Consider the following 112,473-nt stretch of genomic DNA (forward strand, 5'->3'; position numbering starts at 1 on the left):
CCTCCTTGTAAGGGAGGTGCTCTCCCGGCTGAGCTAAGCGTCCGGGAATCTGGTGGGTCGTGCAGGATTCGAACCTGCGACCAATTGATTAAAAGTCAACTGCTCTACCAACTGAGCTAACGACCCGTTTGCTGGGTGACTTGCTGTCCCCTGCCAACGGCGGCCTATAATACGGATTTAATTGTATGACGCAACAGCTAAATTATCATTTTATTCTGTTTGCTCAAGGATCAGCCGACTCTCACACTTTTTCGTCAGATCGCCGGCTATTTCATCGTATTAAGATGTTCCTGAGCCAGACGTGCAGCACTACTGGCAGCATATTCACTTAAGATCTGTTCAAAATACTGCCGGGCCTGAGCATCTGCGTTCTGTTCCCGGGCAATCAGCCCCAGTTTCAGCAGTGAATCGGCACGCTTGTTTGACTTGGGGTACGCCTCGGCTACCCGGGCAAACTGAGCTTTGGACTGATCAAAGCGCTTTTGAGCATAAAGCAGTTGTCCCAGCCAGTAATGCGCATTGGGGACATAGGTTGACTCGGGATATTGCGTAATGAAACGGGCAAAAGCCGGAATGGCGGCAGTATAGTCCTTATCCTGCAACACCAGGTTAACCGCTCGGTCGTAGGCCTCCTGCTCATCCCCCGCAGCTGTCGAAGCAGCTGCATTGCCACCGGTTTCCGAACCGGAACGCTTGGCCGGCTCACTTGCTGAGACAGCGTCAGCAGCCGGTACCGATGCGGCTTCCTGCTGGGCCACCAACATACTGCGCTGGCGTTCTATCACCTGCTCCAGCCGATAGCTCTGCTCTTCCAGCAAGCCGCGTAACTCGCTCAGCTCCTGCTGCATGGCATTCAGCTGACGCTGTTGTTCTATCTGCGCCTGACTGCGGGCACTAAAACCCCGCTCCAGCTCAGCCAGACGCTCGTTTACTGAGCCGCTGCCACCCACACTGACCACCGGGGCCTGAGCCCAGCTGGCGGTGGATAAAACAGCGGCCATCGAAATGGCCGCAAATTTAATCATAATTTAACCGGGTATATCCTTAGTAAACCAGTACTGCACGGCGGTTTTTAGCAAAACCGGCTTCGCTGCGAGAAGTATCCAGCGGTTTTTCTTCACCGTAGCTGACTACAGCCAGCTGAGATCCACTGACACCCAGGCTCTGCAGATAGCTGGTCACAGCCTTGGCACGGCGCTCACCCAGTGCAATGTTATATTCGGGCGTACCGCGTTCGTCGGCATGACCTTCAACCAGAATGCTCACGTTGGGATTGGAACGCAGGAAACTGGCATGGGCTTCCAGCACCTGAGCATAGTGACCCGTCACTTCATCCCGGTCAAACTCGAAGTAAATCACGTTTTCACGACGCAGGGCTTCATACTGCTGGCGCATCTGCTCTTCAGCAGACAGTGCACCACCGGTCTGAATACCGCCAGTCTGTACGCCACCGTCCTGGTAGCTGCCATCAGTTCCGGTCATGGCATCGGAATCGCTGGTAGAGCTACATGCAGCCAGGGTCAACATGGGAAGTGCAACCGCCAGGCTCTGAAGCAGTTTTTTCATTTGCATGATTTTTCCTTAGAAAAAGCAATTTCTAGTTTAGAAACGGTGACCAAGCCGGTGAACGGACATCGCCGCTGCGGGCCGGCAACCTGGCCTTGAAGCGACCATCCATCGACACCAGAGACAGAACCTGACGGCCCTGATAGGTGGTGCTATAGATGATCATGGTGCCGTTAGGCGCCGGGCTTGGAGACTCATCCAGTCGTGTTTCGGTCAACACTTGCAGATGTCCGCTGTCCAGCTCCTGTCGGGCAATACGGTACTGTCCCTGAGCACGACTGACCAGCACCATATTCTGGCCGTCTGCCGTAATACGAGGGCCAAGATTCATATCACCTTCAAAGGTGACACGGCGGGCATTGCCGCTACCCGGCTCGGCGCGGTAAACCTGCGGTCGCCCGCCCCGCTCAGAGACAAAATAAATACTTTTCCCGTCTGCCGACCAGGTCGGCTCGGTATCGATTGTGCGGTTATTGGTGACACGGGTCAACTGGCGGCTGGCCAGATCGAGTACATACACTTCAGGCTGCCCATCTCTGGATAGTACCAACGCCAGCCGGCTGCCATCGGGAGACCAGGACGGTGCACCATTAATACCGGGCTGAGAGCTCACTACCTGCCGCTGCTGGCTGTAAATGTCCTGCACCACAATCTCGGCTTTTTTGTTTTCAAAAGAAACATAAGCCAGTTTCCGGCCATCCGGTGACCAGGCTGGTGACATCAGCGGTTCACGCGAACGCAGCAGTACTTGCTCATTAAATCCGTCGTAATCGGAAATCATCAGCTGATACGGGTACTGGGTTCCGTGCTGCACGGTCACGTAGGCAATACGGGTAAGAAAAGCGCCTTTAATACCGGTCAGTTTCTCAAATACGATATCTGCAACGCGATGAGCGTACTGCCGCAGCTGAGCGGCTGGCACAGTCGCGCTGCGGCTTTCCAGCAGCTTGGCACCATTCGTATCCAATACGTCAGCCAGTTCAAAACTAATGCGATACTGATTATTACCTGCCGGAGCAATACTGCCCATGACCACCGCTTCGACCTGACGGGAGCGCCACAGACCGGGATCAAGCTGGTCGGCACGGGATACTCTCTGGGGCAAGGCGTTGCGCTCTAGCGGACGGAACATACCGCTGTTGCGCAGGTCATTGCCGATCACTTCCGACAACTCCTGAGGAACAGCTCCTCCACCGGTCCACTCAAAGGGCAATACCGCCACCGGCCGGGCACTGTCTATGCCGCCGGTAATTACGATATCCAGTGCCGCCTGGGCTCGTCCTGCCAGCATCAGCAATGGCAGCCATAACCACAACCATCGTTTTGTCATCATCAAAGCCTCGGTATCAGGGTTAAATTCAGATTTTGCAGCTCTTTGTTCACTTTTGGATCCTTGGGCATAGGCAGTGTGCCCGTTTTGCGAATAGCCAGCTCCGCTGAGCGGCACACCTCTGCATCCCCCTGACCCTGTCCTATTTTCAGAATAAGACCATCGGGAGCAACCCGGATATTAATACGGCACTGCTTGCCCACCATGGTCGGCGCCACCAGCCAGTTACGCTGAATGGCGGCAATAATCATGCCGGTGTAACGATCCACTTCTGCCGCCGACGCCGCCGATGATGAGCCGCCTGCCGAGCCTCCCATCAGTGCTTCCAGATCCTTCATGGCCTGCTCGGCTTCCGCTTTTTTCTTCGCTTCTGCGGCCTTACGAGCTGCCTCGGCTTCTGCCTGTTTCTTCGCTTCTGCCGCCTTGCGGGCTGCCTCGGCTTCCGCCTGTTTCTTCGCTTCTGCCGCCTTACGGGCTGCCTCGGCTTCCGCCTGTTTCTTCGCTTCTGCCGCCTTGCGGGCTGCCTCGGCTTCCGCCTGCTTCTTCGCTTCTGCCGCCTTGCGGGCTGCCTCGGCTTCCGCCTGCTTCTTCGCTTCTGCCGCCTTGCGGGCTTCCTCGGCCTTGCGTTGCTGCTCCAGTACCCGCTGACGCTCCGCTTCCGCCCTGGCCTGTTGCTCAGCAACGGCTTGTTGCTGCTCGGCCTGACGGGCTTGTTCTGCCGCTGCGGCCTGCTCTGCCGCCTGGCGTTCAGCTTCCTCGGCGGCCTTGCGTTCGGCATCCGCCTGTGCCTGTTCGGCAGCCTGCCGGGCATCACGCTGCGCCTGCATTTCGGCAAGCCGCTCGGCCTGGGCTGCCACCATGCCATCATCGATCATGGTGGCTTCAATAATGGAGGCAGCCTGGGTCGGCCGCTTGGGGGTAGTAAGATTCACCCCCACCAGAAACAACACACCAACCAGCACATGCAGCCCCAGCGAAATCACCAGCGCCTTGCGAATGCCACCACTCTGGTTTCTGAACACGCCTTATTGCTCCGGTTGGGTCATCAGGCCCACGCTGGGCACGCCCGCTGCCTTGAGGGTTGCCATCAGCTGGATCACCGCGTCGTAGCGCACATTGGCATCACCCTGTACCACCACAGGTGCCTTGGGATTCGTGGCCAGTCGTTGCTGCACCATCTCGGCCAGCGCCAGCAAATCCACCGCCTCGTCCCGGCTTTCACCCACGTCCAGAAAGTAGCGGCCCTCGGCATCGACCGACGCCACCAGCGGCGTCTCACTGTCTTCCGGCAGCAGCTCCGCCTCCGCTTGCGGCAAGTCCACCTTAACACCCTGAGTAATCACCGGGGCCGTAGCCATAAAGATAATCAGCAGCACCAGCATCACGTCGATATAAGGCACCACGTTGATTTCCGCCACGCGTTTGCGCCGCTTGCGCTGATAGCTCTGCATTACTGATTACCTGTAGTCACTTGCCGGTTGAGGATGGTGGAGAACTCATCCATAAAGTTGGCCAGATGATTTTCCTGACGTTCCACCTGATAGCTGAAACGGTTGTAAGCAATAACCGCTGGAATGGCCGCAAACAGACCCATGGCGGTCGCGATCAAGGCTTCAGCAATACCGGGTGCCACCATGGCCAGCGTGGCCTGCTTAATCTCAGACAGCGCAATAAAGGCATTCATAATACCCCATACGGTACCGAACAGACCGATGTAAGGGCTGATGGAGCCAATGGTCGCCAGTACCGACAAATTGGTTTCCAGCCGGTCTACTTCCCGGGACAAGGCCACCCGCATGGTACGATAGGTGCCTTCCAGAATGGTATCCTGAGGACGGCCCTGCTTTTGCAGCCGGACGAACTCGCGAAAGCCGGAGTGAAATATTTGCTCCATCCCCGCCAGACTGTCACGTCGGGCATTGGATTCATGATAGAGCCGGCTGAGATCAGCACCAGACCAGAATTTGTCTTCAAACTTTTCTGCTTCGGCACGAGCCGATGTCAGCACCCGGCGGCGATTAATGATCAATGCCCAGGACAGCACTGACATCCCCACCAGCCCCAGCATAACCAGTTTAACCAGCAGACTGGCCTGCCAGAAAAGACCTATAAATGAAATTTCAGCGTGCACCCGACAATACTCCCATCAGTGACTCAGGAATGGCAAAAGGCTTCATTTTAGTGATATCTACACAGGCAATCACGATCTCGCCCTTCACCAAGCAAAGGCCCGCATGATCCAGAATTTCCTGCTCAAACACAATAGAGGCACGTTTAAGCATTTTCACCGTAACGGTGACCGTTAATGCATCATTGAAACGGGCTGCCCGGCGCAGATCCATTTCAACCCGGCGAACCACAAAAGCAATTCCCTGCTCCAGCAGGTTATCCTGCTCAACCCCCAGATGACGCAGCCATTCGGTTCGGGCCCTTTCCATAAATTTCAGGTAGTTGGCGTTATAAACAATGCCGCCGGCATCAGTATCTTCGTAATAGATACGCACCGGCCAGTGAAACGGCGTTTGAGACATGCAGATCCCGGAAATCCGGCCAAAAAGATGGGGCTACTATACCTAAGTCAGCGTCATGAAAGAAGAAGTCCACCACACCGAACGACATTGATTGACCCGCCGCGCACCCTAGCGGGGAAACTCTGAACGAGCAGTCGGCAGTGGTAAGTAGCCTTGTTTGGCAGGTGTGGGACGTGCGGGTGCGGCTGACGCCAAGCCTGCTTCCGGCTTCCCGTTGTCAACTTCCCGTTACTCTCAGGCCTCGGGCAAATCAAAGCCAAAATGCAGATAGGCTCGGGGGGTGGCCAGTCGGCCGCGGGGAGTACGCTGCAAAAAGCCCTGCTGAATAAGGTAAGGCTCAATCACGTCCTCGATGGTTTCCTTTTCCTCACCAATGGCCGCGGCCAGATTATCAAGGCCGACCGGCCCGCCCATAAACTTATCGAGCACGGCCATCAGCAACTTGCGGTCCATGTAGTCAAAGCCCTGCTTGTCGACATCGAGCATATCCAACGCCTGGGCGGCAATGGCCGCATCAATGGCCCCGCTTCCTTTCACCTCGGCAAAATCACGCACCCGGCGCAGCAACCGGTTGGCAATGCGGGGGGTTCCCCGAGCGCGGCGAGCCATCTCAAAGGCACCATCGTCGTCGATCATCAGGCCCAGCTTGCCGGCACTGCGACTGATAATATGAGCCAGATCCGCCACCTGATAAAACTCCAGCCGCTGTACGATGCCAAAACGATCCCGAAGCGGTGACGTCAGTGACCCGGCCCTGGTGGTAGCCCCTACCAGGGTAAAAGGCGGCAGCTCCAGCTTGATGGAGCGGGCAGCAGGACCTTCACCGATCATGATATCAAGCTGGTAATCTTCCATCGCCGGGTAAAGAATTTCTTCAACCACCGGGCTCAGACGGTGTATTTCATCAATAAACAGCACATCGCCAGGTTCAAGGTTGGTCAGCATGGCCGCCAGATCTCCGGCCTTTTCCAGCACCGGGCCCGAGGTGGTCTTGATGCTCACTCCCATTTCATTGGCAACAATATTGGCCAGTGTGGTTTTACCAAGACCAGGAGGGCCAAAGATCAGCAGGTGATCCAGCGCCTCTTCCCGCCGGCGCGCCGCTTCAATAAAGATTTCCATCTGGCCGCGTACATGATCCTGACCACGGTACTCTGCGAGGGCTTTGGGCCGTATGGCACGGTCAATGGCTTCTTCTTCCTGGCGGGGGGCCGGGTTGATAAAACGATCTGCTTCTATCATGGCTTATCCCATGCTTTTCAGGGCTTCACGGATCAATTGCTCCGCATCCATCCCGGGTTTGGCAATTTTCTTCATCAGCTGTTCGGCCTGAGCAGCCTTGTAACCCAGCGCCTGCAAGGCAGCCAGCGCTTCATCTTTGGCACCGTCACCGCCAGCGGCACTGGCCGATGCCGGGGCCGGGTTAAACAGGTCATAGCCACCAAAGCCTTTCAGCCGGTCACGCATTTCCACTACCAGCCGCTCGGCGGTTTTTTTACCTACCCCCGGCAGTTTAACCAGCGCGGTGATGTCGCCCTGCTCTACATTATGAATAAACTGATCGGCGGTCATGCCCGACAGAATGGCCAGCGCCAGCTTGGGGCCCACACCGTTGGTCTTGATAAGCTCACGAAATAACGCCCGCTCGGTTTTGGTGTTAAAGCCAAACAGCAACTGAGCGTCTTCACGTACCACAAAGTGAGTCAGTACCGTGGTAGCCTGGCCCATATCGGGCAACTCGTAGAAACAACTCATGGGCAGGGTAACTTCATACCCCACGCCGTTGACATCCAGCAGGATTTCCGGGGGCTGCTTTTCAACGATAATACCTTTTAACCGACCAATCACAGAGACTCTCCGCTAACCCTAACAAAACTGGGCCAAAGAATAATAAATAACTGGATAAATATCCATGAAACTCGCTGACGGCTTACCGCGTGATAAAACGATTTTACCCTAGCGAAGCCGTTTTCGAGCAGTGCCACGTACCTGGCCGGCCATGCTGATCAGGCTCTGCCGGGTGTGCCCATGACACAACGCCACCGCCAGAGCATCGGCAGCATCGGCCTGAGGAGTGCCCGGCAGACTCAGCAACCGGACCACCATATGCTGCACCTGATCCTTGCCAGCCCCTCCCTGCCCTACCACCGCTTGCTTAATCTGGCGCGCCGAATACTCCGCCACTTCCAGACCGGCATTCGCGGCAGCCACAATGGCCGCCCCCCGGGCCTGGCCCAGTTTCAGCGCCGAATCCGGGTTGCGCGCCATAAACACCTGCTCAATGGCAAACAAATCCGGGCGAAACTGCAGCACAATTTCACTCACCCCGTCGTAAATTTTCTTGAGCCGGGGGGCCAGAGCTTCGTCGGTCATGCGAATGCAGCCGGACCCCAGGTACTCCATTTTATTACCGGTCTGGCGTACTACACCGTAACCGGTGATACGCGAGCCGGGATCGATACCGAGAATAATGGACATAGAAACCAGCTGTGAGCCGTAAGCTGTCAGCAATAAGCTGAGCGAGCCGGCTGAGAGTCATTGATTCAAATTCGAAAGCGTGTATAGCTTGCAGAATGGACTCCGGCTTTCGCCGGAGCAACAAAATTTGTAGGCCCATTGCCCGCTGGCAGCTGCGGCTAAAACCGGGCCTGCGAGTACCACCACTTACAGCTTAGTGCTGCCCGAAGGGCCTCACAGCAGTTCGGCCAGTTCGTCGGAGATATCACCGTTGTGATAGACCTCCTGCACATCGTCCAGATCTTCCAGCATATCAATAAGGCGCAGCAGCTTGGGTGCCGTTTCCTCATCGAGCTCAGCCTTGGTGGATGGGATCATGGTCACTTCCGCATTGTCAGAGACAAGACCGCCGGCATCCAGTGCATCTTTTACCGCTCCAAATTCTTCCCACTGAGTATAAACATCAATGGAATTGTCGTCGTTCACCACCACATCATCGGCACCGGCTTCCAGCGCCGCTTCCATCAAGGTTTCCTCATCGGCTTCACCATAGCTAATGACGCCTTTTTTCTCGAACAGGTAAGCCACCGAGCCGTCGGTGCCCAGGTTACCCCCGCTCTTGGAAAAAGCATGGCGCACTTCCGATACGGTACGATTACGGTTGTCAGTCATGCACTCCACCATTACGGCTGTACCGCCCGGGCCATAACCTTCATACACCACGGTTTCCAGCTGCTGGCCATCCAGTTCACCGGCACCGCGCTTAACAGCCCGGTCAATGGTATCGCGGGTCATGTTATTGGACAGCGCCTTGTCGACGGCAGCGCGAAGCCGCGGGTTGGCCGCAGCATCGGAGCCACCTTCACGGGCCGCTGTGGTCAGCTCACGAATAAGCTTGGTAAAGATCTTGCCGCGCTTGGCATCCTGAGCCGCCTTGCGATGCTTGATATTGGCCCATTTACTGTGACCTGCCATAACGTCTGTCTCCTCTATTCGGCGTTTATCAGCCTGCCAATGGCCTCACGGTTGGTCCAGGATCCGGCCTTGGCAAATGCCTCATCAAAAGGCAGCCAATGCTGATCAAGGTGCTCGGTAAGCCGCACGGGCTGCGGCTCAGGCAGGCATAAACGAAACTCATATTCCCAGTTATGCGTGACCCCCGGCCGGTAGCGGTGCCGCCAGTGGGGGTAAATTTCAAAACGCACCCGGTGTCCGGTTTCCACCAGCTGCAGGCCATCGCCTGTCACCAGGCCGGTCTCCTCTTCCAGCTCGCGGGTCGCCGCCTGCAGGCGGCTTTCTCCGGCTTCCAGGCTGCCGGTGACCGACTGCCAGAAATCCGGGTTATCCTTGCGCTGCAGCAGCAACACACGATCCACGGTATGAATGAGGATCAGAACCGACTCCGGGTGCTTATGTGCCATGGCTTACTCCGCCTTGGGCTGCTCGGTACGGATGGCCAGTTCAGCAAGGGCATCGGGGTTTGCCAGGCTGGGCGCATCGGTAAGCAGACAGGACGCCGTAGTGGTTTTCGGAAAGGCAATCACGTCCCGGATATTATCGGTGCCGGTCAGCAGCATCACCAGGCGATCCAGGCCAAAGGCCAGGCCGGCGTGAGGCGGGGTACCGTATTTGAGAGCATCGAGCAGGAAACCGAACTTCTCCTGCTGCTCTTCGGCGTTGATGCCGAGCAGACGGAACACGGTCTGCTGCATGGCATTGTCGTGAATACGCACCGAGCCACCGCCCACTTCGTATCCGTTAATCACCATGTCATAGGCATTGGCGGCAGCCGTCAGCGGATTGGCTTCCAGCTCCTCGGCCGACATGTCCTTGGCCGCGGTGAAAGGATGGTGCATGGCGTAAAGACGGTCGTCTTCTTCCTCAAACATGGGGAAGTCCACCACCCACAGCGGTTTCCAGCTGTTTTCGACCAGCTCCAGATCCTTGCCCAGTTTCAGGCGCAGCGCACCCATGGCATCGCACACGACTTTGGCGGAGTCGGCACCAAAGAAAATAGCATCACCATCGGTGGCACCGGTGCGGCTGATAAGCTCGGCCACAATGCCTTCACTCAGGAACTTGGCAATGGGTGACTGCACACCTTCCAGCCCCTTGGCAACCTCGTTGACTTTCAGCCAGGCCAGCCCCTTGGCACCATAAATGCCCACGTACTTGCCGTATTCGTCAATCTGCTTGCGGGAAAGCGCCGCTCCACCGGGCACGCGCAAGGCGGCCACACGGCCTTTGGCATCGTTGGCGGGGCCGGAAAACACCTTAAAGTCCACGTCTTTCACCAGATCGGCGACGTCAGTCAGCTCCATGGCAATTCGCAGATCCGGCTTGTCGGAGCCATAGCGGCGCATGGCTTCGGCAAAGCTCATCACCGGGAAGGTGCCCAGATCCACACCGGCCACATCCTGCCACAATTCACGCACCAGCTGCTCCATTACTTCACGTACCTGCTCGGCAGTCATGAAGGAGGTTTCCACATCGATCTGGGTAAACTCGGGCTGACGGTCGGCGCGCAGATCTTCATCGCGGAAACATTTTACAATCTGGTAATAACGATCGAAGCCACCCATCATCAGCAACTGCTTGAACAGCTGGGGCGACTGGGGCAACGCATAGAAATAGCCCTTGTGCACCCGGCTCGGTACCAGATAGTCCCGGGCACCTTCCGGTGTCGCCTTGGTCAGCATGGGGGTTTCAATATCCAGAAAACCGTGCTCATCCATAAACCGGCGCACCCGGCTGGTCACCTGAGCGCGGGTCTTCAGAAAACGGGCCTGCTCGGGGCGACGCAAATCCAGATAACGGTATTTCAGGCGCTGCTCTTCGGAGTTGTTCTGGTTGAAATCCAGCGGCAGCGGCGCAGCTTTGTTGATAATGGTGAGCTCATGAGCAAAGATTTCCACCTCGCCGGTCGCCATGTCCTTGTTCACCTGAGATTCCGGACGCGCACGCACCTGACCGGTAATCTGCACACAAAACTCGGCACGCAATTCAGAGGCCTTGTCGTAGGCTTCCGCCTTGTCGGGATCGAAAAACACCTGCACGATACCTTCACGGTCGCGCATGTCGATAAAGATAAGACCGCCCAGATCACGACGACGGTGAACCCAGCCACTGAGGGTTACGCTCTGGCCAACCAGGGAGGCATCTACCTGCCCGCAATAATGAGTGCGCATGGAGTCTTCCTATGATGTGCTTTGGCTGCGACGCCCGGCCGCAGGCTTGAATTTGTCTGTAAACAGCGCGCTAGTATAATCGGAAACCCAAAGAGGGATCCAACCGCTTCGCCCGAACCGCTGCACGCCAGCTGTAAGCGATCAGCTTTACGCTGTCAGCAGCCCGAAGCCGGTTGTGATGATAGAGGCCTGCCTGAAATCCGGCCGGCCTGCAGGATGACCAGATTAGCAAGCACAGCACAAGACCTGCCAGCTACTCTTGGTCGACTTAAAACTGACAGCTGATAGCTTTGTTTTCAGGAGTGTTATGCCGTTATATCTGGGGCTGAGCCAGTGGTCTCACAAGGACTGGCCGGGCAACTTGCTGAGCCGGGGGCTGAAAAGTACCGACCACCTTGCCGACTATGCCAGGGTATTTAACGCGGTGGAAGGTAACACCAGTTTTTACGGTGTACCCGACACGCAAAGCCTGAGCCGCTGGGACGCCATGACCGGCGATGACTTTCGCTTTACGTTCAAATTTCCGGCCACCGTCAGCCATCAGGGCCCACCCGGTGACAATATTGCACCGGCGCTGGCCTTTATTGAACAGCTCGCCCCCTTACATCATAAACTGGGCCTGCTGATGCTACAGTTACCCGCCGCCTGCGGCCCAGAACAGCTCGATGGCCTGGCGCAGTTGCTGCAGGCTCTGCCAAAAAGGTTTGAGGTGGCCGTGGAAGTGCGTCACCCGGCCTTCTTTGCCAAGGGCGAAGCAGAGCGCCGGCTAAACCGGCTGCTGATCGAACAGCACGTCAATCGTATTATCATGGACTCCCGTCCGGTGTTTGCCGTGGCCCCCACCACCCCGGCACTGGCAGATGCCCAGCAAAAAAAGCCCAGAGTACCGGTGCATATCATCAGCACCGGCAGTTCACCGGTGGTCCGCTTTATCGGCAACCCGGCACTCGCTGCCAACACCGTTTTCTGGCAGCCCTGGCTGCCACGCCTGCAAGGCTGGCTGGATGAAGGCAAATCGGTCTATCTGTTTGTGCACACCGCCGATAACAGCGAAGCCCCTGCGCTGGCCGCTACCATTGCCAGCGCCCTGAATGCACCTCTGCCCCCGTTTCCCGGCCAGCGGCCCGATGCACAGGGAAGTTTGTTTTAACCACAAAAAGAATTTGTCGCACCGAATGGCACTCATCAAGACAACCCATTGCGCTTATTTTACAATACCCCTCATTCTTCGCGGCAATACGGCCGTGAATCGAACACAGCATTCAAACACCATGAAAGAAAAAGATCATATCTTCGCCGCGCCCATTGAACGTCTCGGTGATTTTTGTTTTGACCATCAGGTAGCCGACGTTTTTCCGGACATGATTAAACGTTCCGTTCCCGGTTACTCCAATATTATTTCTGCCATCGGCATGATGACAGCCCGCTTTGCGCAGCCCGATAGCCGGCTGTATGACCTGGGTTGCTCACTGGGTGCCGCTACTCAGGAAATGCGCCGTAACCTGAACCAGTCCGGGTGTCGTATTGTCGCTGTCGATAACTCTGCGGCCATGGTAGAACGGGCCCGTAACCACCTGGCCGCCTTTCGCTCCGATGTGGCAGTCGAGCTGCTGGAAGCAGACATTTGCGACATTCATATTGAAAACGCCTCCGTGGTGGTGCTCAATTTCACCCTGCAATTTATTGAACCCTCACGCCGCGAAGCCCTGCTCAGCAATATATACAACGGCCTCAAGCCTGGCGGGGTGCTTATTTTGAGTGAAAAGTTTGTCAGCGAAGACAACACCATCAACGAATTACTGATCGATCTGCATCACGATTTCAAGCGGGCCAACGGTTACAGCGAGCTGGAAATCAGCCAGAAACGCACCGCCCTTGAAAACGTACTGCGCCCCGATTCTCCCGAGCAACACAAGGCACGACTCGGCGCCATTGGCTTTGCCCACGTAGACATGTGGTTTCAGTGCTTTAACTTCGGCTCCATGGTGGCTATCAAATGATCGACTTCAGCGACTTTTATCAACAAATCGCCAAAAGCCGGCTCAGCCACTGGCTGCACTGCCTGCCCGCTCAGTTGCACGAATGGCAAAAACAGCATCAGCATGGCGACCTGGCACGCTGGAGCCGGGCCCTGCGTAAACTGCCCGCCATTCACACCCAGCATATTGAACTGAAAAACAAGGTTGCCATCGGTCAGCCCGGTGCGCTATCAACCGGTGAGCAAAAGAAAATAGAAAGTCTGCTGGGCCAGTTTCACCCCTGGCGCAAAGGCCCCTTTGAAGTACATGGTATTCATATTGATACCGAATGGCGCTCCGACTGGAAATGGGAACGGTTAAAACCCCATATCAGCCCGCTGAAGTATCGCTATGTACTGGATGTCGGCTGCGGCAGCGGTTACCACCTGTGGCGCATGCTCGGCGAAGGGGCAGAAATGGCGGTGGGTATAGATCCGTCGCAGCTGTTCTTATGTCAGTTTGAGGCCATCAAGCATTTCGCCAATAATCATAAAGGCATTCAGCTACTGCCGTTGGGCATAGAAGATTTACCCGAGCTGCGCGCTTTTGACACCGTATTTTCCATGGGAGTGCTCTATCACCGACGCTCTCCCATTGATCATTTGCTGCAACTGAAGGCTCAGTTGCACGACGGCGGCGAACTGGTGCTGGAAACCCTGGTCATCGACGGCGACGAAAATCAAGTGCTGGTGCCCGGTGAACGCTACGGAAAAATGCGTAACGTCTGGTTTATTCCCAGCTCGGCGGCACTGGTTGGCTGGCTCACCAAATGCGGTTTTGAAAATATCCGGGTGGTGGATGAAAACATAACTACCCAGGACGAACAACGGCGTACCGGCTGGATGCGCAATGAATCACTGGCAGATTTTCTTGATCCAAACGATGCCAGCAAAACCATTGAAGGCTACCCGGCTCCCAAACGTGCCATCATTGTTGCCAACAAGCCGACAGACCCACAATACAGACCACAAGAGAGTGAAGGATGAAAAAAACAGCGATATCATTGTTTACCCCCCTGCTGTTAAGTGCCTGTGCCGGCCAGATTGCACAGACCGAGCCTGCCTCCAGGCCAGTCACCGAACCCGAACTCAGCGCCGTGATGACCAGCCAGGAAGAACGGCTGGTGAACGCCATGGAGCAACAGAATGAGCGACTCAGTACCAACCATCATGCCTTTATGAGCGCTTTGCAGCAGGAAATCCGTAACCTGAAAAAGCACATGACGGCCGCCCAGCCTGCGGTTGCACCGGCTCAGGCCAGTCAGCAAACCGACAATGGCCCTGAGAATGAAACCCGGGACGGCAAGCTCATTGTAGGAGAAACCGAAGACGTCTGGCTGGATGCGGTCAATGATCTGTTCCCTGCCCGCATCGATACCGGTGCCACTACCTCATCACTGAGTGCCCAGGACATTACCGAGTTTGAACGGGACGGCAAACCCTGGGTGAGCTTTAATATGGCCCATGAAGGCGTGGACGAAAAACTGCCGGTAGAAGCCCCCCTGGTACGCTATGTACGCATTCGCCAGGCCTCAGCCGAAGAAGCCGAGCGCCGCCCGGTGGTTGAACTCAACCTTCGTCTTGGCCGGCTGTCGGAAAAAACCGAATTTACCCTGGCCGATCGCTCGCAAATGACCTATCCGGTATTGCTGGGCCGCGAGTTTCTGAAAGATATCGCCGTAGTGGATATTGCCCGCCGTAATGTACAAGGCAAGCCCAAGCGTCCCAAACCTTCTAACGAGTAAAGTCCATGTACTCACGCAAACCCTTTTACCTGTTCGTCGCAGCCCTGTTTCTGATAGGGCTGGCATTAATGCTTCACCGCCACTTCGTCTATGAGGTACCCTGGCTGCCCGGTGAAAAACGTCAGATCTGGTCGGTAGAAGCCAAAGTCGAATTTGACGCCAACGGCAGTCCGGTAAAAGCCTCCCTGGCCGTGCCCGGCAGTCAGCCCGGCTTCACCCTGATGAACGAGTCGGCTGCCTCGCCCGGCTATGGCTTATCCTTTATCCAGGCCAATGGCGGCACCCGGGCCGAATGGTCCATTCGTTCCGCCACCGGTCATCAGGAGCTGTATTACAAGGTCGACATGATGCTCGACCCCTTTGCCACCGGCCCCATTGCCAACACCCCTCCCCGGATCACCCCGGTAGAAGTGGCCGAGCCCTATGCGACCGCCATGGATCAGGTGCTGAACCTGGCCCGGGAGCGTTCATCAGACAACATCACCCTGACCCGGGAACTGATCAAAGAACTGAACAACGGTGGTCAGAATGCCGAGTTGCTGGCACAGCACAAATCATCGGGTCCGCTGCTGGTAGATATGCTGCAACGCGCAGGCGTGCCCGCTCGTCTGCTGAAAGGCCTGTTGCTGGAAGACGGCCGTCGCCGCCAGCCACTGGCTGATGTGGTGCAGGTATTTGACAGTGAACGCTATGAAATCTTTAACCCGACCACCGGCACCCAGGGCCTGCAGGAAAACCTGCTGCTATGGGAATATCAATCTGCCCCGGTGCTGGATCTGGTTGGCGGCAGCAACTCCCGAGTGAGCTTCTCCATGCTGGAGCAGGAACAACCGGTGAACGTGGCGCTGGCCAAGAAATTTGAGCAACCCGACTGGATTAACGTGTCACTCTATAACCTGCCACTGGAAGAGCAGGCTCTGTTCAAGGGGATATTGCTGATCCCCATCGGCGTCCTGGCCGTGGTGTTCCTGCGCATTATCGTGGGGGTAAAAACCTCGGGCACCTTTATGCCGGTGCTGATCGCCATGGCCTTTATTCAGACCAGTCTGCTGACCGGTCTGGTGGGTTTTCTGATTATTGTGGGCACAGGGCTGGTGCTGCGCTCCTATCTGTCACACCTGAACCTGCTGCTGGTGGCGCGAATATCTGCCGTGATCATCATGGTTATCGGCATGATTGGCTTTTTCAGCATCGTGGCGTATCAGCTGGGGCTGACCGAAGGCATGAAGATCACCTTCTTCCCGATGATTATTCTGGCCTGGACCATCGAGCGGATGTCGGTACTGTGGGAGGAAGAAGGCCCCAAGGAAGTTCTGAAGCAGGGAGGCGGTTCTCTGGTAGTCGCGGTGATGGCATTTCTCGCCATGAACAACGAGCTGATCCGTCACCTCACCTTTAACTTCCTCGGCCTGCAGCTGATTGTAATGGCAGCCGTCCTGCTGCTGGGTAACTATACCGGCTATCGCCTGACCGAGCTCAAGCGATTCAAGCCCCTGGTAGATGAGCTGAAAAATGATTAAGGACCTGCTGGCCAAATATGCCTCGCCCTTTGAGCTGAGCCGCCATGGCATTATGGGCATGAACCGGCGCAATATTTCCTATATCAGCCGCTACAATCCGCGGCGGCTGTATCCGCTGGTGGACGACAAGCTCAAGACCAAACAGATATCCCTGGATGCGGGCGTTACCGTGCCGGATCTGGTGGGCGTTATCGAGTACCAACATCAGGTCTCCGGTTTGTGGGACATAGTAAAGGACTGGCCGGGCTTTTGTATCAAGCCGGCCAAGGGCTCCGGCGGCAAGGGCATTACGGTGATCGTGGATCACGATCGTAAAAACTTCACCAAGCCCAGCGGCAAGGCCGAAAGCATTGAAGATCTGGAACGCCATGTGTCCAATATTCTGGCCGGGCTCTATTCGCTCGGCGGCAAGCCGGATGTGGCGCTGATTGAAGCCTTGATCAACTTCGATGATGTCTTTGACGGCTTCTCCTATGAAGGGGTGCCCGATACCCGGGTGATTGTGTTCAAAGGCTTTCCCATTATGGCCATGATGCGGCTGTCCACCAAGGCGTCTGACGGCAAGGCCAACCTGCACCAGGGGGCAGTGGGCGTGGGTCTCGACATCAACACCGGTCGTGCCATTCGGGCGGTGCAGTTTAATGCCGCCGTGCGCCACCATCCGGACACCGGCCGGGAGCTGTTTGAGCTGAAAGTTCCCTACTGGGAACAGCTGCTTAACCTGTCCTCATCCTGCTATGAGATGTCCGGGCTGGGTTACATCGGCACCGACATGGTGCTCGACAAGCAAAAAGGTCCCATGCTGCTGGAGCTGAACGCCCGCCCCGGGCTTGCCATTCAAACCGCCAATGCCGCCGGTCTGGTGCCGCGGTTACGCAAAATTGAAAAACTCGGCAAAAAGATCACCATGACGCCGGAAGAACGGGTGGCATTTTCACGCAGGGAATTTGCCAGTGAACTTTAAGCCAGACGCCAACGTAACAGCATAAACTGGCCCATTACCGTTTCTACTAAACAAAAAATGGCACCGGGGTAAACCCCGGTACCATTTCTACTTCCTGACGTCAGCCTTTCAGCTTACATCCGGGTCTTACGTTTTTGCCGCTGGCCCGGTTTGGGGCCGCGAGAGCCGGTCGGCGCCGGCTTTTTCGGGGCGGCACCGGTACCAGCACCTTTCACCCGGGTATTGTGCTTGCGCACCGCCTTGCGGATGCGGGCCACCTGTTTGAAGCGATCGGGGGCATTAACGTCAACCTTGCTTTCCTGCTCCGGGGGCAATCCCACGGCTTTGCGCAGGTAATTCACCTGATCCAGCGCCAGCTCGGACCACCCCCCCCGGGGCAGGTTCTTGGGCATCTCAATTTTGCCGTAGCGCACCCGCATCAGGCGGCTCACCTGAACTCCCTGAGACTCCCACAACCGGCGCACTTCACGATTGCGTCCTTCCTTCAGGGTAACGTGAAACCAGAGGTTCATACCCTCACCACCAGTGTATTTCAGGGTATCGAAACGGGCTTCGCCGTCTTCCAGCATCACGCCCTTGCGCAGCCGCTGCAGCATGGCTTCATTCACTTCGCCAAATACGCGCACGGCATATTCCCGGTCAATTTCATGCCGGGGGTGCATCAAGCGGTTGGCCAGCTCACCATCGGTGGTGAACAGCAACAGACCGGAGGTGTTTACATCCAGCCGACCCACCGCCACCCAGCGAGCTCCCTGCAGCCTTGGCAGACGATCGAATACCGTAGGACGGCCCTCCGGATCCTTGCGTGTGCTCACTTCGCCTTCCGGCTTGTGATAGGCCAGCACCCGGCAGACTATGTCGCTTTCAGCCTGGGTTTCCACCACATGACCATCAAGACGAATATTCTCACTGCCGGTAACCCGATCACCCAGCACCGCGACCTTGCCGTCCACGCTCACCCGGCCCTGGCTGATCATGGCTTCAATTTCCCGGCGCGAACCCTTGCCGGCCCGGGCCAGCACTTTTTGCAGTTTTTCAGTCATGTTGTTCACTTATTCAAAAGGAGTGATATCGCCCGCGCCTTCACGCACGATCACCGGGTTATCGTCATACAAGTCCACCACTGTGGTAGGCTTTGAATCAATGACACCGCCGTCAATAATCAGATCCACCACCTTTTCCAGCCGGTTGCGGATCTCAAAGGGGTCGAATTCCGCCTCGTTCTCTCCAGGCAAAATCAGGCTGCAGGACATCAGCGGCTCACCCAGAGCCTCAAGCAGCGCCAGACTGATGGCATGATCCGGTACCCGCAGGCCAATGGTCTTGCGCTTGGGGTTCTGCAAGCGTTTGGGCACTTCCTTGGTGGCCCGCAGAATAAAGGTGTACGCTCCCGGTGTATTGTTTTTCATCAGCCGGAAGGCACCATTGTCGACCCGGGCATAAGCGGAAAGCTCTGACAGATCACGGCACACCAGAGTGAAGTTGTGCTCCTTGTCGATCTGGCGAATGCGGCAGATACGTTCCATCGCATTTTTATCGCCCACCAGGCAGCCAATGGCATAGCCCGAGTCGGTGGGGTATACCAGCACACCACCCTGGCGGACAATGGCCACGGCCTGATTAATCAGCCGAGGCTGCGGGTTATCTGGATGAATTTCAAAAAACTGACTCATGATTCCTCCCGGAATGATTTAAAGAAAGCGCTCCCACACGGGCGTTGCTTCTTTGGGCAGCCACAACTGACGCCCCAACTCCCGCCACTGGCTGGGAAAGTGAAAGTCGGAGCCCACAGACGCATCCAGGCCATATTCCCGGCTCCACTTACCCAGCGTGGCACGTTCTTGCGGACTTTGCTGAGCCATGGACACTTCCATGGCATTACCACCGGCCTCGGCAAAGGCTGCGAGCATTTTTCTTATCCACTTGTTGGACAGATCGTAACGAGTAGGGTGCGCCAGCACCGCTACTCCGCCAGACGCCTGGATAGTGCCGATAGCCTCGCCCAGCGAGCACCAGTCCGGCGGCACATAGCCGGTATTACCCCGGCTAAGAAATTTTTTGAACACCTTGGCCATGGAGTCGGCAGCCCCCTGCTCCAACAGCCAGCGCGCCATATGAGTGCGGGTAATCGCCGCATCACCGGCCAGGGCTCTGGCTCCTTCATAAGCACCGGGGTAACGGGCCTTTTCCAGCCGTTCGCCCATTAACCGGGCACGGGCATCGCGCCGGACAGACTGCTCGCCCAGCAAGGCAGCAAGGTCGTGGTGGGCTGGATCCAGGTTCAGCCCCACCACGTGAATTTCCTTGTGCTCCCACAACGCCGAAATTTCTACTCCACAAACCAGCCGGATGCCGTGCTCATCGGCAGCGGCCTGAGCTTCGTCCAGACCGGCTACCGTATCGTGATCGGTCAGTGCCAGCACGTCCACTTCTTTTTCCGCAGCGCGCGCCAGCAAGGCGGACGGACTCAGGCTGCCATCGGAGGCGGTGGAATGGCTGTGCAGATCGATGCGCATAAAAAATCCTGTGCTCAGGCTTGACTTGACCCCACAAATATCGTTTAACTGTATCCAGTTTTTCGATTAGCGAGATGAGCGACATGTTTCAGCAAATTTCCACTCTGACCATTTGGTGGTGGCACACTCCCTGAAGCGGGTGTGATTTGCTGTGTGCGTTCAACAGTCTCAGCGAAACATGAAAGCCCGCAACTCTGCGGGCTTTTTTATTATCCAGTAAAAGGTAACACGATGAAACCGACCTTTATTAATTTTTGGCGATGGCAACCTGACAACCAGCCTGTACAGCAACCGGCATTCGCGTCCATTACCGACAACGACATTGCCAGCCAGGTCATCAGACAAATCCCTGATGATCAGCATTAACTGATAAGGAAACCCCAATGGCGCAAGGTCAGCCCCACGTTTTATTGCAAGATGCACCCTACACCGATGATCCCCTGGCGTTATACAGCGCCCTCAGTCAGCCAGGCGACAACAGCCTGCTGTTTGAATCCGCCGAAATAGATACCAAGGCGGGTACCCAAAGTCTGCTGATGCTTGACGCTTGTGTGCGCCTGGTATGCCACGGCCGGACCGTTACCCTGACCGCCCTGAATAGCAATGGCCTGCCGGCACTCACGCTGGTCCAGCAGGCACTCGGCGGCGAGCTCACTGAAAGCACCCTCACCGTAACCCTGGGCGAGGCCGATACCAATCTTGACGAAGACAGCCGGCTCAAGGCACCGTCCGTGCTGGAAACCATCCGGCTTATTCTGACCCGCTTTAACGCCGACCAGGGCCAGCAGCACCTGTTTATGGCTGGTACCTTTGCCTATGATCTGATTGCCGCCACCGAACGCCTGCCGGAAGTAAACGAGGGCATCAACCACTGCCCCGATTTCTGTTTTTATCTGGCAGAAACCCTGATCACCCTGGATCATGTGAAAGAGCAGTGTCACCTGACCGCCTGCGCCTTTGACCCGGCCGAACAAGAGCGACTGCAAACCCGCCTGAATACGCTGGCCACCGCCTGTGGTGAACGCCATAGCAGCCCCAGTGCCGAGTCCGGCTTCAGCGGTAAAGTGACCACCAACAAGAGCGACGCCGAGTTCCGCGCCGATGTAGAACGGCTCAAGGGGAATATTGTGGCCGGAGACATCTTTCAGGTGGTGCCGTCGCGCTGCTTTACCCTGCCCTGTCCCAGCCCCCTGGCGGCCTATGGCAAACTCAAGCAGACCAACCCCAGCCCCTACATGTTTTATGTGAACGATCAGGATTTCATTCTGTTTGGTGCCAGCCCCGAGAGCTCGGTGAAATTTGAAAGCCATCACCGTCAGGTAGAAATGTATCCCATCGCCGGCACCCGCCGCCGGGGCTTTAACCCGGACGGCAGCATCAATCTGGATCTGGATGGCCGCATTGAGCTGGAGCTGCGCCAGGACGAAAAGGAAACCGCCGAGCACCTGATGCTGGTGGATCTGGCCCGCAACGACATTGCCCGTATCAGCGAGCCCGGCAGCCGCTATGTGAAAGATCTGCTGAGTGTGGATCGTTACAGCCACGTCATGCATCTGGTATCTCGGGTGGTCGGCCGACTTCGCGCCGACCTCGACGCCCTGCATGGCTACCAGGCCTGCATGAACATGGGCACCCTCACCGGTGCGCCCAAAATTCGCGCCAGTGAGCTGATCAGAGAAGTGGAAGGCCAGCGCCGGGGCAGCTACGGCGGTGCCGTGGGCTATGTTAACGGTCTGGGTGACATGGACACCTGCATCGTAATTCGCTCCGCCTTTGTCAGTTCCGGGCTGGCCCACGTACAGGCCGGTGCCGGCGTGGTCTACGACTCGGACCCGCAAGCGGAAGCCGACGAAACCCGCAACAAGGCCGCGGCAGTACTGAATGCCATCGCCCTTTCCCATGGCACCACACTGGCGGAGGTGAGCGCATGAGCCAGACCATTTTCCTGCTCGACAACTACGACTCTTTTACCTACAACCTGGTGGATCAGTTCCGCGCCCTCGGTGCCACCGTCAATATTTACCGTAACACGGTGCCGGTGGCGCAACTGCTGGCCGCCATGGAGCAGGCCAATAACCCGGTACTGGTGCTCTCCCCAGGGCCGGGCAAACCCAGTGACGCCGGCAACATGCCCACCCTGATTGAACAGTGCCTGGGCCGGTTTCCCATCCTCGGTATCTGCCTGGGCCACCAGGCGCTGGTAGAGCACTACGGCGGCCGGGTGGAAAGCGCCGGTGAAATCAAACACGGCAAAAGCTCGCTGATAAGCCACAGCGGTCAGGACATGTTCGCCGGTCTGCCCAACCCGTTGCCGGTGGCCCGCTACCACTCTCTGGTAGGCACCGAGATCCCCGCCGGCCTGGAAGTCGTGGCCGATTTCAATGGCATGACCATGGCGGTGCAGGACAAAACCAACCGGGTACTGGGTTTTCAGTTTCATCCCGAATCCATTATGACCACAGACGGGGCACGCCTGCTGGCCCAGAGCCTGGAATTTATCAGCAACAAGGAGAATGCCGCATGAGCCTGGCCATGGAGCAACTTTACCGGGGCGAAAACATCAGCCGCGAACAGGCTCATGCCCTGTTTGAACAAGTGATGAATGGCGACATGGATCCACTCATGCTGTCTTCCCTGCTCACCGCACTCAAGATCAAGGGCGAAACGTCCGACGAAATCGCCGGTGCCGCCAGTGCCCTGCTGGCTGCCGCCAGGCCTTTTCCACGCCCGGATTATGCCTTTTGTGACATCGTCGGCACCGGCGGTGACGGCATGAATACCATTAATGTCTCCACCACCTCGGCGCTGGTGGCTGCAGCCTGCGGCATCAAGGTGGCCAAGCACGGCAACCGGGGCGTATCCTCCAAGTCCGGATCCTCCGATTTGCTGGAGCAACTGGGCATTCGCCTGGACTTAAGCCCGGAACAGGCCCGCCGTTGTCTGGACGAGACCAATGTATGCTTTTTGTTTGCGCCCCATTACCACGGCGGCATTCGCCATGCCATGCCAGTGCGTCAGGCGCTGAAAACCCGCACCATTTTCAATGTGCTGGGCCCGCTGATCAACCCGGCCCGTCCCGGCTTTATGGTACTGGGCGTATACAGCCCGGCACTGGTGCGCCCCATTGCCGAAACACTGGTGGCCATGGGCCTGAACCGTGGCATGGTGGTTCACGGCAGCGGCCTCGACGAAATTGCCATTCACGGCACCACGCATATTGCCGAGATCAATCACGGTGAGATCAACGAATATGACATTACGCCCGAAGAGCTGGGTCTGGAACGCCATGATCTCAGCGCCATTGAAGGTGGCGAGCCGGCAGAAAACCGGCAAATCACCGAAGCGCTGCTGGCCGGAGAAGGCACCCTGGCCCAGCAAAGCGTCATTGCCATCAATGTAGCTCCCCTGCTGGTGATGAGCGGTCAGGTGAAAAACCTCAAGCAAGGCGTGGAGCGGGCGCTGTCCGTGTTAAGATCCGGGCGAGCCATGGATGTAGCCAAACAACTGGCGGAGTTAAGTCAATGCTGAATACAGTGCTCGGCAAAATCGTTGCCGACAAAAAAATCTGGGTAGCAGAACACAAGCAGAGCCTGCCGCTGGCAAGCTTTGAAAACACCCTTATGCCCAGTGATCGCCCCTTTGCGGCGGCCCTGGCCGCCGGCAATCCGGCCTTTATTCTGGAATGCAAAAAAGCCTCGCCTTCCAAAGGGCTTATCCGGGAAGTGTTCGATCTCGACGCCATTGCCGGTGTGTATGGCCGCTATGCGTCGGCCATTTCAGTGCTGACCGACGAGAAATACTTTCAGGGCCGTTTTGAATTTGTGACTCAGGTGCGCAATCAGGTGACCCAGCCGGTGATCTGCAAGGACTTCATTATCGATCCTTATCAGATCAAGCTGGCCCGTCATTACCAGGCCGACGCCATTCTGCTGATGCTGTCGGTTCTGAATGACGAAGAATACGCCTCACTTGCTGCGGTGGCGGAATCCCTCAACATGGGGGTGCTCACCGAAGTGATCGACGAAGACGAAGTAGCCCGCGCCCTGAAGTTGGGTGCCAAAGTCATCGGCATCAACAACCGGGATCTGCGGGACTTAAGCATTGATCTCGACCGCACCAAACGGCTGGCGGCATTGATCCCCGACGACCGCATCGTGATCTCCGAATCGGGTATTTATCATCACGGTCAGACCAAAGAACTGTCGGCCCATGCCGACGGCTTTCTGGTAGGCAGTTCGCTGATGGCGGAAGACAATCTCGATCTGGCAGTGCGCCGGCTGATCCTGGGCGACAACAAGGTTTGTGGTCTGACACGGCCGGAAGACGCCACTGCCGCTTACGAGGCCGGTGCCGTATATGGAGGGCTGATCTTCGTGGAAAAAAGCCCCCGTTGCGTGAGCCTGGATCAGGCCCGCACTGTGATGACCGGCGCGCCGCTCAACTACGTGGGCGTGTTCCAGAACCACCCCATGGCAGAGGTGGTGGCAACCGCGCAAGAGTTAAGTCTCACCGCCGTGCAATTGCACGGTGACGAAGACGACACCATCATAGCCGCACTGAAGGCCCAACTGCCCGGCGTGGCCATCTGGAAAGCAGTGGCGGTAAGCGATGCCCTGCCAGCCTTGCCACAACAGGCTGACCGGCTGCTGTTCGACACCAAATCCGGCACTCAAAGCGGCGGTACCGGCCAGGCCTTTGACTGGGCCCTGCTGGCGAGCATCGACAAGGCCAATGCCATGCTGGCCGGCGGGCTCACTCCCGACAATGCCGCCACCGCCGCCGCCCAAGGCTGCCGCGGCCTGGATTTTAACTCCGGCGTAGAAAGCGCCCCCGGCCAGAAAGACGCAGCCAAACTCAAGGCGGCCTTTGCCACCCTCAGACATTACGGACGCAGGATACAGAAATGACCTTACTGAACCCCTTTTTCGGCGATTTTGGCGGCATGTATGTGCCGCAGATCCTGATACCGGCCCTGTTGCAACTGGAGCAGGCCTTTGTAGACGCCCAGCAGGATCCGGAATTTGACCGCGAATTCCGCGAGCTGCTGGCGGAATACGCCGGCCGCCCCACCCCTCTCACCCGGGTGCGCAATCTGGCCGCCAACACCAAGACCCGCATCTACCTGAAGCGGGAAGATCTGCTCCACGGCGGCGCTCACAAAACCAACCAGGTACTGGGTCAGGCGTTGCTGGCCAAGCGCATGGGCAAGACCGAGATCATCGCCGAAACCGGAGCCGGTCAGCACGGTGTGGCCACCGCCCTGGCCTGTGCCCTGCTCGGCCTCAAATGCCGGGTATATATGGGCGCAGTGGACTGCGAGCGGCAAAAGCCCAACGTATTCCGCATGAAGCTGATGGGTGCCGAGGTCATTCCGGTGCATTCCGGCTCCGCCACCCTAAAAGACGCCTGTACCGAAGCCCTGCGTGACTGGGCCGCCAACTATGAACAGGCCCACTATTTGCTGGGCACCGCTGCCGGCCCACACCCCTTCCCCACCATAGTGCGGGAATTCCAGCGCATGATTGGTGAAGAAGCCAAGGTGCAGATTGTGGAGCACGAAGCACGCCTGCCCGACGCGGTGATCGCCTGTGTGGGCGGTGGCTCCAATGCCATTGGCCTGTTTGCCGACTTTATTGAAGAAGAAAACGTCAGGCTTATCGGCGTGGAGCCGGCGGGCAAAGGCATCGACACCGGCGAGCACGGTGCCACCCTGGGTGAAGGCACCAAAGGCGTGTTCTTTGGCATGCTGTCGCTGATGATGCACGATGACGACGGCCAGGTGGAAGAGTCCTACTCAGTCTCTGCCGGCCTCGATTTTCCGTCGGTTGGTCCTCAGCACGCGTATCTGGCCACCACCGGCCGGGCACAGTATGTATCGGTGACCGACGAAGAAGCGCTCGATGCTTTCCAGGCCCTGGCACGTAATGAGGGGATTATTCCGGCGCTGGAGTCCTCCCACGCCCTGGCTTACGCCCTGAAAATGGCCGAAGCCGAACCGGAAAAAGAACAAGTACTGGTAGTTAACCTGTCCGGTCGTGGCGACAAGGACATCTTTACCGTCGCCGATATTCTGGAGCAAAAAGGAGAAATCAAATGAGCCGCTACCACCGTTTGTTCGAGCGCCTTAACAGCGCCAACGAAGGGGCCTTTGTGCCCTTCGTGACCCTGGGCGATCCCACCCCCGAACAGTCACTCAAGGTGATTGATGCCCTGGTAGCCGGTGGTGCAGATGCCCTGGAGCTGGGCATTCCGTTCTCCGATCCCATTGCTGATGGCCCCACCATTCAGGCCGCCACCCTGCGCGCCCGGAATGCCGGTACCCGCACCCAGACCTGTTTCGATATGCTGACCCAGGTACGGGAAAAGTACCCTGAACTGCCCATCGGCCTGCTGGTGTACGCCAACCTGGTGTATGCCCCGGGTGTCGACAGCTTCTACAGCCGAGCCGCCGCCGCCGGTGTGGACTCGGTACTGGTGGCAGACGTGCCACTGGAAATGGCCGCGCCCTTCAAGGCTGCTGCCGACAAGGCCGGGGTTGAGAGCATTTACATCGCGCCGCCCAACGGTGACGAAGCCACCCTGAAAGCAGTGGCAGAAACCGGCTCCGGCTATACCTATCTGCTGAGCCGCGCCGGCGTGACCGGCACCGAGACCAAGGCCGGTACCCCGGTAGACACCCTGCTCGCCACCCTGGCCAAATACGATGCGCCGCCGTCGCTGCTGGGCTTTGGTATCTCCAGCCCCGAGCAGGTGCGCGATGCCATCAAATCCGGTGCCGCCGGCGCCATCTCTGGCTCCGCCGTGGTCAAGATCATTGAACAGCACCTGGACCAACCCCAGGCCATGCTGAATGCCCTCACCGCCTTTGTAAAAGAGATGAAAGCGGCGACAAGGAAATAAGACGCGCTTCCGTCATCCCCGAGAAGGAACGTCATCCTCGCGTAGACGGGGACGGGGTCCATAAAAACGGCGCGCAGGTTAACCCCAAGCGCCGTTTTTACGGTACTCAATAGTTACTATAAATCAGGAATTAAAAATAATGTCACTAATTCCTAACATTCCTAATTTACTAGAATTTTTGGGTTCCCTTTCTCAATGGGATATACCTCTTTATAAAAAGTTGACAAAAACTGACCTTGGTCTTAAAGGTAGCAATGGTAAAAAAAGTAATCAAGGCGGTCCACTTATTCCTGTTAAATTCATAGATTATATGCCTCAATTCCCTGAGCCAGTAGATCCGCTAGCCAGCGATAGTATAGATATCAACCTTGAACTTTGGAACGAGAAGTTTTATTGGGGCCAATCACGCTCTAAATTTCTTTATGAAACTCGTAACTTACAGCGCTCTCGAGAATATCGTATTACTACCAACATTAAACAGTGGTTGAGTAAAGCTGAGGATGGTGACTTCATTATAATTCAAAAAAAATCTTATTAATGATAAACATCTGCGGATTGTAACTCTCTCGAAGGAAAGTATAGAGAATACAGGGGAAATCAAACGTTTTGGTATATTAAGCCATCATAATCCGTTCACTATCAAAGATCTGAATGTTGTAAAACATCAACGTGAAGAACTACAGACTCAGCCCTTCCAGAAACAGGATTTTAACCGAGAAAAAGTAACTTCAACAAGCACTACCAATGCTCGTTCAAAAGACTTTTCTGAGGCAGTAAATGTACAATATAATTATAAGTGTGCTTTATGCGGAGAAGGACTATGCTCTCCAGCTGGCAGCAATAATGAAGTAGAAGCGGCTCACATTATCCCTGTAGCCTCGAATGGCCCGGATGATGTTCGAAACGGTTTAACATTATGCAGAAAACACCATTGGGCTTTTGATCGTGGTATGTGGGGCCTTACTGATACTCTCACAGTTACTGTACCCGCATCAGTACAAGCCCTTCCTCAAAATGACCAATTGACCGCTTTTGACGGTAAAAAAATTTATCAACCAAAAGATATAAGCCTTCAACCACATATAGATGCAATTAGATGGCACAGAGATAATATACTTCTTAATGACTGAGTATAGACAAGAATCCACTCCGCTCTGAAGCAGACAGTAGTTCATCGTTTTTATCATGAAAAACTGCTGTATGAGATAGTTGATAAAAATATCTCGCTTACTATATGACTACGTTTATAAACTCTTTAAACGTCAACAAACCATCTTGCTGTTCAGGCAAATACGTCTGATGCAATGCCTGAGGTACGACAAGCTGTATATTCATTTTGATCATTTGTTCTGTCTGATCCCGGGATATGGCTGGTTCAAGAGTAATAAGGTGCTTTTTTTTCACTCTACTTGCCTCAGCCAGGACCTGCCGCCAACGCTCTTTACAGGTCGTTTTCGCAGCAAGAATGTGAAGTTTTTCATTATCGTAACCAGGATCCAGATATGCTATTTGTGAAGGGAAAAGAAAGTCCGGCTTTTGTTTACCTTCAGTATAGACCCCTTTATCAAAAGACACTTTATTCTTTATAAGTATTTCAGTAATATGATTTTCAAAAGCATGACCAACTCTTGATTTTCTCCGGTTCTGAACACTTAAAGAAAACCTGATAAACTCATCAACATCATTTCCATTATCACCAAAGCCCTCCTTCAGTTTTTCAGACACAATATGTCTTTCCAATATTCTGAAAAGTTTCTCTTCATTTCCCATCCATGTCAGCAACGTGTTATCTGGATCTTCTGTCTCAGATACTTTCTCCTTAATAAGCTTCCTTGAGAAATCTGAAAACCTCTTTGTAGTCGGAAATTTAGAGTCAAACTTATCTATAAGCTGCTCCAGAAAAACCTTATCGGAATCTGACTGAATATAAAACTCTATCCCCAACTCGGCCAGCATTAATCTTACCGGAGCAACAACTAAGCCTTCATCCAAAGGTAAAGGTTTCAGACTGTTCCCCTCTCTTTCTTTTGCCGAACCAAAAATACTTCTTAACTGTGATTCTGCCTGACTACCAGAAGGAGTGCACACAGTTAACAATGTTTTATCTTTAGTCATTGCAATAATAAATAAATCACCCGCCCTCATTAAGCGGGTGACTTCATTGCTTCGGTAGTATAAACGATACTCGGCTGAACGGTGCGGTTGATTGTAACGAGTATCGTACCATGACATGGTGTCCTCACAAATCACGGGATCACTGTCATCTCCCGTAATGTAGACCATGGTTACAGGAAAATACCACTTATCTCCGTTCTCTGGATACCCTAGGAAATCAGAAAACCCTGCACCTTTTAAACCTCCTACTTCATGCTGATTTGATTTTTTAGGATCAGCATCAACACTCGTCAGATATTTTTCCGCAGCAGTTATGAACACGTCCTTCAGTTTCTCGAACATCCCTTACTCCATTTATATCAGCCACTGAGTGTATGCCTCCCGAACGAACCCATCTGGCTATGCAGTCCAGTAGCAAATCTTTTTTTATTTTTTTTCTACCTTTAATAGCGCATTCCCACACAACAAGAACTCTTATCCCTTTATAAAGAAGTGACTGAGTTACTTTTTCATCCCGCTGAATGTTTTTATTAAGCTTATTTTTCCAGAACTCTTTTCTTGTGGCGGGCAGGTGAAACATATAACATCCATGAGCATGCCAGAAGCATCCATGAACAAAAATAACTGCCCTGAATTTAGGGAAATAAAGATCTGGTTTGCCGGGCAACTCTGGCGGAGATATGCGATATCGAAAACCAAGATGATGCAGACCTTTTCTTATAATCAGCTCTGGTTTTGTATCACGTCCCCGGATAGCCCGCATATTCTTACTTCTGACTTCCGGGGAGTGAACATCAGCCATATAACTCAGGCCACATTTTTACTGTTGCTTATTTGTACAGCCTGCATAATCCGGTCTTTCATCAGTTCAGCCACTGAACGGAATACAGGAACGACTACAGAATTACCAAACTGCTTATAAGCCTGTGTATCAGAAACCGGTATTCTAAAGCTTTCTTCTCCAGGTTCGCTGAAGCCCATAAGGCGAGAGCACTCTACCGGTGTAAGTCTGCGAGGCCTGTTAGCCATGTTAGCTTCATCTTCAAAGTCTTTGTCAAAATCCCAGCCACGATCTAACAGTATTTCAGAGCCATCTTTGTAATAACGTGCGGAAAGTGTTCTGGTTGCTGTAGTATTCTCATTTACCAGACCGAATCCGAAACCGTTACCCGCAGCCTTATGCTTGGCCGCGTAATCATACAGATACTTCCACAGCTTGGGCGTAAGTATATAGTTAGGTGTGTAATCTGTATCAAGCAGTTCACCCAGCTTCGGCTTTCTTTCCGGTATCATTTTCCTGATGTCTCGCAGGGTGAAACCATTATGAACACCAAGATCTTTTCTGAATCCTACCAGAACAATACGCTCTCTGTGCTGAGGCAACCAGTGTTTACCATCAATTACTTTTGGGTCGTCACTGCCCATTTCTTCATTGTCAGATACCCAGTAGCCCAGTTCATCCAGTGTTTCCATGATCACCCGGAAAGTCTTTCCTTTGTCATGACTTTTGAGGTTTTTGACATTTTCAAGAACAAATGCTGCGGGCTGTTTGGCAGAAATAATCCGGGCTACATCGAAGAACAATGTACCCTGTGTCTTACATTCAAAGCCATGAGCACGCCCCATTGCATTTTTTTTGGAAACTCCGGCAATAGAAAAGGGCTGGCAAGGAAATCCGGCAAGAAGCACATCATGATCAGGAATCATTCTGTCAATATTTTTGTAAGCTTCTTCCTCAGAGATATCATCATCATTACTTAAAGTAATATCACGGATATCCTGATTGAAAGTATGATACTTTTCATTGCACGCATAGTTTGCTTTATAAGTACGGACTGCATATTTGTTCCATTCGCTGGTAAACACACAGAGTCCATTCTGCTCTTCAAAACCTTTACGAATACCACCGATACCGGCGAACAAATCGATAAACCGGAAGTCCGCAGTTTCTGGTTTAACTTTTTCTTCAGGAAGCAGCTTCTTCAGGTGCTCATACTCACCGACATTCAGTCCCGGATTGGCTTTCCCTTTAACCCATCGATTGATGGTCTCTCGGCACCAATGACCAGAAGAGAACTCATTCAGGTACTCTCCAAGAAATTTTTGATCATAGATCTCCAACAGCTTTTCGATCAGCTCTTTGCCGCTGCGATCTTCTGAGGACTGTATATCCAAAGGTAACTGCTCCATAACTGCTTCCCCCGAAAGGGAAAATTGTGTGACGTATGATCACTCGTTCTTCCCTTTCTGTCAACCTTACCCTGATCTTTTATACAGTATCGTACAGTATGATCATTTTTCCAGTAGTGGCTGCCCGCTCCCCATGCGGCAGTTTCGGGAACCCAGTGTATTAAAGGGATAAAGGAATGGTCCCCCGCCTTCGCGGGGGCGACCAGATCAGGTCATACAAGCAGCAAAGTAGCGTAACAAGCCAACAGCGAAGATTGCCATAAGCTCCCATCACATGCTGACGTTTAGCTCTTGCTCTCTATTCCAAAATAACGCCTATGCAGTTCGCGGATTTCTTCAGCCAGCTCGGGCACCGGGCCGGCCACTTGGATCTCTGGCGCCACCTCATTAATGGCCAATGCCTTCACCGGCGAATCGCCCAGCCCCCACTCCTGGCACCACTCATCAAACTGCTCAGCAGAGCTGGCATACACAATACGCCCCAGACCAGCCCAGGCGTGAGCCGCCGAGCACATGGGGCAATGCTCTCCCGTGGTATACATAGTGGCCTGCGCCCGTTCGGTTTCACTCAGGTGCTCGGCAGCCCAGCGGGCCAGGGCAAGTTCCGGATGCCAGGTGGGCTCACTGGTGTGAATGCGGTTGCGATCTTCAGCCAGTACCCCGCCCTCGGCGGAGACCAGCACAGAGCCAAAAGCCATGTCGCCTTCGCTCAGGGCTTCTTCCGCCAGCTCCACACAACGGCGCAAATGGCGCAGATCCTGTTCGGATATGGTCATGTTTCCCCTCCTGTTCGCAAGCTTGGGTTCTTTGCTTTCCCCTTCTTCCAAAGTACTGAATAAACTAAAAACTTAAAAGTAGATTGGCGTCATTCATTTTATTGTCGCTTTATGCTTGCATGGTGTTGTGCTTTAAACAAACCAAGGAAAAAATATGTTTGATTTAACGGATCAAGTCGCTCTGGTTACCGGCGGTGCCAAAGGTATTGGCAAAGGTATTGCGAGGGTGCTGGTTAACGCCGGTGCGACCGTGATCATTGCCGATATCGACGAAACTGCCGGCAAAGCCTGTGCCGAGGAGCTGGGTGCACATTATTTTTATCTTGATGTCTCCTGCCAGGCAAGCTGCAAACAGCTGGTCTCGGCTGTGGTGCGAGATTTTGAACAACTCGATATTCTGTGCTCCAACACCGGTATTTTTCCGCAGTGCAACCTGGCCAGCATGACCGAGCAGCATTGGGATGACATGCACAGCATCAACCTGAAAGGCACCTTCTTTATGGTACAGGCATCATTGGAGGCCATGCGTATGAGAGGATATGGCCGCATTGTGCTCACCTCTTCCATTACCGGACCCGTTACCGGCTTTCCGGGCTGGACGCACTATGCCGCCAGCAAGGCCGGTCAGTTGGGGTTTATGCGCAGCGCCGCGCTGGAGTGCGCCCGGGACGGCATAACCATTAACGCCGTCATGCCCGGTAATATTCTTACCGAAGGTCTGCAGGCGCAGGGAGAAGAGTATCTGGAGCAGATGAAGGCGGCAATCCCCACTCATACACTGGGAACACCAGACGACATTGGTCACGCCGCCTGTTTTCTTGCATCAAAAGAAGCCCGTTACATTACCGGCCAAACCCTGATTGTGGATGGTGGTCAGGTACTGCCCGAGTCACCGGAAGCGTTGCAATAAAAAAAGCCCGGTCTGAACCGGGCCTTGAGTTGGATTATTGCGTGTCGGCCATCGGCTTCAAGGCCTCATTGCCGGCTCGCTTTAGCCGCAACGGGGCATAAATAAGCGCTCCCACCAGGAACAGGCCGAGATAACCGATAAGCGGGTAGAAAAAAGCCACCAGCTGAGTAAAGCCGGCGAAGCTGGCCACAAACCCGATCACCAGGGTAATCATGCTGAAACGATTCGCCGCCGAAGTACGCATTTCCATAAAGCGCGCAACAAAGGCATAGAACATGCTGGCACCGGTACTGAAAATCATGCCAAACAATACCAGTGCCATCGCCTTGGCCAGCCAGGGCGAAATGCCGTCAATGATCTTGAGCAGCGGCAGCGGATAACCGGCAACCACATCAATTTGCGAAAATATGGCCAGGTGGCTGATCATGATCATCACCCCAACCCCAACACCACCCAGCAGACCTCCCCAACGGGCAATACGGGCATCAGGCTCGGCCCCGCCCATCACCAGCGACATGGCTGCACCTACTGCAATGTTGAAGGAGACATAGTTAACCGCCGATACCAGCCAGTGCGGCAGGGTAGATTCCACACTCTCGGCAATGGGAGCCAGCTCGGCAAAACTGCGCTCCATAACAAACAGGCTGTAGATGCAGATCAACAGGAGCGCCAGCACCAGGAAGGGAGTAATACTGCCGATCAAGCCGACTACCCGATTGACATTGAGCATCAGTGTGGCACCGATCATCAGGGTCATCAGCACACTGCCAATCATGGGAGCCAGCTCAAATTGCTGGTGCAGCGTAGAGCCCGCTCCGGCAAGCATCACTACGCCCACCCCAAACAGGGTAAAAATGATCACCCCATCCACAATCACACCCAGGTAGCGACCGCTGATCTGATAGACCACGGCTTTATGTGAGCGGGTTTGTGTACGGCTGCCCAACCAGGTAAGCATCATACCAAGGTAGGCAAACAAAGCGGTAGCCACCACGGCCGCAGCCGTTCCCAGATGGCCAAAGCTGGTAAAGTACTGAAGCACTTCCTGACCAGAGGCGAAGCCTGCCCCTACTATGATGCCAATAAATGCACTGGCGATTTTGATGATATTCCACATAAACGTCTGCCAATTCCTTCTTTAGCCAATATACAACAACACTAATGAGCAAAAGAGTAAAACATGATTTTGCCGAATGACAAAGCAGGCGACCTTAGCAGAAGTCCTTGGCCGTCAGTATTCAACCTTAGTAGGGTGTCAGTCTTCCAGGCTGGCAGAGTCAGAATGGCATACTGCGGGATAAACCAGCCTCATTGTGGCCGGCAGGTGAAAAGCTGCACCAGATTAGTCGCACTGATGTTACTCTGCAGAGCACTTCCATCAGGTTATTTGGGTCACGCACCGTCTTCAAATGGAGAACACCATAGCCAATGCTGTCTGTAACCGGTCAATCCCAACTCGATATCCTTCTGGCCGGGCATCCGGCCGTACTGGTGCTCTATGGCGGCCGTCACTGCGGCGTTTGTCAGGCGTTCAAGCCCCGGCTGCAGCAACTGCTGGCCGGACAATTTCCGCAGGTATTGGCTTGTTATGCTGACTGTCAGGCTGATAGCGCCAGCTTGTGTGCCCAGCAAGGCGTGATGGCCCTGCCGGTGGTCCAGCTCTGGTTTGAAGGTAAACGCTTTGCCGAATTTTTCAGGGTATTCTCACTGTCAGACATTCAGCAGGCGTTGGAAAGGCCTTATGCTTTCTTGTTTAACAAGCAATAACCGCTCAGGCAACAGATGGCACTCCGCTATGAAAACGAAACAAAGGATCGGGAGCCTGGATAAGAGCTGCCTCCTGTTCACCGAAAAAGGCCACGCGCTCATCAATGCTCTCACCGGCATAGTCCTGTGCCAGCGTCAAATAGTCCTGATAGTGGCGGGCTTCCGAGCGCAGCAAAGAAACATAGAACCGGCTTAACTCTTCATCCAGATACGGTGCCAGCTGAGCAAAGCGCTCGCAGGAACGGGCTTCAATATAGGCCCCAATAATCAGCCGGTCTACTATGGCCGCCGGCTCATGAGTCCGCACATGAGCCAGCATGCCTTTGGCATAACGGGAGGCCGACAGCGTGTCGTAAGCCACTTTGCGGGCGCTCATGATCTCCAACACCTGCTCAAAATGGTGCAGCTCTTCCTGTATCAGCCGCACCATTTTGACCAGCAAATCGTTTTTCGACAGTTCGTCAAACACCCGGCGGTTATTTCCCATCAGTGCCTGCTTGCCCAGCACTTCTCCTTTTTCCGGTAACGCATCCAGCGATTTGTAAAAGTCCAGATTGGGCAACAACTTGCGTTTCTCTTTGGGCAGGCAGTAACGGCGCACCAGGCTGTGTGCACTCATCGCCGCTTTCATTTCACAGTTGGCATGATCCACCAGCAGCACGGCCAGCCGCTCGGGTTTTCTGGCCTCCTCCAGCCACTGCGGTGGCGTTGCGCAGTGCAGAAAATCATCAATGGGGGCCAGTAGCTGGCTGAACTCGGCATTAAGAAGGCTGGCGTTCACAATATTACCTGTTAGAGCAAAAAACGGCGGCCCGCAGTGTACCAATTCACTGACTGGAGAGCAGCCCGGACCCACTATTTTCGGAAAAGAACAGTAACGTGACCTGTGTCACACTTATTAATTTACAGCGTATTTTCACCTAACATTACCGCGTTTTTTACCTAAAATTCCGCCATCGAATCGTTTGCGTAACCGTTTCGCAAAGCAAATTTCAGGTTAAACAGAGCTTTACGCTTTTTCTACCGACAAGGCACTACCGTGAAAAAAAACACTCTGCTGAACAGCCAGCTCTCTGCGCTGGTCGCAAGCCTTGGCCATACCGACGAGATCACCCTGGCGGACGCCGGCCTGCCCGTGCCGGCTCATGTTCAACGTATTGATCTGGCCGTCAGTCCGGGCCTTCCCGATCTGGAAGGCACACTGACGGCCCTGCTGAGCGAGCTGCAGCTTGAAGCCGTGGTGCTGGCAACGGAAATTAAAACCGCCAGCCCGGCGCTGCATCAGCGTCTGCTGGCGCAAATTGCCACCGCCGCTCGGGCTCAGGCACGGGATATCTCCGTCAGTTATCTCAGCCATACTGAATTCAAACAGCGCAACGGCCACAGCCGGGCCGTGGTGCGCACCGGTGAATGCACGCCTTATGCCAATCTTATTTTGTGCGCCGGCGTGCCCTTCTGAGGAAAAACATGGATCCGATATTGTCCCTTTCCCGCATCGACAAGGCCTTCCCTGGCGTTAAGGCGCTGGATCAGGCCGGACTGAATGTGTACCCCGGTCAGGTAATGGCCCTGATGGGTGAGAACGGTGCCGGCAAGTCCACCATGATGAAGGTGCTGACCGGCATTTATCAGGCCGACGCCGGTACCATTCATTACCGGGGCAAGCCCTGTCGCTTCAAAGGCCCCCGCGAGTCGCAGGAAGCCGGTATTGGCATCATTCATCAGGAACTGAACCTGCTGCCGCACCTCACCATTGCCGAAAATATTTTTCTGGGAAGAGAGCCGACCGGCGTCTTTGGCAACATTGACTGGCGCAGGCTGTATGCCGATGCACAGCATTTGCTGGACCGACTGCAAATCAGGCACTCCCCCAAAACCCGTGTGGGTGATCTCAGCATCGGCGCTCAGCAGATGGTGGAAATCGCCAAGGCGCTGTCGTTCAACGCCGATGTCATCATCATGGACGAACCCACGGATGCCCTTACCGACACCGAAAGCCGTGCCCTGTTCCGGGTCATTGAAGAGCTGCGTCAGAGCGGCTGCGGCATTGTGTATATTTCTCACCGGCTGGCGGAAATTTTTGAGATTTGCGATCGCATCACGGTGCTGCGTGATGGTAAATGGATTAGCGAAACCGCAGTCTCCGAGATTGATGAAGACACCCTGATCGAAATGATGGTAGGTCGCCGGCTGGACGAACAGTATCCCCGCCTGGTGCAAAACGCAGGCAAAGAAGTGCTGCGGGTGGAGCGACTCAACGGCCCCGGGGTCACCGATGTCAGCTTTACCCTGCATGAGGGAGAAATTATCGGTTTTTCCGGCCTGATGGGCGCAGGCCGGACCGAGCTGGCCCGTATTCTCTACGGTGCGGTATCACGCACCGGTGGTCAAACCTGGCTGACCGGCCAGCCCTATCAGGCAGAAACGCCTCATCAGGGGCTGGATGCCGGCATTGCCTATATCTCGGAAGATCGCAAGGGGGACGGCCTGGTACTGGGGCTGTCGGTACTGGCTAACATGAGCCTGTCGGCCCTGAGCGCATTCAGCAAAGGCCCCCAGTTGCTACACGATGCCGAACGCCACGCCGTGGATGAATTTATTCGCCTGTTCAATATTAAAACACCAAGCCGGGAGCAGCTGATTGGTCACCTTTCCGGTGGCAATCAGCAAAAAGTAGCCATTGCCAAAGGGCTGATGACCCAGCCCAAAGTGCTGATCCTTGATGAACCCACCAGAGGAGTGGACGTGGGGGCCAAAAAGGAAATTTATCAGTTGATTAACCGCTTTAAACAACAGGGCATGGCCATTCTGCTGCTGTCGTCCGACATGCCGGAAGTCATTGGGATCAGCGATCGCATTCTGGTCATGCACGAAGGCCGGATCACCGGTGAATTCAAGGCCGCCACGGCCACTCAGGAACAACTGCTGGCCGCCGCCGTCGGCCAGGCTCAACAAGAGGAAAAGGCATGAACTCCACTCTCAACTCTGGCCGTCACTGGTTCAGCAAGGAATGGCTGATTAGCCAGAAATCCCTGATTGCCCTGCTCTTGCTGATTGGGGTGGTGTCATTTATCAATCCACACTTTTTCACCGTGGATAACATACTCAATATTTTGCGCCAGACCTCGGTAAACGCCATTATTGCCGTAGGCATGACGCTGGTTATCCTGACCGCAGGCATCGATCTAAGCGTAGGCTCGGTACTGGCCCTGTGCGGTGCCTTTGCCGCCAGCATGGTGGCCATGGAACTGTCCATCTTTATTACCCTGCCGGCGGTGCTGCTGGCAGGCCTGATGCTGGGCAGCATCAGCGGCCTGATTGTGGCCAAGGGCCGGGTACAGGCGTTTATTGCCACCCTGGTCACCATGACCCTGCTGCGCGGCGTGACCATGGTGTATACCGAGGGCCGTCCCATTTCCACCGGCTTTACCGATGCAGGTGACATTTTTGCCTGGTTTGGTACCGGCTATGTGTTTGGCATTCCGGTGCCGGTATGGCTGATGGCCATGACCTTTCTGGGCGCCTGGTATCTGCTGAATCATACCCGTTTTGGTCGCTATATTTATGCCGTAGGCGGTAATGAGGCCGCAGCCCGGCTGTCGGGCATTAACGTGGCTCGGGTAAAAATGGGCGTGTATGCCATTTGCGGTATGCTCTCTGCGCTGGCCGCCATTATCGTCACCAGCCGGCTGTCATCGGCTCAGCCTACCGCCGGCACCAGCTATGAGCTGGATGCCATTGCCGCCGTGGTGCTGGGTGGCACCAGCCTGGCCGGTGGCCGCGGAGCCATTACCGGTACTCTGATTGGTGCCTTGATCATTGGTTTTCTTAACAACGCCCTGAACCTGCTCGATGTCTCTTCCTATTACCAGATGATTGCCAAAGCCTCGGTGATCCTGCTGGCAGTATTGGTCGACACCAAAAACAAGTAACCTACATAAGGAAAGGAGCATTAACATGAAAAAACTGACTACCCTGCTCTCTGCCGCACTGCTCAGCGCCACCATGACCGCCGGTGCCTATGCTCAGGATACCCTGGCACTGGTGATCTCCACGCTGAACAACCCGTTTTTCGTTACCATGAAGGAAGGTGCCGAGAAAAGAGCCGCCGAGCTGGGCTATAACCTGATCGTGCTGGACTCCCAGAATGATCCGGCCAAAGAGCTGGCCAATGTGGAAGACCTGAACGTGCGCGGAGCGAAAGTATTGCTCATTAACCCCACCGACTCTGATGCCGTGGCCAACGCCATTCGCCTGGCCAACCGTGCCAAACTGCCGGTACTGACCCTGGATCGGGCCGCCAGCCGCGGGGATGTGGTGTCTCATATTGCCTCAGACAACGTGGCCGGTGGAGCCATGGCCGGTGACTTTATTGCCGCCCGGGCCGGTGCCGGTGCCAGCGTTATTCAGCTGGAAGGCATTGCCGGCACCAGTGCCGCCCGGGAGCGCGGCGAGGGCTTTGCCCGGGCCGTCAGCACGCACGGCTTTAACCTGCTGGCCAGCCAGCCTGCCGATTTTGACCGTACCAAAGGGCTGAACGTCATGGAAAACCTGCTGACCGGTAACCCGGAAGTGCAGGCGGTATTTGCCCAGAATGACGAAATGGCCCTGGGGGCACTGCGGGCGCTGCAGGCCGCCAATAAAAAAGACGTTCTGGTGGTCGGGTTTGACGGTACTCAGGATGGTATCCAGGCGGTGGAAGGCGGTCGTCTGGCTGCCACCATTGCCCAGCAGCCCGGCGAGATTGGTGCCATTGCGGTGGAAACCGCCGATAAAGTACTGAAAGGCAGTACCGTGGCCAGTCATATTCCGGTACCCCTGCAGGTGATCAGCCAGTAACATTTTCAGCCTCTTACGCTTCCTGCCACCCAGAGGCAGGAAGCGTTTCCACTGTATTCAGGAAACCAGATCATGAGTTTGACCGTAACCGGCAGTATTAACGTCGACCATGTTATTCGACTGCCCCAGTTTCCCCGTCCGGGGGAAACCCTTACCGGCAGCGATTACCGCATTGTGCCCGGTGGCAAGGGCGCCAACCAGGCGGTTGCCGCCGTCCGCGCAGGTGCGAAGACCCGCATGGTGGCCTGTGTCGGCGACGATGCCATGGCCGGGGCCTTGCTCGACGGCTTTGCCAAGGACGGTATCAACATCAGCGCCATCGACACCATTAACGATGTCAACACCGGTGTGGCCCTTATCCAGGTAAACGAATCCGGCGAGAACACCATTGCGCTGGCCCCCGGAGCCAACGCTGCCCTGACCCCGGAACAATTGCAGCGGCACATCAGCGCCCTGCATTGTGAACAGCTGCTGCTGCAGCTGGAAATTCCCCTGCCAACCAACCTGGCTGCCGCCCGGCAGGCAAAAGAGCAAGGAGCTCGCATCATCCTTAACCCGGCGCCCGCCCAGTCTCTGCCCGATGAGCTGCTGGCACTGGTCGATATGATCACGCCCAACGAAACCGAAGCGGAGCGGCTCACCGGTATCGCGGTTGCAGATAATGCAGGTGCCGATGCTGCGGCAAACGCACTTCATGCCAGGGGTATTGCCACCGTCATCATCACCCTGGGTGCCCGCGGCGTCTGGCTGAGCGAACATGGCCATGGCCGGCTTATTCCCGGTTTTACCGTGCAGGCCATCGATACCACCGCCGCCGGCGACACCTTTAACGGCGCACTGGTAGCCGCCCTGCAACAACAGCAGGCACTGGTGCCGGCAATACGCTTTGCGCAGGCCGCAGCAGCCATTTCCGTTACCCGCATCGGAGCCCAGACCTCCATCCCCTACAAGGCCGACATTGAGGCCATGCTGGAGCAGTCATAAATGGCCACCATCAAGGACGTGGCAAAACGGGCGCAGGTCTCCACCTCCACGGTCAGCCATGTGCTGAATAAAACCCGCTTTGTCAGCCCCGAAATTACCCGGCGGGTGCAAGAGGCCATCAGCACGCTGAACTATACGCCCTCAGCGCTGGCCCGCAGCCTTAAAGTCAATAATACCCGCACCCTCGGCATGCTGGTGACCTCCAGTACCAACCCGTTTTTTGCCGAGGTGGTGCAAGGGGTGGAACAACGCTGCTATGAGCTTGGCTACAGTCTGGTGCTGTGCAATACCTGTGGTGACACCAACAGAATGCAGGCCGCGCTCGATATGCTGCAGCAAAAACGGGTAGACGGCATGATCGTGATGTGCACCCATGCCAACCTGGATCAAAGCGCGTTTGCCCACCACACCACCATGCCCATGGTGATGGCAGACTGGGGGCCGGTGGAGCTGAATGCCGACCTGATCAAGGACTCGGGGTACGAAGGTGGCAGGCTGGCCACCGAACATTTGCTGGCGCTGGGTCACCGGCATATTGGTTGCATTACCGGCCCGGCCGGACAGCAGGCCAGCGACGAGCGCCTGGCCGGTTTTCGTGCCGCCATGATGGATGCCGGATTAACCGTAACGCCTGACTGGGTTCAGCACGGTGACTTTGAGCTGGAAGGAGGCAAGGCAGCCATGGCCCGCATCCTGGCCCGGCCCCAACGCCCCACCGCTGTGTTTGCCTGTAATGATCTGATGGCCGCCGGCGCTTTGCGGGCAGTGGCCGATGCCGGGCTGACCGTACCGCAGCATATGTCATTAATTGGCTACGACAACATAGAACTGGCCGGTTATCTGGTGCCCCGCCTCAGCAGCATAGAGCAACCCAAGGCGATTCTGGGTGCACTGGCGGTGGACGCCCTGCTGGAGCGCATTCATCATCCCCATGCAGCCAGGCGGGTATTACCCCTTTCCCCCTCCTTGGTGATAAGGGAAAGCAGCGCAAGGCTGGCCATTTAAGCGAGCCGGGAGTAGCCTCTGTGTTTTGCTCATTACTCCCGTTGTTATGGACAATCATCAGAAAGGATTACTGCTTACCGCCCTCGGGGTACTGATTATCTCTCCGGACGCCCTGCTGCTGCGCCTTATCAGCATTCCGCCGGATCAACTGGTGCTGTGGCGAGGTCTGCTTAGTGTGCTGGGTTTCTGGCTGATTATGGTGCTCCGCTACCGCCGCCACTGGTTCCGCGCCTGCCTGGCCTGTGGTCAGGCAGGTCTGGGCTGTGCCCTGCTGTTTACCTGCAGCACGCTGGGGTTTGTATTGGGTAACCACTTCACCAAGGCAGGCAATGTACTGGTTATTCTTGCAGCCTCCCCCCTGATTGCCGCTCTGCTAAGTCGTTTCTTTTTACATGAGCGGCTGCCCCTGCGTACCTGGCTGGCGATTGCGGCCTGTCTGTTTGGTATCGGTCTGATTGTGCTTGAAGATACCGGTGACGGCTCCGTCACCGGCAACCTGCTGGCCTTCATGGCCGCGCTGGGCCTGGCAGGCAACCTGACCCTGGCCCGCAGCAAACCCGGTACCGATATGAGCCCCATGCTGGCACTGAGCGGCCTGTTCACTTTTTTACTGACCTTTGCCTGGAGTGGCCATATCATGCTGCCCGGGGCTACCGACATGAGCTGGTTGATACTGCTGTGCCTGGTACTGCTGCCGGCAGGCTTTACCCTGATCCAGCGCGGCCCTCTGTATTTGCCTTCGGCCGAAGTCAGTCTGCTGATGTTGCTGGAAACCGTGTTCGGTACGCTGCTGGTCTGGCTGTTTTTAAGCGAGCGGCCGGGCAATCAGGGCCTGCTGGGCGGAGCCATTGTGCTGCTGGCCATGCTCGCCAAAATTATACTGGACCGCCGCTCATTCAATTCCGCCCCCGTGCGGGCCTGATCAAGGATCGCTTTCATGTGGAAACTCAACCCGCGGGCACTTCGCTATCTCAATGAAGTCGCCCGTCAGGGCTCTCTGCGCAAGGCCGCCGCCAGACTGAACATTGACGTCTCGGCCATCAGCCGGCAACTGCATCAGCTGGAAGAGGAAATCGGCCTGCCGGTAGGCTATCGAAGCGGCCAGGGCTTTATGCCAACCGAGGTCGGCGAAGAGTTGATCTCCCTGTATCGTCAGCAAAAAGCGAGTGAAGACGCGACCCTGTCCCGGATCGAAGCATTACAGGATCTGCGTCGTGGTCAGGTCACCCTGGCGGTGGGAGAAGGCTTTATTGCGGATCTTATCTCGGCACCGCTGCAAAGCTTTATGCAGCATTACCCGGATATTGCTATTTCGGTGGAAATGGCCGGGGCCAATGAAGCCGTCAGACTGGTAAAAGAAGATGTGGTTGATCTGGCGGTGGTCTACGCACCTCAGCCGGATCCCGAGCTCGTCTCTCACGTAACCCGAAACCGTCCACTGGACCTGATCACCCCACCAGGACATCCGATTACACGTAAGGGGCGGCCCGACATTCACGACATCCTGAACTATCCGCTGGCGCTGATAGATCAACAGTTTGGCATGGGGCAACTGCCCATGCTGGTTGAACAACTGGAGCACATCCGTTTCAAACCCCAGCTAAAAACCAACTCGGTGTCCGTGCTCAAAAACTTTGTTCTGTCAGGTATGGGACTGACATTCATGCCCAGGCTCACCGTGCATGAGGAAGTGCTGGCAGGGAAAATTATCTGTTTACCGGCACCACACCCGGTGCTGGCAGAAGCCAAAGCCCATATCGTCAGCCACAAAGGCCGCGAGCTGACAGTGGCTGGCGAACGCCTGCTCCGGCATCTGAGCGAGGGAATGCTGTTCTTCAGCCAGATCAAATAACCACCACCGCTGTTAGTGTTGTCTAAATATCAACACTTTCACTATTGAAAAGTCAACATCTCAACACCTAACCTGAATCTGTACACCAACCTGTATCACGATATGGAGATCATTCAATGGACGTATCCTTTACTCTCTCTCCCCTGCGCAAGGCCATGGTCACCCTTCTGGGTGCCGGCAGCCTGATGATGGCCAGTGCAGCTCAGGCCGCCACTACCATCGATCTGTCTTACAATGGCGCCCCGGATGCAGAAAAAAATGCGGTTCACCTGTTTGCCAGCAACCTGAAACGACTGGTGGAAGAAAAAACCGACGGTGAACTGGAACTCACCCTGTATCCCAACAGCATGCTGGGGGAAGAAGTGCAACGGATGGAACAAGTGATGGCTGCTCCCGGCCTGAACATTGCCTCTTTTGCCGGCATTTCTCCTGTATTCCCGGAAATTTATGCCAGCTCGATTCCCTTTTTGTTCCGCGATTTTGATCATGCCCGCCGCTTTTTTGACGAAGGCGAATACTGGAAGGCTTCCCAGCAGGAGTTTACCGCCCGCACCGGAACTCACCTGCTGGCAGTGGTAGAAGAGGGTGGTTTCCTTGCATTTACCAACAACAAGCGCCCAATCAAGTCACCGGATGACTTTAACGGTCTGCGCTTCCGTGCCATGGATAAAAGCCAGGTAGCTCTGTATGACGCCTTTGGTGCTTCCGGTACCCCCATTCCATGGACCGAAGTCTACATGGCACTGAAAACCGGTGTGGCCGATGGTCAGATGAACCCTCCCATGTACATTATTCTGGGCAGCTTGCACGAAGTGCAGCAACACCTGACCCTGGCCAATATTCAGTATTCCGACCAGTTCCTGGTCGCCAATGGCGAGCTGCTTGAGTCGCTGCCCGAGGCACAGCGCCAGGCACTGGAAGAAGCCGTGGCTGAAGCCAACCAGCTCAACCGCGAGTCAGTCGAGTCTAAAGTAGAAGAGCGCGTTAAATTCCTGGCCGATAAGGGCATGGAAGTGTATCGCCCGACTGCCGCAGAGCTGACGCAGTTCCAGGAAAAGGCCAAGCCTTCCTACATTAGCTGGCTCAAGGAACAAAACATTGAGCAGAAATGGGTAGACCTTGCTCTGGAAGACGCCGGCAAGCTCTGATTTTTTCTTCAACATCCTACCTTTCAGGCGGCCTGACGGCCGCCCTTTTTCGCCATGAAACAAAGACTGATAACCCTGATGAGCCGACTGGTTGAAGCGGTGGTCGGCACCCTGGTCCTGACCAACCTGCTGGTACTGCTTTATGGTGTAGCTGCCCGTTATTTACTGGGCCGTTCACCTATCTGGATGGACGAGCTGTCACGCTTTTTGATCATCGCCTGTGCCTTGCTGATGGCCGGTGTGGTGCTGGTACGAAATGAACACATGCGGATTGGCCTGCTGGAACAGCGCCTGCCTGCCACCCTGTCCCGTCTCCTCAAGTTGTACCAGTGGCTGCTGATCCTGATCATCAGCGCCGGATTTTGCTGGTATTCCTGGCATTACGCCTTCTCGGTCAGCCGCTTTACCACCATGGGACTGGGTATCAGCCGTACCTGGCCTGTACTCAGCCTGCCCCTGGGCTTTGGCCTGCTGTTTGTGTTCAATCTGCTACGCGGCCCCTTTGGCTGCAAGGAAACCCGCTCATGACCCTGGCCATGTTTGCCTCTTTCATTGTGCATGTTTTATTAGGACTGCCACTGTTCATTGCCCTGCTGGTCACCGCGGTGGTCGGCTTCATGTTTATTGATCCGTCCATGCTGGGACGCATCGTGCCGCAGCAGTTCTTTGGCGGCATCAACGTTTTTTCCCTGATGGCCATTCCGCTGTTTATCCTGGCCGGTAACCTGATGAACAGTGCGGGTCTGACACAACAGCTGATGACCCTTGCCCGCGTCCTGGTAGGACACTTACGGGGAGGACTCGGCTATGTCAATGTCGTATCCAGTGTGTTCTTTGCCGGTGTGAATGGCTCTGCAGTAGCCGATACCTCGGCGCTGGGCTCCTTGCTGGTGCCAGCCATGAAAAAGGAAGGCTACTCGCCTTCCTATGCGGCCGGTCTGACCGCGGGCAGTTCACTTATCGGCCCCATCATTCCCCCCAGCATTTTCATGATCCTCTATGCCTCGCTCACCAATACGTCGGTGGGAGATCTGTTCCTGGCCGGCGTCGTTCCCGGTTTACTGCTGGGCCTGGTATTTATGGTGATGAACTGGCTGTATGCCCGCAAGGCGCAATTGCCGGTGTCTGGCCAGCGTCCTACCATGGGGCTGTTCCTGCAGGCGTTATGGGGTGCCATGCCGGCACTGCTGGCTCCCTTTATTATTGTTGGTGGTATTGTCTTCGGGGTGGTCACTCCCACCGAGTCAGGCGCTCTGACGGTCGCCTATGTGGCGGTTATCGGCCTGTGCAACAAACAGCTGAGCTGGCAACGACTGTGGAGCGCACTGGTAGAAACTGCCCGCCTGACCAGCGCCGTTTTTCTGATCATGGCTGCGTCTGCAGTCGTCAGCTGGCTGCTGTCATACGCTCAGGTGCCAAAGGCCTTTATCACACTGTTTGATCCGATTATTGAACAACCGATACTGGTGTTGCTGCTGCTCAGCTTGATCACTTTTGTCACCGGCATGTTCATGGAAGAAGTGTCCGCGCTGATGTTGCTGACGCCTATTTTCATGCCTGTCGCCATGGCCGCAGGGGTGGATCCGGTACACCTGGGAATTATTATTACGCTGAACATCACCATTGCCCTGATCACACCACCAATGGGGGCTTGCGTTTTCGTCGCTGCGGCTGTCAGCCGGCTTGAGATTACCGAACTGTTCAAAACCATCTGGCCCTTTGTTGCCATTGCGCTGCTGGTACTGATACTGCTGATTCTGTTTCCCGGACTGGTTCTGTGGTTGCCCGGTCTGTTCGGAGGACAAGCATGAACAAGCCTATCCCTCTGCTGAATGATCCCGACTGGAGGCGCGTCTCGGCGCTTCCCATCCACGAAAACAATGAAGCTCTGGTACCCGCCAGCCTGGCTTCAAGCGGCCTGCATTGCTATCCGGCCTATTACAAGCTGGGTATTCCCAATGCCGTGCCTGAATGCCATATGCGACGGGGAGTATACCAACGTTTGCTGACGGCATCCCGCAGCCTGCCAGAAGGGCTGACACTGCTGGTACTGGACAGCTGGCGGCCTTACTCGGTGCAGCAATATCTGTACGACACCCTGTATAACGCCATAGAAAACCACTGGCCCGACAAACCAGCGGCGGAGCTGGAGCAGCTGACCCGGGAGTTTGTGTCGTTGCCCAGCACCGACCCCAGGGCTCCCAGCCCCCACCTGACCGGAGGCTCGGTCGATGTGACGCTGGTCGATGAACATGGACTGATGCTGGATATGGGCACACAATTTGACGAAGCCACGTCCTGGTCACATACGGCCGCCTTTGAGCAACTGGACACGCCTACGGCCCATGAGCAAAAGGTCATTGCCAATCGCCGGCTGCTTTACCAGGCCATGACCGGTGCCGGATTTACCAATCTGCCCAGCGAGTGGTGGCATTACGACTTTGGCAACCAGCTGTGGGCCTGGTACAGCGGCCAGCCCCAGGCCTGCTACGGTCCGACCCACCCTGAAAGCCTGGAAAGCCGCTGGCGCAAGGAAATAGATCGTCGCCATCAATAATGCTGACGACCAGAGTGGCTTTGCCAGCCACTCTGGTAATGAGTAAACTGCCGTTATCTAAACTATTCGGATATTACCCATGAAGCAGTTTGCCGAGTTTATTCCACTAATCATCTTTTTCGTTGTTTACAAGACCGTGGACATTTACGCCGCCACCGGTGCTTTGATGGCAGCGACCTGTGTGCAGATGCTGGTGCAGTGGCTGCGGCACAAAACCCTGGAAAAAATGCACCTGGTCACTCTGGTACTGGTACTGGGCTTTGGCGGCATGACGCTGTTTTTTCAGGACGACGCCTTTATCAAATGGAAAGTCACCGCCGTCAACGGCCTGTTTGCGCTGGGGCTGCTTGTCAGCCGCTACGGCTTTGGTAAAAACCCCATTAAGCAGATGCTGGGTAAAGAGCTGTCGCTGCCCGATGCCGTATGGGACAAGGCCAATCTGGCCTGGGCTGGCTTTTTCGGCTTTTGTGGTGCACTGAATGTTTACGTGGCCTTCAGCCTGCCCGAAGCCTGGTGGGTTAACTTCAAGGTATTCGGATTACTGGGCCTGACCCTGCTGTTTACCCTGGCCACCGTGCTGTACCTCTATCGCCAGCAACCGGCACAATCAACAAAATAATCAACGTTAAGGACCAACATAATGTGGTATGTGATTTTTAGTGAAGACAACCCCAACAGCCTGCCACTGCGCAAGGAAGCCCGCCCGGCCCATCTGGCCCGCCTGCAGGCTCTGGCTGACGAGGGCCGGTTACTGGTGGCCGGTCCTAACCCGGCCATTGACGCCGAGGATCCTGCCGACGCCGGCTTTACCGGCAGCACCGTCATTGCCGAGTTCGACTCACTGGAAATGGCGCAGGCCTGGGCCGATGCCGATCCTTATATGGCCGCCGGCGTTTATGCCAATGTCATCGTCAAGCCGTTCAAAAAAGTCCTGCCCTGAATCTCCGCCCGGCACTGCCGGGCTTTTTCCATCTGCCTTTGCAGTACCTGCCCTCTCCTGGCTGGAAAGCCGTTACTCGTTAAATAAAAAAGCCGGCGGGCTCATATGGCCCACCGGCTTTTCAATCATGGCGAATATCCCTCAGTTCACGCAGCTCAGGCAAAGAAGTACAGGGCTCCCGTGATAACCACACCGGAATACAGCAGCATCATCAGGCAGTAGCCCATAATGTCCCGGGCTCCCAGACCCACAATACCGAGCAACGGCAACGCCCAGAAGGGCTGGATCATGTTGGTCCAGGCGTCACCCCAGGCAATGGCCATGGCAGTCACGGTCGGGGATACACCCAGCGCCTGCGCCGCCGGCAGCATAATCGGAGCCTGCACCGCCCACTGGCCGCCCCCGGAGGGCACGAACACATTCACCAGACCGGCACTGAGAAAGGCCAGCAGCGGAAAAGTATCGGCGGAAGACCAGGAAATAAAGGTCTCGGTGATCTGGCGGCCGAGCGACACGCCTTCGGCGTTGGCTCCCATCATCATCCCCATGATGCCGGCGTAGAAAGGGAACAACAGCACAATACCGCTGATACCACGCACGCTTTCATCCACGGTACGCATGTAACGCTCGGGCGTGCCGTGCAGCAACAGGCCGGAAAACAGAAAAATCGCAATAACCACATCCAGACCCAGTGTAAATCCCTTGGTGCTGAAATGATTGAACAGGTAAACCGCAGCAATGGCCACTAACCCCAACCCCAGCAGGCGGCTGTCATCCAGACGCTGAGCCGGCGTATCACGTTTCGGCTTTTCGGCCTGGGACTCGACCAGCTTGGCAGGATCGGCCACTTTCGCCTGCTGGCGAGGGTGCATGGCACGGTTTAACAGCGGCAGGCCGATCACCAGCAGAGCAATGATGGTCAGGTTCAGCGGAGTAAACAGGGTGTCGGTCACACTGACCGGCTCGGACAGAACACCGGCCGTGATGTGTTTCAGGCTATCACCGCCACTGGCCAGTGACAGCGGGACCGAGCCGGACAGACCGCCGTGCCAGATCAGAAACCCGGAATAGGCGGAAGCCACCAGCAAGGGATAGTCAACACCCTGAACCTTCCGTGCCAGCGCCCTTGCGAATACCGCACCGATCACCAGACCAAACCCCCAGTTAAGCCAGCAACCGGCCAACGCGACCAGGGTTACCATCACCACGGCCTGTCCCGGCGAACGCGCCAGACCCGCCAGCCGGTCCAGCGAGCGGTTGATAACAGGGGCAGAGGCCAGCGCATGGCCGGTCACAAATATCAGTCCCATCTGCATCGCGAAACCGAGCAGGGTCCAGAAACCTGAACTCCAGTGCTGCACCATCCCCGTCAATGTTTGCTGGGTGGAGATCATCCCCGCCGCCAGCACAAACAACGTCAGCAGAGTAGAAAACACAAAAGGAGAAGGCAGGTAACGCTGTACCATGCTTACACTGAGTCCCGTGATTTTGTTGAACATCCTTAATCCTTAATATAAATGAACATATTCCCGGTCACGCTGCAGCCGTGACCGGGAAGTTTAAGCTCAGGCCTTTTCCGTTCAGGCCTCCATGACTGGCCCGCCGGTAGGCTCAGGGCCGTTCAACAGCAAGGGCAACACCCTGACCGCCACCAATGCATAGCGTGGCCAGCCCACGGCGGGCATCACGCCGGATCAACTCATGTACCAGCGTGACCAGCACCCGGCAGCCAGAAGCACCGATGGGGTGTCCGAGGGCGATCGCGCCACCGTTCACATTCACCCGTTGCGGATCCCAGCCCAATTCCTCCTCCACAGCCAAAGCCTGGGCGGCAAAGGCTTCGTTAGCTTCAATCAGATCCAACTGATCCAGAGTCCAGCCCGCCTTCTCCAGGCAACGGCGGGTAGCCGATACCGGTCCTATGCCCATGATGGTCGGATCCACACCGGCACTGGCACTGGCTTTAATCCGGGCCAGAACAGGTAAATCCAGCTCCCGGGCCCGGCTGTGACTCATCAGCAGCACGGCGGCAGCCCCGTCATTCAGGCTGGAAGCATTACCGGCAGTGACGCTGCCGTCCTTGCAAAAGGCGGGTCTCAGTGTGGCCAGCGACGCGGGAGTAATACCGGACCGAGGTTGTTCATCGGTATCGAAGAGCAAGGGCTCGCCCTTGCGCTGGGGAATCGCCACCGGGCAGATTTCCTGACGAAACCGTCCACTTTCCATCGCGGCCATGGCTTTCTGCTGCGAGGCCGCGGCAAACGCATCCTGCTGTTCACGGCTAATCTGATACCGCTCCACCAGGTTCTCGGCCGTGATCCCCATGTGGATATCGTTAAAAGCATCCCACAAACCATCCTGGATCATGCTGTCGATCAGCTGAGCATGCCCCATACGCAAACCAGTCCGGGCTTTCGGCAACACATAGGGAGCAAGACTCATGTTCTCTTGCCCGCCGGCGATCACGATATCGGCATCCCCGCAACGAATCGCCTGAGCAGCCAGCTGCAGCGCTTTCAGTCCGGAGCCGCATACTTTATTCAGGGTCATGGCCGGTACGGTGACTGGCAGGCCACCGGCAATGGCCGCCTGACGGGCGGGGTTTTGCCCGGTGCCGGCTGTCAGCACCTGGCCAAGAATTACTTCATCCACTTCGGCCGGTGCCACCCTGGTTTGCTCAAGCAGATGACGAATAACAATCGCGCCCAGCTCATGGGCAGGGATACCCGACAAGGCTCCCTGAAAACTGCCGATAGGTGTACGGGTGGCAGCCACGATAACCACATCTTGCATGATGTTCTCCTTGATGAACTCAGTCGGCAAAAATCATTTCGGGTACATGCTCGGGCACGATCAGCTTGCCTGCAGTTTTGGCCTTGATCTCTTCCACACTCACTCCGGGAGCTCGCTCTCTGAGCACAAACGCGCCATTTTCTATCTCCATGTAAGCAAGATCGGTCAGCACGCGTTTAATACAACCTGCACCGGTCAGCGGCAGAGAACAGTGAGACAGCAGCTTGGACTCACCACTCCGGGAAGCATGAGTCATGGTGACGATGATATTGTCGGCACCGGCTACCAGATCCATGGCTCCGCCCATGCCTTTGACCAGCTTGCCGGGGATCATCCAGGAAGCGATGTTGCCATGAACATCAACCTCAAATGCACCCAGCACCGTCAGATCCACATGACCGCCGCGGATCATGGAGAAAGACTCTGCCGAATCGAAGATGGACGCGCCGACCCGGGCAGTCACCGTCTGCTTGCCAGCGTTGATCATATCTGCATCCAGCTCCTGCTCGGTCGGGAAAGGACCCATGCCAAGCAGGCCATTCTCGGACTGGAGCATCACTTCCATGCCGTCCGGTACATAGTTGGCCACCAGAGTGGGGATACCGATGCCCAGATTAACGTAGAAACCGTCCTGCAGCTCGCGGGCGACGCGCTGGGCCATTTGTTCGCGGGAAAGTGCCATGATATTGCCTCTTTATTCTGATTCCATGGACCTAAAATGTGCCGGAAGCCTGACGGCTCAACCGCGCAAGGTCCGTTTTTCAATACGCTTCTCGAACTGGCCGCAGATAATGCGATCCACATAAATACCGGGGGTATGGATCTGGCTTGGCTCCAGCTCCCCGGGTTCGACGATTTCCTCGACTTCAACCACGGTTATCTTGCCGGCCGTGGCCGCCAGAGGGTTGAAGTTCTGGGCGGTGTGCCGGTAAATCACATTGCCGAAGTGATCCGCCTTCCAGCCCTTAACAATGGCAAAGTCACCGGTGATCGCTTGCTCAAGAATATAAGGACGGCCATTGAACTCACGCACTTCCTTCCCTTCCGCAATACCGGTGCCATAACCGGTTGCGGTATAAAAAGCAGGAATACCGGCACCACCGGCGCGCATCTTCTCGGCCAGGGTCCCTTGAGGAGTCAGCTCCACTTCCAGCTCGCCACTCAGCAACTGCTGTTCAAACAATGCATTCTCGCCCACGTAAGAAGCGATCATCTTACGGATTTGCCGATCCTCCAGCAGAATGCCAAGGCCAAAGCCGTCTACACCACAGTTGTTGGATACCACGGTCAGATCCCGGGTCCCCCTGCGTCTGATCTCGGCAATCAGATTTTCGGGAATACCGCACAAACCAAAACCGCCCGCCAGGAGAGTCATTCCGTCCTTCAGCCCTTCAAGGGCCTCTGCATAGGAATTCACCCGCTTATCAAAACCTGCCATAACCGCTCCTGTTGTCGTACAGACAAACCATTGATTGTTATGAGCGAGTATTGCACGGGTTATTTATTTGTTAAGTTTGTTTTTTTAATTGATTAATTCGTTAATCTAAATAATGTATCAGGAGGAGCATTTCCTGCCGATAAGCCAATAAGAGAGCATATATCCCATGACGGTAAAGCAACTCCGCGCCTTTATCGCTGTAGCGCAAACCCTGAATTTTGCCCAGGCCTGCGAGCGAGTGCACCTGTCCCAGTCCGCCTTAAGCCTGACTATCAAAGCCCTGGAAAACAGCCTGGGGGGGCGTCTGTTCAGCCGCACGACCCGCCATGTCCGCCTGACCCCGGAAGGTGAAGCGTTACTGCCACTGGCGCGGCGATTAATCGCCGACTGGGACAATGCCGAGGACGAGCTGCGGCTACGTTTTACCCTGCAACAGGGCCGGGTGACCATGGCAGCCATGCCCTCATTTGCCGGCAATCTGCTGCCGGCACTGCTCAGAAACTTTCGCCAACGCTACCCACAAATCAATGTGGCGGTCGACGATGTGATCAACGAGCAGGTTATTGAAATGGTCATGGACGGTTACGTTGAGCTGGGTATCGCCTTTGAGCCAGATCCGTTCACCAGCCTGCGCTTTACCCCTCTTTATCTGGATCGGTTTGTGGCTGTGGTGCCCGCCGAGTCAGTGCTGGCCGGGCGGAAACACGTGTGCTGGAAACTCTTGCTGGAATGGCCTTTTATCACGTTACAACGCCCTTCGGCGGTACGCCTGATGCTTGAGCAGCATCTGAAAGAATGGAACCTGACCTTGCCCGTGGCGTTTGAAAGCCATCAGCTGGCCACCGTGGGCCGGATGGTAAGTGCCGGGCTGGGAGTGAGCGTCGTGCCGGCATTGTGCATCGGCCAGATGCACGAACTGGGTGCCCGCTGTATTCCGCTACGTGATCCGGTGATCGAGCGCCCCGTCGGCATCCTGCGCAGGGCTGAACATGAACTCTCCGTCGCCGCCCAGGCGCTTTACGATACGCTGCAAAAGGCATCTTTACCTCCCGAGCATGAAAGCCAATAAGCCATAAGCGCCATTCAAGACCACAAGGGAGAAATTTAGTCCTGTAATTTGCCAAAACCACATCTCTGGACGAGTCTTGGTCTTGACGGGTCCTTCGATGAGAAGAGCCTGGTTGAGAGCACAAGGAGATATTCACATGAAAAAAATACTTATCCCAAGCCTGCTGTCGATACTGATAGCCACCGGCGCACCGGCGTTTGCCAGTGAAACCAATACGGAAAGTGCGGTGGTTACCAGTATTAACATCAATACTGCCAGTGCCGAACAGCTGGCTCAGCTATCCGGTGTTGGTCCGGCAAAGGCAGATGCCATTGTGCAATACCGGGATGCCAACGGTCCGTTTAAATCCGTTGACGATCTGGCACAGGTAAGGGGTATTGGCGAAGCAACCGTGGAGAAAAACCGCCACCTGCTAAGCAATTGATAAAGTGCTTATCATTACCTTCTGCCCCGTTCGGGCCTTGGCCGTTCGGGGCAGCTTTGGTTATGATACGGGTCTTTCCATACCATGGTTTTTTTTCATGTCACAGCAAGCCTCCATTCGTAAAGCGGTGATTCCGGTTGCCGGCCTGGGCACGCGCATGTTGCCAGCCACCAAGGCCATCCCCAAAGAAATGTTGCCCGTGGTAGATAAACCACTGATCCAGTACGTAGTGAATGAAGCCGTTCAGGCCGGTATCAAGGAAATTGTCCTGGTCACTCATGCCAGTAAAAACTCCATTGAAAACCACTTTGATACCAGCTTTGAACTGGAAGCCACTCTGGAAAAACGGGTGAAACGTCAGCTGCTGAGCGAAGTACAAAATATCTGCCCGCCCGATGTCACCATTATGCACGTACGTCAGGGCGAGGCACGGGGGCTGGGTCATGCCATTCTTTGTGCCAAACCGCTGGTAGGCAACGCGCCTTTCGCCATTCTGTTACCCGACGTGCTGATTGACGATGCCGCCTGTGATCTCGGCAAAGACAACCTGGCCGCCATGATTGCCGACTTTGATAAAACCGGCCGCAGCCAGATCCTGGTGGAGCCGGTGGCGCACGAGCTGGTAGATCAGTTCGGCATCGTTGATCTGGGTGCAAACACTATTACTCAGGGCGAATCGGCTCCCATCGCCAATATGGTAGAAAAACCATCCCGGGAAGAAGCTCCCTCCAATTTATCGGTAGTAGGCCGTTATGTACTGCCTGCCGACATCTGGCCGCTGCTGCAAAAGACTCCCCTTGGAAAAGGTGATGAAATTCAGCTGACCGACACCATTGCCATGCTGATGGAGCAGACCCCGGTAGATGCTCATCATATTACCGGGAAAAGCCACGACTGTGGCAGCAAGCTGGGCTATATGATGGCCAATGTGGAGTATGGTCTGCGCCACAAAGAGCTGGGCGCAGAGTTTCGTCGTTACCTGCAACAGCTGAACGCCTGATCATCCCCCGTCCGCACGGCTGGCGGTCAGCTCTATACGACCGCCATGACTGCCGCATAACTGAAGCTGTAACGGGAAGCGGCACGGCTGATGCCAGGGGTTGGCCCTGAACAAAGCCCGCCCCAATGGCCCGGCATTGCAGTTGCTGAGCCAGTCACTGCCGGACATACCGCCGTTCGCCACTTCTACCATATTACTGCTGGCGCTCAACCGGAGCAGCATCAGATTAACAGTGGCATTCAGCCCGGCCGCATAGAGCTGTTGGTTGATGTATTCCAGGGTACGGGCGGGGCTGTACAGCAAGGAGTCCTGCTCCTGTTTGAAGCGCCGCAACGGCTCGTTCAGCAAGAACGCTACCAGCAGCATCAGCATGGGCGTATCCGGATGCAAGGGATCGAACTCCGCCGCCAACAGCATCACATCCTGTTCAAGACGCACCGACTGGGTCAGCACCCAGGGAGTACTGTGCTTAAGGCTGAGTCGCCAGCGGCCCAGTTGCCGCTCACCGGAGGTCACCAGATCCCGCAACAAGCGGGATGCTGCCATATCCTGTCGACGATAAAACGCCATATGCGCATGAAACTCCGCCAGCTCCTGCTGCGCCCGGCAATTCGGAGAAGCCAGGCTGGCCGACAGCCGGTGTTTTACCGCACTCCAGTCCTGCACCGGTTTGGTTAAATAATCTATCGCTCCGGCGCGCAGGGCACTGGCCACACCAGCCATATTATTCAACCCGGAAGTGACCACAAAAGGCACATGCGGGTACGTCTTTTGAAACAATGTCAGTACTGACTCGGGCTCCCCCGAGGGCAACATCAGGTTACCCAGCACCAGATCCGGCGGCTGTTGACCAGCCAGCACCAGCGCCTGAGCAATATTATCCGTCTCCTGTACCTGCGCGCCCCACAATTCCAGCCGCGCCAGCAACTGCCAGCGGAATACCTCGTCGTCATCAATCAGCAGGATGCGTGAGTGTCGAATGAACATATGGGTTCCAACATGATAATAATACCTAAATTCAGCCTAGCTGATTTCGGGCAGGCGGCAGACCATCACTGTATTCTGCCGACACTTTATTGGATAATGCTCACACCATTCCGGCACTCAGGCACTATGACTCCCGCAGAACATCAGGCACTCACCTCTTCAAAGCTGTCACATCCTGCCCGCAGCCTTTACCTGCTTTATCTCAGGCATCAGGCCAGAGCAGATCTGACTCAACCCCTGGACTATCCGGAGCTGGGCCGTGCGCTGGCGGTTCAGGGAGAAGGTGAGTATCGCTACCGGGTCACCCCAGCGGCGTTAACTGCTCTGCTCGAGGAATTGCAGCGTGCCGGCCTGCTGACACTGATGGAACGGCCCCATCCGCAGCATTATCACGGTGCCCGTTTCCGGCTGACGTTAAAAAACCTGCAGGGACTCACTCCCCTGCCCGCCCGGCAGTTTGCCATGTATCCCGAGTGGCGGCCCGATGAACAACTTGATGGCCTGGCACGGCTATGTGGCCTGCTCGACAGCCGCTTTGATGAAACTGAACTGGGTGAATTTATTGCCTACTGGCTGGGTCGCCCGGAAGTGTTTGAAAACCAGCATCAGTGGATGCTGCGTTTTGTACGTCAGCTGAAAAACCGCCGCGCGCTGCGCCGCGCCCCGGACCTTGAGTCCCATACTGGCTATCAGCAGCAGGCCGCGCCGGCAACAACCGAGACTGGCCCGAGCCAGCGGGCCCGCGAAATGATGGAAGAAGCCCGGCGTCTGAGCGACGAGCACCAGGAGAGCCACGATGAAAAAGACACCTGAAGAAATTGCCGCCGATATGGCCGACATAGCCCGCCGTCGCCGGCAACAACAGCGACCGCAGAAAGACACCTCTCCCACTGCAGCACGAGGCGACGTGCAGCAGGTGCTTAAGCAGTTGCAGCAGCTGCGCGCCGGTGGCGGCCTGCCACAGTACGACTATGACACCCTGCGTCGCCAGTATGAACAGCAGGCAAATGCCGATGTACAGCAATTGCAGCAGCAAGCCAGGGTGCACCGCACGGAAAAACTGCTGGCTCAGGCAGACTTAAACCGCGACTGGACCTTTGCCAATATGGACATAAATGATCCGGCCCTGGCACACCATATTGAAACCGCTCATCACTTTATTAATGCCTTTGATCACTGGGAGAAAAAGGGCGGCACCGGCATTTTGCTCTACGGCGACTTTGGCACTGGCAAATCAACCCTGGCCGGGGCCATTGCTCATGAGCTGATCCACCAGCACCAGAAGTCCGTCATTTTTCAGCAGTGGGCATCGGTTGTGGACCGGCTATTCTTTGGTGTCATTGAAGATCAGGAAAGCCGAAATCAGTACCGGCGTGCACTGGAAGAAGTGGATCTGCTGGTACTGGATGAGGTAGCTGCCAACCGCAGCCGGCTAGCGGAAAGCCAGTCCAGCTTTCTGGGACATCTGCTGCGCCGCCGGCGCAATCTCTCGAAAAGCATTATCATCATCAGCAACCACGACCCGCAGTCGCTGCACCGGGCAGTGGGAGATTTCTGCTTTGAGGCCATTAAGGCCTTTCATCCGGTAGACATAGCACTGCGCGGCCCCAGCCGCCGGCCGGATATTGGCGATTACCGTAGTTAAAGCAAGCCCGGTTGCAGTCAAGCGATGCCCGGGCTTCCATCTTTAGCCGGAGGTAACGGCGAAAAACATATCCCGCCATCGCCCGGCAAATCAGCCACTACAGCCGCCACCAGAGCAGCGCCAGTAACCCGGCCCCCAGCAGCAGCTTGTTACGTAACCGTTTGGGGCTGCTTGCCAGTCGCCAGGCCAGGCTGACCTTGGGCACCTGCTCCGCCAGCGCCAGCCAGTCGGTCTGTGTATGCTGCCGGCGCTGTGCCTGCTGAGTCAGCAGCTTCAGACGCAACGCCTCAACTTTCAGTTGCAGCATTTGCTGCTCTTCCTGCAGGTTTCTGTGCATTTGCCTTCCTCAGTCTTTGCCCGACCAGTCGGACATATCACGCTGGCCCCGCAGATAGGCCACGTCTTCCTGCACATCTTTCAGGGTTTGCTCCAGAAAGCGGCGCTGGCCGGCCAGGTTGCGCACCATGGCCACACACGCCGCCAGCATCCCCACCAGTAAAACCACCACCAGACCAAAGAACACCCAAACCCGGGCCGCGGGCGACAGTACCTCGTTCAGGCCAAACAGCAAGCTGATAAACGCCATAAAAAACAGGGCAACCGCCGTCAGCGCCAGTATCCCCAGGCGCACCATGCGTTCTTTCTGAGCAATAAACTCGATGCGCGCCAGCCGAAAGCGCACAAACAAAAGCTCAATAATGGTGTCGAGCACCTCTTTTAGTGGTGGTTTTCCGCTCATCGGTTTAACGGCCCCGGCACAGTAAAGCAGCCAGCAACAGCCCGACGACGGCGGCCACGCCCATAGCATGATAAGGCTTGCTGTGCACCAGATCATTGGTCTGGCTGGCCGCCTGACGAGTCCGCTCAATCACCGACTCTTCCATATCGTAATATTGCTGCTGTGCCTTCTCGAGCTGGGACTTCAGCTTTTCCTTCAGGGCTTTCCCTTCCTGAGTGCCATCATCGGCAGCAGCCTGATAGAGTGCTTCAGCATCCTTCAGCAGTTGTTTAACATCCTGCATCAGGGCCGTGCGTTCTGCTTCATACCTGCCGGACATAGTGCCTCCTGGTTTCATATAAAGTGAAAAACATGAATAAAACTCAACACTTGCTTTAATACCATATTCTCTTGAATGGTACTTGGCCAGCCATGTTGTACATTTAATGGGCGGTTGCGATCGGAACTGTCGCACTGGTCACGCATGCTGTTTCCACCGCCTGTGCAGAACTCTGCCCTATACTCGTTTCATTGTTATTGATCTTAATTAAAGGAGAACACCATGCTCAGAAAAGTGCTGCTCACTTCACTCTGCCTTGCCAGTACATCCGCCTTGGCCGACTGGCAGCTGAACAATGATTTAAGCCGGGTCAGTTTCGTCACCGTAAAAAAAGAAAGTGTGGGTGAACCTAACCACTTTCTACAGGTGTCAGGCAAGCTGAATGATAATGGCCAGTTGGCACTAAGCATTGACCTGGCCAGCGTGGAAACCGGCATTCCCATTCGGAACGAACGTCTGGGCGAATTTTTGTTTGAAACGGCCACCTACCCAACGCTGAGCCTGAATGCGGATCTGTCCGGGCACCTCGACACCATCAAGGGTGATAAAGACAGCGTGCTTGAAACCAGTGCCACCCTCATCCTGCATGGTCAGGAAAAAGTCCTCCCGGTAACCGTGCTGGTCAGCCATAAAGGCAACGGCAATCTGGTGGTATCGAGCTGGGATCCGGTCATCGTGCATCAGGATGATTTCGCCTTGGCCGACGGTATTAACAAGCTTCAGGAGCTGGCCGGCCTGCCCTCCATCACCCGCGCCGTGCCGGTGAGCTTTGTCCTGAGTCTGGATAAGCAGTAACCCGAGCGCACATGTTAAGACACAAGGAATAAAGAGAAGGTCACTACCCTAAGTCTGACCGGGGACGGCCGCTAGCACCAGCCGTCCCCAACATTGCGGTCAGCTTTTACTGCCATTTTTAAACGCAGCCAACACCTCCTCGTGTGAGACGCCACTCAGGTTTTTATCCAGATCCTTTTGCAGCGCTTTACGCAGGCGATCATCCATGGCCTCACGCAGCATCCCCAGAAACTGGGGCGGTGCAGCGAGGTAAAAGCCCCCAATTTCATTGTGATCCAGCGCGTGTCGTACCCTGGCCATAATCTCGCGGGCAAAGCGCTGGTTCTCGGTATGACTGGGGTCGCTTTTCTCCGGTATGGCCGATATATCGCTGGTCAGCTCGCTCGTTTTGAGCCGCGCTTCCGGATGGGCCAGATCCATAACCTCCTCACCCGCGTTTTCAACCCAGTCCTGCCGGTACACAACGGCTTTGGCAGCATCGGCAACCACGATCCAGTCTGGCATTGGCATATCACACCTCTTTTGATTGTTGGTACATTTCGGGATTTATTGAGCGCCTTAAGTATTACCGATTACCGGTAAATTGCATGGGGACCAGATGACCGCTACGACCCGATTGGCCGCAGTGCAATAGCCCGGCCGGCGGAAAGGACCTGCCAACTGAAAAGTCAGCAAGGTTACTTCTGTCCTTCATACAGGCTCCAGAATAATCAAAATAAAAAAGCCCCGCTTTCAGCGGGGCTTTAAACTCACTTGCCAGGCCTTCGGCTGGCAGCCAGTTCAATTACTCACCATAGGCTTCGGTGGGCAGGCAGCTGCAGAACAGGTTACGGTCACCGTAGACATCGTCGATACGGTTAACGGTGGGCCAGAACTTGCTGCGGCGCACGTCTTCCGACGGGAATACCGCCAGCTCGCGGCTGTAAGCACGATTCCACTCGGTATCCATCACATCGTCCTGAGTATGCGGAGCGTGCACCAGCGGGTTATCTTCCAGGGTCCACTCACCGCTTTCCACCTTGCGCATTTCGGCACGAATCTGCTTCATGGCATGAATGAAACGATCGATTTCGACCTTGGACTCAGACTCAGTCGGCTCAATCATCAGCGTGCCAGCAACCGGGAAGCTCATGGTCGGCGCGTGGAAACCGAAGTCATTCAGACGCTTGGCCACATCCATTTCGCTGATGCCACTGGATTCTTTCAGCGGGCGAATGTCCACAATGCACTCGTGAGCCACACGATCGTTACGACCGGTATAGAGGATGGGATAATCCTCGGCCAGGCTGCGCATCAGGTAGTTGGCATTCAGAATAGCCAGCTGAGTGGAGCGCTTGAGGCCTTCGTCGCCCAGCATGGCGATATACATCCAGCTGATCGGCAGAATGCTGGCAGAGCCGAACGGAGCGGCAGACACGGCACCGTTGTTGCGGCTTTCCTTGTCGGTTTTCACTACCGCGTGGCCGGCCACGAAGGGTGCCAGATGAGCTTTAACACCAATCGGGCCCATGCCGGGACCGCCACCACCGTGAGGAATGGCGAAGGTCTTGTGCAGGTTGAGGTGCGATACATCGGAGCCAATGAAGCCCGGCGAGGTAATGCCCACCTGCGCGTTCATGTTGGCGCCGTCCATATACACCTGGCCACCGAAGCTGTGCACGATGTCGCACACTTCACGAATGTTTTCTTCATACACGCCATGGGTTGACGGGTAAGTCGCCATGATGCAGGACAGGTGCTCGCCCGCTTCCTCGGCCTTGGCCTTGAGGTCGTCCATGTCGATGTTGCCCTGCTTGTCACAGGCCACCACCACTACCTTCATATTGGCCATCTGGGCCGAGGCCGGGTTGGTGCCATGGGCTGAGCTCGGGATCAAACAAATATCACGGTGTCCTTCATTGCGGGACTCGTGGTATTTTTTGATGGCCAGCAGACCGGCGTATTCCCCCTGGGCACCGGAATTGGGCTGAATACAGACGGCGTCATAACCGGTTACCTTCACCAGCCAGTCTTCCAGCTCGCCGAGCATTTTCTGGTAGCCTTGGGTCTGGTCCAGCGGCGCAAAGGGGTGAATTTGCGCAAACTCGGGCCAGCTCACCGGTACCATTTCAGCAGTGGCGTTCAGCTTCATGGTGCAGGAGCCCAGTGAGATCATGCCGTAGTTCAGCGCCAGATCTTTCATTTCCAGCTTGTGGATGTAACGCAGCATCTCGGTTTCAGAGTGATAGCTGTTGAACACCTGGTGGCTGAGAATGGCACCATCACGTACCAGTTCGGCGGGAATGGATTGAGTGCCGGCGGCGGCCTTGGCGTCCAGCGCATCCACGGTCAGGCCATGGCCTTCACCCAGGAAAATATCGAACAGCTCGGCCACATCACCACGACGGGTGGTTTCGGACAGAGACACACCCAGTGCGCCGTCGAGATCGGCGCGCAGGTTTACTCCCTTGGCCTGGGCCCGGGCGATGATGGCGTCCTTGTCGGCAGTCTCAATGGTAAGAGTGTCGAACCAGGTATCATGTTTGAGCGCCACCCCCTTGCTCTGCAGGCCCAGAGCCAGAATGTCGGTCAGGCGGTGCACCCGGTTGGCAATCCGCTTCAGGCCTTCGGGGCCGTGATACACGGCATAGAAGCTGGACATGTTGGCCAGCAGAACCTGAGCGGTACAGATGTTGGAGTTGGCCTTTTCACGACGAATATGCTGTTCGCGGGTCTGCATGGCCATACGCAGGGCCGGTTTGCCACGGGTGTCCTTGGACACACCGATAATCCGGCCCGGCAGCGAGCGTTTGTGCTCGTCGCGGGTAGCGAAGAAGGCGGCATGCGGACCACCGTAACCCATAGGCACACCAAAACGCTGGGCGTTGCCCAGTACCACGTCGGCACCCAGCTCGCCCGGCGCCTTGAGCAGCACCAGGGAAAGAATATCAGCGGCCACACAGGCAATGCCTTTACCGCTTTGTACCTGGGCAATCAGGCCCTTGAGGTCGCGGATCTGGCCGGTGGTAGACGGATACTGGAACAGGGCACCGAACACGTCGTGCTCCACCACTGCCTCGGCCGGAGCCACTTTGATCTCAAAGCCATAGTGCTCGGCGCGTTCGCAGACTACGTCGATGGTTTGCGGATGCACGTCATCGGCGATAAAGAAAATATTGGCTTTCTTGTTCTTGCTGACCCGGCGGGCCAGGGCCATGGCCTCAGCGGCGGCAGTAGCTTCATCAAGCAGAGAAGCACTGGCCAGGGGCAGACCGGTCAGATCCTGAGTCATTTGCTGGAAGTTGAGCAGAGCTTCAAGGCGGCCCTGAGCGATCTCCGGCTGATACGGGGTATAGGCGGTATACCAACCCGGGTTTTCAAGCACGTTGCGCTGAATAACCAAAGGCACATGGGTATCGTGATAACCCATACCGATATAGCTTTTGAATACCTTGTTCTGAGCGGCCAGCGATTTCAGGTAGCCAAGAGCTTCCTGCTCGGTACGCGATGCGCCAATACCAAGGGGCTGATCGTTGAGAATGCTGGCCGGCACCGTCTGTTTAATCAAATCGTCCAGGCTCTCGGCACCAACGGCTGCCAGCATCTCGGCTACTTCCTGTGCGGAAGGACCAATATGACGGCCGACAAAGGCATTATTCTGCTCAAGTTCAAACAAAGACTGGGTCATTTTTTCTTACTTCCTTTTCGGGGCTGCGCCCGAGGGTAGACAGACAACCGGCATAGGGGGGTACTGGCCGGCAAGGTCCGATATTGAAAGGCTACGGCGACATCAACAAAGCCCCCGGACGGGGGCTCTGATATTAATCTTCGTCAATACTGTTTTCGTAGCCTTCGGCGTCCAGCAGTTCATCCAGCTCAGACTCATCAGACAGTTTGATGCGGAACAGCCAGCCATCACCATAAGGGTCGGAGTTCACCAGCTCGGGGCTGTCTTCCAGCTCCTCGTTAACGGCAATGATTTCACCGCTTACCGGCGCATAGATGTCGGACGCCGCCTTCACAGACTCGGCCACGCAGCACTCTTCGCTGGCATCAACGGTACGGCCGGTGTCGGGCAGCTCAACAAACACCATATCACCCAACAGATCCTGCGCATGTTCGGTAATGCCGATCACCGCTTCACCGTTTTCTTCAACTCGTACCCATTCATGGGAACGGGCATATTTCAGTTCACTGGGGATATTGCTCATCAGTTGTTCCTCTTGGTTCTTAAAACTCGGCGACCGCTTTGCCGAAACGTACAAAAGTCGGTTTTACAACGGACACCGGCATCCATTTTTTGCGCAGTTCTACTTCTGCATTGTCGCCGATGGAGCGGGGTACCCGCGCCAGCGCAATGCTGAAACCCAGTGTAGGCGAGAAGGTGCCGGATGTAATTACACCCTGCTGCTCATTACCATCAGCATCGGTAAAACGCACGACAGTGCCGGCACGCAGCACCCCTTTTTCTTTCATCACCAGGCCCACCAGTTTGGGCTGATCACCCGCGGCGCGCTGTGCTTCAAGGGCAGAGCGGCCGATAAAGTCACGCTCTGCCGGCTCCCAGGCAATGGTCCAGGCCATATTGGCGGCCAGGGGAGAAACGGTTTCGTCCATGTCCTGACTGTACAGGTTCATGCCCGCTTCCAGACGCAAAGTATCGCGGGCACCCAGGCCACACGGGCGTACGCCGGCGTTTTTCAGGGCACTCCACAGCGCTCCGGCCTGTTCGGCAGGCACTACAATTTCGTAGCCGTCTTCACCGGTATAGCCGGTGGTGGCAATAAAGAGGTCACCAGACTGCACCCCAAAGAAGGGCTTCATGCCAGCTACGGCAGCGTTTTGTTCGGCGCTGAACACGGTGGCGGCTTTGGCTTTGGCATTGGGGCCCTGTACGGCGATCATCGCCAGCTCGGGACGCTCGGTGAGGGTCACATCGCAGCCTTCGGCCTGCTTGGCCATCCAGGCCAGATCTTTGTCACGGGTGGCCGAGTTGACGATCATGCGATAGTCATCTTCGGCAAAATAATAGGTAATGAGATCGTCAATGACCCCGCCCTGTTCATTCAGCATGCCACTGTAAAGGGCCTTGCCGGGCTGGGTCACGCGGCCGATGTCGTTGGCCAGCAAGCGCTGGAGAAAGGCTTTGGCGCCGGTACCTTTCACATCAACGATAGTCATGTGAGAGACGTCGAACATGCCGGCGTCCTGGCGAACGGCATGGTGTTCTTCCAGCTGGGAGCCGTAGTTAATGGGCATATCCCAACCGTGAAAATCCACCATCTTGGCACCGGCTTCCAGGTGCTGAGGATGCAAAACTGTTTGCTGAGTCATGACGCTTCCTTATATTCCGAGCCCGGCCAGCGAGCGATAATCCGGTACAGCAAACTGATTATACTCAAGCAGCTTCGGGATGACACAGCACAAACATTAAAAAAAACTAATCGTTAATATCTAGAGCATAAAATGTGAGCTTATCCACGACAGACTTTTTAACGTGAAGAAAGCAGACAGAATGGTAAAAAACACCAAAAATTAACAAAAAATTAAAATTTAGTGCATAAAATCATCTTCAGATAAGCATAAGAAAGAAAATAACCCTTTGTACGACACTTTTTAACGACCTAGAAAAACTAATTACCAATTAGAGTCGCATTAGTTTTTCTCAACTATATTTCCGATGCGGGACAGCGCCGGCTGCATACCGCCCACCCCCAGCGCATGGGCCGCCAGCCGGCGTTTTAACGGTATCAACCGGTCGGTCAGGCTCAACCCGAGGGCTCTCAGCTCCTTTACCGGTCCCAATTCACTGCCAAACAGCCGTTTCAACCCTTCCATGCCCGCCAGCATGGTGCTGGCCTCAGCCTTGCGCCAACGCTCAAAACCGCGCAGGCCGGCCAGCTCACCAATGTCTTTGCCCTCGGTGTGGCGGGCCATCAGGGTTTCGGCCAGCGCGGCAGCATCCTGCAGACCCAGGTTAACCCCCTGCCCTGCCAGCGGATGTATTGTGTGCGCGGCATCACCGATCAACGCCCAGCGTGTACCACAGAATTGCTGGCTGTAACGCGCCTTCAGCGGAATGGCCATACGTGGCCCCAGCACCCGACACAATCTCATGCGCAGATCAAAGGCCGTTGTCAGTTGCTTGTTAAAATCACCTTCGCTCAGCGCCAGCAACTCGTTGGCATGCTCCGGTGTGCAGGACCACACCAGCGAACAGCGATGGCGGTCGGCCAACGGTAAGAAGGCGATAATATTATTGCCACGAAATACCTGCCGGGCACACTGCTCATGCGGCTCATCGGTTTCAATGGTGGCGACCAACGCATGATGGTCATAATCCCACTCGGTCATGCCCGGCTGCATTTGCCCGCGCAACCAGGAGCGGGCACCGTCAGCCCCCACCAGCAACCGCCCGGTAATGGGGGTACCGTCATCCAGCAGCACAAAGGCACCGGCGTCACTGGCAGATACGGTGGTAGCCCTGGCCGGCATATGCAAACTGATGTGTGAGCTTCGCCGCGCCTGCTCCAGCAGACAGTGCTGCAACAGACGATTCTCCACAATATGGCCCAGGTGAGACTGATGCATCAGCTCGGCAGAAAAGCCGATGCGCCCGCGACTTTCGGCTTCCCATACTTCCATGCTGGTGTAAGGCCCCAGCCGGTTACTGTCAGCCGGCCAGGCATTCAGCCGCTCCAGCAGGGTCTGTGACGCCAGGTTAATGGCACTGACCCGGTTATCGGCAACGTCACCAAATGTCTCATCGGGCGTTTGCCCTTCCACTACTGCCACTTTCAGGCCACTCGGTGCCAGCGCCAGCGCCAGCGTGAGCCCCACCATGCCACCGCCAATAATAATCACATCTGCCGCTTGCATCGGTTACCTCTTGCCCATGGCCCGCCAGGCCAGTTGACTTTTTAAAGACGTGCAGGCCGCCATGGCCGACAGCCCCAGATTACGCCCGGCAGAAAGCACCGGATTATCGTTGGAAAACAGCAGCGCCAGCGCCGTAGTCAGCCCGACCATACCAGCCTGATCCGCCTGACGAGCCCGGCCGTAGTGACTCAGCACGCCATGGCTGCCAATATCCTGCCCTGCCTTCAGGGCGTGGCTGATATTGTCAGTCAGGGCCGTCACATCACGCAGTCCCAGGTTGAAGCCCTGCCCGGCAATGGGATGTAGCAGGTGAGCGGCATTGCCCAGCAACACCACTCTGTGATGCCAGGGCCGGGGAGCTTCGTCCAGAGACAGCGGATAACAAGTACGCTTGCCAGTACGTAACAGCTTACCCAGCCGATAACCAAATTCCCGTTGCAAAGCGGCCAGAAAGGCCTCGTCACTCATCGCCATCAGTTGCTCTGCCCGCCCGGAACTTTCACACCACACCAGAGAACTGCGCCCTTCGCTCATGGGCAACAGTGCCAGCGGGCCCTGAGCGGTAAATCGCTCAAAAGCACGGCCGGCATGCGCTTCGGCGGTGGAAATATTGGCGATAATCGCACTCTGGCCATAATCAAGCTGGCGGCGGGGGATCCCGAGCTGCTTGCCAATCAGCGAGCGGTTGCCATCGGCTGCGACCAGCAAACTGGCTGAAAAGGCAACGCCGGTGTCCAGCTCAATATTTACCTGCTCTGGTTGCTGCTCAAACCCGGCAATGCGCCCGGGACAATAAAGGGTAATGTTTTCGCACGCCGTCAGCCGGCGGTGCAATTCGCACCCGGTGGGATAAAGCTCAATAACATAACCCAGGGCGGGTACGCCATATTCGGTCGCCTGCATTTCCACTCGGCCAAAATGACCCTGATCGGATACCTGAACATGCGTGATAGGCGTGGCCAGTGGTGCCAGTGCCGGCCAGATGCCCAGTCGGGTCAGTTGCTCACAACTGTGCCAGGCCAGCGCAATGCTGCGGGCATCAAAGCCCGGATGCTGATTGTGATCTGGCCGCATGGCCTCAATCACCGCGATATTCAGCCGGCTGCCATCGGGCCGGGTCAGCCCGGCCAGGCTGAGCGCCAGCACGGCACCGGCCATGCCGGCACCGTTAATAACTACATCGTAATGGGTCATGGATGTGCCATATTACCGAACAAATCAGTGCAAGGTAGGCTGAACGGGCTTGGGACTGCCTTTACCGAATTCTTCAAAGGCCATGGTGGCCCCCAGTTTAAGATGTTCGTAAAGCACCACAAAGGCGGCTTCACTTTCTTCATCTTCCTGCTCAAATTCACCGGACACCTGAGTAATGCTGCTGATGTCCTGAATCATTTCCTGCAGCTCTGGTGAGGCTTTGTTCAGTTCCTGCTGTACCACGCCAAAACCAGCCAGAAAAGCCCCCGCCCACTCCATCATGGCATCCAGCCGGTCATCGAGCGGCTCTTCGTCATCGGGCAGCAGCAGCTCGAACCGGGTTTGATCCTGCATGTCGTCATATACCCGGTTAAACAGCATATTGACGGCTTTTTTCAGCTCGGCAGGCAGACCGAAACCATCATTGAGCAGGTCGTTAAAGTGCTGTTGCCAGCGAACATCATCCCGGGCCATGCCGCCACCGATAAGGCCGCAAATCACGCCATGCACTTCGGCGGCGGTCACCACCATATTGTGCTGCTCCAGTAAGGTGGTGAAGGCGTCAAAGTTAAGGCGGGCGCTATTGTTCATTGTTTACTCGACCATAAGTACTAGAATTAACGCAGATCCTAGCACCGTCACCGGATGCAGACCAGCAACCCCTTGAAAGTTCTGGTGCACCACTATATATTCGCGGACATTATTTTGCTCATTGCAAGCCACCTGAGGACCACATGACCACAGCGGCAATCGACATTGTTATACTCGGGCGCCCTTATAAGGTGGCCTGTCCTGCCGGGCAGGAAGAGGCTCTGCACCGGGCAGCCGATTCGCTCAACGAGCGTATCCGCACGTTTCGTGAAAGCGGCAAAGCCGCTTCTAATGAACAAATCGCCATTATGCTTGCCCTGAATGTCTGCCATGAGCTTGAGCTTGAAAAAGACAAAAATCATCAATATGCTGACGCCATGGACAAACGCATCAAGATGCTTCAGCATACCATTGAAGAAGCACTGGCCAGCAAGGTAGGCTAAGTCCACACAGTTTTTCCCTGGGGTGTGCGTCAGTGAGTGGCGTCCCTGAGCCGATATCAACAGCACAGGAATCCCGCGTTGTTCGCTATTGAGCATGCTCGGCTTCGACCGAGACGCCTGCGGTGAGTACCGGGCTTCCGCCTTGAACCAACGGGTTCAAGGACTAACACTTACAACGGCACCCTGGGATCCCATTTAAAAGACCGGTTTTACCGGTCTTTTTATTTAGGTTTTCCCCACAGGGCCGCTCCATGAATGAACAACCCAACAATCCCCTGCACGGCATTACCCTTGAAGCCCTGCTCACCGAGCTGGTGGAAAAATACGGCTGGGACGAGCTGGCCCGCCGGGTCAACATCAACTGTTTTAAAAATGATCCCAGCATTAAATCGAGCCTGAAGTTTCTGCGCCGTACCCCCTGGGCCCGCACTCAGGTGGAAGAGCTGTATATTCGTCTCAAAAACAGCCCCTGGAACCGCTGAAACGTTGCCTCACTCCCAGTATTGGGCATAAGCTCGGTTCACCCCCCGTTTTCAATGGAATGCATCATGACTGCACGTCATATCATCCGCCGGCAGATCAGAGAAGCCCGCCGCCGGTTGAACCATGCAGAGCAGCAGGCAGCTGCCCTCGCTATTACCGAGCGGGTAGCCAGCACCCCACACCTTGCCCAGGCCACAAAGGTTGCGCTGTATCTTGCCAACGATGGTGAACTCAATCCGCACCGGTTAATCGACTGGTACTGGTCTCAGGGTGCCGAGATCTACCTGCCGGTACTGCACCACTTCAGCCCTGGTCATCTGATGTTTTTGCGCTACGATCCCGATGCCCGTCTGATTGCCAATCGCTTTGGCATTCCCGAGCCCCGGCTCGATATTCGCCTGCTGTTGCCCAAACAGGAACTCGAGGTCATTTATACCCCCCTGGTGGCCTTCGACGCCACCGGCAACCGCATTGGCATGGGCGGCGGCTTTTACGACCGCACCCTGGCCGGCTGGCATCAGGGCCAGGGCCCGCGCCCGGTAGGGCTGGCCCATGACTGTCAGCAGCTGCCTCACATTCCCACAGACCACTGGGATGTGCCCCTGCCCGAGCTGCTCACCCCGGCCCGGCACTGGCGCTGGTAAAAGCCCCATGCAACCAGAGCCGGCTTTGTTATAATGCGTTCCACTTACGCAGGAGAACAGCATAGTCATGACACAAGACGAAATGAAAAAGGCCGCCGGCTGGGCAGCACTGGAATTCGTAACCCCGGGCAGCATAGTGGGTGTGGGCACCGGCTCTACCGTCAATCACTTTATTGATGCACTCGGCTCCATCAAGGAGCAAATCAAAGGCGCTGTCTCCAGCTCCGAGGCCTCTACCGTACGCCTGCAAGAGCTGGGCATTCCGGTCTTTGATCTCAACGATATCAACGAGCTCGACGTCTATGTCGACGGTGCCGACGAGATAGACGGCACCATGGCCATGATTAAAGGCGGTGGCGCAGCCCTGACCCGGGAAAAAATTGTGGCGGCCGTAGCCAGCCAGTTTGTATGCATTGTGGACGGCACCAAAACCGTGGATGTGCTGGGCACGTTTCCGCTGCCGGTGGAAGTGATCCCCATGGCCCGGGAATACGTGGCACGAGAGCTCACCAGGCTGGGTGGCAAACCGGTATACCGGCAAGGGGTGGTGACCGACAACGGCAATCACATTCTGGATGTACACGGCCTGCGCATTACCGAGCCCAAAGCACTGGAATCCCGCATTAATGCGATTGTCGGTGTGGTCACCAACGGCCTGTTTGCCAATCGTGGGGCCGATGCACTGCTGATCGGCACCGCCGAGGGCGTGGTACGTAAGTAAAACCGGCTCAGTTAACCAGCGCAACAGCCTTAATCAGGGCATAACAGTTCATGCCCTGATGCAGCCTGAGCTTATCCGCCGACCAGGCAGAGACCTCTGCCAGCAGGCTCTGGCCCCCCGTCAGTTTCCCCTCTACCAGCACTTTGCCCTCACCGCTCTGATGTAACATCCGAATGGTCACCGGCAACTGATTCAGCACTGAAATGCCCTCAACCGGCGCCAGTGCCAGACTGACATCTGAGGCCAGCACCCGAACTCTTGCCCCCTCTCCCCCTGGTCTGCGGGCATTCACCAGCCACAGAGTCTGCTCGTCAAAAAGAAAGGGAGTGCGGCCATCTGCCAAAGCGGCGTCGAGCCGGCCATCCAGAATACTGGCAGCTCCCTGCTCCACAAACAGGGGAGAGTCAGGCCGTGCCATAGCCTGTTGCAGTGTCTCCATGCTGGTGGTACGCCCCTGCGTCATGAAAATCACCCTGTCAGCCAGCCGTTCCACTTCTTCCGGTGAATGAGTCACATAAAACACCGGTACACCAGCCCGCTCCGCCAGGCCTTCAATCCAGGGAAGGATCTCCCGCCTGGCCTGAGTGTCGAGGGCCGACAGCGGCTCATCAAGCAACAGCAAGCGCGGTGCCGTCAATAGCGCCCGGCCAATCGCCACCCGCTGACGCTGGCCGCCCGAAAGGGAGCTCGCGCTTTGCTCCAGCAAGTGTTCAAGCCCAAGCCAGCCAACCATCTCGTCAAAGTCCGGCCTGGGCATGCCCTTGGACAACCTGCTCCAGCCATACGCCAGGTTATTGCGTACCGAAAGATGAGCAAACAGGCTGGCTTCCTGAAACACATAGCCAAACCGTCGGTGATGCACCGGCAATGACTGTCTGCCCTGCTGAATACATTGATCTCCCAGCCACAGCTCTCCCTGTGCTTTTTCAAGACCCGCCATACAGCGCAACAGGGTGGTTTTGCCACATCCCGAAGGACCGAACAGGGCGGTCACACCGTGTATTGGCTGCTCAAAGGCAGCATCGAGGCGAAACCCTTTCCGCTCCAGCTGAAACTTAACTTTAATCATGGGTGTACCACCGAAAAGCGACGATTAAGCATATATACCGTCATCAGAATGCTGAATGACAACACCAGCAACAAGCCTGATAACAGATGCGCCTGATCGTATTGCAGCATTTCCACATGATCATAAATGGCGATGGAGATCACCTGGGTAACACCGGGAATATTGCCTCCCAGCATCAGCACCACCCCAAACTCCCCCAGCGTATGCGCGAAACCAAGCACAATCGCGGTGAGAAAGCCGCGTCGTGCCAACGGCATGACCACGGTGAAGAAACGGTTTAAGGGAGAGGCGCCCAGGGTCGCGGCTACCTCAAGCGGACGCCGGCCCAGGGCTTCAAACGCCCCCTGCAGGGGCTGTACCACAAAAGGCAGGGAATAAAACGCCGAACCGATGACCAGGCCGGTAAAGGTAAATGCCAGGCTGTTCCCCCCCAGCGCCCGGGACAAGCCTCCGATCATGCCGTGGGGTCCTAATGCCAGCAGCAGATAAAAACCCAGCACGGTGGGCGGCAATACCAGTGGCAGAGCCACCACCGCCTCAATGGCGGTTTTCATGCGGCTTTTCGTCTGGCTCAGCCACCAGGCGAGGGGGGTGCCGATTGCCAGTAATACCAGCACGGTGACCCCGGCCAGCTTCAGGGTCAGGCTCAGCGCCGCCATATCATCGGGGGTCAGCATTTATTTAACCGTTTCAGTGCCGTATCCGTAAGCGTGGATCACCTTCAGGCCTTCCGCAGAGCGCACATATTCCAGCAGCTCCTTGGCCGCAGGCGTATCGGTCAGCTGCACCGCCTGCTGCACAATGGGAGCATACTGATCTGCCGGCACTTCCCACCAGGAGCCACTGCTATATTCACCCTGGCTGAATACCTGAGACTTGGCTACAAAGCCCAAATCGGCATTCCGGCTGTAGACATACTGGTAGGTCTGGCCGATGTTCTCACCCCGCACCATCTTTTTATTAAAGTTGTCCCACAACCCCATGCCAACCAGCACTTCCTGAGCAGCCCGACCATAAGGTGCCGTTACCGGATTGGCCACCGCCAGAAAACGAAAATCGCCGTTTTTCAGCACGGTCAGATCGTCATCAACCCGCTTTTCATCGGGGCTCCACAGCACCAGGGTACCCATGGCATAGGTAAAACGAGATCCCGGTACAATGGCGTTTTCCTGCTCCAGCAGCTCGGGGCGCTTGTCATCAGCCGCAAAAAACACATCAAAGGGGGCTTCATTCTTGATCTGCGCATAAAGCTTGCCGGTAGATCCGGAAGATATCAGCACCTTATGCCCGGTTTTCTGCTCAAACTGCTCCCCCAGTGTGCTGATGGCATCCAGAAAGTTGGCGGCAACAGCCACTTTAACTTCACCGGCCAAGGCCGGCACCGAGGCACCCATGGCGCAGATCAGAACAGAGACAGTGCGAAGCGTGAGCATAACGATGGATCCCTTATGGTTATGTAGTTAATTATATAGCGAACCAAATGTATCGTTATATAATAAAAAACACAATGATATTGACGTATCATGGCCGCTCAATCTGCTTATCAGCTACGGGGAACAGAGTGGAACTGGAGATATTGCTGAGCCTGCAACAACAAGGGCGGCTTTTCATCACTCCCAAACGAGTACGCTTGCTGAAAGAAATTCACCGGGAAGGCTCCATCAGCAAGGGAGCCAAAGCCGCAGGTATCAGTTATAAGTCGGCCTGGGATGCGGTAAAAGACATGAATGAGCTGGCCCTCCAGCCGTTGGTGACCAGCGAAACCGGTGGCAAGGGTGGCGGTGGCGCCAGGCTGACCGCTTATGGGACGCGTATTCTGAAAATGTACGGTTTACTGGCGCAGATTGAACGCATGGCGGTGGATGCACTGCAGGATGACGCAGCTTCTCTCGACAGCCTGCTGTCAGTGGTATCCCGGTTTGGCCTGCAAACCAGTGCCCGCAATCAGTTTTTTGCTAATGTTCAGGCACTGAACCCGGATGATCTCAGCCAGCAAGTTTGTCTGACGCTGAAAGGAGGTGCCACGGTATGGGCTGACATTACCGAACGCAGTTGCCGGCGCTTGGGTTTATTTGAAGGAAAAGAAGTCCTGGCCCTGATCAAGGCTCCCTGGGTCACCATTGAATCAGAGTCTGAAGCCTGCCTCCCTGGCAACCGTTTGCCAGGCGTGGTGCGTGAGGTCATTTTCGGCGAACAGTTCAATGAGGTGATACTCACTCTGGATCAAGGTGGCGACATCTGCGCCTTGCGCCCGGTGCATGAGCCGGTGCCCGCCCCCCGTGAACACGCAGTCGCCTGCTTTAGCCCGGATCAGGTTATCCTGGCCACACTGGAAAACTGAGCCGGACGCCGGTCCCATATCATTGCCTTAAGTGCCGGCGTCTGCTTGCAAAGACGCCGGCACTTAAGAACGGTCCGGTAAGCACATTAATGGCTTCGGCTTCGCAGCATCTTGCGGATCACATAGTGCAATATGCCGCCATGGCGGTAATAGGTGAGTTCGTCCTGTGTGTCGATACGGCACAGCGCCTCAATTTCCCGCACCTTGCTATCCGCCCCGGTAATGGCCACCGTCAGTGTGCAACCGGGCTCCAGCTGGCTCAGGCCACAGATCGACAATTGTTCTTCCCCGGTCAGCCCCAGGCCGGCCGTATGGTCTTCACCGGTGAATTCCAGCGGCAGTACGCCCATGCCAATCAGGTTGGAACGGTGAATACGCTCATAGGAGCGGGCCAGCACGGCACGCACCCCCAGCAGACGGGTCCCCTTGGCAGCCCAGTCCCGGCTGGATCCGGTGCCGTACTCCTTGCCAGCCACCACCACCAGCGGCACCCCTTCATCCTGATAACGCATGGCGGCGTCATAGATAGACAGTTGCTCACCGCTGGGGTAATGGCGGGTTTCCCCCCCTTCCACCCCATCCAGCATCAGGTTACGAATGCGAATATTGGCAAAGGTACCCCGCATCATGACTTCGTGGTTCCCCCGGCGGGAGCCGTAAGAGTTGAAGTCTTTGCGCTTGATGCCTAAGGACTGCAAATATTTCCCCGCCGGGCTATCAGCTTTAATGCTGCCCGCCGGCGAAATATGATCCGTGGTCACCGAATCACCCAGCAGCGCCAGGATACGGGCTGATTTAATATCGGCCACAGCCTCCGGCTCGGCGCCCATGTTGCTGAAAAACGGCGGATGACGAATATAGGATGAGTCTTGCTGCCAGTCGAAGGTAGCGCTGCCGCTCACATCAATGCTCTGCCAGCGTTCGTCACCGTCGAACACCTCCGCATACTCCTTGCTGAACATGTCGGTTTTCACCTTGGCCACCGCCTCGGCAACCGCCTTTTGTGACGGCCAGATATCTTTCAGATAAACCGGCTTGCCATGTTTGTCCGTGCCCAGCGGATCCCGGGTCAGATCCACGTGCATATTACCCGCCAGTGCATAGGCCACCACCAGGGGCGGTGACGCCAGCCAGTTGGTCTTCACCAACGGGTGAATACGCCCCTCAAAGTTGCGGTTGCCCGACAGTACCGAAGCCACAGTGACATCATGCTGCCGAATCGCGGCTTCAATGGGCTCGGGTAACGGCCCCGAGTTACCGATACAGGTGGTACAGCCATAGCCCACCAGATGGAAACCGAGTTGCTCCAGTGCCGGCATCATGCCGGCGGCTGCAAGGTAGTCGGTCACCACTCGGGAGCCCGGTGCCAGTGAGCTTTTTACCCAGGGAGCCCGGGTCAGGCCTTTTTCCACCGCAGCTTTGGCCATCAATCCGGCCGCCATTAGCACACTCGGGTTGGACGTGTTGGTACAGGAAGTTATGGCCGCAATCACCACGGCCCCGTCGCGCAGATGGTGGGTAGCCCCGTGCAGGGTAAAAGGCGTGCCCTGCTGTGACTGCTCGCAGCCCACGGCGGTCTGACCACCCTCACCTTCCAGCCGGTTTTCAGCATCGCGACTGACCGACTGCTCACGAGCCAATTCAAACGCCTCTGGCACCCGGCTCAGCTCAACCCGGTCCTGAGGCCGTTTGGGGCCGGCCAGGCAGGCACTCACCGCACCCATATCCAACTCAAGGGTGTCGGTGAATACCGGCTCATCACCGGGATTGCGCCACAGTCCCTGAGCTTGGGTATAGGCTTCCACCAACTCAATTTGCGTCTCGCTGCGCCCGGTCAGGCGCAGATAACGCAGGGTTTCTTCATCCACCGGAAAGAAACCGCAGGTAGCCCCGTATTCCGGCGCCATGTTGGCAATGGTGGCCCTGTCTGCCAACGGCAAACTGGCCAAACCATCGCCATAAAACTCCACAAACTTGCCCACCACGCCGTGGCTGCGCAACATTTCGGTGACGGTAAGCACCAGATCGGTGGCGGTAATGCCTTCGCGCAGCGCACCGGTCAGCTTGAAACCCACCACTTCGGGAATGCGCATGGACACCGGCTGTCCCAGCATGGCGGCTTCCGCCTCAATGCCGCCCACGCCCCAACCCAGTACCCCCAGCGCGTTGATCATGGTGGTGTGCGAGTCTGTTCCCACCAGCGTATCCGGGCAGGCCAGAATATCGCCATCCATTTTTTGCTGCCATACTGTCTGCCCCAGGTATTCCAGATTTACCTGATGACAAATGCCGGTGCCGGGTGGCACAACTCGGAAGTTATCAAAGGTCTGCTGGCCCCAACGCAAAAAGGCATAACGTTCCCCGTTACGGGCCATTTCCATGTCTACATTGGTTGCAAACGCCCCCGGGGTAGCGAACTCATCCACCATCACCGAGTGGTCAATCACCAGATCCACCGCCGACTGCGGATTAACCTTGCCCTCTTCCCCTCCCAGACGTTTTACCGCCTCACGCATGGCAGCCAGATCCACCACGGCCGGCACACCGGTAAAGTCCTGCATCAAGACCCGCACTGGCCGGAAAGCAATTTCACGCTCACAAAAGCCCTGTTTCAGCCAGATTTCCATCGCCTGCAGATCACCGGCCAGCTCTTCTCCCTCGTGGCGTAACAGGTTTTCGGTGAGCACCTTGAGAGATTTGGGCAGGCGCGATAGTGACGGCGCGAGAGGAAAATAATGATATTGCTCATTTCCAGCCTGCAATCGCTGCTTGCTCTTGTTCGCATCGGAACACATGGCTCCTCCTCATTATTTGTGGTGGCAATCATCGGTTTATTATTATTGTTGGGAATATCAAAGAATTAGGACTAAAGTATGGTTCATGGTCAAGGGCTCGGCAATGTCGCCTGCGACAGCCCCTGGCCGGGGTGCTTACATTGCGTAAGCCAAACAAATTTTTTATGCCTGAGCCGTGGTTTTTCTTGCTGGTGTACAGGGCCACAATCGCGTAGATAGTGAGCCGAATTCCGCCTTCAGGCACATCACGTCAAGAGAACTGCGTTATCCATGAAAATTGCCATTCTTTCCCGTAATCCGTCTTTGTATTCCACTCGCCGACTGCGTGAAGCTGCCGAGGCCCGTGGCCACGATGTCACTGTTATCGACGTCTTGCGCTGCTATATGAACATCAACGATAACAAGCCATCCATTCACTATAAAGGGCAGGATCTGGACCAATTTGACGCCATCATTCCCCGTATCGGGGCGTCGGTCACCTTTTACGGCACCGCCGTATTACGCCAGTTTGAAATGATGGGCTGCTACTCCCTGAACCATTCCGCCGCCATCAGCCGCTCCAGAGACAAACTGCGCTCACTGCAGGTGCTGTCGGGCCATGGCGTAGGCATGCCCATCACCGGCTTTGCCTGCAAACCTGATGACGTGCCTGACCTTATCAAGATGGTTGGCGGTGCGCCGCTGGTCATTAAGCTGCTGGAAGGCACTCAGGGCATAGGGGTGGTGCTGGCAGAAACCCGCAAGGCAGCAGAAAGCGTACTGGAAGCCTTTATGGGACTGAAAGCCAATATTATGGTGCAGGAGTTTATCGAAGAGGCCAACGGTGCCGACATTCGCTGCTTTGTTCTGGGTGACAAAGTGATCGCCGCCATGAAACGCCAGGCTCAGGAAGGCGAATTTCGCTCCAACCTGCACCGGGGAGGTGAAGCCCGGCTGGTACGTATCACTCCCGAAGAACGCAAAACTGCCGTGGCCTCGGCCAAAGCCATGGGACTGCAGGTGGCGGGCGTGGATCTGCTGCGCTCCAAACGAGGCCCACTGGTAATGGAAGTAAACTCCTCACCCGGTCTGGAAGGCATTGAGAAGGCAACAGGTAAAGACGTGGCCGAGCTGATTGTTCAGCACATAGAAAAACACGCCCACCGTAAAACCCGCCAGCGGGAGCGAGGCTGATGAGCCCTCCCTTTGAACTGGCCGGACAACAGGTGGCGGCCGGCCAGCGCCGGACCATGCAACTGGCGCTGGCCCAGCTGTATACCCAGTCCCCCCTGACCGTGCCGGTAGAAGTGGTACACGGCAAACTGCCCGGCCCCGTGCTATTGCTGTGCGCAGCCATTCACGGCGATGAGCTCAACGGCATTGAAGTGGTCAATCAGGTGCTGGCCAAAGTCAACCCGGCCAGGCTCAGAGGCACCCTGGTGGCAGTACCGGTGGTGAACGTGTTTGGGTTTATTCACAAGTCCCGCTACCTGCCGGACCGGCGTGACCTGAACCGCTGCTTTCCCGGCTCCGAAAAAGGCTCTCTCGGTGCCCGGGTGGCGCATTTTTTTGTGACAGAAATCGTCAGCAAATGCAGCCATATCATTGACTTGCATACCGGTGCCATCCACCGGGCCAACCTGCCCCAGATAAGAGCACAGCTTGACTGCCCGATCACCCGGCAAATGGCGGAAAGTTTCGGGGCACCCATCGTACTTGATGCCAGCATTCGTGATGGCTCATTGCGCTCTGTCGCCGAAGCCCAGGGAGTACCGGTTATTCTGTATGAAGCCGGTGAAGCATTACGCTTTGATCCCCTGCCCATCAAGGCGGGTGTTCGCGGTGTGCTCAGAGTGATGCGCAATCTTGGCATGCTGAAGGCAAGTACCGCCAGACCCGTGGCCGGCCCCATTATTGCCCGTAGCAGCACCTGGATTCGGGCCGAACACGATGGCCTGCTGCACTTAAAGGTCCGGCTCGGAGATCGGATCCGTAAGGGAGACTGCCTGGGCACCATCAGCGCACCTTTAGGGGCAGAGCAGTGCAAGGTCATTGCGCCCCGCAGCGGCATTGTCATTGGCAGCCTGACCATGCCACTGGTTAATGAAGGAGATGCCATTTGTCATATCGCCCTGTTTGACGAAATAAAGCAGGCAGAGCTGAGCGTAGAACGATTTGTAGACGAGCTGGATATTCAGTCCGCCCCACTCTGATCCTGAGCGCAGAAACGGAAATGGAAAAGGGGCAGCCTGTGGCTGCCCCTTTTTGTGTCATCGGCTCTGTCCTGAACCTGGTTGCTCCCTGCATTCCCTGACCTGACTCACACCGAGTCTTCCCCTTCCCGATCCATCGAGGTCATCCGTATATCTTCCGTGAATGGCTGCTGTCCTGCTGCCAACCGCTTCGTCCTGAAGGTATCCCTGGTCATCCTGACGCTTTCCCTTTGGCCGTCCTGACCGTGTCCTTGCCATTCCTGGCTGCCGGCATCATGCCCGCACATGTTTCCTTGATTCCTTTCCCGACATCCTTGCCGGTGTGTCCTGTGGGCCTTCCTGCCCGTTGCCTTCCTGTGCAACTCAGCCTGCCCTGCTGTTGGAATTAACTATACCCTCTCTCCCGAAAGGAACAACGCAGGGAACAGGCATCACCCTTGCTCAGATTTCAATCAAAAAAATAAAAGCTATTTATATTCAATGATTTGCAAAAAAAACACCGTGAAAACCATATATTAAAAGCGCCTTTTCTCAGACTGGCTTAAGAGATCACTTACAAGACGCAGGGGAAAATAAGGAAGGGATAGCTCTGGGGTCCAGGAGTAATAAGCAGGTTGGCGATATAACAGACACAAAAATGCCGGGACAAGCCCGGCATTGCTACAAATGAAGACGCTCGCCTCAGCCCATCATTTTCGCCTTAAGGGCGGAGAAATCGGCAGGAATGGTCTCGGACAGTGACGCCATGGCACCATGCTTGGCCAGCGGGCCCGGCAGCGCAATATCCTGCTCGAGGATGGCATCCACGCTCTCCTTGAACTTGGCCGGATGGGCGGTGCACAGGAAGATACCCACCTCGTCCTTGCCGCGCTCCTTGTTCAGCAGATCCCAGGCAATGGCACCGTGCGGCTCGCACAGGTAACCCTGCGCAAACAACCGCTTGAGGGCGCCCTTGGTCTCTTCGTCGTTGAGCATGCCGGAAGCGATCTCGGCCAGATCCCAGCCCTTGACCCGGCACAGCTCTTCCACCCGCGGCCAGTTGTTAGGACGGCTCACGTCCATGGCGTTGGACAGAGTAGCAACAGTGTCGTTAGGAGCCCAGTTACCGCTTTCCAGGTAGCGCGGCACGGTGTCGTTGGCGTTGGTGGCAGCCACAAAGCGCTTCACCGGCAGGCCGATGGCCTTGGCAATCAGACCCGCGGTCAGGTTGCCGAAGTTGCCGGACGGCACAGAAATCACCGCCTTGCTGCGCTGCTCGGCGGGCAATTCGGCCACGGCTTCGAAGTAGTAGCACACCTGCGCCAGCAACCGGCTGATGTTGATGGAGTTAGCAGAATTCAGGCCCACGGCGGCCTTCAGCTCTTCGTCGTCAAAGGCCTGCTTGACCAGCGCCTGACAGGCATCGAAGTCGCCCTGTACCGCGAAGGTACGAATGTTGCCGCCCAGGGTGGTGAACAGCTTTTCCTGCAGCGGACTGATTTTGCCTTCAGGATACAGGATCACCACCTCGATATTGGGCAGACCGTAAAAGGCGTGGGCCACAGCGGCACCGGTGTCGCCGGAAGTGGCGGTGAGGATGGTGATCTTGCCATCGCTGCGCAGGGTGGCCAGACACTGGGCCATAAAGCGGCCACCGAAGTCCTTGAACGCCAGGGTCGGACCGTGGAACAGCTCCAGGGCGTAGGTGTGCTCGTCCACCTTCACCAGCGGGGCCGGGAAGGTAAAGGCGTGCTCCACCATGGCGGTGAGGGTGTCTTTGGGAATTTCGTCACCGATCAGGTGCTGCAGAATGGCCACGGAGCGCGGTACCAGCGGCAGCTCCAGCAGCGCATCCACGTTGGCCAGCGGGGCCAGATTTTCCGGAAAGAACAGGCCCTGTCCGCGCCCCAGACCCTGCTTGACGGCCCCGGCAAAATTGATGGTTTCTGCGTTATCCTTGATGTTGTACAACTTCATAACTTGGTTCCTGTGACGCGTGCGCCCTCGGCATCGAGTTTGCAAATATGGCAAAAGCCATCCTGATTCTGAATAAAGTGGTCGGCCAGCCAGGTCTTGAGTTTTTCCGCCTGGTGCAGGTCTTTCATCACCGTGAACACGGTGGGGCCACTGCCGGAAATGCCGGTGGCCAAGGCTCCCATGGCGGCGGCATGCTCACGCACTTCCTTGAAGCCGGGGATCAGCTGGGCCCGATAAGGCTCGGCGATCACGTCCTTGAGCATGGCAGCAGCCAGTTTTTCCTGGCCGGTGTGGCTGGCATGCACAAAGCCCGCCAGCCGGCGACCGTATTCCAGACAGTCCTGACGGCGATACTGGGCCGGCAGAATCTCCCGGGCAGCGGAGGTGGACACGGCAATCCCCGGGTAACACACCACCCAGTACCATTCATCAAACGATGGCAGGGTCTGGCTGACCACACCGGCCTCATCCAGCACCAGTTGCATACCGCCCAGATGGCAGGGGGCCACGTTGTCGTAATGTATGGAGCCGGAGATCTGGCCTTCCAGCTCGCCCATCAGCAGCATCAGCTCATGCTCGCTCATGGCATTATCATAAAAAGCGTTCAGCGCCACAAAGGCAGCCACAATACTGGTGGCACTGGAGCCCAGTCCCGAGCCTACCGGCAGGTTCTTTTCCAGGGTCATGATCAGCGGCTTGCGCGCCAGCCCTTTTTTGTCGAGCGCCTTTTCATAGGCCAGCCAGCAGTCGTAAACGATATTCTGGGTATAGTCGCCCGGCAGCTTGTGGGCATAGGGCCCGGCATTGGTAAGGGTAAATTCGCCGCTGGCATCTTCTACCAGCACCCGGTCTCCCAGCAGGGAGCCGTCGAGAGGGGCCAGCGCGGCCCCCAGTACATCGAATCCCACACTTACATTGGCGGTCGAGGCCGGCGCATAGGCTACAACACTCATTTAAATCTCCTGCTTCCAGTTGTGGGTACGCAACAGATCGGCGAACACACCGGCGGCGGTTACATCGGCACCCGCTCCATAGCCGCGCAGAACCAGCGGAATGGGTTGGTAATACTGGGTATAGAACGCCAGGGCATTTTCGCCGTCTTTCACTTTAAACAGCGGATCATCCCCGTCTACGGCCTTGATGGCAACCTTGCATTTACCTTCTTCAATGACGCCTACATAGCGCAGCACCTTGCCTTCGCCTGCCTCGGCAGCCCGGCTGGCAAACCAGTCGTCCGCTTCCGGCAAGCGGGCCATAAAGGTGTCTATATCGCCACTGGCATCAAAGCCCGGCGGCAGTGCCTGCTCTACCTCGATGTCATCAAGATCCAGCGCCATGCCCGCTTCCCGGGCCAGGATCAGCAACTTACGGGCCACATCCATGCCGTTCAGATCATCCCGCGGGTCTGGCTCGGTAAAGCCGCTTTCCCGAGCGATCCGGGTGGCCTCGGCAAAGCCCATACCTTCGTCCAGCTTGCCGAAAATGTAGGACAGGGAGCCGGACAGAATACCGCCAAACGCCTTAAGCTGGTCGCCGGCCCGAATAAGGTTCTGCAGGTTCTCAATAACCGGCAGGCCCGCACCCACGTTGGTCTCATACAGAAACTTGCGGCGGGTAGAGCGTGCCGAGCGGCGCAGCTCTCGGTAGTAATCCAGGCTGGAGGTGTTGGCCTTCTTGTTGGGAGTAACTACATGGAAACCCGCAGACAAGAAGTCAGCATACTGATCCGCAACCCGTTCACTGGTGGTGCAGTCCACCAGTACCGGGTTGATCAGGTGGCTGTCTTCCACCAAACGGGCCACCCGCTCCAGGCTGAAGCTTTCCTGCGCCAGCTCCAACTGATCACGCCAGCCATCAAGGCAGATGCCGTTGCGATCCAGCAGCATTTTGCGGGAATTGGCAATACCCACTACCCGAATGCCAATATCCTGGGATTCCAGCACCGGCTGCTGACGACGGATTTGCTCCAGCAGAGCACCGCCCACGCCACCACAGCCCACCAGAAACACGTCGATGAACTGACGGCTGGAGAAGAAGTTTTGGTGACAGGCCTTGATGGCCTCGGTCACCTTCTCTTTGCGGATCACCGCCGAGATGGAACGCTCGCTGGAGCCTTGGGCGATAGCCACAATATTGATGGACGCTTCCGCCAGGGAGTTGAAGAAGCGGGCAGACACACCACGGGCGGTGCGCATGCGATCGCCCACCAAAGAGATGATGGCCAGATCGTCGATGAGGTCCAGCGGCTCCAGCAGGTTGTTCTTGAATTCCAGCGCAAACTCGTTGGCGATGGCCTTCTGTACTTTTTGCTTGTCAAAGGTATGGATACAGAAGCTGACGCTGTACTCGGACGAGCTTTGGGTGATCAGCACTATGCTGGCACCGGCGCGGGAGATGCAGGAGAACAGCCGGCCTGCCATGCCCACCATGCCCTTCATGCCAGGGCCGGAGATGTTGATCATGGTCATGCCAGCCAGATCGGAAATGCCCTTCACCTGCAGATCGTCGTCACTGCACTCGGGGCCGATCAGCGAACCTTCCCCCTGAGGGTTACCGGTGTTCTTGATCAGACAGGGAATATGAAACTGAGCGATGGGAGCAATGGTTTTGGGGTGCAGTACCTTGGCACCGAAATAGGACAGCTCCATGGCTTCCTTGTAAGACAGCTGGCGCAGCAGTTTGGCATCCGGCACCAGGCGCGGATCACAGTTGTACACACCGTCTACATCAGTCCAGATTTCGCAGCATTCGGCACCGACACAGGCAGCCAGCACCGCAGCAGAGTAATCGGAGCCATTACGGCCCAGAATAACGGTTTCGCCCTGTTCATTACCGGCGGTAAAGCCCGGCATCAGGTACACACAGTCATTACGCAGGCCTTTGTCGGCAAAGCGCTGGCGGGACACTTCAATATTGACCTGGGCCTCCAGCACACTGCCCTCACCCAGCAGCATTTCCTGAGGCACAATGACTTCCACCTGCTCACCCCGGGCGCGCAGCAGCTCAGACATGGTGGCAATGGACAGCGCCTCACCCCGGCTGAGAATGTGGGCCTGGATGTTGTCGGGGCACTGTTGCAGCAGACTGACGCCCTGCAGCAGCCGGGTCAGCTGGTTCAGCTCCCGCTCTACCGCCCCCCGGAGGGTAGCGTCGTCCAGACTGGCATATTTGCCCTTGAGTCCGTCGATAATGCCATGAAAGATCTGCTCAATCTCTTTCAGCACCGGTGCCGCTTCCAGGCCGCGAATGGTCTGCTCGACCACCGCCACCAAATGATTGGTTACGCGCGCCGGGGCCGATAGCACCAACGCCACCTGGGACTGGCGCTGATTGTTGACCACGATGTCGGCCACGGTATCAAAACGCTCGGCGTTGGCCAACGACGTACCGCCAAATTTCAGGACTCGCATTCATTACTCCCTGTGTAAAACTAAAAAAGCCCGTATCTGGTTGGGACACGGGCTTTTCGATTCAAATTCTGTTTGTCGTCAGCGCATCAGCCCGCCCCGGTTCCACCCATGGTGGTGCCGGTAATAATAATGGTGGTGGTAGTGCGGGTGAACTGCAGCATGACATACAACCTGTAACAACGAATGGCATAGCAATAACCCGGGGCCGCTGGCTTGTCAACGTCACCCCCGGGATTTGAGGGCCCGCTCAAGGTCCTTATAAAGCAGGTGAAGCAGGTTCAGATCCCTTTGCCCCAGCACAGGCAACCTGTCTTTAACCCATTCAGCCAGTTTTTCCTGCTGAGAAACACCAATTGAATCCATCAATTGTTCTGTTTTGTGCTGTAGCACGCGAAGCTGGGCATTTCCTTGCTGAACGTTGTTTTTTTGTTCATCTTCCGGAGCCAGTCCCTGACTCAATTCCCAGGCATAGAGCATGATGGCCTGCCCCAGATTCAGCGATGGATAGCTGACCTTGAGCGGCAGGTAGCTGATGATGTCAGCCTGGGACAGATGCTCGTTGCTCAGTCCCGATTCCTCACACCCGAACAATATCGCGACCCGCTGCACCGCCTTGTTGTTGACCTGAGCCACCGCTTCCCGGGGAGTCAGATAATGCTGATAACGGCCACGCCGGCGAGCGGTCGTCGCAATCACCAGATCCATGTCGGCCAGGCCATCGGCCAGGGTGGGAAAGTACTCGGCCTGTTCCAGCAGCTCCTGAGCACCGTGGGCCACCCACTGAGCCTGTTCCTGCTCATGTACCCGGCTGTTAATAATGCGCATGCGCTCAAAGCCCATGGTTTTCATGGCTCGGGCAGCGGCACCGACGTTTTCCGGACGCGCCGGAGATTCCAGGAAGAAATACAACTCCACCGACATTACTCGTCTTCCTCAAAATACCAGTAACCCTGGTTGACTAGCGGCAACAGGCAGTCGAGCAGATTCCTGGGCTCATTCAGGCAGGCCACCTCTGGACCGCAAATGCGGGTCTGATCGCACAGCAGGGCAAGGCTATCGGCGTCCGGGTTGGCCAGCTGGTAGCGATCACCATCCAGATAAAAAACATCTTCACTGCCTTCATGATAGAAGCAACGCGCGCCCCCCAGGCGATAGAGGTGGTCGCCGTGATCCAGTCGCAGCACCAGCTCCTCCAGACTGTAGAGGGGGTCGGCCGGCTCCAGATCGAGGTCATGCTTGGCTTCTGAGATCATTTCACCGAACCAGTCGTTGAGCCGGTTATCGTCATTCAGCAACTCACTCATCAGGGCTTTCACCTGGGTCATGACATTACCGTCGAGGCGACCATGCGCATTGGCAGCAGCCATGCCGGCGTCATCGAAGCGCCGGGTACGATCAACATGAGCCAGCAGATGGTCGGCAAAACCTGAGAATAAATCCTTTGCATCGGGTGCACGAAAACCGATGGAGTAATTCAGCGCCGGCGTTTCCGCATAGCCCTCATGAGGACAACCGGGAGGAATATAAATCATATCACCGGGCTGCAAGACCTCATCGATCACCGCCTCAAAGTCGTCGCAGTGACGCAGAGCACCGTGAGCAGCAAATTCACGCAGGCTCTGGCGTGCTCCTACCCGCCAGCGACGGCTGCCGGCGCCCTGAATAATAAAGACGCCATATTGATCGATATGCGGACCCACACCGCCGCCCGGGGTGGAAAAGCTCACCATCACATCGTCAAAGCGCCAGCCGGGAATAAACCGGAACAGCTCCGCCAGATCCTGCACCCCCGGGTGCCACTGATTAACCGCCTGTACCAGCAGGGTCCAGTCGGTTTCCCCCAGATGATCGTAAGACTCGAACGGTCCGGTTTCCGCCTGCCAGCGTTCCTGCTCGCGCCATACCCGGCGGGACTCGATATGGGGTTCCAGAGCAAGACCGGCCAGCTCATCCGGACTCAGAGGATCATCAAAGTCCGGCAGGGCCGCCTTAAACAAACAAGGCTGGCGCTGCCAGTCGTGGGCCAGAAAATGGTCGATATCCAGTTTAAGAGGGCTGTGCATGAAAAACTCGCAACGGGGGGCATAGTGACGTTAAATATTACACGTTATTATGCCCGTTGCATCAGCATAATAACAGGCCAGCACCGGCTCAGAACGCGTCAAAAGCCCCGTGATAGGTCACCTGGCCGCTGGGGACCGGCTGCTTCAATGCCAGTGCCATAAAGCTGTTTCCGGCCTCAGGATAAGGACAGGTCAGCCCCAGCTCGTATGCCGGACGGAAGCCAAAACGCCGGTAATAGCCGGGATCCCCCAGCACAACAACACCCGCCCAGTCAAAATCACTGGCAGCCTGAATGGCCTCACGGATCATTTCCGAGCCCACTCCCTGTCCCTGACAGTCCGGCCACACACTCACCGGTGCCAGCCCCAGCCAGCCAATGTCTTCACCGTTGATCAACACCGGACTCATGGCCAGATGACCAATAATAGCCCCCTCATATTCCGCCACCTGACTGACACTGATAGCCCCCTGCTCTCGCAGAGCCAGCACCAGATCCGCCTCTTCGGCACGGTTAAAGGCAGCAAATACCACCTCATCGATATCGTCACCATCACCAGGACGTTCGGTTCTGCAGATCAGCATGGTTGCCTCTCCTACGTTCAGGGTGCCAGACGAGAAATAGCCCAGCCCGCTTGCTCACGCTGGTAGATAAAACGATCATGCAAGCGGTTAGCTCCGCCCTGCCAGAACTCCACCGAGTCGACATGAACCCGAAAACCGCCCCAGAAACTGGGCAGAGGCACTTCACCATTGGCGAACTTCTGCTTCATTTCCAGAAACTTGGCTTCAAGCAGGCCCCGGGCCGAAATACGTGAAGACTGCTTTGACACCCAGGCACCGATCTGGCTGTCTTTGGGACGGCTGGAAAAGTACTTCATCACCTCGGTAGCAGACAGTTTTTCCACCTGGCCGGTGACATGCACCTGGCGTTCCAGTGAGTGCCAGGGAAACAGCAGACTGATGCGGGGATTGTGGCCAAGGTGCGACGCCTTGCGGCTGCCCATATTGGTATAAAATACAAACCCCTGCTCATCTACCTGTTTAAGCAGCACAATACGCTGATACGGCTGCCCTTGTTCATCAACCGTGCCAACCACCATGGCGGTAGGATCCGGTACCCCGGCGGCAATGGCCTGTTGCATCCAGGTCTCAAACAAAACGATAGGGTCATTGGGCAGGTCATTGCGGCGCAGGCCGCCCTGCAGGTATTCACGTCGGTAATCCGCCAGCTCCATGAATATGGGTTCCTTCTGCTGAAAGTGGCTTCATTGTGCAAAGCAAGCCGTTACTTGGCAAGTGCTGTTACCAGTACAGTAACAACAAAAAAGCCGGGGAATCTTTCCCCGGCTTGCGTGTAACTTGCTGAGCCTTACTCGGCGTTATCGGTGTTGGCCTCTTCAGTGGCAGGCGCTTCGGCTTCTTCCGGCTTGTTGGCTTCCTTGATGGACAGGCGAATGCGGCCCTGACGGTCCACTTCAAGTACCTTCACCTTGACCTTGTCACCCACTTTCAGGTGATCGGACACATTTTTCACCCGCTCTTCGGTGATCTGGGAAATGTGTACCAGACCGTCCTTGCCAGGCAGAATGTTAACAAAGGCACCGAAGTCGGCCAGACGAACCACCTGACCTTCGTAGATGGTGCCGCTTTCCACTTCTGCGGTCAGCTGCTCAATGCGGTGAATAGCCAGCTTGGCGGCTTCACCGTCAACGGCGGCAATTTTCACGGTGCCGTCGTCATCCAGCTCAATGGTGGTACCGGTTTCTTCGGTCAGGGCGCGAATGGTCGCACCACCCTTGCCAATCACATCACGGATCTTCTCGGGGTTGATCTTGATGGTGTGAATGCGCGGCGCAAAGTCGGAGATATCGGCACGAGGAGCCTGCAGGGCTTCGTCCATTACTTTCAGAATGTGCAGACGGGCGTTACGGGCCTGATTCAAAGCCACTTCCATGATTTCTTTGGTGATGCCTTCAATCTTGATGTCCATCTGCAGGGCAGTTACACCCTCATTGGTACCGGCCACCTTGAAGTCCATATCGCCGAGGTGATCTTCATCACCCAGAATATCGGACAGCACCACAAAACCTTCTTCTTCTTTCACCAGACCCATGGCAATACCGGCCACAGAAGCCTTGATCGGCACACCAGCATCCATCAGTGCCAGTGAAGTACCGCACACGGACGCCATGGAAGAAGAGCCGTTAGACTCGGTGATCTCGGATACCACACGTACGGTGTACGGGAATTCTTCCTGGCTCGGCATCACCGCAGCCACACCGCGCTTGGCCAGACGGCCATGACCGATCTCCCGGCGCTTGGGGCTGCCGACCATACCGGTCTCACCCACACAGTAGGGAGGGAAGTTGTAGTGCAGCATGAAGCGGTTGGCACGCTCACCGGTCAGCTCATCAATCAGCTGGGCGTCACGCTCGGTGCCCAGAGTAGCGGCAACCAGCGCCTGGGTTTCACCCCGGGTGAACAGGGAAGAACCATGAGCGCGGGGCAGCAGACCGGTCGCTACGTTCAGCGCGCGGATCATGTCGGGCTCACGGCCATCGATACGCGGCTCACCGCGAACAACGCGGCCACGGACAATGGTTTTTTCCAGTTTGCCGAGCTGCTCCTGAACTTCCTTTATTTCCGCTTCCGGAGTCTCATCCAGAATGGCAGCCAGAACCCTGGCTTTAATATCGCTGATGGCATCACGGCGGGCGGTTTTGTCGGTGATGCGATAGGCTTCACCCAGCTCGGCAGACGCCAGCTCGGCTACCTTGGCTTTCAGCGGCTCATTTTCGGCCTTCGGCTGCCAGTCCCAGGGCTGATTGCCCACTTCGGCGGCGAACTCGTTGATAGCATTAATGGCAGTCTGCATCTGCTCGTGACCGTACATAACGGCACCCAGCATAACATCTTCAGGCAGTACGGAAGCTTCGGACTCTACCATCAGCACGGCACCGGCAGTACCGGCCACCACCAGATCAAGCTGGCTTTCTTTCAGCTCGGTGATGCTAGGGTTCAGCACATATTCACCGTTCATGTAACCCACGCGGGCAGCACCGATGGGGCCGGCAAAAGGAATGCCGGAGATGGCCAGGGCGGCAGAGGTGCCCAGCATGGAAATGATGTCCGGGGCAATTTCCGGGTTGGCGGACATCACGGTGGCAATCACCTGAACTTCGTTTTTGAATCCATCGGGAAACAGCGGACGAATGGGGCGGTCAATCAGACGCGCGGTCAGCGTTTCGCCTTCGGTGGGGCGGCCTTCACGTTTGAAGAAGCTGCCGGGAATACGGCCGGCAGCGTAAGTACGCTCCTGGTAGTTCACGGTCAGCGGAAAGAAGTCACGGCTTTCGTCGGCTTCGCGTTTGCCGACCACACTAACCAGCACGGAGGTGTCGTCAATGCTGGCCATCACGGCGGCAGAAGCCTGGCGGGCAATAACGCCGGTTTCAAGAGTAACGGTATGTTGACCGTACTGGAAGGTCTTTACGATAGGATTCACGTGGTAGATTCCTTTAACTGTTTGATTCTTTAATACGCCGGCACAGTATACTTGATTCCTGTTTAAAGGACAGAATCACAAACGGAAAACAGCTGGGAGGCTTACCCCCTCGGGAAGTGTGAAGCATCAACACTGCCGACACGCTGTAAGCCCACTGGGGCTTTAAAAATGCCATCCATGGTATTTTATGGTCGGCTTCACAATCCCCATCTCCACTGCTGCTTCGGGAGTCACCGGCGTTGCCAGCTTGCTCAGAAAGCGTGTTTTACAGGCAACAAAAAAAGGGAGCCGAAGCTCCCTTTTCAACAAGGCTTTGGAGTCGATTAACGACGCAGGCCCAGCTTTTGGATCAGGTCACGGTAGCGCTCTACGTCTTTGCGCTTCAGGTAGTCCAGCAGGTTACGACGCTGGGATACCATGCGCAGCAGACCGCGACGGCTGTGGTGATCGTGGATGTGCTGCTTGAAGTGGCCCTGCAGGTGGTTGATCTGGGCGCTCAGCAGAGCTACCTGCACTTCGGGAGAGCCGGTGTCGCCTTCGCCACGGGCGAATTCGGCAACGATCTGGGCTTTGGTTTCAGCATTTAGTGACATTGTGTCTACTCCAAATAACATGAATGAATTCCAGCCGATCACTAATTCAGCCGGAAGGAAGAGCGGCATTCTACCAGCAACGCCGCGCTTGGCAACCTTAAATCCATACGGATTAACGCACCAACCGGCGCGGAGCCACTTTTCCGTCGTCATCGATCTCGCCGACGCCAACAAAACGCCCCTCTTCACCCACCGTCATTCGCACAAATCCTTCAAGAGGAGCACCCGATACTTGCACCGCCTGGCCGTTCAGCAGATAACCCGCCACCAGCTCAGACAGGTTCACTTCCGGCAGGCTCTGCACGGCGGTATCCATGGGCAGCAATAGCGGATCCAGCTCCAGCCGCGGAGAAATCTCGTTGGCCTTGCAGTTATCGAGAATACACTGCAGCTGTTCGAGAGTGAGCATGCGCTCTGCCGGATAACCGGCTACCGCCAGCCGGCGCAGTACGGTGACATGTGCTCCACATCCCAACCGCTCGCCCAGATCATCGACAATGGTGCGGATGTAAGTGCCCTTGCTGCAGTGCACTTCCAGCTCCACTTCATCGCCTTCAAAACGGATAAGTTTAAGTTCAAACACCGTGATCGGTCGGGCTTCCCGGGGCACCTCAATGCCTTCCCGGGCATACTGGTACAAGGGCTTACCCTGATACTTCAGCGCCGAATACATGGAAGGGATCTGCTGAATGTCACCACGGAAGTGATCCAGGGCCTCAATCAGCTCGCCGGCAGAGACATTCACCGGCCGGGTCTGCACGACCTCGCCATCGGCATCACTGGTGTCGGTGCGCTCGCCCAGTTTGGCAGTCACCCGATAACGTTTGTCGGCCTCGAGCAGAAACTGGGAAAACTTGGTGGCCTCACCCAGGCAGATCGGCAGCATGCCAGTGGCCAGCGGATCGAGGGCTCCGGTATGGCCGGCCTTGGCGGCGGCGTAGATGCGCTTAACCTGCTGCAAGGCATCATTGGAGGTGATGCCCGCCGGCTTGTCGAGCAGCAGAATGCCGTCTACTTCACGGCCACGAAATCGACGCTGACGGCCCATCTCAGTCCTGCTCCTTCTGCTCTTCTTCATCATCACGACCGGCGCTGCGGCGCTTGTCTTCGGCCACCGTACTCGACACCAGGGTAGAGATGCGCATGCCTTCCACCAGGCTCTGATCGTAGGAGAAGCGCAGCTCGGGGGTCACCCGCAGGCGCATGGCCTTGGCCACCAGGCTGCGAATGTAACCGCTGGCGTCTTTTAACGCCTCCATGCCCTGCTCCACTCGCTCGGCATCGTTGTCAAGAAAGGTCACGAACACCTTTGCGTAGTTAAGATCCCGGGACACTTCCACACCGGATACGGTCACCATCCCCAGTCGTTCATCTTTTATTTCCCGCTGCAGGATAACGGCAATTTCTTTTTGCAGTTCCTGACTTACCCGGCGGGTACGGCTAAATTCTCTGGCCATTGTATTCTTCCAAGACAAAGGGGGCCCCAGAGGCCCCCGTTGATTACTGTGTTCAGATGTGATTCACGGCGGCCTTACAGGGTACGCTGTACTTCCACAATCTGATATACCTCAATCTGATCGCCGACTCGCACGTCATTGTAGTTCTTCACGCCGATGCCGCATTCCATGCCATTACGCACTTCCTGAACATCATCTTTAAAGCGACGCAGAGACTCCAGTTCGCCTTCGTAAATAACCACGTTATCACGCAGCACGCGGATCGGGTTGCTGCGCTTGACGATACCCTCGGTCACCATACAGCCGGCGATAGCACCCAGTTTGGGTGAACGGAATACATCACGCACTTCCGCCAGACCAATGATTTCCTGCTTGAACTCGGGTGCCAGCATGCCGGTCATGGCCTGCTTCACTTCGTCCAGCAGCTCATAGATCACACTGTAGTAGCGCAGATCAATTTCTTCCGCTTCGATCATCTTGCGGGCAGAGGCGTCGGCACGCACGTTGAAGCCCAGAATGATGGCGTTGGACGCGGCCGCCAGGCTGGCGTCGGTCTCGGTGATACCACCCACGCCGGAGCCCACAATTTTCACCTTCACTTCGTCGGTGGACAGCTTCATCAGCGAGTCGGAAATCGCTTCGATGGAGCCTTGTACGTCCGCCTTCAGTACCAGGTTTACTTCCGCGACTTCGCCTTCGCTCATGTTGGCAAACATGTTTTCCAGCTTGGCCTTCTGCTGGCGAGCCAGCTTGACTTCACGGAATTTGCCCTGACGGTACAGCGCCACTTCCCGGGCTTTTTTCTCATCGCGCACCACGGTGGCTTCATCACCGGCAGTCGGTACACCGGACAAGCCCAGAATTTCTACCGGAATGGACGGACCAGCGGATTTCACTTCACGGCCCAGTTCGTCTTTCATGGCACGTACCCGGCCGTATTCCAGGCCACACAGCACGATATCACCCTGATTCAGGGTACCGTCCTGTACCAGCACGGTCGCCACCGGGCCACGGCCCTTATCGAGACGGGATTCAATCACCACACCAGACGCCATGGCATCGTATACCGCGGTCAGCTCCAGTACTTCAGCCTGCAGCAGAATGGCTTCCAGCAGTTCATCGATACCGGTACCGGCCTTGGCGGAAATGTGAACGAACATGTTCTCACCGCCCCACTCTTCCGACATGACACCGTGCTGTGACAGCTCATTTTTTACCCGGTCCGGATCGGCTTCCGGTTTATCCATCTTGTTCACTGCCACGATCAGCGGGACTTCCGCCGCTTTGGCGTGCTGGATAGCCTCAATGGTCTGCGGCATCACACCGTCGTCGGCAGCCACCACCAGTATCACGATATCGGTGGCTTTGGCACCACGGGCCCGCATGGAGGTAAAGGCGGCGTGACCCGGAGTATCCAGGAACGTGATCATGCCGTTGTCGGTTTCTACGTGGTAGGCACCGATGTGCTGGGTAATGCCACCCGCTTCGCCAGACGCAACCTTGGTACGACGAATGTAGTCCAGGGTAGAGGTCTTACCATGGTCTACATGACCCATGATGGTCACCACAGGAGCACGGGTTTTGCGCTCGGCATCGGTATCACGATCAGACAGTACGCGCTCTTCCAGCTCGTTTTCACGACGCAGTACTACCTTGTGGCCCATCTCCTCGGCCACCAGCTGTGCGGTTTCCTGGTCGATCACCTGGTTGATGGTCACCATGGCACCCATTTTCATCATGGTTTTGATGACTTCGGCACCCTTTACCGCCATACGGTTGGCCAGCTCAGCCACGGTAATGGTTTCGCCGATTTCCACTTCACGGGTAACCGGCTGAGCCGGCTTCTGGAAGCCATGCTTCATCGACTTGGGCGTCATTACTTTGGCACGCTTGCCTTTACGCTGACGTTCGGTACGGCTTTCGCGGTTTTCACGATCTTCCTTACTCTTGCCACCCTTGCGCTTCTTGCCACCAGTGCGACGAGCCTTTTGCTCCTCGCTCTTGTCGGCTTCATCTTCCGCGGCGCGGGCATGCTGGTTAGTGGTCACGTGATAATCAGCATCTTCCGGCTTTCTGGCCGCTTCTTCTGCCCAGCGTTTCTCATTTTCTTCCGCCAGTTTGCGCACTTCTTCTGCCTTTTGCTGGGCTTCCAGCTCGGCTTTGCGCAATGCTTCTTCTTCGCGCTGCTGCTTCAGTTTTTCTTCTTCGCGCTTGGCCATGTCGTCCGCCTTTTTCTGCTCTTTGCTTTCGGGGGATGCCCCCTGCTCGGTGTTCTTCTGAGCCTGCAGCTGAGCCTGACGAGCTTTTTCTTGTGCTTCACGCTTGGCTTTTTCTTCTGCTTCACGTTTGGCCTTTTCTTCGGCTTCACGCTTGGCTTTTTCGGCTGCTTCTCGTTGGGCCTGTTCCTCGGCCTCACGGCGCGCCTGAGCCTCGGCTTCCTGGCGCGCCTGTTCTTCCTCTTCGCGACGCTGCTCTTCGAGCGCATCACGCCGGACATACGTACGTTTCTTGCGTACTTCTACCTGTACCGCCTTGTTCTTGCCGCCAGCCCCCTGAACACTCAGGGTACTGATGGTTTTGCGCTGCAAGGTCATCCGTTTGGGTTCTTTATCGTCATTAGCACCATGTTGCTTTTTAAGATGAGCAAGCAAGGTAGCCTTTTCAGTTTCAGAAACGGTGTCATTGCCGGATTTCTCCATGCCCGCTTCACGAAACTGCTGGATCAGACGATCAACCGGCGTGTCGATGTCACTGGCAAGTTGCGTTAATGATACTTCTGCCATTCATTTACCTCCGATGATCTTATTCCTGGTTCTGTTCCCCGAACCAGCAGATATTACGGGCAGCCATAATGAGTTCACCCGCCTGGGCTTCGTCCAGACCGTCAATGCCCTCAAGGTCGTCAATACCCTGTTCTGCCAGTTCTTCCAGATTCCCAACACCGCGGCCGGCCAGCTGATAAGCCAGTTCACGGGTCATTCCGGGCAGAGCCAGCAGGTCTTCTGCCGGTTCAACCCCTTCAAAAGATTCTTCCTGAGCCAGCGCTTTGGTGGTCAGCGCATCTTTAGCCCGGTTACGCAGCTCTTCAACCGTATCTTCATCCAGACCGTCGACACTCAGCAGCTCACTGACCGGCACATAGGCAATTTCTTCCAGCGTGGAGAAACCTTCACCCACCAGCAGAGCAGCAAAGTCGTCGTCAATATCCAGGTGTTCCACGAACAGGTTCATGGTCTTGTCATTTTCTGCCTGGTGTTTCTGCTGCAGATCTTCGTCGGTCATGACGTTCAGTTCCCAACCGGTCAGTTGGGATGCCAGACGAACGTTCTGGCCATTACGACCGATGGCCTGAGCCAGGTTGCCGGCTTCTACCGCGATATCCATGGAGTGGGCGTCTTCGTCCACTATGATGGAGGCCACATCGGCCGGGGCCATGGCATTGATCACAAACTGGGCAGGGTTATCGTCCCACAGCACGATATCCACGCGTTCACCACCGAGTTCGCCGGACACAGCCTGCACCCGGGCACCACGCATGCCCACACAGGCACCGATGGGATCAATACGGCGATCATTGGTCTTCACCGCAATCTTGGCGCGACTGCCCGGGTCACGGGCGGCAGCCATAATTTCGATGATCTCTTCGCCGATTTCCGGCACCTCAATGCGAAACAGCTCTTTCAGGAACTCCGGATTGGAACGGCTGACAAACAGCTGAGCACCACGAGCTTCCGGGCGAACGGCATAAAGCAGACCCCGTACCCGGTCACCGGAACGGAATGATTCGCGGGGCAACAGATCTTCACGGAAGATCACCGCCTCGGCGTTGTTGCCCAAGTCCAGAATAACGTTGTCGCGGGTGGCTTTTTTCACCACACCGGTGATGATCTCGCCTTCCTGATCCTGGAACTGCTCTACCACCTGCATACGCTCGGCTTCACGTACCTTCTGTACGATCACCTGTTTGGCAGTCTGAGTCGTGATACGGTCAAAGACAACAGATTCAATCTGGTCTTCAACATAACCGCCCACTTCAATTTCAGGCTCATCAATCTGAGCCGCTTCCAGGGTAATTTCCCGGTACGGATTAGTCAGGGATTCCTGATCTTCCACTACCTGCCAGCGACGGAAGGTATCGAAATCACCGCTCTTGCGGTCGATGGCAACGCGTACATCGATGTCGCCTTCATACTTTTTCTTGGTGGCCGTGGCCAGCGCGGTTTCCAGCGCCTCAAAAATTTTTTCGCGAGGCACCGCCTTTTCGTTGGAAACGGCGTCTACAACCAGCAATATTTCTTTATTCATGTCCGATGGCCTCGTCAGTCAAAATTCGGAACCAGATTTGCTTTTTGAATGTTGGCGTAGGCCACGGGAAACTCCTGACCATTCACCTCGAGCCGGACCATAGTGTCGTCGGCCGACACCACTATGCCCTTGAGTTTGCGGCGATTATTCACAGCCATTCGCAGTGCCAGCTCGGCCTCTTGGCCGATAATGGCCTGATAATGGGCCGGTTTGAATAAAGGTCGTGCGAGCCCCGGGGAAGAGACTTCCAGATCATACTCGGTGGAAATGGGATCTTCCACATCCAGCACAGCGCTGACCTGCCGGCTGACCTCGGCGCAGTCATTCACATCAATGCCATTTTCGCTGTCGATGTACAGGCGCAGGGTCGAATGACGGCCGGCACGGACATACTCAAGCCCAAGCAGCTCAAAGCCCAGCGCTGCCACCGGCTCGCTGAGCATATCGGTTAATCGTTGTTCCAATGTAGCCAAAGCTACCCCCCTTCAAAAACAAAAAAAGGGCTCGCAGCCCAGTTTAGTAATGCATTGATCCTGCCAATGCCAGAATACAGATAACAAAAAGCCCCGATTTTCAAATCGGGGCTATTCACCTGGACCCTGATTGTCGCCTCGCAGCGACCATTCATTGTGAGCAGACAATGAACGTGAAATTGGTTGCGGGGGCCGGATTTGAACCGACGACCTTCGGGTTATGAGCCCGACGAGCTACCAGGCTGCTCCACCCCGCGTCCGAAATCGTGCGAGATTATAGTAAAATTGAGCGTATTTCTCAACTTATCTATAAATTGGTGCCGAGAGCGGGACTTGAACCCGCACGCCCATACGGGCACTACCCCCTCAAGATAGCGTGTCTACCAATTCCACCACCTCGGCATAAAACTTTAGTTGGGCACGTCGTTTCCGTTACTAACGGGAACATCACCCTGAGCAGGAGCTTCAATCACTTCGGGAGCCGACAGGTCTTCCCACTCACTGCCTTGCTTGGTGCTGTTGGTAGAAAGATTACCAAGCACCAGGCTGACCACAAAAAACCCAGCTGCCAGAAGTGTGGTCGTTTTGGTCAGGAAGTTTCCTGAACCGCTGGATCCAAATACTGTATTGGATGCACCCGCTCCGAAAGAAGCGCCCATATCAGCGCCCTTTCCTTGCTGTATCAGCACCAGGCCAATCAGAGCCAGTGAGATAAGCAGGTACACCACCAAAAGAATCTCGTACATTTTGCTACCTTTGGTTGGCGCTCGCTTCCCTTGGCAGGCTGCCCTTGGGAGCGGGGCTAATACTAGCGACACCCCCATCCGGATACAAGCGCAATTTAAAAAAAATCATCCAACTGCATAAAAAGAAAGCAAAGCGATGATTCGACAACCGTTTTCCTTTGCTTTAAACCGTAAGATATCAGCGGTAAGCAATCCGGTGTTGTATTTAAGGTGCATACGGGCAACTGATATTCATAATCCGTATACAGGTTTAAAAACCTCACCGGGCAGCTGATCGCTTAAAGGTGACAGTTTACAGCTTCGGCGATATGCTCGGCCAGGCGACGAACCTGCAACTCATCCGCCCCTTCTACCATGACCCGGATAAGAGGTTCGGTACCTGACTTCCTCAGCAATACCCGGCCGTTACCAGCCAGTTCAGCCTCCGCGACCGATACCCGATGCTGTATTTCCTCATCGGCCAGAGGATCGGTGCCGGCGGCAAAACGTACATTAACCAGCACCTGCGGGAACAGAGCCAGACCGCTGCGCAATTGTGCCAGTGTGCCCCCCTCATTCCGCAGCGCTCGCAGTACCTGCAATGCAGCCACAATACCATCACCCGTGCTGTTATGATCCAGGCTGATGATATGGCCGGAGTTTTCGCCGCCCAGCTTCCAGCCCTGCTCTTTCAGCAGTTCCATAACATAGCGGTCACCCACATTTGCCCGCCTGAAAGGAATATCCAGCTCGGCCAGGGCCAGTTCCAGCGCCATGTTGGTCATCAGGGTGCCGGCTACCCCGCCCTGCAGCTTACCCCGGCGTTGTGCATCCCGGGCAATAATATACAGCACTTCATCGCCATCCAGCAGTGCCCCGGTATGATCCACCATGGCCAGCCGGTCACCGTCACCATCAAAGGCAATGCCCAGATCAGCACCGTGCTCCAGTACGGCTGCCTGCAAGGCTGCCGGCGCAGTAGAGCCAACCTGGTCATTGATATTCAGGCCATTGGGCTGAACACCGGTACGAATAACCCGGGCCCCGAGCTCTTCAAATACCGCTGGCGCAATGTGATAGGTCGCGCCATGGGCACAGTCCAGTACGATGGTCAGACCATCCAGATGGAGGCCGGACGGAAACGTACTTTTACAGAATTCAATGTAACGGCCGGCAGCATCGTTAATGCGGCTGGCCTTGCCCAGTTGGTCTGAAGACACACAGTCCATGGGCTGATCGAGCATGGCTTCAATCGCCAGCTCAACCTCATCGGGCAACTTGGTGCCGTCGTGAGAGAAGAACTTGATGCCGTTATCGTAATAAGGATTATGAGAGGCACTGATCACAATACCGGCTTCAGCCCTGAAAGTACGGGTCAGATAAGCGATGGCCGGCGTCGGCATGGGCCCCAGCAAAGCGGCCTGCAGACCGGCGGCAGACAAACCTGCTTCCAGTGCAGACTCCAGCATATAGCCGGAAATACGGGTATCTTTACCAATCAGTACTTTTTTAGTGCCAGTTTGTGACAGCACCTTGCCGGCGGCCCAGCCCAGCTTCATAACAAAGTCAGGCGTGATAGGGTAGGCTCCGACCCGGCCACGGATACCATCGGTGCCAAAATATTTTCTGCTCATGAATTCGGTTCCTGATAGTGTGCTGCCTTTCGCCATACGCGAAGCGCATCAACCATTTCTTTAACGTCATGCACCCGCACAATCTGTACTCCCTGCGCCACTGCAAACAAATGGGCCGAGAGTGTCGCGGCAAGGCGCTCGTCCACCTCGCGGTTCAGTAACTGACCCAGCATCGATTTCCGGGACATACCCGCCAGCAGCGGTAATCCCAGCCGGTGCAGCTCCCCGACTCTGCCCAATAGCTCATAGTTATGCTCCAGCGACTTACCAAAGCCGTAACCGGGGTCCAGACAGATCCGAACACGGGGAATGCCTGCCGATTCACAGACGGCCAGTCGCTGTTCAAGAAAAACGCCGACATCCCGGATAACATCATCATAGTCCGGTGCCTGCTGCATGGTGCGGGGCTGGCCTTGCATATGCATCAGACAAATGGCGGCACCACTGGCAGCGGCGGCTTCCACAGCGCCGGGCTCACGCAAGGCACGAATGTCGTTAATAAGATCGGCGCCAGCCGCTACCGCCTCAGTCATCACCGCCGCTTTGCTGGTATCCACCGAAATCCAGCAGTCCAGCTCGGAACGCAAGCGCTCCACTACCGGTACCACCCTCTCCAGCTCTTGCTGTACGGCGACCTCATCGGCACCGGGGCGGGTCGATTCCCCGCCCACATCAATCATGGTGGCACCATCGGCTACCATTTGCAGAGCATGACGCAGCGCAGCGTCCTGGCTGTGATAACGACCGCCGTCGGAGAAAGAATCAGGGGTAATATTGAGTACGCCCATCACCTGAGGTGAAGAAAGATCCAGCGTTCGGGATGAAGAAGATAACAACATAAAAACTGTCCTGAAAACAAAAAGCCCCGGCAAGCATGGCCGGGGCTTAATTTATCATAAAAACTTAATTGCTGGTGGCATCACCGGGCTTATTCAGATCGGGAGACGACACTTTTTGGTCATCGCTCTCTTCCTGTTTGTCGCCGGTGCCAGCTGCCGGACCCTGAGGCTTATTACCATGCTCGTCTTTCCAGTCGGCTGGTGGACGTACATCACGGCGAGCCATCAGATCATCGATCTGGCGAGCGTCGATGGTCTCGTACTTCATCAGGGCATCTTTCATTGCATGCAGAATATCAATGTTGTCATGCAGGATTTCTTTTGCCCGATTGAAGTTACGCTCAATCACCTCTTTCACTTCAGCGTCGATCAGCTTGGCAGTCTCGTCAGACATATGCTTGCTCTTGGCAGCAGTCCGGCCGAGGAACACCTCGCCTTCTTCTTCGGCATACAGCAGCGGACCCATTTTTTCGGACAGCCCCCACTGAGTCACCATCTTGTGAGCAATCTCGGTAGCCCGTTCGATATCATTGGAGGCACCCGTGGTGACCTTGTCGAAACCGTAAATGATTTCTTCCGCCAGACGACCGCCATACAGACTGGAGATCATCGACTCCAGGTGCTGTTTACTGTAGCTGAAGCGGTCCTGTTCCGGCAGGTACATAGTCACACCCAGCGCACGACCGCGGGGGATGATCGATACCTTGTACACAGGGTCATGCTCAGGTACCACACGGCCTACAATGGCGTGACCGGCTTCGTGGTAAGCGGTCATTTCCTTTTCGGATTCAGACATTACCATGGAGCGGCGCTCTGCCCCCATCATGATCTTATCCTTGGCCTTTTCGAACTCTTCCATCGACACCAGACGACGACCACTCCGGGCGGCAAACAGGGCTGCTTCGTTCACCAGGTTCGCCAGATCGGCACCGCTGAAGCCGGGCGTACCACGGGCAATCAGTGAGGGCTCAACATCATCACCCAGGGGGACTCGACGCATATGTACTTTGAGGATCTGTTCACGACCGCGCACATCGGGCAGACCAACCACCACCTGACGATCGAAACGGCCCGGACGCAGTAGCGCAGGATCGAGTACATCAGGACGGTTAGTTGCAGCGATGACGATGACGCCTTCATTACCTTCAAAGCCATCCATCTCAACCAGCATCTGGTTCAGGGTCTGTTCACGTTCGTCGTGACCACCACCCAGGCCGGCACCACGCTGGCGACCCACGGCATCAATTTCATCAATAAAGATAATGCAGGGAGCAGACTTTTTAGCCTGTTCAAACATGTCACGTACCCGTGAGGCACCTACACCCACAAACATTTCGACAAAATCAGAACCGGAAATGGTAAAGAAAGGCACCTTGGCTTCACCGGCAATGGCCTTCGCCAGCAGTGTTTTACCGGTACCGGGCGGACCCACCAGCAAGATACCGGTAGGAATACGGCCACCCAGCTTCTGGAAACGGCTGGGATCCCGCAGGTAATCCACCAGCTCCTTGACGTCTTCTTTGGCTTCATCACAGCCGGCCACATCGGCAAAGGTGGTTTTCACCTGGTCTTCACCCAGCAAGCGTGCCTTGCTCTTGCCAAAGGTCATGGCACCCTTGCCACCACCACCTTGCATCTGGCGCATAAAGAATACCCAAACGCCAATCAGCAGCAGCATGGGGAACCAGGAGATAAAGATGGACGTCAGCAGGCTCGGCTCTTCCGGCTTTTCACCGACTACCCGCACATTATTATTGAGCAGGTCGTTCAGCAGCTGAGGGTCTTCAGACGGCATAATGGTGGTAAACCGGTCACCACTGCGCTTGACACCGTTGATGGTCTGCCCATCCATACGTACTTCACGGATCTGGCCCTGAGCCACTTCCTGAACAAAAGTGGAATAATCCGTCTGGCGGCCAGACGGCTCACCTGGGCTGAAGCTCTGAAATACGGACATCAACACCACGGCAATGACCAACCACAGGATCAAATTTTTCGCCATGTCACTCAAATTACTAACCTCACCGGCTGACAGTTTATGACAGAAATAGAGTACTACAGTTTAAAACCTGTAGCCACAATGTAGACTTCACGGGATCGGGGGCGTGAAGAGTCAGGTTTCCTTACCTTGACCGTAGCAAAAGACCGGCGTACTTCGCCGAGAAATTCATCAAATCCGGCCCCCTGAAATACTTTCACCACAAAGCTGCCTTTGGGTGCCAGTACTTCACGGCACATATCCAGCGCCAGTTCTACCAGATACATGGCTCTGGGCTGGTCCACTTCCGGGGTGCCGCTCATGTTCGGCGCCATGTCCGATAACAATACGTCGACCTTATCGTCCCCAACCCGCTCAAGCAAGGCATTCAGCACTGCTTCTTCACGAAAATCGCCCTGCAGAAAATCCACACCGGCAATGGGATCCATCGGCAGAATATCGCAGGCGATCACTTTACCGTCCTGTCCTACCTGTTCAGTAGCATACTGGCTCCAGCCACCGGGTGCGGCCCCCAGGTCCACCACTGTCATGCCGGAACGCAGCAGCCGGTCACGTCCTTGCAGCTCTTCCAGCTTGAACACAGCACGCGAGCGCAGGCCCTTTTTTTGTGCCTGTTGTACATATTTGTCGTCAAAATGCTCTTTCAGCCAGCGGGTGGAACTGGCTGAACGTTTCTTTTTGCCCATTAATTTGTCGCTCTGCTATTACTATTAGTGTCTAGATGGGGGTAGAATAGCCCCCTTTCAACCTGATTAACCGAAGCATTTTGCAATGACCCTGAACAATAAGCAAAGACAATACCTGAAAGGACTGGCCCACAGCCTGAAGCCGGTGGTGTTGCTCGGCCAGCATGGCCTGACCGAAGGCGTTCTGGCCGAAATTGACCTGGCCCTGAACCATCACGAACTGATCAAGGTAAAGGTCGCCGCCGAAGACAGGGACGTTAAAAAACTGATCATGGATGCGATTATACGTGAGTCTGGTGCCATCAAGGTGCAGACCATTGGTCATATGCTGACCATTTATCGCCAGAGCGAGCAGCGTAAAATCATTCTGCCCCGGGGCTGAGCCGCCTCGTTAAGGTGAGGTCCGCCCGGACTTCACCTGCCTTTAATCCGCACTACCTTCTTCATAAACGACCGCCGATACGCCTACGCTTTAAGGGTGTAGTCCAGGTATCCGTGCCATGTCCGATAAATATCTTGATGATGATGAAATGGCCATGCTGGCCGGACTTTTTCGGGAGCAGTGCAGCTCACCGGAAGCAACCCTCGCCATTACCATGGATGCAGCCCTGCATGCGCTACTGACCCAGGCTTGCTCTCTTGAGCTGAGGGTCGATCTGCATGACACTGTGCTGCATTTTCCGGTACAGGCTGGCGTACTGCCTGCTGATGCGGACGGGGCTCGCCTGACAACACCGCAAATATTATCAGACGGCCATCACCCCCGGGCCTGGCGGCTGCCTTCCCCCCAAGGGTTAACCCTGACATATCGTAATGGCAAGACGGTCGCCGCTGATATTCAGGATTTATCAGTAAATGGCATGAGATTACTGTCACGGCGCTGTCTGTTTACCAACAAACAAAAACGGCAGGTACTACTTAAACTGGACCAGAAACAGAAAATACCCCTGGATATAGAATTGGTCCGGCAGCACAAGGGAAACCAGTTTTGGCTGACATCGGTCAGTTACCATCTGGCCATGACCGAACGCCTGGCATTATCGGAGTTTGTGTTTAAAGGATTTATGGATAAGTGGGTAAAACAAAGAAGCCGCCCTGACGGAGCGGCTTCTGAGTAAATCAGAGATATTCGATCTTCATGATCTCATATTCCACATCGCCGGAGGGGGTTTTGATCACCGCCACATCGTCTTCTTCCTTACCGATCAGGCCGCGGGCAATCGGCGAGTTTACCGAAATGAGGTTGGCTCTGATGTCGGACTCATCATCACCCACGATACGGTAGGTAATTTCCTGCTCATCATCAACCCGGAACAGGGTCACGGTCGCACCGAAAATCACCTTGCCATTTTTAGGCATGCGGGTGACATCAATAACCTGAGCATTAGACAGCTTGGCCTCAATCTCCTGGATCCGGCCTTCACAGAACCCCTGCTGCTCACGGGCAGCATGGTACTCGGCATTTTCTTTCAGATCGCCGTGCTCACGGGCATCGGCAATGGCTTCAATAATCTCCGGACGACGCACGGACTTGAGGTGATCCAGCTCTTCACGCAGTTTTTGCGCACCACGAATGGTCATTGGTGTTTGTGTCATAATGGAAACCCGGTTCCTTTCAAACTACAGAAATAACAAGAGCCCTGCCGAAACAGGGCTCAAATCGCTTATTTTTTGCGGCTGCAAGCCGGTGGTCAACTATCCACCCTAATACAGCGGACTCAGCGGGTCAAATCGTCAAAGAAACGCTTTACCCCGTCAAAGAAACCTTCCGACTTGGGTCTGTGCTTCTTGGCCGCCAAACCGCCACAGGAATCTTCCAGCTGGCGCAGCAACTCTTTTTGCTCTTCGGTCAGGTTTACCGGCGTTTCAATGTAAACCTTGCACACCAGATCACCCAGCTGGCCATTACGGGCCGAGCGTACACCTTTGCCCTTAAGACGGAACATACGACCGGTCTGGGTTTCGGCAGGGATTTTCAGTTTAACCCGGCCATCCAGGGTTGGCACCTCCACCTCACCGCCCAGCGCGGCAGCCGTGTAGCTGATGGGCACCTCGCAAAAGAGGTTGTTGCCATCACGCACAAAAATGTCGTGATCCCGTACATGCATCTGCACATAGAGATCCCCGGCCGGAGCGCCGGCTTCACCCGCCTCCCCTTCACCGGACAAACGAATACGATCGCCGGTATCGACACCGGCCGGAATTTTAACCGACAGGGTCTTGGTTTTCTGATAACGCCCTTCACCGTGACACTTGTTACAAGGGTCACTGATCACCTTGCCCTTGCCACGACAATGCGGGCACGGTTGCTGCACAGTGAAAAAGCCCTGGCGCATCTGCACCTGGCCATGACCATGGCAGGTGGGACAGGTTTTGGCCTGGGTGCCCGGTTTGGCCCCGCTGCCGTCACACACATCGCAACCGACCAGTGTGGGTACCTTGATCTCTTTGGTCACGCCCCTGACCGCTTCTTCCAGGGTCAGCTCCATGTTGTAGCGCAGATCAGACCCGCGGGCAGCGCGTTGCTGCCGGCCACGGCCACCGCCAAAGATGTCGCCGAAAACGTCACCGAAAATATCACCAAAGTCGGCACCGCCACCAAACCCGCCATGGCCCTGCTGACCGTTGACTGCATCGTGGCCAAATTGATCATAGGCGGCCCGTTTCTGGGCATCGGTCAAGACTTCATAAGCTTCAGTGGCTTCCTTGAACTTATCGGCCGCATCGGCATCATCTTTGTTGCGATCGGGATGATACTTCATCGCCATTCGCTTGTAGGCTTTCTTGATTTCGCGCTCATCGGCTCCCTTGGAGACGCCAAGCACTTCATAATAATCTCGTTTCGACATAGCTTACGTGTTTACCTGCTGATTAACACAAAGCGGGCGTTGGAATCCCAACGCCCGCACTGTCAGCGTCTGTGCGCCGGGGTTGCCTTACTTCTTGTCGTCTTTGACTTCTTCGAACTCGGCATCCACAACATCATCGTCAGCTTTCTTGCTACCGGCATCCTGGGCACCCGCGTCCTGAGACTGGGCCTGCGCCTGAGCTTGGGCCTGGGCGGCTTCCATCAGCTTTTGAGACGCTTCCAGCAGCGCCTGCTGCTTGGCTTCGATCTCGGCCTTGTCTTCACCACGAACGGCTGTTTCCAGCTCGCTCAAGGCGGATTCAATGGCGCTCTTGTCGTCAGCTGCCAGAGCGTCACCGGCCTCTTCCAGCTGCTTACGGGTGGCGTGAGCCAGACCGTCAGCCTGGTTGCGGGCTGCGACCAGTTCTTCGAACTTCTTGTCATCGGCAGCATTGGCCTCGGCGGCACGCACCATGGCCTCGATCTCTTCCTCGCTCAGACCAGAGGAAGCCTGAATGGTGATCTTCTGCTCCTTGCCGGTGTCCTTGTCTTTGGCGGACACATGCAGGATACCGTCAGCGTCAATGTCGAAGGTCACTTCAATCTGCGGTAGACCGCGCGGTGCCGGACGAATACCTTCCAGGTTAAACTGGCCCAGTGACTTGTTATCAGCAGCACGCTTGCGCTCACCCTGGATAACGTGAATGGTCACAGCAGACTGGTTATCGTCGGCAGTGGAGAACACCTGGGACTTTTTGGTCGGAATAGTGGTGTTCTTCTCAATCAGCGCAGTCATCACGCCGCCCATAGTTTCGATACCCAGAGACAGCGGGGTCACGTCGAGCAGCAGCACGTCTGTCTTGTCACCGGACAATACGGCACCCTGGATGGCAGCACCCACGGCCACAGCTTCATCGGGGTTCACGTCTTTACGCGGCTCTTTGCCGAAAAAGTCACTTACCGCTTTCTGCACCAGCGGCATCCGAGTCTGACCGCCCACCAGGATCACGTCGTCGATATCAGATACGGACAGACCAGCATCCTGCAGCGCAGTGCGCACCGGATCCAGCGACTTCTTGACCATATCTTCTACCAGAGACTCCAGCTTGGCACGGGTCACCTTGATATTCAGGTGCTTGGGACCGCTGGCGTCAGCCGTGATGTACGGCAGGTTCACTTCGGTCTGCTGAGCGGAAGACAGCTCACATTTAGCTTTTTCAGCCGCTTCTTTCAGGCGCTGCAGTGCCAGCATGTCGTTGCGCAGATCAAAGCCCTGCTCACGCTTGAACTCTTCCACCAGATAGTTGATCAGGCGGTTATCGAAGTCTTCACCACCCAAGTGGGTGTCACCATTGGTGGCCAGTACTTCAAAAGTCTTTTCACCGTCCATGTCATCGATTTCGATGATGGAAATATCAAAAGTACCACCGCCGAGATCGTATACGGCCACCTTGCGGTCACCCTTGGACTTGTTCACACCATAAGCAAACGCTGCAGCGGTCGGCTCGTTGATGATGCGTTTTACATCCAGACCGGCAATACGACCGGCGTCTTTGGTGGCCTGCCGCTGAGCGTCGTTGAAGTAGGCCGGAACGGTAATAACCGCTTCGGTCACGGCCTCACCGAGGTAATCTTCGGCCGTTTTCTTCATTTTTTTCAGCACTTCGGCAGAAACCTGCGGCGGTGCCATTTTTTTATCTTTGGCTTCAACCCAGGCATCACCGTTATCGGCATTTACAATGTTGAAGGGCATGATTTTGATATCACGCTGTACTTCTTCGTCTTCAAAACGGCGGCCGATCAGACGCTTGATGGCAAACAGGGTGTTTTTAGGGTTGGTCACCGCCTGACGCTTGGCGGGCTGACCTACCAGGGTTTCGCCATCATCGGTGTAAGCAATGATGGAGGGAGTGGTGCGGGCACCCTCGGCGTTTTCAATGACCCGAGGCGTATCCCCGTCCAGGATCGCAACGCAGGAGTTGGTGGTACCCAGATCGATGCCGATGATTTTACCCATAGAATCCTCTCTTGATATTACTAATTCGGTAACAAACGTTTAGATATTTCGCGTTAACGTCTATATGTGGCTGACAGCAGAGTCTTTCAAGACGGCAGTCACATTTTTTTGCTGAATTTTGCCAGTTCAGGCCTGGGTATCGATCGCCGGCCCCTTGGCAACCATCACCATGGCAGGGCGCAGTACCCGGCCATTAAGCTCATAGCCTTTCATCATCACGGCCAGTACCGCATTGGGAGCAACTTCCGCACTTTCCACCATACTCATGGCCTGATGTTTATTAGGGTCGAAGGGCTGACCCTTGGGATCAATTGGCGCAACACCGAATTTCTCCACCGCGCTCAGCAGGGATTTCAGGGTCAGCTCCACGCCTTCATGGACCGCCTGAAAAGCATCGCTTTCATCACTGGTGTGCTCAATTGCCCGTTCCAGGCTGTCGATGACCGGCAGCAGCTCGCCCACAAACTTTTCCAGAGCAAATTTCTGCGCCTTTTCCACATCTTGAGCGGCACGGCGGCGAATGTTTTCCATTTCCGCGACGGCACGCAACGCGCTGTCCTTTTCCGTTTTGGCTTTGTCTTCAGCGTCTGCCAGTTTCTGTTCCAGTTCGGCGACATAAGCCGCGTCAGGCTGAATGGTTTCCTGTCCCTGGGCTTCTCCGGCGGCATGCTGTTCTGCCTGCAGCTCCTGCTCGGTAGCCTGCTCCGTATCAACCTGATTCTGCTTGCTGCTCATCTTGTCTCCCGTAAGTATCAGTTAACCTGCAGCCTATATGGGGGTGACGGTATGCTTTTCAAGGGCAAAACAGCACAGACTTACGAGGCTCACTGTAGCGCTTGAACAACACTCTGATTAAAATGACGATTATTCATGTTTACGGACAACACGTTCAGCAGGAACGCCATTGATGGAAACCGATTTCAACACCATTGCCCTCATCGGCAAGCCGGATCACAAGGGGGCCAACCAGACGCTGGTGGCTTTATATCGCTACCTGTGCAAACTCGGCCTTAATGTAGTGATTGAGCGCCGGGTGGGGGAGCAGCTGGGGCTGGAAGGTGCCGAATTGCTGGAAATGGTCGAGCTGGGTGAGCGCGCCGACCTGGCCATCGTTGTCGGCGGCGACGGCAATATGCTGGGCTCGGCACGGGTGTTGTCGCGGTTTGATGTGGCGGTAGTGGGGGTTAACAGGGGTAATCTGGGATTTCTTACCGACCTCTCCCCTGACAGTTTTGAACAGCCCCTTGAGCGCCTGCTGACCGGCGATTACCAGACCGAACACCGCTTTTTGCTGGAGGCGCAGGTACACCGCCATGGTCAGCTAAAAGCCAGCAATACCGCCATGAATGAGGCGGTATTGCACCCGGGCAAAATTGCCCACATGATTGAGTTTGAGGTCTATATCAACGGCCATTTTATGTACAGCCAGCGCGCCGACGGCATGATTGTTGCCACGCCCACCGGCTCCACCGCCTACTCTCTCTCTGCCGGGGGGCCCATTTTAACGCCCAACCTTAACGCCATTACCCTGGTGCCCATGTTTCCCCATACCCTCAGCTGCCGGCCCATCGTGATCGATGCCGACGCCCAGATAAAAATGGTGCTTTCGCCCGCGAACAAGAGCGAACATATGCTGATTAGTTGTGACGGTCATGTCTCACTGGCCGTCCAGCCTGGGGATGAAATTCACATTAACAAGAGCCCGCACCGGCTGAAACTGCTGCACCCCCGGGGTCACAGCTATTTTGAAGTGCTGCGCAGTAAACTGGGCTGGGGCAGCAAGCTGTTCTGAGCTTGAACTGTATAAAAATACAGTATACTGTATTCCCATACAGCATCTTTTTTGTTGCAGGGGAATCACCATGTTGCTTCAGCTCACCATCAGCAATTTTGCCATTGTTTCTTTTCTAGAGCTGGATCTGCACCGGGGCATGACCAGTATTACCGGTGAAACCGGTGCCGGTAAATCCATTGCCATTGACGCCCTGGCCCTGGCGCTGGGTGAACGAGCTGATGCGGACTCGGTTCGTCCCGGTGCCGACAAGGCCGATATCAGCGCCCGTTTTCGTATAGACAAGCTTCCCAATGTTAAGGCCTGGCTGAGCGAGCAGGAGCTGGATGAACAGGACGAATGCATACTGCGCCGCACCCTGAGCCGGGAAGGCCGTTCCCGGGGCTACATCAATGGCACCCCTGTACCCCTCTCCCAGCTCAAAGCACTGGGTGCCCTGTTGATCAATATTCACGGCCAGCATGCCCACCAGGAACTACAGAAACCAGAACATCAGCGCGCCCTGCTCGACGCCTATGCTGGCCATCAACAGTTACTGAATGGCGTCAGCCGCAGCTATCAGCATTGGCGACAACTTAATAACGAGCGTAAGCGACTTCAGGAAGAGCAGGAAAAATGGCAGGCCGAAAGGCAGTTACTGGAATATCAGGTCGCCGAACTTGATGAGCTGGCGCTGGGAGAAGACGAATTCCCCGAGCTGGAAGCAGAGCACAAGCGCCTGTCCAACGGCGCAGAGCTGGTCACCGACTGCCAGCTGGTGATGGATGTACTGGCCGACAACGACGAAACCAATGCCCTGCAGCTGGTTCGTCAGGGCCTGAAAACCCTGAATGAACTGGTCAGCATGGATGCACAACTGGCCCCGGTACTGGAAATGGCCGAGGCCGGCCTTATCCAGCTCGAAGAAAGCCACAGCGAGCTGAGTCGCTATCTGGATCGGCTGGAGCTGGATCCTGAGCGCCTGCATGAAGTGGAAAGCCGGATGAGCAGGCTGATGGATTTGTCCCGCAAACATCATATTCCTTCCGGCGAGCTGTATGGCTTTCACCAAGAGCTGAAAGCCCGGCTGGATAACATGGATCGTGACAGCAGCCGGCTTGAAGGATTGGATGACGAAGTCGCACAGGCCAAAGCAGCTTTTATGCAGGCCGCCGAACGCTTAAGCCAGAGCCGGCAGCGCTATGCCGCCGCCCTGAATAAAAAAATTACCCAAAGCCTGCATCAGCTCAGCATGGAAAAAGGTCGTTTTGAAATACAGGTGAATGCCGATACCACGGGCGGACTTTCTCCCCTGGGCATTGATCGGGTAGAGTTTCTCGTCAGCACCAACCCGGGCCAGCCCCTGAGCCCGCTTGCGCGCGTGGCCTCGGGCGGTGAGTTGTCCCGTATCAGTCTGGCGATTCAGGTGATCACCGCACAAAAGGTGGAAACGCCCACACTGATTTTTGACGAGGTCGATGTCGGGGTAAGCGGCCCAAGCGCGGCCGTGGTCGGCAAGCTGCTCCGCCAGCTCGGTGAATCAACCCAGGTACTGGTAATCACCCACCTGCCTCAGGTAGCGGGCAATGGTCATCAGCATTTCTTCGTCAGTAAAAGCAGCGATACCGACTGCACCGAGACCCATATGCAGGAACTGGACGAACAGCACCGGTTGCAGGAGCTGGCCCGTCTGCTGGGCGGCAACCGCATCACTGATAATACTCTGGCCAATGCCAGAGAATTACTGGTAGGTGAAGCAGCATAAATGTTGCCCGGCTGCCCGCCGGGCCTGGATTACACCAGCCGTCGGGCAGCCCCGACCACAATTTCAATCGCGCTTTGTTCGATATTTTTCAGAGTACTTTCGTCAGGAGTTTCCTGCTTGGTACGATTCACGATCACCCCGGCCACACACCCCGCTTTCAGCCCTTGGCTGGCACACATGGTAAACAGAGTGGCTGACTCCATTTCGTAATTCAGTACCCCCATCGTTTGCCACTCCTTCATGCTGCCCTGAAAACGACGCAACAGGCGAGCCGAGTGCGTATCGTAGCGCTCTTGCCCCGGGTAAAAGGTATCGGATGAGGCAGTAATGCCCACATGGGGAGCCACCCCCTGCTCCCGGGAGGCATCGACCAATGCACTGGTGCAGTCAAAGTCGGCCACGGCAGGAAACGCCATGGGGGCAAAATGTGCACTGGCGCCATCGAGACGCACGGCACCGGTTGTGATGATAATATCGCCCACTTCCACCTCGGGCTGAATGGCCCCCGTGGTGCCTATTCGCAGAAAAGTACGTACTCCCAGTTGAGCCAGCTCTTCCACCGCAATGGACGTAGAAGGTCCCCCGATACCCGTGGAGCAAACAACCACCGGTTTGCCGTCGAGATCTCCCAGCCAGGAAGTAAACTCCCGCTTGCTGGCCAGATGACGAGGATTGGCAAGGTGTTCAGCAATCCGTTCTACCCGTTCCGGATCTCCGGGAAGGATCGCCACAGTGGCTCCCTGCAAATCTTCATCGGTAATGCCCAGATGAAACACGTGTTTAGTCATAACAAGCTCCCAGGCCAAGTAGGTGAGTCTGAAATAGTAAGCCAGCCTGCCACAAATCACCATGCTCTAAAAGGGAACCTGTTTGCCTGTTGCAGGTCTGTCTTTTACATCGAAACCAGCAGCCGCTATGATGCTTGCAGAATTTAAAGGACAACACTCACTATGCAACTCAAAAGCTTGATTTTACCTCTGTTTATCGCGCTCCCCCTGACCGGCTGCGGCCTGGTTTACAAGGTGGATATTCCTCAGGGTAACTATCTGGAAGAAAAGCAGGTCGCCCAGCTGCGCCAGGGCATGACCAAAGAGCAAGTGCGGTATTTGCTGGGGAATCCCATGAGCCTGGACGGCTTTAACCATGATCGTTGGGTGTACATTTACTACTTTAAACCTGGCCGTGGCGACACCGAGCAAAAGCGGCTTATTCTGGACTTTATGAACGACGGACTGACCACCCTGAGCGGTGATTTTGAGTTGCCTGAAGGATTTCACGAAGGCTTGTAAAAACAAGAAAGAAGCCGTGCGGCTTCTTTCTTACTGTTATTACCTGCGGCTGCGCTTGGGATCGGGCCTGCCGCCAGTCACTTTGTCAGCCCGCCCTTCCTCCTTCGCCTGCTCAGCCCGGCGACGGCGAATTTCTTTCGGATCTGCCAGCAAAGGACGGTAAATTTCAATGCGATCGCCGTCGTGCACACTGTGTTCAAGCTTTACCTGCCGGCTGAAAATACCCACCGCATTTTTCTCAAGATCCAACTCCGGAAACTGCCTCAATATGCCTGACTGCTCAATGATCTCCCGCACGGTGGCATCAGGGGCCACCCTCAGGTTCAGCACCGTTTGCTTTTCAGGCAGGGCGTACACCACTTCAACCTGAATAAGATTCACTGCCGTAGACCTCCCTCGCCCGCTCACTGAACGCATGCACCATCGCATTCGCCAGCTCTTTGAAAATACCGCCAAACGCCAGCTCCACCAGCCGAGATGTAAATTCAAAATGCAGCTTCAGCTCGACCTTGCAGGCGTCTTCATCCAGGGGAATAAAAGTCCAGCCACCGTTCAGTGATTTAAACGGACCGTCTACCAGCTCCATATTGATCTTGTGATCGCGCTCAAGGCGATTACAGGTGGTAAAGGTTTTGCGAATGCCGGCCTTGGCCACATCGAGAGCAGCAGTAATGCTATGTTCGCTTTCATCAATGATACGACTGGCCACACACCCGGGCAAAAACTGCGGATAATCGTCGACATTATTGACCAGTTCATACATTTGCTTGGCACTGAACA

The 112,473-nt window shown here is 55.9% G+C and carries 116 protein-coding genes, 3 tRNA genes and 1 other RNA gene (1 of these 120 only partly in view); 50 read left to right on the forward strand and 70 right to left on the reverse strand.

The genetic code is table 11. The features are described 5' to 3' along the window. Nucleotides 1–50: 50 nt before the first annotated feature. From B6S09_RS00005 to aspS, 14 genes are all read right to left on the reverse strand, one after another. Nucleotides 51–126 (reverse strand) — tRNA-Lys (locus B6S09_RS00005). Between the two features lie 140 nt (nt 127–266). Continuing rightward, entirely contained in the window at nt 267–1,025 is a 759-nt protein-coding gene (gene ybgF / locus B6S09_RS00010) for a tol-pal system protein YbgF (protein WP_094276453.1), read from the reverse strand. Between the two features lie 19 nt (nt 1,026–1,044). Further along, a complete protein-coding gene (gene pal / locus B6S09_RS00015) occupies nt 1,045–1,572 on the reverse strand; it encodes a peptidoglycan-associated lipoprotein Pal (protein ID WP_094276454.1) in 528 nt (175 codons plus the stop codon). Nucleotides 1,573–1,597: 25 nt separating this feature from the next. After that, entirely contained in the window at nt 1,598–2,896 is a 1,299-nt protein-coding gene (gene tolB, locus B6S09_RS00020; protein ID WP_166670258.1) for a Tol-Pal system beta propeller repeat protein TolB, read from the reverse strand. A gap of 2 nt (nt 2,897–2,898) precedes the next feature. Further along, the gene (gene tolA / locus B6S09_RS00025) at nt 2,899–3,918 is read right to left on the reverse strand and encodes a cell envelope integrity protein TolA (protein ID WP_094276456.1); all 1,020 of its coding nucleotides are present in this window, start codon (nt 3,916–3,918) and stop codon (nt 2,899–2,901) included. A gap of 3 nt (nt 3,919–3,921) precedes the next feature. Beyond that, the gene (gene tolR, locus B6S09_RS00030; protein WP_094276457.1) at nt 3,922–4,347 is read right to left on the reverse strand and encodes a protein TolR; all 426 of its coding nucleotides are present in this window, start codon (nt 4,345–4,347) and stop codon (nt 3,922–3,924) included. Then, on the reverse strand, nt 4,347–5,027 hold the full coding sequence (tolQ, locus tag B6S09_RS00035) for a protein TolQ (RefSeq protein ID WP_094276458.1): 681 nt from the start codon (nt 5,025–5,027) through the stop codon (nt 4,347–4,349). Before tolQ ends, tolR begins: the two co-directional genes overlap by 1 nt. Next, entirely contained in the window at nt 5,017–5,427 is a 411-nt protein-coding gene (gene ybgC / locus B6S09_RS00040) for a tol-pal system-associated acyl-CoA thioesterase (RefSeq protein WP_094276459.1), read from the reverse strand. The genes tolQ and ybgC overlap by 11 nt, the downstream gene beginning before the upstream one ends. Before the next feature lie 234 nt (nt 5,428–5,661). Further along, entirely contained in the window at nt 5,662–6,669 is a 1,008-nt protein-coding gene (gene ruvB / locus B6S09_RS00045; protein WP_094276460.1) for a Holliday junction branch migration DNA helicase RuvB, read from the reverse strand. A 3-nt stretch (nt 6,670–6,672) separates the two neighbouring features. Then, nucleotides 6,673–7,275, reverse strand: a complete 603-nt coding sequence (gene ruvA / locus B6S09_RS00050; protein ID WP_094276461.1) for a Holliday junction branch migration protein RuvA — start codon at nt 7,273–7,275, stop codon at nt 6,673–6,675. Between the two features lie 108 nt (nt 7,276–7,383). Further along, the gene (gene ruvC / locus B6S09_RS00055) at nt 7,384–7,905 is read right to left on the reverse strand and encodes a crossover junction endodeoxyribonuclease RuvC (protein WP_094276462.1); all 522 of its coding nucleotides are present in this window, start codon (nt 7,903–7,905) and stop codon (nt 7,384–7,386) included. Nucleotides 7,906–8,118: 213 nt separating this feature from the next. After that, nucleotides 8,119–8,859, reverse strand: a complete 741-nt coding sequence (locus B6S09_RS00060) for a YebC/PmpR family DNA-binding transcriptional regulator (protein WP_094276463.1) — start codon at nt 8,857–8,859, stop codon at nt 8,119–8,121. 14 nt (nt 8,860–8,873) lie between these two features. Continuing rightward, on the reverse strand, nt 8,874–9,305 hold the full coding sequence (gene nudB, locus B6S09_RS00065; protein WP_094276464.1) for a dihydroneopterin triphosphate diphosphatase: 432 nt from the start codon (nt 9,303–9,305) through the stop codon (nt 8,874–8,876). Between the two features lie 3 nt (nt 9,306–9,308). Next, complete coding sequence (aspS, locus tag B6S09_RS00070; protein ID WP_094276465.1) at nt 9,309–11,072, reverse strand: aspartate--tRNA ligase; 1,764 nt, start codon at nt 11,070–11,072, stop codon at nt 9,309–9,311. A gap of 307 nt (nt 11,073–11,379) precedes the next feature. On the opposite strand from aspS, the gene B6S09_RS00075 reads away from it, so the two are divergent. The 6 genes from B6S09_RS00075 to B6S09_RS00100 all read left to right on the forward strand — a co-directional run bounded on the left by B6S09_RS00075 (nt 11,380) and on the right by B6S09_RS00100 (nt 17,318). Beyond that, the gene (locus B6S09_RS00075) at nt 11,380–12,222 is read left to right on the forward strand and encodes a DUF72 domain-containing protein (RefSeq protein ID WP_094276466.1); all 843 of its coding nucleotides are present in this window, start codon (nt 11,380–11,382) and stop codon (nt 12,220–12,222) included. Nucleotides 12,223–12,343: 121 nt separating this feature from the next. Continuing rightward, nucleotides 12,344–13,072 carry a carboxy-S-adenosyl-L-methionine synthase CmoA gene (gene cmoA, locus B6S09_RS00080; RefSeq protein ID WP_094276467.1) on the forward strand — a complete coding sequence of 243 codons (729 nt, stop codon included), beginning with the start codon at nt 12,344–12,346 and terminating at the stop codon, nt 13,070–13,072. Beyond that, entirely contained in the window at nt 13,069–14,076 is a 1,008-nt protein-coding gene (gene cmoB / locus B6S09_RS00085) for a tRNA 5-methoxyuridine(34)/uridine 5-oxyacetic acid(34) synthase CmoB (protein ID WP_094276468.1), read from the forward strand. The genes cmoA and cmoB overlap by 4 nt, the downstream gene beginning before the upstream one ends. Then, nucleotides 14,073–14,834 (forward strand): ATP-dependent zinc protease family protein, encoded by a 762-nt coding sequence (locus B6S09_RS00090; protein ID WP_094276469.1) that lies wholly within the window; start codon nt 14,073–14,075, stop codon nt 14,832–14,834. The genes cmoB and B6S09_RS00090 overlap by 4 nt, the downstream gene beginning before the upstream one ends. Nucleotides 14,835–14,839: 5 nt before the next feature. Beyond that, on the forward strand, nt 14,840–16,354 hold the full coding sequence (locus tag B6S09_RS00095; protein WP_094276470.1) for an inactive transglutaminase family protein: 1,515 nt from the start codon (nt 14,840–14,842) through the stop codon (nt 16,352–16,354). Further along, nucleotides 16,347–17,318, forward strand: a complete 972-nt coding sequence (locus B6S09_RS00100) for an alpha-L-glutamate ligase-like protein (RefSeq protein ID WP_094276471.1) — start codon at nt 16,347–16,349, stop codon at nt 17,316–17,318. Before B6S09_RS00095 ends, B6S09_RS00100 begins: the two co-directional genes overlap by 8 nt. A 113-nt stretch (nt 17,319–17,431) precedes the next feature. Here B6S09_RS00100 and rluB read toward each other — a convergent pair whose 3' ends face one another. Genes rluB through rnm form a run of 3 tightly spaced genes read right to left on the reverse strand, consistent with a single transcriptional unit; the run spans nt 17,432 to nt 19,834 of the window. Then, complete coding sequence (rluB, locus tag B6S09_RS00105) at nt 17,432–18,361, reverse strand: 23S rRNA pseudouridine(2605) synthase RluB (RefSeq protein WP_094276822.1); 930 nt, start codon at nt 18,359–18,361, stop codon at nt 17,432–17,434. Between the two features lie 9 nt (nt 18,362–18,370). Next, complete coding sequence (locus B6S09_RS00110; RefSeq protein ID WP_094276472.1) at nt 18,371–18,991, reverse strand: L-threonylcarbamoyladenylate synthase; 621 nt, start codon at nt 18,989–18,991, stop codon at nt 18,371–18,373. A gap of 18 nt (nt 18,992–19,009) precedes the next feature. After that, on the reverse strand, nt 19,010–19,834 hold the full coding sequence (gene rnm / locus B6S09_RS00115; protein ID WP_094276473.1) for an RNase RNM: 825 nt from the start codon (nt 19,832–19,834) through the stop codon (nt 19,010–19,012). A 231-nt stretch (nt 19,835–20,065) separates the two neighbouring features. Between rnm and B6S09_RS18715 the strand changes: the two genes are divergently transcribed. From B6S09_RS18715 to B6S09_RS18780, 9 genes are all read left to right on the forward strand, one after another. Next, nucleotides 20,066–20,200, forward strand: a complete 135-nt coding sequence (locus tag B6S09_RS18715; RefSeq protein WP_280522708.1) for a hypothetical protein — start codon at nt 20,066–20,068, stop codon at nt 20,198–20,200. Between the two features lie 17 nt (nt 20,201–20,217). Continuing rightward, entirely contained in the window at nt 20,218–21,765 is a 1,548-nt protein-coding gene (locus B6S09_RS00120) for an anthranilate synthase component 1 (protein ID WP_094276474.1), read from the forward strand. After that, complete coding sequence (locus B6S09_RS00125; RefSeq protein WP_094276475.1) at nt 21,762–22,358, forward strand: aminodeoxychorismate/anthranilate synthase component II; 597 nt, start codon at nt 21,762–21,764, stop codon at nt 22,356–22,358. Before B6S09_RS00120 ends, B6S09_RS00125 begins: the two co-directional genes overlap by 4 nt. Next, a complete protein-coding gene (trpD, locus tag B6S09_RS00130; protein ID WP_094276476.1) occupies nt 22,355–23,362 on the forward strand; it encodes an anthranilate phosphoribosyltransferase in 1,008 nt (335 codons plus the stop codon). Before B6S09_RS00125 ends, trpD begins: the two co-directional genes overlap by 4 nt. Then, a complete protein-coding gene (gene trpCF / locus B6S09_RS00135; RefSeq protein ID WP_094276477.1) occupies nt 23,356–24,741 on the forward strand; it encodes a bifunctional indole-3-glycerol-phosphate synthase TrpC/phosphoribosylanthranilate isomerase TrpF in 1,386 nt (461 codons plus the stop codon). Before trpD ends, trpCF begins: the two co-directional genes overlap by 7 nt. After that, nucleotides 24,738–25,931: a tryptophan synthase subunit beta gene (gene trpB, locus B6S09_RS00140; RefSeq protein WP_094276478.1), complete on the forward strand. Its 1,194-nt coding sequence runs from the start codon at nt 24,738–24,740 to the stop codon at nt 25,929–25,931. The genes trpCF and trpB overlap by 4 nt, the downstream gene beginning before the upstream one ends. Next, on the forward strand, nt 25,928–26,734 hold the full coding sequence (gene trpA, locus B6S09_RS00145; RefSeq protein ID WP_094276479.1) for a tryptophan synthase subunit alpha: 807 nt from the start codon (nt 25,928–25,930) through the stop codon (nt 26,732–26,734). Before trpB ends, trpA begins: the two co-directional genes overlap by 4 nt. 139 nt (nt 26,735–26,873) lie before the next feature. Then, nucleotides 26,874–27,272, forward strand: a complete 399-nt coding sequence (locus tag B6S09_RS00150; protein ID WP_094276480.1) for a hypothetical protein — start codon at nt 26,874–26,876, stop codon at nt 27,270–27,272. 109 nt (nt 27,273–27,381) lie between these two features. Then, nucleotides 27,382–27,864, forward strand: coding sequence for an HNH endonuclease (locus B6S09_RS18780; protein ID WP_369328848.1), 483 nt, complete (start codon nt 27,382–27,384; stop codon nt 27,862–27,864). A 100-nt stretch (nt 27,865–27,964) separates the two neighbouring features. Here B6S09_RS18780 and B6S09_RS00160 read toward each other — a convergent pair whose 3' ends face one another. The 4 genes from B6S09_RS00160 to B6S09_RS00175 form a co-directional block, all read right to left on the reverse strand. Beyond that, on the reverse strand, nt 27,965–29,191 hold the full coding sequence (locus B6S09_RS00160) for a type II restriction endonuclease (RefSeq protein WP_094276482.1): 1,227 nt from the start codon (nt 29,189–29,191) through the stop codon (nt 27,965–27,967). Beyond that, the gene (locus B6S09_RS00165) at nt 29,130–29,651 is read right to left on the reverse strand and encodes a very short patch repair endonuclease (protein WP_094276483.1); all 522 of its coding nucleotides are present in this window, start codon (nt 29,649–29,651) and stop codon (nt 29,130–29,132) included. Before B6S09_RS00165 ends, B6S09_RS00160 begins: the two co-directional genes overlap by 62 nt. Nucleotides 29,652–29,656: 5 nt before the next feature. Further along, nucleotides 29,657–31,039, reverse strand: a complete 1,383-nt coding sequence (gene dcm / locus B6S09_RS00170) for a DNA (cytosine-5-)-methyltransferase (RefSeq protein WP_094276484.1) — start codon at nt 31,037–31,039, stop codon at nt 29,657–29,659. Between the two features lie 284 nt (nt 31,040–31,323). Continuing rightward, nucleotides 31,324–31,815, reverse strand: a complete 492-nt coding sequence (locus B6S09_RS00175; RefSeq protein ID WP_094276485.1) for a nucleoside deaminase — start codon at nt 31,813–31,815, stop codon at nt 31,324–31,326. A 154-nt stretch (nt 31,816–31,969) separates the two neighbouring features. Between B6S09_RS00175 and fabG the strand changes: the two genes are divergently transcribed. Further along, nucleotides 31,970–32,725 carry a 3-oxoacyl-ACP reductase FabG gene (gene fabG / locus B6S09_RS00180; RefSeq protein ID WP_094276486.1) on the forward strand — a complete coding sequence of 252 codons (756 nt, stop codon included), beginning with the start codon at nt 31,970–31,972 and terminating at the stop codon, nt 32,723–32,725. A gap of 34 nt (nt 32,726–32,759) precedes the next feature. Here fabG and B6S09_RS00185 read toward each other — a convergent pair whose 3' ends face one another. Further along, nucleotides 32,760–33,842, reverse strand: coding sequence for a YkvI family membrane protein (locus B6S09_RS00185; RefSeq protein WP_094276487.1), 1,083 nt, complete (start codon nt 33,840–33,842; stop codon nt 32,760–32,762). Nucleotides 33,843–34,153: 311 nt separating this feature from the next. Between B6S09_RS00185 and B6S09_RS00190 the strand changes: the two genes are divergently transcribed. Then, the gene (locus B6S09_RS00190; RefSeq protein WP_094276488.1) at nt 34,154–34,492 is read left to right on the forward strand and encodes a thioredoxin family protein; all 339 of its coding nucleotides are present in this window, start codon (nt 34,154–34,156) and stop codon (nt 34,490–34,492) included. Nucleotides 34,493–34,496: 4 nt separating this feature from the next. Here B6S09_RS00190 and miaE read toward each other — a convergent pair whose 3' ends face one another. Next, nucleotides 34,497–35,273 (reverse strand): tRNA isopentenyl-2-thiomethyl-A-37 hydroxylase MiaE, encoded by a 777-nt coding sequence (gene miaE / locus B6S09_RS00195; protein WP_094276489.1) that lies wholly within the window; start codon nt 35,271–35,273, stop codon nt 34,497–34,499. A gap of 258 nt (nt 35,274–35,531) precedes the next feature. On the opposite strand from miaE, the gene rbsD reads away from it, so the two are divergent. The 14 genes from rbsD to B6S09_RS00265 all read left to right on the forward strand — a co-directional run bounded on the left by rbsD (nt 35,532) and on the right by B6S09_RS00265 (nt 47,817). Further along, nucleotides 35,532–35,951, forward strand: coding sequence for a D-ribose pyranase (rbsD, locus tag B6S09_RS00200; protein WP_094276490.1), 420 nt, complete (start codon nt 35,532–35,534; stop codon nt 35,949–35,951). A gap of 8 nt (nt 35,952–35,959) precedes the next feature. Next, nucleotides 35,960–37,462: a ribose ABC transporter ATP-binding protein RbsA gene (rbsA, locus tag B6S09_RS00205; protein ID WP_094276491.1), complete on the forward strand. Its 1,503-nt coding sequence runs from the start codon at nt 35,960–35,962 to the stop codon at nt 37,460–37,462. Beyond that, the gene (gene rbsC, locus B6S09_RS00210; protein WP_094276492.1) at nt 37,459–38,424 is read left to right on the forward strand and encodes a ribose ABC transporter permease; all 966 of its coding nucleotides are present in this window, start codon (nt 37,459–37,461) and stop codon (nt 38,422–38,424) included. The genes rbsA and rbsC overlap by 4 nt, the downstream gene beginning before the upstream one ends. A gap of 25 nt (nt 38,425–38,449) precedes the next feature. Beyond that, nucleotides 38,450–39,331, forward strand: coding sequence for a ribose ABC transporter substrate-binding protein RbsB (gene rbsB, locus B6S09_RS00215; protein WP_094276493.1), 882 nt, complete (start codon nt 38,450–38,452; stop codon nt 39,329–39,331). Nucleotides 39,332–39,400: 69 nt separating this feature from the next. Next, nucleotides 39,401–40,315: a ribokinase gene (rbsK, locus tag B6S09_RS00220; RefSeq protein WP_208321665.1), complete on the forward strand. Its 915-nt coding sequence runs from the start codon at nt 39,401–39,403 to the stop codon at nt 40,313–40,315. Next, nucleotides 40,316–41,320 (forward strand): substrate-binding domain-containing protein, encoded by a 1,005-nt coding sequence (locus B6S09_RS00225; RefSeq protein WP_094276495.1) that lies wholly within the window; start codon nt 40,316–40,318, stop codon nt 41,318–41,320. Between the two features lie 25 nt (nt 41,321–41,345). Next, nucleotides 41,346–42,242, forward strand: coding sequence for a DMT family transporter (locus B6S09_RS00230; RefSeq protein WP_243832749.1), 897 nt, complete (start codon nt 41,346–41,348; stop codon nt 42,240–42,242). A gap of 15 nt (nt 42,243–42,257) precedes the next feature. Then, nucleotides 42,258–43,172 (forward strand): LysR family transcriptional regulator, encoded by a 915-nt coding sequence (locus tag B6S09_RS00235; protein ID WP_094276497.1) that lies wholly within the window; start codon nt 42,258–42,260, stop codon nt 43,170–43,172. A 116-nt stretch (nt 43,173–43,288) separates the two neighbouring features. Beyond that, entirely contained in the window at nt 43,289–44,320 is a 1,032-nt protein-coding gene (locus B6S09_RS00240; RefSeq protein ID WP_208321660.1) for a TRAP transporter substrate-binding protein, read from the forward strand. 78 nt (nt 44,321–44,398) lie between these two features. Beyond that, nucleotides 44,399–44,848 (forward strand): TRAP transporter small permease, encoded by a 450-nt coding sequence (locus B6S09_RS00245; protein ID WP_094276824.1) that lies wholly within the window; start codon nt 44,399–44,401, stop codon nt 44,846–44,848. Then, nucleotides 44,845–46,131: a TRAP transporter large permease gene (locus B6S09_RS00250; RefSeq protein ID WP_094276498.1), complete on the forward strand. Its 1,287-nt coding sequence runs from the start codon at nt 44,845–44,847 to the stop codon at nt 46,129–46,131. The genes B6S09_RS00245 and B6S09_RS00250 overlap by 4 nt, the downstream gene beginning before the upstream one ends. Further along, nucleotides 46,128–46,877 (forward strand): M15 family metallopeptidase, encoded by a 750-nt coding sequence (locus tag B6S09_RS00255; RefSeq protein ID WP_094276499.1) that lies wholly within the window; start codon nt 46,128–46,130, stop codon nt 46,875–46,877. The genes B6S09_RS00250 and B6S09_RS00255 overlap by 4 nt, the downstream gene beginning before the upstream one ends. A gap of 79 nt (nt 46,878–46,956) precedes the next feature. Further along, a complete protein-coding gene (locus B6S09_RS00260) occupies nt 46,957–47,496 on the forward strand; it encodes a septation protein A (protein WP_094276500.1) in 540 nt (179 codons plus the stop codon). Between the two features lie 21 nt (nt 47,497–47,517). Beyond that, complete coding sequence (locus tag B6S09_RS00265) at nt 47,518–47,817, forward strand: YciI family protein (protein WP_094276501.1); 300 nt, start codon at nt 47,518–47,520, stop codon at nt 47,815–47,817. Between the two features lie 155 nt (nt 47,818–47,972). Here the strand turns inward: B6S09_RS00265 and B6S09_RS00270 are convergent, their stop codons facing one another. The 4 genes from B6S09_RS00270 to B6S09_RS00285 form a co-directional block, all read right to left on the reverse strand. After that, a complete protein-coding gene (locus tag B6S09_RS00270; RefSeq protein WP_094276502.1) occupies nt 47,973–49,316 on the reverse strand; it encodes a short-chain fatty acid transporter in 1,344 nt (447 codons plus the stop codon). A 112-nt stretch (nt 49,317–49,428) separates the two neighbouring features. Beyond that, the gene (locus tag B6S09_RS00275; RefSeq protein WP_094276503.1) at nt 49,429–50,610 is read right to left on the reverse strand and encodes an acetyl-CoA C-acetyltransferase; all 1,182 of its coding nucleotides are present in this window, start codon (nt 50,608–50,610) and stop codon (nt 49,429–49,431) included. Nucleotides 50,611–50,629: 19 nt separating this feature from the next. Further along, the gene (locus tag B6S09_RS00280; protein WP_094276504.1) at nt 50,630–51,292 is read right to left on the reverse strand and encodes a CoA transferase subunit B; all 663 of its coding nucleotides are present in this window, start codon (nt 51,290–51,292) and stop codon (nt 50,630–50,632) included. A 57-nt stretch (nt 51,293–51,349) separates the two neighbouring features. Continuing rightward, nucleotides 51,350–52,048, reverse strand: a complete 699-nt coding sequence (locus tag B6S09_RS00285; RefSeq protein ID WP_094276505.1) for a CoA transferase subunit A — start codon at nt 52,046–52,048, stop codon at nt 51,350–51,352. A 166-nt stretch (nt 52,049–52,214) separates the two neighbouring features. Between B6S09_RS00285 and B6S09_RS00290 the strand changes: the two genes are divergently transcribed. The 3 genes from B6S09_RS00290 (at nt 52,215) to galU (ending at nt 54,541) form a co-directional block, all read left to right on the forward strand. Next, nucleotides 52,215–53,117 carry a LysR family transcriptional regulator gene (locus B6S09_RS00290; RefSeq protein ID WP_094276506.1) on the forward strand — a complete coding sequence of 301 codons (903 nt, stop codon included), beginning with the start codon at nt 52,215–52,217 and terminating at the stop codon, nt 53,115–53,117. Between the two features lie 136 nt (nt 53,118–53,253). Further along, nucleotides 53,254–53,541: a ComEA family DNA-binding protein gene (locus tag B6S09_RS00295; RefSeq protein WP_094276507.1), complete on the forward strand. Its 288-nt coding sequence runs from the start codon at nt 53,254–53,256 to the stop codon at nt 53,539–53,541. Nucleotides 53,542–53,638: 97 nt separating this feature from the next. Beyond that, nucleotides 53,639–54,541 carry a UTP--glucose-1-phosphate uridylyltransferase GalU gene (galU, locus tag B6S09_RS00300; RefSeq protein ID WP_094276825.1) on the forward strand — a complete coding sequence of 301 codons (903 nt, stop codon included), beginning with the start codon at nt 53,639–53,641 and terminating at the stop codon, nt 54,539–54,541. Here galU and B6S09_RS00305 read toward each other — a convergent pair whose 3' ends face one another. Then, nucleotides 54,542–55,528, reverse strand: a complete 987-nt coding sequence (locus B6S09_RS00305; RefSeq protein ID WP_094276508.1) for a response regulator — start codon at nt 55,526–55,528, stop codon at nt 54,542–54,544. It lies immediately after the preceding gene. A gap of 126 nt (nt 55,529–55,654) precedes the next feature. Between B6S09_RS00305 and B6S09_RS00310 the strand changes: the two genes are divergently transcribed. Beyond that, nucleotides 55,655–56,341, forward strand: coding sequence for a DnaT-like ssDNA-binding domain-containing protein (locus B6S09_RS00310; RefSeq protein ID WP_094276509.1), 687 nt, complete (start codon nt 55,655–55,657; stop codon nt 56,339–56,341). After that, nucleotides 56,325–57,173 (forward strand): DnaA ATPase domain-containing protein, encoded by an 849-nt coding sequence (locus B6S09_RS00315; protein ID WP_094276510.1) that lies wholly within the window; start codon nt 56,325–56,327, stop codon nt 57,171–57,173. The genes B6S09_RS00310 and B6S09_RS00315 overlap by 17 nt, the downstream gene beginning before the upstream one ends. Before the next feature lie 97 nt (nt 57,174–57,270). Here B6S09_RS00315 and B6S09_RS00320 read toward each other — a convergent pair whose 3' ends face one another. The 3 genes from B6S09_RS00320 to B6S09_RS00330 are packed head-to-tail and all read right to left on the reverse strand — an operon-like array spanning nt 57,271 to nt 58,231. Then, nucleotides 57,271–57,510, reverse strand: coding sequence for a hypothetical protein (locus B6S09_RS00320; RefSeq protein ID WP_094276511.1), 240 nt, complete (start codon nt 57,508–57,510; stop codon nt 57,271–57,273). Between the two features lie 9 nt (nt 57,511–57,519). Continuing rightward, on the reverse strand, nt 57,520–57,912 hold the full coding sequence (locus B6S09_RS00325) for a phage holin family protein (protein ID WP_094276512.1): 393 nt from the start codon (nt 57,910–57,912) through the stop codon (nt 57,520–57,522). A 4-nt stretch (nt 57,913–57,916) separates the two neighbouring features. After that, complete coding sequence (locus B6S09_RS00330) at nt 57,917–58,231, reverse strand: ElaB/YgaM/YqjD family protein (RefSeq protein ID WP_094276513.1); 315 nt, start codon at nt 58,229–58,231, stop codon at nt 57,917–57,919. Between the two features lie 222 nt (nt 58,232–58,453). Between B6S09_RS00330 and B6S09_RS00335 the strand changes: the two genes are divergently transcribed. After that, nucleotides 58,454–59,026, forward strand: coding sequence for a YceI family protein (locus B6S09_RS00335; RefSeq protein ID WP_094276514.1), 573 nt, complete (start codon nt 58,454–58,456; stop codon nt 59,024–59,026). Nucleotides 59,027–59,125: 99 nt separating this feature from the next. On the opposite strand, the gene B6S09_RS00340 is transcribed toward B6S09_RS00335, so the two are convergent. The 7 genes from B6S09_RS00340 to B6S09_RS00375 form a co-directional block, all read right to left on the reverse strand. Then, nucleotides 59,126–59,536 carry a host attachment protein gene (locus B6S09_RS00340; protein ID WP_228211831.1) on the reverse strand — a complete coding sequence of 137 codons (411 nt, stop codon included), beginning with the start codon at nt 59,534–59,536 and terminating at the stop codon, nt 59,126–59,128. Between the two features lie 274 nt (nt 59,537–59,810). Next, nucleotides 59,811–62,693, reverse strand: coding sequence for an aminomethyl-transferring glycine dehydrogenase (gene gcvP / locus B6S09_RS00350; RefSeq protein ID WP_094276516.1), 2,883 nt, complete (start codon nt 62,691–62,693; stop codon nt 59,811–59,813). Between the two features lie 133 nt (nt 62,694–62,826). Continuing rightward, nucleotides 62,827–63,216, reverse strand: coding sequence for a glycine cleavage system protein GcvH (gene gcvH / locus B6S09_RS00355; protein WP_094276517.1), 390 nt, complete (start codon nt 63,214–63,216; stop codon nt 62,827–62,829). A gap of 19 nt (nt 63,217–63,235) precedes the next feature. Further along, on the reverse strand, nt 63,236–64,339 hold the full coding sequence (gene gcvT / locus B6S09_RS00360) for a glycine cleavage system aminomethyltransferase GcvT (RefSeq protein ID WP_094276518.1): 1,104 nt from the start codon (nt 64,337–64,339) through the stop codon (nt 63,236–63,238). Between the two features lie 321 nt (nt 64,340–64,660). Further along, on the reverse strand, nt 64,661–65,884 hold the full coding sequence (locus B6S09_RS00365; RefSeq protein ID WP_094276519.1) for an FAD-dependent oxidoreductase: 1,224 nt from the start codon (nt 65,882–65,884) through the stop codon (nt 64,661–64,663). A 3-nt stretch (nt 65,885–65,887) separates the two neighbouring features. Beyond that, nucleotides 65,888–67,078, reverse strand: a complete 1,191-nt coding sequence (ubiH, locus tag B6S09_RS00370) for a 2-octaprenyl-6-methoxyphenyl hydroxylase (protein ID WP_094276520.1) — start codon at nt 67,076–67,078, stop codon at nt 65,888–65,890. A 24-nt stretch (nt 67,079–67,102) separates the two neighbouring features. After that, nucleotides 67,103–67,669, reverse strand: a complete 567-nt coding sequence (locus B6S09_RS00375) for a UPF0149 family protein (RefSeq protein ID WP_094276521.1) — start codon at nt 67,667–67,669, stop codon at nt 67,103–67,105. Nucleotides 67,670–67,812: 143 nt separating this feature from the next. Here B6S09_RS00375 and zapA point away from each other — a divergent pair, with 143 nt between their 5' ends. The 5 genes from zapA to rpiA all read left to right on the forward strand — a co-directional run bounded on the left by zapA (nt 67,813) and on the right by rpiA (nt 69,960). Then, nucleotides 67,813–68,112: a cell division protein ZapA gene (gene zapA / locus B6S09_RS00380; RefSeq protein WP_094276522.1), complete on the forward strand. Its 300-nt coding sequence runs from the start codon at nt 67,813–67,815 to the stop codon at nt 68,110–68,112. An 11-nt stretch (nt 68,113–68,123) separates the two neighbouring features. Beyond that, nucleotides 68,124–68,306: non-coding RNA, 6S RNA (gene ssrS / locus B6S09_RS00385), on the forward strand. Nucleotides 68,307–68,363: 57 nt separating this feature from the next. Then, the gene (locus tag B6S09_RS00390; protein ID WP_094276523.1) at nt 68,364–68,594 is read left to right on the forward strand and encodes a VF530 family protein; all 231 of its coding nucleotides are present in this window, start codon (nt 68,364–68,366) and stop codon (nt 68,592–68,594) included. Between the two features lie 66 nt (nt 68,595–68,660). After that, a complete protein-coding gene (locus tag B6S09_RS00395; protein WP_094276524.1) occupies nt 68,661–69,239 on the forward strand; it encodes a 5-formyltetrahydrofolate cyclo-ligase in 579 nt (192 codons plus the stop codon). Between the two features lie 67 nt (nt 69,240–69,306). After that, nucleotides 69,307–69,960, forward strand: coding sequence for a ribose-5-phosphate isomerase RpiA (gene rpiA / locus B6S09_RS00400; protein ID WP_094276525.1), 654 nt, complete (start codon nt 69,307–69,309; stop codon nt 69,958–69,960). Between the two features lie 7 nt (nt 69,961–69,967). Here the strand turns inward: rpiA and modC are convergent, their stop codons facing one another. From modC to modA, 3 genes are read right to left on the reverse strand one after another with little or no spacing between them, the layout of a single operon-like run. Further along, a complete protein-coding gene (gene modC / locus B6S09_RS00405; protein ID WP_094276526.1) occupies nt 69,968–71,029 on the reverse strand; it encodes a molybdenum ABC transporter ATP-binding protein in 1,062 nt (353 codons plus the stop codon). Continuing rightward, nucleotides 71,026–71,703 (reverse strand): molybdate ABC transporter permease subunit, encoded by a 678-nt coding sequence (gene modB / locus B6S09_RS00410; RefSeq protein ID WP_417605159.1) that lies wholly within the window; start codon nt 71,701–71,703, stop codon nt 71,026–71,028. Before modB ends, modC begins: the two co-directional genes overlap by 4 nt. Before the next feature lie 3 nt (nt 71,704–71,706). Next, the gene (gene modA, locus B6S09_RS00415; protein WP_094276528.1) at nt 71,707–72,462 is read right to left on the reverse strand and encodes a molybdate ABC transporter substrate-binding protein; all 756 of its coding nucleotides are present in this window, start codon (nt 72,460–72,462) and stop codon (nt 71,707–71,709) included. Nucleotides 72,463–72,590: 128 nt separating this feature from the next. On the opposite strand from modA, the gene B6S09_RS00420 reads away from it, so the two are divergent. Continuing rightward, the gene (locus tag B6S09_RS00420; protein ID WP_094276529.1) at nt 72,591–73,370 is read left to right on the forward strand and encodes a TOBE domain-containing protein; all 780 of its coding nucleotides are present in this window, start codon (nt 72,591–72,593) and stop codon (nt 73,368–73,370) included. Nucleotides 73,371–73,456: 86 nt separating this feature from the next. On the opposite strand, the gene acnA is transcribed toward B6S09_RS00420, so the two are convergent. Then, the gene (acnA, locus tag B6S09_RS00425) at nt 73,457–76,165 is read right to left on the reverse strand and encodes an aconitate hydratase AcnA (protein ID WP_094276530.1); all 2,709 of its coding nucleotides are present in this window, start codon (nt 76,163–76,165) and stop codon (nt 73,457–73,459) included. Between the two features lie 270 nt (nt 76,166–76,435). On the opposite strand from acnA, the gene rimK reads away from it, so the two are divergent. Continuing rightward, complete coding sequence (gene rimK, locus B6S09_RS00430) at nt 76,436–77,338, forward strand: 30S ribosomal protein S6--L-glutamate ligase (RefSeq protein WP_094276531.1); 903 nt, start codon at nt 76,436–76,438, stop codon at nt 77,336–77,338. Next, nucleotides 77,338–78,357: a succinylglutamate desuccinylase/aspartoacylase family protein gene (locus tag B6S09_RS00435; RefSeq protein WP_094276532.1), complete on the forward strand. Its 1,020-nt coding sequence runs from the start codon at nt 77,338–77,340 to the stop codon at nt 78,355–78,357. The genes rimK and B6S09_RS00435 overlap by 1 nt, the downstream gene beginning before the upstream one ends. A 681-nt stretch (nt 78,358–79,038) precedes the next feature. On the opposite strand, the gene thrC is transcribed toward B6S09_RS00435, so the two are convergent. The 21 genes from thrC to rlmE all read right to left on the reverse strand — a co-directional run bounded on the left by thrC (nt 79,039) and on the right by rlmE (nt 102,003). Further along, a complete protein-coding gene (gene thrC / locus B6S09_RS00445; protein ID WP_094276534.1) occupies nt 79,039–80,313 on the reverse strand; it encodes a threonine synthase in 1,275 nt (424 codons plus the stop codon). Further along, nucleotides 80,310–81,266 carry a homoserine kinase gene (gene thrB / locus B6S09_RS00450; protein ID WP_094276535.1) on the reverse strand — a complete coding sequence of 319 codons (957 nt, stop codon included), beginning with the start codon at nt 81,264–81,266 and terminating at the stop codon, nt 80,310–80,312. The genes thrC and thrB overlap by 4 nt, the downstream gene beginning before the upstream one ends. Next, nucleotides 81,267–83,723, reverse strand: a complete 2,457-nt coding sequence (thrA, locus tag B6S09_RS00455) for a bifunctional aspartate kinase/homoserine dehydrogenase I (protein ID WP_094276536.1) — start codon at nt 83,721–83,723, stop codon at nt 81,267–81,269. Between the two features lie 222 nt (nt 83,724–83,945). Beyond that, the gene (locus tag B6S09_RS00460) at nt 83,946–84,638 is read right to left on the reverse strand and encodes a tRNA/rRNA methyltransferase (protein WP_166670257.1); all 693 of its coding nucleotides are present in this window, start codon (nt 84,636–84,638) and stop codon (nt 83,946–83,948) included. A gap of 5 nt (nt 84,639–84,643) precedes the next feature. Then, a complete protein-coding gene (locus tag B6S09_RS00465) occupies nt 84,644–85,786 on the reverse strand; it encodes a ribosomal protein uL16 3-hydroxylase (protein WP_094276538.1) in 1,143 nt (380 codons plus the stop codon). Nucleotides 85,787–85,874: 88 nt separating this feature from the next. Beyond that, a complete protein-coding gene (locus tag B6S09_RS00470; RefSeq protein WP_094276539.1) occupies nt 85,875–86,369 on the reverse strand; it encodes a GNAT family N-acetyltransferase in 495 nt (164 codons plus the stop codon). 17 nt (nt 86,370–86,386) lie between these two features. Then, nucleotides 86,387–87,022 carry a pyridoxamine 5'-phosphate oxidase gene (pdxH, locus tag B6S09_RS00475; protein WP_094276540.1) on the reverse strand — a complete coding sequence of 212 codons (636 nt, stop codon included), beginning with the start codon at nt 87,020–87,022 and terminating at the stop codon, nt 86,387–86,389. Between the two features lie 134 nt (nt 87,023–87,156). After that, nucleotides 87,157–89,292, reverse strand: coding sequence for a polyribonucleotide nucleotidyltransferase (gene pnp, locus B6S09_RS00480; protein ID WP_094276541.1), 2,136 nt, complete (start codon nt 89,290–89,292; stop codon nt 87,157–87,159). Nucleotides 89,293–89,615: 323 nt separating this feature from the next. Further along, entirely contained in the window at nt 89,616–89,885 is a 270-nt protein-coding gene (gene rpsO, locus B6S09_RS00485) for a 30S ribosomal protein S15 (protein ID WP_094276827.1), read from the reverse strand. A gap of 112 nt (nt 89,886–89,997) precedes the next feature. Continuing rightward, nucleotides 89,998–90,933: a tRNA pseudouridine(55) synthase TruB gene (gene truB / locus B6S09_RS00490; protein ID WP_094276542.1), complete on the reverse strand. Its 936-nt coding sequence runs from the start codon at nt 90,931–90,933 to the stop codon at nt 89,998–90,000. A 1-nt stretch (nt 90,934) separates the two neighbouring features. Beyond that, nucleotides 90,935–91,342, reverse strand: a complete 408-nt coding sequence (gene rbfA / locus B6S09_RS00495) for a 30S ribosome-binding factor RbfA (RefSeq protein WP_094276543.1) — start codon at nt 91,340–91,342, stop codon at nt 90,935–90,937. Nucleotides 91,343–91,416: 74 nt separating this feature from the next. After that, nucleotides 91,417–94,125 (reverse strand): translation initiation factor IF-2, encoded by a 2,709-nt coding sequence (gene infB, locus B6S09_RS00500; protein WP_094276544.1) that lies wholly within the window; start codon nt 94,123–94,125, stop codon nt 91,417–91,419. 19 nt (nt 94,126–94,144) lie between these two features. Continuing rightward, on the reverse strand, nt 94,145–95,647 hold the full coding sequence (gene nusA, locus B6S09_RS00505; RefSeq protein WP_094276545.1) for a transcription termination factor NusA: 1,503 nt from the start codon (nt 95,645–95,647) through the stop codon (nt 94,145–94,147). A 14-nt stretch (nt 95,648–95,661) separates the two neighbouring features. Continuing rightward, nucleotides 95,662–96,120 carry a ribosome maturation factor RimP gene (gene rimP, locus B6S09_RS00510; protein ID WP_094276546.1) on the reverse strand — a complete coding sequence of 153 codons (459 nt, stop codon included), beginning with the start codon at nt 96,118–96,120 and terminating at the stop codon, nt 95,662–95,664. A 180-nt stretch (nt 96,121–96,300) separates the two neighbouring features. After that, a tRNA-Met gene (locus B6S09_RS00515) sits at nt 96,301–96,377 on the reverse strand. Nucleotides 96,378–96,435: 58 nt separating this feature from the next. Further along, a tRNA-Leu gene (locus tag B6S09_RS00520) sits at nt 96,436–96,522 on the reverse strand. 8 nt (nt 96,523–96,530) lie between these two features. Continuing rightward, nucleotides 96,531–96,866, reverse strand: coding sequence for a preprotein translocase subunit SecG (gene secG / locus B6S09_RS00525; RefSeq protein WP_094276547.1), 336 nt, complete (start codon nt 96,864–96,866; stop codon nt 96,531–96,533). 278 nt (nt 96,867–97,144) lie between these two features. Further along, complete coding sequence (gene glmM, locus B6S09_RS00530) at nt 97,145–98,479, reverse strand: phosphoglucosamine mutase (RefSeq protein WP_094276548.1); 1,335 nt, start codon at nt 98,477–98,479, stop codon at nt 97,145–97,147. Next, a complete protein-coding gene (folP, locus tag B6S09_RS00535; protein ID WP_094276549.1) occupies nt 98,476–99,318 on the reverse strand; it encodes a dihydropteroate synthase in 843 nt (280 codons plus the stop codon). Before folP ends, glmM begins: the two co-directional genes overlap by 4 nt. A 64-nt stretch (nt 99,319–99,382) precedes the next feature. Next, on the reverse strand, nt 99,383–101,329 hold the full coding sequence (ftsH, locus tag B6S09_RS00540) for an ATP-dependent zinc metalloprotease FtsH (protein ID WP_094276550.1): 1,947 nt from the start codon (nt 101,327–101,329) through the stop codon (nt 99,383–99,385). A 44-nt stretch (nt 101,330–101,373) separates the two neighbouring features. Next, the gene (gene rlmE, locus B6S09_RS00545; RefSeq protein WP_094276551.1) at nt 101,374–102,003 is read right to left on the reverse strand and encodes a 23S rRNA (uridine(2552)-2'-O)-methyltransferase RlmE; all 630 of its coding nucleotides are present in this window, start codon (nt 102,001–102,003) and stop codon (nt 101,374–101,376) included. Between the two features lie 85 nt (nt 102,004–102,088). On the opposite strand from rlmE, the gene yhbY reads away from it, so the two are divergent. Then, complete coding sequence (gene yhbY, locus B6S09_RS00550) at nt 102,089–102,385, forward strand: ribosome assembly RNA-binding protein YhbY (protein WP_094276552.1); 297 nt, start codon at nt 102,089–102,091, stop codon at nt 102,383–102,385. 118 nt (nt 102,386–102,503) lie between these two features. Further along, complete coding sequence (locus B6S09_RS00555; RefSeq protein ID WP_094276553.1) at nt 102,504–103,121, forward strand: PilZ domain-containing protein; 618 nt, start codon at nt 102,504–102,506, stop codon at nt 103,119–103,121. Between the two features lies 1 nt (nt 103,122). Here B6S09_RS00555 and greA read toward each other — a convergent pair whose 3' ends face one another. From greA to grpE, 4 genes are all read right to left on the reverse strand, one after another. Further along, entirely contained in the window at nt 103,123–103,599 is a 477-nt protein-coding gene (gene greA / locus B6S09_RS00560) for a transcription elongation factor GreA (protein WP_094276554.1), read from the reverse strand. 122 nt (nt 103,600–103,721) lie between these two features. Next, nucleotides 103,722–104,852, reverse strand: coding sequence for a molecular chaperone DnaJ (dnaJ, locus tag B6S09_RS00565; RefSeq protein WP_094276555.1), 1,131 nt, complete (start codon nt 104,850–104,852; stop codon nt 103,722–103,724). 87 nt (nt 104,853–104,939) lie between these two features. Further along, complete coding sequence (gene dnaK / locus B6S09_RS00570) at nt 104,940–106,868, reverse strand: molecular chaperone DnaK (RefSeq protein ID WP_094276556.1); 1,929 nt, start codon at nt 106,866–106,868, stop codon at nt 104,940–104,942. A 126-nt stretch (nt 106,869–106,994) separates the two neighbouring features. Further along, complete coding sequence (gene grpE, locus B6S09_RS00575; protein ID WP_094276557.1) at nt 106,995–107,603, reverse strand: nucleotide exchange factor GrpE; 609 nt, start codon at nt 107,601–107,603, stop codon at nt 106,995–106,997. A gap of 172 nt (nt 107,604–107,775) precedes the next feature. Here grpE and nadK point away from each other — a divergent pair, with 172 nt between their 5' ends. Beyond that, complete coding sequence (gene nadK / locus B6S09_RS00580) at nt 107,776–108,660, forward strand: NAD(+) kinase (protein WP_094276558.1); 885 nt, start codon at nt 107,776–107,778, stop codon at nt 108,658–108,660. A 70-nt stretch (nt 108,661–108,730) separates the two neighbouring features. Continuing rightward, the gene (recN, locus tag B6S09_RS00585; RefSeq protein WP_094276559.1) at nt 108,731–110,404 is read left to right on the forward strand and encodes a DNA repair protein RecN; all 1,674 of its coding nucleotides are present in this window, start codon (nt 108,731–108,733) and stop codon (nt 110,402–110,404) included. 29 nt (nt 110,405–110,433) lie between these two features. Here the strand turns inward: recN and udp are convergent, their stop codons facing one another. After that, complete coding sequence (gene udp, locus B6S09_RS00590) at nt 110,434–111,192, reverse strand: uridine phosphorylase (RefSeq protein ID WP_094276828.1); 759 nt, start codon at nt 111,190–111,192, stop codon at nt 110,434–110,436. A gap of 162 nt (nt 111,193–111,354) precedes the next feature. Here udp and B6S09_RS00595 point away from each other — a divergent pair, with 162 nt between their 5' ends. After that, nucleotides 111,355–111,693, forward strand: a complete 339-nt coding sequence (locus B6S09_RS00595; RefSeq protein WP_094276560.1) for an outer membrane protein assembly factor BamE — start codon at nt 111,355–111,357, stop codon at nt 111,691–111,693. A 39-nt stretch (nt 111,694–111,732) separates the two neighbouring features. Here B6S09_RS00595 and B6S09_RS00600 read toward each other — a convergent pair whose 3' ends face one another. Further along, complete coding sequence (locus B6S09_RS00600) at nt 111,733–112,074, reverse strand: RnfH family protein (protein ID WP_244900093.1); 342 nt, start codon at nt 112,072–112,074, stop codon at nt 111,733–111,735. After that, a protein-coding gene (locus tag B6S09_RS00605) for an SRPBCC family protein (RefSeq protein WP_094276562.1) crosses the window boundary here: on the reverse strand, nt 112,055–112,473 show its 3' portion. Its footprint extends 31 nt past the window's final position; the window shows 419 of its 450 coding nt (coding positions 32–450); its start codon lies beyond the right edge, outside the window; it ends in the stop codon at nt 112,055–112,057. Before B6S09_RS00605 ends, B6S09_RS00600 begins: the two co-directional genes overlap by 20 nt.

It is taken from the genome of Oceanimonas baumannii, from assembly GCF_002245495.1.
GTDB classification, from domain to species: domain Bacteria; phylum Pseudomonadota; class Gammaproteobacteria; order Enterobacterales; family Aeromonadaceae; genus Oceanimonas; species Oceanimonas baumannii.

Excerpts from the sequence above, each read along its gene's own strand:
- trpB (WP_094276478.1), top strand. The coding sequence starts at position 24,738 with ATGACCTTACTGAACCCCTTTTTCGGCGATTTTGGCGGCATGTATGTG.
- B6S09_RS00235 (WP_094276497.1), top strand. The coding sequence starts at position 42,258 with ATGTGGAAACTCAACCCGCGGGCACTTCGCTATCTCAATGAAGTCGCC.
- rnm (WP_094276473.1), bottom strand. The coding sequence starts at position 19,834 with ATGCGCATCGATCTGCACAGCCATTCCACCGCCTCCGATGGCAGCCTG.
- B6S09_RS00185 (WP_094276487.1), bottom strand. The coding sequence starts at position 33,842 with ATGTGGAATATCATCAAAATCGCCAGTGCATTTATTGGCATCATAGTA.
- B6S09_RS00175 (WP_094276485.1), bottom strand. The coding sequence starts at position 31,815 with ATGACCATATCCGAACAGGATCTGCGCCATTTGCGCCGTTGTGTGGAG.
- ybgC (WP_094276459.1), bottom strand. The coding sequence starts at position 5,427 with ATGTCTCAAACGCCGTTTCACTGGCCGGTGCGTATCTATTACGAAGAT.
- B6S09_RS18715 (WP_280522708.1), top strand. The coding sequence starts at position 20,066 with ATGAAACCGACCTTTATTAATTTTTGGCGATGGCAACCTGACAACCAG.
- trpD (WP_094276476.1), top strand. The coding sequence starts at position 22,355 with ATGAGCCTGGCCATGGAGCAACTTTACCGGGGCGAAAACATCAGCCGC.
- B6S09_RS00290 (WP_094276506.1), top strand. The coding sequence starts at position 52,215 with ATGACGGTAAAGCAACTCCGCGCCTTTATCGCTGTAGCGCAAACCCTG.
- B6S09_RS00325 (WP_094276512.1), bottom strand. The coding sequence starts at position 57,912 with ATGAGCGGAAAACCACCACTAAAAGAGGTGCTCGACACCATTATTGAG.
- greA (WP_094276554.1), bottom strand. The coding sequence starts at position 103,599 with ATGACACAAACACCAATGACCATTCGTGGTGCGCAAAAACTGCGTGAA.
- B6S09_RS00095 (WP_094276470.1), top strand. The coding sequence starts at position 14,840 with ATGTACTCACGCAAACCCTTTTACCTGTTCGTCGCAGCCCTGTTTCTG.
- B6S09_RS00305 (WP_094276508.1), bottom strand. The coding sequence starts at position 55,528 with ATGTTCATTCGACACTCACGCATCCTGCTGATTGATGACGACGAGGTA.
- udp (WP_094276828.1), bottom strand. The coding sequence starts at position 111,192 with ATGACTAAACACGTGTTTCATCTGGGCATTACCGATGAAGATTTGCAG.
- tolB (WP_166670258.1), bottom strand. The coding sequence starts at position 2,896 with ATGACAAAACGATGGTTGTGGTTATGGCTGCCATTGCTGATGCTGGCA.
- trpCF (WP_094276477.1), top strand. The coding sequence starts at position 23,356 with ATGCTGAATACAGTGCTCGGCAAAATCGTTGCCGACAAAAAAATCTGG.
- B6S09_RS00320 (WP_094276511.1), bottom strand. The coding sequence starts at position 57,510 with ATGCACAGAAACCTGCAGGAAGAGCAGCAAATGCTGCAACTGAAAGTT.
- secG (WP_094276547.1), bottom strand. The coding sequence starts at position 96,866 with ATGTACGAGATTCTTTTGGTGGTGTACCTGCTTATCTCACTGGCTCTG.
- pdxH (WP_094276540.1), bottom strand. The coding sequence starts at position 87,022 with ATGGAGCTGGCGGATTACCGACGTGAATACCTGCAGGGCGGCCTGCGC.
- infB (WP_094276544.1), bottom strand. The coding sequence starts at position 94,125 with ATGGCAGAAGTATCATTAACGCAACTTGCCAGTGACATCGACACGCCG.
- pal (WP_094276454.1), bottom strand. The coding sequence starts at position 1,572 with ATGCAAATGAAAAAACTGCTTCAGAGCCTGGCGGTTGCACTTCCCATG.
- B6S09_RS00125 (WP_094276475.1), top strand. The coding sequence starts at position 21,762 with ATGAGCCAGACCATTTTCCTGCTCGACAACTACGACTCTTTTACCTAC.
- B6S09_RS00060 (WP_094276463.1), bottom strand. The coding sequence starts at position 8,859 with ATGGCAGGTCACAGTAAATGGGCCAATATCAAGCATCGCAAGGCGGCT.
- B6S09_RS00470 (WP_094276539.1), bottom strand. The coding sequence starts at position 86,369 with ATGCTGATCTGCAGAACCGAACGTCCTGGTGATGGTGACGATATCGAT.
- rpsO (WP_094276827.1), bottom strand. The coding sequence starts at position 89,885 with ATGTCACTAAATGCTGAAACCAAAGCCCAGATCGTTGCCGAATTCGCC.
- gcvT (WP_094276518.1), bottom strand. The coding sequence starts at position 64,339 with ATGACTCAGCAAACAGTTTTGCATCCTCAGCACCTGGAAGCCGGTGCC.
- nadK (WP_094276558.1), top strand. The coding sequence starts at position 107,776 with ATGGAAACCGATTTCAACACCATTGCCCTCATCGGCAAGCCGGATCAC.
- B6S09_RS00250 (WP_094276498.1), top strand. The coding sequence starts at position 44,845 with ATGACCCTGGCCATGTTTGCCTCTTTCATTGTGCATGTTTTATTAGGA.
- zapA (WP_094276522.1), top strand. The coding sequence starts at position 67,813 with ATGACCACAGCGGCAATCGACATTGTTATACTCGGGCGCCCTTATAAG.
- ruvC (WP_094276462.1), bottom strand. The coding sequence starts at position 7,905 with ATGTCCATTATTCTCGGTATCGATCCCGGCTCGCGTATCACCGGTTAC.
- B6S09_RS00075 (WP_094276466.1), top strand. The coding sequence starts at position 11,380 with ATGCCGTTATATCTGGGGCTGAGCCAGTGGTCTCACAAGGACTGGCCG.
- ybgF (WP_094276453.1), bottom strand. The coding sequence starts at position 1,025 with ATGATTAAATTTGCGGCCATTTCGATGGCCGCTGTTTTATCCACCGCC.
- rimK (WP_094276531.1), top strand. The coding sequence starts at position 76,436 with ATGAAAATTGCCATTCTTTCCCGTAATCCGTCTTTGTATTCCACTCGC.
- rpiA (WP_094276525.1), top strand. The coding sequence starts at position 69,307 with ATGACACAAGACGAAATGAAAAAGGCCGCCGGCTGGGCAGCACTGGAA.
- B6S09_RS00465 (WP_094276538.1), bottom strand. The coding sequence starts at position 85,786 with ATGCACAGCCCTCTTAAACTGGATATCGACCATTTTCTGGCCCACGAC.
- B6S09_RS00435 (WP_094276532.1), top strand. The coding sequence starts at position 77,338 with ATGAGCCCTCCCTTTGAACTGGCCGGACAACAGGTGGCGGCCGGCCAG.
- recN (WP_094276559.1), top strand. The coding sequence starts at position 108,731 with ATGTTGCTTCAGCTCACCATCAGCAATTTTGCCATTGTTTCTTTTCTA.
- rlmE (WP_094276551.1), bottom strand. The coding sequence starts at position 102,003 with ATGGGCAAAAAGAAACGTTCAGCCAGTTCCACCCGCTGGCTGAAAGAG.
- ruvB (WP_094276460.1), bottom strand. The coding sequence starts at position 6,669 with ATGATAGAAGCAGATCGTTTTATCAACCCGGCCCCCCGCCAGGAAGAA.
- cmoB (WP_094276468.1), top strand. The coding sequence starts at position 13,069 with ATGATCGACTTCAGCGACTTTTATCAACAAATCGCCAAAAGCCGGCTC.
- B6S09_RS00315 (WP_094276510.1), top strand. The coding sequence starts at position 56,325 with ATGAAAAAGACACCTGAAGAAATTGCCGCCGATATGGCCGACATAGCC.
- B6S09_RS00280 (WP_094276504.1), bottom strand. The coding sequence starts at position 51,292 with ATGGCACTTTCCCGCGAACAAATGGCCCAGCGCGTCGCCCGCGAGCTG.
- galU (WP_094276825.1), top strand. The coding sequence starts at position 53,639 with ATGTCACAGCAAGCCTCCATTCGTAAAGCGGTGATTCCGGTTGCCGGC.
- nudB (WP_094276464.1), bottom strand. The coding sequence starts at position 9,305 with ATGGCACATAAGCACCCGGAGTCGGTTCTGATCCTCATTCATACCGTG.
- B6S09_RS00330 (WP_094276513.1), bottom strand. The coding sequence starts at position 58,231 with ATGTCCGGCAGGTATGAAGCAGAACGCACGGCCCTGATGCAGGATGTT.
- dcm (WP_094276484.1), bottom strand. The coding sequence starts at position 31,039 with ATGGAGCAGTTACCTTTGGATATACAGTCCTCAGAAGATCGCAGCGGC.
- rbsA (WP_094276491.1), top strand. The coding sequence starts at position 35,960 with ATGGATCCGATATTGTCCCTTTCCCGCATCGACAAGGCCTTCCCTGGC.
- B6S09_RS00375 (WP_094276521.1), bottom strand. The coding sequence starts at position 67,669 with ATGAACAATAGCGCCCGCCTTAACTTTGACGCCTTCACCACCTTACTG.
- B6S09_RS00150 (WP_094276480.1), top strand. The coding sequence starts at position 26,874 with ATGTCACTAATTCCTAACATTCCTAATTTACTAGAATTTTTGGGTTCC.
- B6S09_RS00555 (WP_094276553.1), top strand. The coding sequence starts at position 102,504 with ATGTCCGATAAATATCTTGATGATGATGAAATGGCCATGCTGGCCGGA.
- B6S09_RS00365 (WP_094276519.1), bottom strand. The coding sequence starts at position 65,884 with ATGCAAGCGGCAGATGTGATTATTATTGGCGGTGGCATGGTGGGGCTC.
- B6S09_RS00090 (WP_094276469.1), top strand. The coding sequence starts at position 14,073 with ATGAAAAAAACAGCGATATCATTGTTTACCCCCCTGCTGTTAAGTGCC.
- B6S09_RS00275 (WP_094276503.1), bottom strand. The coding sequence starts at position 50,610 with ATGCAAGATGTGGTTATCGTGGCTGCCACCCGTACACCTATCGGCAGT.
- B6S09_RS00240 (WP_208321660.1), top strand. The coding sequence starts at position 43,289 with ATGGACGTATCCTTTACTCTCTCTCCCCTGCGCAAGGCCATGGTCACC.
- B6S09_RS00255 (WP_094276499.1), top strand. The coding sequence starts at position 46,128 with ATGAACAAGCCTATCCCTCTGCTGAATGATCCCGACTGGAGGCGCGTC.
- B6S09_RS00295 (WP_094276507.1), top strand. The coding sequence starts at position 53,254 with ATGAAAAAAATACTTATCCCAAGCCTGCTGTCGATACTGATAGCCACC.
- glmM (WP_094276548.1), bottom strand. The coding sequence starts at position 98,479 with ATGAGCAGAAAATATTTTGGCACCGATGGTATCCGTGGCCGGGTCGGA.
- rbsC (WP_094276492.1), top strand. The coding sequence starts at position 37,459 with ATGAACTCCACTCTCAACTCTGGCCGTCACTGGTTCAGCAAGGAATGG.
- B6S09_RS00165 (WP_094276483.1), bottom strand. The coding sequence starts at position 29,651 with ATGGCTGATGTTCACTCCCCGGAAGTCAGAAGTAAGAATATGCGGGCT.
- rbfA (WP_094276543.1), bottom strand. The coding sequence starts at position 91,342 with ATGGCCAGAGAATTTAGCCGTACCCGCCGGGTAAGTCAGGAACTGCAA.
- nusA (WP_094276545.1), bottom strand. The coding sequence starts at position 95,647 with ATGAATAAAGAAATATTGCTGGTTGTAGACGCCGTTTCCAACGAAAAG.
- B6S09_RS00285 (WP_094276505.1), bottom strand. The coding sequence starts at position 52,048 with ATGGCAGGTTTTGATAAGCGGGTGAATTCCTATGCAGAGGCCCTTGAA.
- gcvP (WP_094276516.1), bottom strand. The coding sequence starts at position 62,693 with ATGACCCAGTCTTTGTTTGAACTTGAGCAGAATAATGCCTTTGTCGGC.
- B6S09_RS00245 (WP_094276824.1), top strand. The coding sequence starts at position 44,399 with ATGAGCCGACTGGTTGAAGCGGTGGTCGGCACCCTGGTCCTGACCAAC.
- B6S09_RS00270 (WP_094276502.1), bottom strand. The coding sequence starts at position 49,316 with ATGTTCAACAAAATCACGGGACTCAGTGTAAGCATGGTACAGCGTTAC.
- ubiH (WP_094276520.1), bottom strand. The coding sequence starts at position 67,078 with ATGACCCATTACGATGTAGTTATTAACGGTGCCGGCATGGCCGGTGCC.
- thrA (WP_094276536.1), bottom strand. The coding sequence starts at position 83,723 with ATGCGAGTCCTGAAATTTGGCGGTACGTCGTTGGCCAACGCCGAGCGT.
- acnA (WP_094276530.1), bottom strand. The coding sequence starts at position 76,165 with ATGTGTTCCGATGCGAACAAGAGCAAGCAGCGATTGCAGGCTGGAAAT.
- tolR (WP_094276457.1), bottom strand. The coding sequence starts at position 4,347 with ATGCAGAGCTATCAGCGCAAGCGGCGCAAACGCGTGGCGGAAATCAAC.
- B6S09_RS00395 (WP_094276524.1), top strand. The coding sequence starts at position 68,661 with ATGACTGCACGTCATATCATCCGCCGGCAGATCAGAGAAGCCCGCCGC.
- grpE (WP_094276557.1), bottom strand. The coding sequence starts at position 107,603 with ATGAGCAGCAAGCAGAATCAGGTTGATACGGAGCAGGCTACCGAGCAG.
- B6S09_RS00595 (WP_094276560.1), top strand. The coding sequence starts at position 111,355 with ATGCAACTCAAAAGCTTGATTTTACCTCTGTTTATCGCGCTCCCCCTG.
- modA (WP_094276528.1), bottom strand. The coding sequence starts at position 72,462 with ATGCTCACGCTTCGCACTGTCTCTGTTCTGATCTGCGCCATGGGTGCC.
- gcvH (WP_094276517.1), bottom strand. The coding sequence starts at position 63,216 with ATGAGCAATATCCCCAGTGAACTGAAATATGCCCGTTCCCATGAATGG.
- folP (WP_094276549.1), bottom strand. The coding sequence starts at position 99,318 with ATGTTGTTATCTTCTTCATCCCGAACGCTGGATCTTTCTTCACCTCAG.
- fabG (WP_094276486.1), top strand. The coding sequence starts at position 31,970 with ATGTTTGATTTAACGGATCAAGTCGCTCTGGTTACCGGCGGTGCCAAA.
- B6S09_RS00310 (WP_094276509.1), top strand. The coding sequence starts at position 55,655 with ATGACTCCCGCAGAACATCAGGCACTCACCTCTTCAAAGCTGTCACAT.
- B6S09_RS00335 (WP_094276514.1), top strand. The coding sequence starts at position 58,454 with ATGCTCAGAAAAGTGCTGCTCACTTCACTCTGCCTTGCCAGTACATCC.
- B6S09_RS00160 (WP_094276482.1), bottom strand. The coding sequence starts at position 29,191 with ATGTTCGAGAAACTGAAGGACGTGTTCATAACTGCTGCGGAAAAATAT.
- B6S09_RS00225 (WP_094276495.1), top strand. The coding sequence starts at position 40,316 with ATGGCCACCATCAAGGACGTGGCAAAACGGGCGCAGGTCTCCACCTCC.
- truB (WP_094276542.1), bottom strand. The coding sequence starts at position 90,933 with ATGGGCCGTCAGCGTCGATTTCGTGGCCGTGAAGTAGACGGCATTCTG.
- B6S09_RS00110 (WP_094276472.1), bottom strand. The coding sequence starts at position 18,991 with ATGAGTCAGTTTTTTGAAATTCATCCAGATAACCCGCAGCCTCGGCTG.
- dnaK (WP_094276556.1), bottom strand. The coding sequence starts at position 106,868 with ATGGGTAAAATCATCGGCATCGATCTGGGTACCACCAACTCCTGCGTT.
- B6S09_RS00265 (WP_094276501.1), top strand. The coding sequence starts at position 47,518 with ATGTGGTATGTGATTTTTAGTGAAGACAACCCCAACAGCCTGCCACTG.
- B6S09_RS00100 (WP_094276471.1), top strand. The coding sequence starts at position 16,347 with ATGATTAAGGACCTGCTGGCCAAATATGCCTCGCCCTTTGAGCTGAGC.
- rbsB (WP_094276493.1), top strand. The coding sequence starts at position 38,450 with ATGAAAAAACTGACTACCCTGCTCTCTGCCGCACTGCTCAGCGCCACC.
- cmoA (WP_094276467.1), top strand. The coding sequence starts at position 12,344 with ATGAAAGAAAAAGATCATATCTTCGCCGCGCCCATTGAACGTCTCGGT.
- B6S09_RS00390 (WP_094276523.1), top strand. The coding sequence starts at position 68,364 with ATGAATGAACAACCCAACAATCCCCTGCACGGCATTACCCTTGAAGCC.
- aspS (WP_094276465.1), bottom strand. The coding sequence starts at position 11,072 with ATGCGCACTCATTATTGCGGGCAGGTAGATGCCTCCCTGGTTGGCCAG.
- rluB (WP_094276822.1), bottom strand. The coding sequence starts at position 18,361 with ATGACTGAAAAACTGCAAAAAGTGCTGGCCCGGGCCGGCAAGGGTTCG.
- trpA (WP_094276479.1), top strand. The coding sequence starts at position 25,928 with ATGAGCCGCTACCACCGTTTGTTCGAGCGCCTTAACAGCGCCAACGAA.
- yhbY (WP_094276552.1), top strand. The coding sequence starts at position 102,089 with ATGACCCTGAACAATAAGCAAAGACAATACCTGAAAGGACTGGCCCAC.
- thrC (WP_094276534.1), bottom strand. The coding sequence starts at position 80,313 with ATGAAGTTGTACAACATCAAGGATAACGCAGAAACCATCAATTTTGCC.
- dnaJ (WP_094276555.1), bottom strand. The coding sequence starts at position 104,852 with ATGTCGAAACGAGATTATTATGAAGTGCTTGGCGTCTCCAAGGGAGCC.
- B6S09_RS00190 (WP_094276488.1), top strand. The coding sequence starts at position 34,154 with ATGCTGTCTGTAACCGGTCAATCCCAACTCGATATCCTTCTGGCCGGG.
- modC (WP_094276526.1), bottom strand. The coding sequence starts at position 71,029 with ATGATTAAAGTTAAGTTTCAGCTGGAGCGGAAAGGGTTTCGCCTCGAT.
- B6S09_RS00340 (WP_228211831.1), bottom strand. The coding sequence starts at position 59,536 with ATGCCAATGCCAGACTGGATCGTGGTTGCCGATGCTGCCAAAGCCGTT.
- thrB (WP_094276535.1), bottom strand. The coding sequence starts at position 81,266 with ATGAGTGTTGTAGCCTATGCGCCGGCCTCGACCGCCAATGTAAGTGTG.
- B6S09_RS00260 (WP_094276500.1), top strand. The coding sequence starts at position 46,957 with ATGAAGCAGTTTGCCGAGTTTATTCCACTAATCATCTTTTTCGTTGTT.
- B6S09_RS00120 (WP_094276474.1), top strand. The coding sequence starts at position 20,218 with ATGGCGCAAGGTCAGCCCCACGTTTTATTGCAAGATGCACCCTACACC.